Source organism: Streptomyces sp. 15-116A (genome assembly GCF_025290915.1).
Taxonomy (GTDB): Bacteria; Actinomycetota; Actinomycetes; order Streptomycetales; family Streptomycetaceae; genus Streptomyces.
Genome location: NZ_JAOCQE010000004.1, coordinates 1 through 85,730, shown reverse-complemented (window position 1 = coordinate 85,730; position 85,730 = coordinate 1). Strand labels below are relative to the sequence as shown.

Annotated in this window: 65 protein-coding genes and 1 pseudogene; 33 read left to right on the top strand and 33 right to left on the bottom strand. The window is 71.3% G+C overall.

Translation table 11 applies throughout. From position 1 onward, the window contains the following. Positions 1-119 precede the first annotated feature (119 nt). The gene (locus tag N4P33_RS01755) at positions 120-1,397 is read right to left on the bottom strand and encodes a glycoside hydrolase family 26 protein (RefSeq protein WP_260824371.1); all 1,278 of its coding nucleotides are present in this window, start codon (positions 1,395-1,397) and stop codon (positions 120-122) included. A gap of 203 nt (positions 1,398-1,600) precedes the next feature. Here N4P33_RS01755 and N4P33_RS01750 point away from each other — a divergent pair, with 203 nt between their 5' ends. Next, positions 1,601-2,854, top strand: coding sequence for an ATP-grasp domain-containing protein (locus N4P33_RS01750; protein ID WP_260824370.1), 1,254 nt, complete (start codon positions 1,601-1,603; stop codon positions 2,852-2,854). 2 nt (positions 2,855-2,856) lie between these two features. Continuing rightward, positions 2,857-4,122 (top strand): FAD-dependent oxidoreductase, encoded by a 1,266-nt coding sequence (locus N4P33_RS01745; RefSeq protein ID WP_260824373.1) that lies wholly within the window; start codon positions 2,857-2,859, stop codon positions 4,120-4,122. Positions 4,123-4,744: 622 nt separating this feature from the next. Here N4P33_RS01745 and N4P33_RS35515 read toward each other — a convergent pair. The 6 genes from N4P33_RS35515 to iolD all read right to left on the bottom strand — a co-directional run bounded on the left by N4P33_RS35515 (position 4,745) and on the right by iolD (position 14,548). Next, entirely contained in the window at positions 4,745-5,659 is a 915-nt protein-coding gene (locus N4P33_RS35515) for a chaplin (RefSeq protein ID WP_313904429.1), read from the bottom strand. Between the two features lie 175 nt (positions 5,660-5,834). Next, complete coding sequence (locus tag N4P33_RS01720; protein WP_260824369.1) at positions 5,835-6,701, bottom strand: ABC transporter permease; 867 nt, start codon at positions 6,699-6,701, stop codon at positions 5,835-5,837. Further along, positions 6,698-9,364, bottom strand: a complete 2,667-nt coding sequence (locus N4P33_RS01715; protein WP_260824368.1) for a CocE/NonD family hydrolase — start codon at positions 9,362-9,364, stop codon at positions 6,698-6,700. The genes N4P33_RS01720 and N4P33_RS01715 overlap by 4 nt, the downstream gene beginning before the upstream one ends. A gap of 119 nt (positions 9,365-9,483) precedes the next feature. Next, positions 9,484-10,890, bottom strand: a complete 1,407-nt coding sequence (locus N4P33_RS01710) for an APC family permease (RefSeq protein WP_260824367.1) — start codon at positions 10,888-10,890, stop codon at positions 9,484-9,486. Positions 10,891-11,138: 248 nt separating this feature from the next. After that, positions 11,139-12,641 (bottom strand): CoA-acylating methylmalonate-semialdehyde dehydrogenase, encoded by a 1,503-nt coding sequence (gene mmsA / locus N4P33_RS01705; protein ID WP_260824366.1) that lies wholly within the window; start codon positions 12,639-12,641, stop codon positions 11,139-11,141. A gap of 14 nt (positions 12,642-12,655) precedes the next feature. Further along, complete coding sequence (gene iolD / locus N4P33_RS01700; protein ID WP_260824365.1) at positions 12,656-14,548, bottom strand: 3D-(3,5/4)-trihydroxycyclohexane-1,2-dione acylhydrolase (decyclizing); 1,893 nt, start codon at positions 14,546-14,548, stop codon at positions 12,656-12,658. 501 nt (positions 14,549-15,049) lie between these two features. Here iolD and N4P33_RS01695 point away from each other — a divergent pair. Beyond that, positions 15,050-15,250 carry an AlpA family transcriptional regulator gene (locus N4P33_RS01695; protein ID WP_260824364.1) on the top strand — a complete coding sequence of 67 codons (201 nt, stop codon included), beginning with the start codon at positions 15,050-15,052 and terminating at the stop codon, positions 15,248-15,250. Positions 15,251-15,334: 84 nt separating this feature from the next. Here the strand turns inward: N4P33_RS01695 and N4P33_RS01690 are convergent, their stop codons facing one another. Further along, complete coding sequence (locus tag N4P33_RS01690; protein ID WP_260824363.1) at positions 15,335-17,590, bottom strand: MMPL family transporter; 2,256 nt, start codon at positions 17,588-17,590, stop codon at positions 15,335-15,337. Positions 17,591-17,756: 166 nt separating this feature from the next. On the opposite strand from N4P33_RS01690, the gene N4P33_RS01685 reads away from it, so the two are divergent. From N4P33_RS01685 to N4P33_RS01675, 3 genes are all read left to right on the top strand, one after another. Further along, on the top strand, positions 17,757-18,389 hold the full coding sequence (locus tag N4P33_RS01685) for a TetR/AcrR family transcriptional regulator (protein WP_260824362.1): 633 nt from the start codon (positions 17,757-17,759) through the stop codon (positions 18,387-18,389). A gap of 81 nt (positions 18,390-18,470) precedes the next feature. Further along, the gene (locus N4P33_RS01680; protein ID WP_260824361.1) at positions 18,471-18,710 is read left to right on the top strand and encodes a heavy-metal-associated domain-containing protein; all 240 of its coding nucleotides are present in this window, start codon (positions 18,471-18,473) and stop codon (positions 18,708-18,710) included. A gap of 144 nt (positions 18,711-18,854) precedes the next feature. Continuing rightward, positions 18,855-21,086: a cation-translocating P-type ATPase gene (locus tag N4P33_RS01675; RefSeq protein ID WP_260824360.1), complete on the top strand. Its 2,232-nt coding sequence runs from the start codon at positions 18,855-18,857 to the stop codon at positions 21,084-21,086. Between the two features lie 590 nt (positions 21,087-21,676). Here N4P33_RS01675 and N4P33_RS01670 read toward each other — a convergent pair. Then, a complete protein-coding gene (locus N4P33_RS01670) occupies positions 21,677-22,966 on the bottom strand; it encodes a citrate synthase (RefSeq protein ID WP_260824359.1) in 1,290 nt (429 codons plus the stop codon). 219 nt (positions 22,967-23,185) lie between these two features. After that, positions 23,186-25,507 carry an ATP-dependent RecD-like DNA helicase gene (locus N4P33_RS01665; RefSeq protein WP_260824358.1) on the bottom strand — a complete coding sequence of 774 codons (2,322 nt, stop codon included), beginning with the start codon at positions 25,505-25,507 and terminating at the stop codon, positions 23,186-23,188. A gap of 68 nt (positions 25,508-25,575) precedes the next feature. Here N4P33_RS01665 and N4P33_RS01660 point away from each other — a divergent pair, with 68 nt between their 5' ends. Further along, the gene (locus N4P33_RS01660) at positions 25,576-26,232 is read left to right on the top strand and encodes a Uma2 family endonuclease (RefSeq protein ID WP_260824357.1); all 657 of its coding nucleotides are present in this window, start codon (positions 25,576-25,578) and stop codon (positions 26,230-26,232) included. Positions 26,233-26,394: 162 nt separating this feature from the next. On the opposite strand, the gene N4P33_RS01655 is transcribed toward N4P33_RS01660, so the two are convergent. Both N4P33_RS01655 and N4P33_RS01650 read right to left on the bottom strand, forming a co-directional pair. Then, complete coding sequence (locus tag N4P33_RS01655; protein WP_260824356.1) at positions 26,395-26,571, bottom strand: DUF397 domain-containing protein; 177 nt, start codon at positions 26,569-26,571, stop codon at positions 26,395-26,397. An 8-nt stretch (positions 26,572-26,579) separates the two neighbouring features. Next, entirely contained in the window at positions 26,580-27,416 is an 837-nt protein-coding gene (locus N4P33_RS01650; RefSeq protein WP_260824355.1) for a helix-turn-helix transcriptional regulator, read from the bottom strand. Between the two features lie 222 nt (positions 27,417-27,638). Between N4P33_RS01650 and N4P33_RS01645 the strand changes: the two genes are divergently transcribed. The 3 genes from N4P33_RS01645 (at position 27,639) to N4P33_RS01635 (ending at position 30,222) form a co-directional block, all read left to right on the top strand. Further along, a complete protein-coding gene (locus N4P33_RS01645; RefSeq protein WP_260824354.1) occupies positions 27,639-28,052 on the top strand; it encodes an ATP-binding protein in 414 nt (137 codons plus the stop codon). Between the two features lie 87 nt (positions 28,053-28,139). Continuing rightward, positions 28,140-29,042, top strand: a complete 903-nt coding sequence (locus N4P33_RS01640; RefSeq protein ID WP_260824353.1) for a ribokinase — start codon at positions 28,140-28,142, stop codon at positions 29,040-29,042. A gap of 340 nt (positions 29,043-29,382) precedes the next feature. After that, positions 29,383-30,222: a methyltransferase domain-containing protein gene (locus N4P33_RS01635; RefSeq protein ID WP_260824352.1), complete on the top strand. Its 840-nt coding sequence runs from the start codon at positions 29,383-29,385 to the stop codon at positions 30,220-30,222. A gap of 46 nt (positions 30,223-30,268) precedes the next feature. On the opposite strand, the gene N4P33_RS01630 is transcribed toward N4P33_RS01635, so the two are convergent. From N4P33_RS01630 to N4P33_RS01620, 3 genes are read right to left on the bottom strand one after another with little or no spacing between them, the layout of a single operon-like run. Beyond that, positions 30,269-31,102, bottom strand: coding sequence for a sugar phosphate isomerase/epimerase (locus N4P33_RS01630; RefSeq protein ID WP_260824351.1), 834 nt, complete (start codon positions 31,100-31,102; stop codon positions 30,269-30,271). Next, complete coding sequence (locus N4P33_RS01625) at positions 31,099-32,250, bottom strand: dihydrodipicolinate synthase family protein (RefSeq protein ID WP_260824350.1); 1,152 nt, start codon at positions 32,248-32,250, stop codon at positions 31,099-31,101. Before N4P33_RS01625 ends, N4P33_RS01630 begins: the two co-directional genes overlap by 4 nt. Continuing rightward, positions 32,247-33,398, bottom strand: coding sequence for a Gfo/Idh/MocA family protein (locus N4P33_RS01620; RefSeq protein ID WP_260824349.1), 1,152 nt, complete (start codon positions 33,396-33,398; stop codon positions 32,247-32,249). Before N4P33_RS01620 ends, N4P33_RS01625 begins: the two co-directional genes overlap by 4 nt. A 221-nt stretch (positions 33,399-33,619) precedes the next feature. Between N4P33_RS01620 and N4P33_RS01615 the strand changes: the two genes are divergently transcribed. The 3 genes and pseudogenes from N4P33_RS01615 to N4P33_RS01605 all read left to right on the top strand — a co-directional run bounded on the left by N4P33_RS01615 (position 33,620) and on the right by N4P33_RS01605 (position 35,873). Beyond that, complete coding sequence (locus N4P33_RS01615) at positions 33,620-34,666, top strand: LacI family DNA-binding transcriptional regulator (protein ID WP_260824348.1); 1,047 nt, start codon at positions 33,620-33,622, stop codon at positions 34,664-34,666. 229 nt (positions 34,667-34,895) lie between these two features. Next, positions 34,896-35,017, top strand: a pseudogene (locus N4P33_RS01610) (MarR family transcriptional regulator); the annotation flags it as partial. 55 nt (positions 35,018-35,072) lie between these two features. Continuing rightward, positions 35,073-35,873, top strand: a complete 801-nt coding sequence (locus tag N4P33_RS01605) for a sugar phosphate isomerase/epimerase (RefSeq protein WP_260824347.1) — start codon at positions 35,073-35,075, stop codon at positions 35,871-35,873. Here the strand turns inward: N4P33_RS01605 and N4P33_RS01600 are convergent. After that, positions 35,857-36,780: an EamA family transporter gene (locus tag N4P33_RS01600; RefSeq protein WP_260824346.1), complete on the bottom strand. Its 924-nt coding sequence runs from the start codon at positions 36,778-36,780 to the stop codon at positions 35,857-35,859. The two genes, N4P33_RS01605 and N4P33_RS01600, sit on opposite strands and share 17 nt — an antisense overlap. Positions 36,781-36,870: 90 nt before the next feature. On the opposite strand from N4P33_RS01600, the gene N4P33_RS01595 reads away from it, so the two are divergent. The 3 genes from N4P33_RS01595 (at position 36,871) to N4P33_RS01585 (ending at position 40,752) form a co-directional block, all read left to right on the top strand. Next, positions 36,871-37,788 carry a LysR family transcriptional regulator gene (locus tag N4P33_RS01595; protein WP_260824345.1) on the top strand — a complete coding sequence of 306 codons (918 nt, stop codon included), beginning with the start codon at positions 36,871-36,873 and terminating at the stop codon, positions 37,786-37,788. 331 nt (positions 37,789-38,119) lie between these two features. After that, positions 38,120-39,970 carry a glycoside hydrolase family 3 protein gene (locus N4P33_RS01590; RefSeq protein WP_260824344.1) on the top strand — a complete coding sequence of 617 codons (1,851 nt, stop codon included), beginning with the start codon at positions 38,120-38,122 and terminating at the stop codon, positions 39,968-39,970. A 143-nt stretch (positions 39,971-40,113) separates the two neighbouring features. Continuing rightward, positions 40,114-40,752 (top strand): hypothetical protein, encoded by a 639-nt coding sequence (locus N4P33_RS01585; protein WP_260824343.1) that lies wholly within the window; start codon positions 40,114-40,116, stop codon positions 40,750-40,752. A 16-nt stretch (positions 40,753-40,768) separates the two neighbouring features. On the opposite strand, the gene N4P33_RS01580 is transcribed toward N4P33_RS01585, so the two are convergent. The 7 genes from N4P33_RS01580 to N4P33_RS01550 form a co-directional block, all read right to left on the bottom strand. After that, complete coding sequence (locus N4P33_RS01580) at positions 40,769-42,229, bottom strand: S28 family serine protease (RefSeq protein WP_260824342.1); 1,461 nt, start codon at positions 42,227-42,229, stop codon at positions 40,769-40,771. Positions 42,230-42,339: 110 nt separating this feature from the next. Beyond that, a complete protein-coding gene (locus N4P33_RS01575; protein WP_260824341.1) occupies positions 42,340-42,726 on the bottom strand; it encodes a hypothetical protein in 387 nt (128 codons plus the stop codon). Positions 42,727-42,813: 87 nt separating this feature from the next. Then, entirely contained in the window at positions 42,814-46,524 is a 3,711-nt protein-coding gene (locus tag N4P33_RS01570; RefSeq protein ID WP_260824340.1) for an ABC transporter ATP-binding protein, read from the bottom strand. Between the two features lie 77 nt (positions 46,525-46,601). After that, positions 46,602-48,041 (bottom strand): MFS transporter, encoded by a 1,440-nt coding sequence (locus N4P33_RS01565; RefSeq protein ID WP_260824339.1) that lies wholly within the window; start codon positions 48,039-48,041, stop codon positions 46,602-46,604. A 123-nt stretch (positions 48,042-48,164) separates the two neighbouring features. Then, the gene (locus N4P33_RS01560; RefSeq protein WP_260824338.1) at positions 48,165-49,850 is read right to left on the bottom strand and encodes a thiamine pyrophosphate-binding protein; all 1,686 of its coding nucleotides are present in this window, start codon (positions 49,848-49,850) and stop codon (positions 48,165-48,167) included. Then, positions 49,847-50,815: an agmatinase gene (gene speB / locus N4P33_RS01555; protein ID WP_260824337.1), complete on the bottom strand. Its 969-nt coding sequence runs from the start codon at positions 50,813-50,815 to the stop codon at positions 49,847-49,849. The genes N4P33_RS01560 and speB overlap by 4 nt, the downstream gene beginning before the upstream one ends. 55 nt (positions 50,816-50,870) lie before the next feature. Further along, positions 50,871-52,340, bottom strand: a complete 1,470-nt coding sequence (locus N4P33_RS01550) for a sodium:solute symporter (protein WP_260824336.1) — start codon at positions 52,338-52,340, stop codon at positions 50,871-50,873. 187 nt (positions 52,341-52,527) lie between these two features. Here N4P33_RS01550 and N4P33_RS01545 point away from each other — a divergent pair, with 187 nt between their 5' ends. Continuing rightward, positions 52,528-54,189 (top strand): PucR family transcriptional regulator, encoded by a 1,662-nt coding sequence (locus N4P33_RS01545; RefSeq protein WP_260824335.1) that lies wholly within the window; start codon positions 52,528-52,530, stop codon positions 54,187-54,189. 92 nt (positions 54,190-54,281) lie between these two features. Beyond that, positions 54,282-55,073, top strand: a complete 792-nt coding sequence (locus N4P33_RS01540; RefSeq protein ID WP_260824334.1) for a phosphatase — start codon at positions 54,282-54,284, stop codon at positions 55,071-55,073. Between the two features lie 17 nt (positions 55,074-55,090). Here N4P33_RS01540 and N4P33_RS01535 read toward each other — a convergent pair whose 3' ends face one another. The 3 genes from N4P33_RS01535 to N4P33_RS01525 form a co-directional block, all read right to left on the bottom strand. After that, positions 55,091-55,960 carry an acyl-CoA thioesterase II gene (locus N4P33_RS01535; RefSeq protein WP_260824333.1) on the bottom strand — a complete coding sequence of 290 codons (870 nt, stop codon included), beginning with the start codon at positions 55,958-55,960 and terminating at the stop codon, positions 55,091-55,093. Between the two features lie 19 nt (positions 55,961-55,979). Continuing rightward, positions 55,980-57,137 (bottom strand): acyl-CoA dehydrogenase family protein, encoded by a 1,158-nt coding sequence (locus N4P33_RS01530; RefSeq protein ID WP_260824332.1) that lies wholly within the window; start codon positions 57,135-57,137, stop codon positions 55,980-55,982. A gap of 135 nt (positions 57,138-57,272) precedes the next feature. After that, positions 57,273-57,869: a TetR/AcrR family transcriptional regulator gene (locus tag N4P33_RS01525; protein WP_260824331.1), complete on the bottom strand. Its 597-nt coding sequence runs from the start codon at positions 57,867-57,869 to the stop codon at positions 57,273-57,275. A gap of 87 nt (positions 57,870-57,956) precedes the next feature. On the opposite strand from N4P33_RS01525, the gene N4P33_RS01520 reads away from it, so the two are divergent. The 4 genes from N4P33_RS01520 to N4P33_RS01505 are packed head-to-tail and all read left to right on the top strand — an operon-like array spanning position 57,957 to position 63,708. Next, a complete protein-coding gene (locus N4P33_RS01520) occupies positions 57,957-59,573 on the top strand; it encodes a carboxyl transferase domain-containing protein (protein ID WP_260824330.1) in 1,617 nt (538 codons plus the stop codon). A 14-nt stretch (positions 59,574-59,587) separates the two neighbouring features. Then, positions 59,588-61,609: an acetyl/propionyl/methylcrotonyl-CoA carboxylase subunit alpha gene (locus tag N4P33_RS01515; protein ID WP_260824329.1), complete on the top strand. Its 2,022-nt coding sequence runs from the start codon at positions 59,588-59,590 to the stop codon at positions 61,607-61,609. Then, positions 61,606-62,541, top strand: a complete 936-nt coding sequence (locus tag N4P33_RS01510) for a hydroxymethylglutaryl-CoA lyase (RefSeq protein ID WP_260824328.1) — start codon at positions 61,606-61,608, stop codon at positions 62,539-62,541. The genes N4P33_RS01515 and N4P33_RS01510 overlap by 4 nt, the downstream gene beginning before the upstream one ends. A 6-nt stretch (positions 62,542-62,547) precedes the next feature. After that, positions 62,548-63,708 (top strand): acyl-CoA dehydrogenase family protein, encoded by a 1,161-nt coding sequence (locus N4P33_RS01505; protein ID WP_260824327.1) that lies wholly within the window; start codon positions 62,548-62,550, stop codon positions 63,706-63,708. Between the two features lie 6 nt (positions 63,709-63,714). On the opposite strand, the gene N4P33_RS01500 is transcribed toward N4P33_RS01505, so the two are convergent. Beyond that, entirely contained in the window at positions 63,715-64,059 is a 345-nt protein-coding gene (locus tag N4P33_RS01500; protein ID WP_260824326.1) for a hypothetical protein, read from the bottom strand. Between the two features lie 151 nt (positions 64,060-64,210). Here N4P33_RS01500 and N4P33_RS01495 point away from each other — a divergent pair, with 151 nt between their 5' ends. The 6 genes from N4P33_RS01495 to N4P33_RS01470 all read left to right on the top strand — a co-directional run bounded on the left by N4P33_RS01495 (position 64,211) and on the right by N4P33_RS01470 (position 71,427). After that, on the top strand, positions 64,211-65,254 hold the full coding sequence (locus tag N4P33_RS01495; protein ID WP_260824325.1) for an ABC transporter substrate-binding protein: 1,044 nt from the start codon (positions 64,211-64,213) through the stop codon (positions 65,252-65,254). Between the two features lie 123 nt (positions 65,255-65,377). Beyond that, positions 65,378-66,253: a siderophore-interacting protein gene (locus tag N4P33_RS01490; protein ID WP_260824324.1), complete on the top strand. Its 876-nt coding sequence runs from the start codon at positions 65,378-65,380 to the stop codon at positions 66,251-66,253. 171 nt (positions 66,254-66,424) lie between these two features. Next, positions 66,425-67,867 carry a lysine decarboxylase DesA gene (gene desA, locus N4P33_RS01485; RefSeq protein WP_260824323.1) on the top strand — a complete coding sequence of 481 codons (1,443 nt, stop codon included), beginning with the start codon at positions 66,425-66,427 and terminating at the stop codon, positions 67,865-67,867. Beyond that, positions 67,851-69,128, top strand: coding sequence for a lysine N(6)-hydroxylase/L-ornithine N(5)-oxygenase family protein (locus tag N4P33_RS01480; protein WP_260824322.1), 1,278 nt, complete (start codon positions 67,851-67,853; stop codon positions 69,126-69,128). The genes desA and N4P33_RS01480 overlap by 17 nt, the downstream gene beginning before the upstream one ends. Then, positions 69,125-69,658 carry a GNAT family N-acetyltransferase gene (locus tag N4P33_RS01475; protein WP_260824321.1) on the top strand — a complete coding sequence of 178 codons (534 nt, stop codon included), beginning with the start codon at positions 69,125-69,127 and terminating at the stop codon, positions 69,656-69,658. The genes N4P33_RS01480 and N4P33_RS01475 overlap by 4 nt, the downstream gene beginning before the upstream one ends. Continuing rightward, positions 69,655-71,427, top strand: a complete 1,773-nt coding sequence (locus N4P33_RS01470) for an IucA/IucC family siderophore biosynthesis protein (protein ID WP_260824320.1) — start codon at positions 69,655-69,657, stop codon at positions 71,425-71,427. Before N4P33_RS01475 ends, N4P33_RS01470 begins: the two co-directional genes overlap by 4 nt. Before the next feature lie 97 nt (positions 71,428-71,524). Here the strand turns inward: N4P33_RS01470 and N4P33_RS01465 are convergent, their stop codons facing one another. The 4 genes from N4P33_RS01465 to N4P33_RS01450 all read right to left on the bottom strand — a co-directional run bounded on the left by N4P33_RS01465 (position 71,525) and on the right by N4P33_RS01450 (position 79,087). Continuing rightward, entirely contained in the window at positions 71,525-74,467 is a 2,943-nt protein-coding gene (locus N4P33_RS01465; protein ID WP_260824319.1) for a hypothetical protein, read from the bottom strand. 2 nt (positions 74,468-74,469) lie between these two features. Then, the gene (locus N4P33_RS01460; RefSeq protein ID WP_260824318.1) at positions 74,470-76,305 is read right to left on the bottom strand and encodes an HSP90 family protein; all 1,836 of its coding nucleotides are present in this window, start codon (positions 76,303-76,305) and stop codon (positions 74,470-74,472) included. 59 nt (positions 76,306-76,364) lie between these two features. Beyond that, positions 76,365-77,345 carry a hypothetical protein gene (locus tag N4P33_RS01455; protein WP_260824317.1) on the bottom strand — a complete coding sequence of 327 codons (981 nt, stop codon included), beginning with the start codon at positions 77,343-77,345 and terminating at the stop codon, positions 76,365-76,367. A 107-nt stretch (positions 77,346-77,452) separates the two neighbouring features. After that, positions 77,453-79,087 (bottom strand): beta-N-acetylhexosaminidase, encoded by a 1,635-nt coding sequence (locus tag N4P33_RS01450; RefSeq protein WP_260824316.1) that lies wholly within the window; start codon positions 79,085-79,087, stop codon positions 77,453-77,455. A gap of 80 nt (positions 79,088-79,167) precedes the next feature. On the opposite strand from N4P33_RS01450, the gene N4P33_RS01445 reads away from it, so the two are divergent. The 3 genes from N4P33_RS01445 to glmS all read left to right on the top strand — a co-directional run bounded on the left by N4P33_RS01445 (position 79,168) and on the right by glmS (position 82,230). Then, positions 79,168-80,067, top strand: a complete 900-nt coding sequence (locus N4P33_RS01445; RefSeq protein WP_260824315.1) for a DUF4429 domain-containing protein — start codon at positions 79,168-79,170, stop codon at positions 80,065-80,067. A gap of 74 nt (positions 80,068-80,141) precedes the next feature. Beyond that, entirely contained in the window at positions 80,142-80,399 is a 258-nt protein-coding gene (locus N4P33_RS01440; RefSeq protein WP_030869322.1) for a hypothetical protein, read from the top strand. 13 nt (positions 80,400-80,412) lie between these two features. Then, the gene (gene glmS / locus N4P33_RS01435) at positions 80,413-82,230 is read left to right on the top strand and encodes a glutamine--fructose-6-phosphate transaminase (isomerizing) (protein WP_260824314.1); all 1,818 of its coding nucleotides are present in this window, start codon (positions 80,413-80,415) and stop codon (positions 82,228-82,230) included. 144 nt (positions 82,231-82,374) lie between these two features. Here glmS and N4P33_RS01430 read toward each other — a convergent pair whose 3' ends face one another. After that, positions 82,375-82,932, bottom strand: a complete 558-nt coding sequence (locus N4P33_RS01430; protein ID WP_260824313.1) for a GPR1/FUN34/YaaH family transporter — start codon at positions 82,930-82,932, stop codon at positions 82,375-82,377. Positions 82,933-83,082: 150 nt separating this feature from the next. Then, a complete protein-coding gene (locus tag N4P33_RS01425; protein ID WP_260824312.1) occupies positions 83,083-83,610 on the bottom strand; it encodes a universal stress protein in 528 nt (175 codons plus the stop codon). Positions 83,611-83,947: 337 nt separating this feature from the next. Here N4P33_RS01425 and N4P33_RS01420 point away from each other — a divergent pair, with 337 nt between their 5' ends. Both N4P33_RS01420 and N4P33_RS01415 read left to right on the top strand, forming a co-directional pair. Further along, positions 83,948-84,328, top strand: a complete 381-nt coding sequence (locus N4P33_RS01420; RefSeq protein WP_260824311.1) for a hypothetical protein — start codon at positions 83,948-83,950, stop codon at positions 84,326-84,328. Positions 84,329-84,704: 376 nt separating this feature from the next. Beyond that, positions 84,705-85,730: GlxA family transcriptional regulator (locus tag N4P33_RS01415; RefSeq protein WP_260824310.1), on the top strand; the 1,026-nt coding region annotated here is incomplete at its 3' end.

Below are 85,730 nucleotides of genomic sequence, written 5' to 3'. Positions count from 1 at the left end.
AGGCGAGGCGGCCGGGACGACGAGGCCGTCCCGGCCGCCTCGGTGCCCGGCCCGGCCACCGCCGCCGATGCGCACGGCAAGCGGTGATCCCGGTGCCGGCCGGGCCGACGGCGGGGGCTCTACCACCAGGTGAACCGGATGCAGAGCTTCCCGCCGAGCCAGTGCTCCACCCAGTCGCCGAGGTCCAGCTCCGAGCAGTTCTCGGGCTCGGGCGTGGTGGGCGCCTCCGGGGTCTCCGTGGGCGCGGGCGTGGGTGTGGGCGTGGGGACCGGGTTCGCCGGATCGGTGCGTCCGGAGAGGACGGACTGGTAGACGCGCGACGACTCGGGGTTGGCGTCGCACTGCCACACCCCGTGCGGGCAGTAGTCGGTGATCGTGTTGTACAGCGGCTTGTGCTGCGCGATCCAGGCGAGCATGCGCCGCATGTACTCGGGATTGTCGCCGTTGCGGAACAGTCCCCATTCCGGGTACGAAATGGGCTTCCCGTGCGCCTTGGCGAAATCGACGTGTTCCTGGAGCCCGTACGGTTCGCTCACCTGCCGGTCGAACGACATTCCGGCGGGCTGGTCGTAGGAATCCATTCCGATGATGTCGACCGTGTCGTCCCCCGGGTAGCACTCGGTCCACGCGACGGCGTCCCGGCCGCGGCTCGGGGTGAAGTCGAACCGGAAATTTTGGCCCGGCACCGCACGCATCGTGGTGACGATCCGGTTCCAGTACGTCTTCCACGCCTGAGGGTCCGGCCCGCACCGGTGGGTGTAGGTGGTGCCGTTCATCTCCCAGCCGAGCACGATCACCGTGTCCGGCACCTTGAGCCGGACCAGCCGCTCGGCGAGGACGCGGAAGTGGTGGTCGAAGTCCCCGGCCGCGCCCCGCCGCACCAGCTGACGCACCTCGTCGTCCGGCACGCCCTCCTCGTTGCGGGCCTGCATGGGGACGTTGAGGACGAGCGTCCGGTCCGACTTTTCGTTGCGCCAGCGGGCCCAGGCGTCGAGCCAGTGGGCCCTGCCCTCGATGTCGCTCCAGTGGTTGCCGGGCAGGTAGGTGTGCCCGACGGTGAGCTCGGTGCCGCCCAGCCAGCGGCTGAACTGCGCCATCCGGGCCACGCCCCGCCCGTCGGAGGCGAGGAAGACGCCGAACGGCGGGACCTCCTTGACCGGCGCCCGCTCGGCCGACTCGGGCAGCAGCGGCACGGGTGCGGCGGGTGGGGTCGTGGGGGCCGCGGACGGTTCGGGGGTCGCCGTGGCGCCCGGGCCCGGGGCGCGGGCGTCGTCGGTGGGCAGCACCGTCGCGTCGACGCCCGTGACGAGACCGGCCGCCAGGGCGGCGGACACGGCGATCGCCGCCACGCCCCTGGCCGGCCTGCGCTTCCTGACCCGCTGGTCGTGAGGGCCCATGTCTGCTCCTTGGGTCGGGTCGGTCGCGTTCGGTTCAGTCACGTTATTGACGCACAGTCACATGAAAGTCAGTCACAGGAGATCCATTGGCGCCACTGTCGTTGCGGCTTTCGAGTGCCGTTCTCGCCCGAGCGGGTGAGCGGACGCATGAAAACGGCCCCGGCGAAAAGCCGCCAAGCCGCCCAGAGAGAAAGCGAGAATTCGTGTCGCTGCTCGACACCGGTGTCCCGGCCGTGGTGCTGCGGACCGACCGGAATCCTTTTCACCACGGAACGCTGGGCGCCGTGCGTTCGCTCGGCCGGGCGGGCGTCGAGGTGCATGTCGTCGCCGATGTGACGGGCAGTCCGGTCGGCCGGTCGCGCTATGTGAGCCGGCTGCATCCCCCGCCGCCCCCGGGCGCGTCCGACGGCGATCTGCTCGCCGTGCTGCGCCGGGTGGCCGACGGCATCGGGCGGCCCGCCGTGCTGGTGGCGATGGACGACGCCTGCGCGATCGCCGTGCACCGTCTGCGCGAGACGCTCACGCCCTCCTACCTGCTGCCGGAGCTGCCGGAGGCGCTGGCCGAACGTGTCGCCGACAAGGCGGAGTTGGCCGCCGTGTGCGCGTCGGCCGGTCTGCCGCACCCGCGGACGCTGGTCCCCGACAGCCCGGTGCGTGCCGCCGACGACGCGCGGCGGCTGGGGCTGCCGGTGGTGGCGAAGTGGAGCAGGCCCTGGCTGCTGCCGGCCGGGAGCGGGCTGCGCAGCACCCAGCTGATGCACTCCGCCCAGCAGGCCCGGCAGCTGTACGAGCGCACCGAGGAGGCGGGCAGCCCGCTGCTGCTGCAGGAGTTCCTGCCGCCGGGGCCGGACCGCGACTGGTTCTTCCACGGCTACGCCGACCGCACCGGCGCCCTGCGCACGGGCGGGCCGGGCCGCAAACAGCTGTCCTGGCCGCGCGGCGCGGGTCTGACGGCGGTGGGCCGCTGGACGCCCAACCCCGAGGTGCGGGAACTGGCCGAGCGGCTCACGTCCGCGCTCGGCTACCGCGGCATCCTCGACCTGGACTTCCGGCGCTGCGGCGCCACCGGCCGCTACCACCTGCTCGACTTCAACCCGCGCCCCGGCGCGCAGTTCCGGCTGTTCGCGGACAGCGCCGGCGTGGACGTCGTACGGGCCCTGCACCTGGATCTGACGGGCCGTGCGCTGCCGGACGGGGAGCAGGTGGCCGGGCGGGAGTTCGTGGTGGAGAACTACGCGCCGCTCGCCGCGCTGCGTCCCGCTCCGGGCGGGCGCGAGCTGGCCTGGTACGCGGCGGACGACCGCGGTCCCGGGTGGGCGATGTGGGCCCTGTGGGGCCGCCATGTCTCCGGCCGTCTGCGGCAGCGGCTGATCCCGAGGCCGGCGGCGCCGGCCACCCCCTTGATTCCCCGGGCGGCCTCGCCCTTGCCGACCGACAACGAGAAAGCGAGCAGTTGATGATGTACGACCTTCTGGTGGTGGGTGCCGGTCCGTACGGGCTGTCGATCGCGGCGCACGCCGCGTCCGCCGGGCTGAGTCTCAAGGTGTTCGGCCGGCCGATGGCGTCGTGGCGCGACCACATGCCCGGCGGCATGTTCCTGAAGTCGGAGCCGTGGGCGTCCAATCTGTCGGACCCGGCGGGCCGCTGGCGGCTGGACGTGTACTGCGCGGAGAACGGGCTGACGGCGCGTCACGCGCACCCGATTCCCGTGGAGGCGTTCGCCGAGTACGGCCTGTGGTTCGCGAAGCACGCGGTGCCCGATGTGGACGAGCGCGTCATCACGCGCCTGGCGTCCGTGCCCGGCGGTTTCGTCGCGGTCACCGAGGACGGCCAGGAGCTGCAGGCGCGCACGGTGGCGCTGGCGGTCGGGGTGATGCCGTTCATCGAGGTGCCGCAGGCGCTGCGCGGGCTGCACCCGGCGCTGGTGACCCACAGCTCCCATCACAGCGACCTCGACCAGTTCCGCGGCAAGGACGTCACGGTGATCGGCGGCGGGCAGGCGGCCCTGGAGACGGCGGCGCTGCTCGCCGAACAGGGCACGCGGGTACGGGTGCTGGCCCGCGCGGACCGGCTGGTGTGGAACGACATGCCGCCGGCCTGGGAGCGCCCGTGGTGGCAGTCGGCCCGCTCCCCGCACAGCGGGCTCGGTCCCGGCTGGAAGAACTGGTTCTACTCCGAGCGTCCCGGTCTGTTCCGGCGGCTGCCCGAGTCGACCCGGGCGCGTATCGCCGCGACGGCGCTGGGTCCTGCGGGTGCCTGGTGGGTGCGGGACCGGGTGGAGCGCGCGGTGGAGGTGCTGCCGGGCCACGAGGTCACGGCGGCCTGCGCGGTGCCGGGCGGGGTGCGCCTGGACACGGTGAGCCGTGACGGGGCGGTGCGTTCGCTGGAGACCGAGCACGTCATCGCGGCCACCGGGTTCAAGGCCCGCTGCGACCGGCTGGGGCTGCTCGCGCCGGAGCTGCGCGGGGCGCTGGCCACGCTGCCCGACGGCTCCCCGGAGGTCGGCCACACCTTCGAGTCCTCGCACCCGGGGCTGTTCCTGGCGGGCCTGGTCACCGCGGCGGGCTTCGGCCCGGCGATGCGCTTCGTCCACGGCGCGACGTTCACGGCGTCGACCCTCGTCCAGGGCGTCCGCCGCCGCCTCCGCTCGACCCCGGCCCACGGCACGGTCCCCCTCCCCACGGGCGCCACCCGCACGGAAACGGCGACCCCCGTGACCCGCTGACGCGGGGCCCCTGCGGGGCGCTCAAGGGCCGCTGACGGAGGCTTCTCCGCCGGCGGCCCTTTTCGCGCGCCGCGCCGGACGCGCGATCCCGACCGCCGTTCGACGCCGAGTCACAGCGTGGCGTTGCCCCCGTACGCAAGGCGACAGTGCCGTGCGGCAGACGGCGCGTTTCCATCCGGCACAGCACCTACAAATGGCGCGAACCCCACGGGACAAGACACCCCCGGCATCGACCCGCCGCGGGATCGCCACGCGAAGCGGCACCATCGCGTGCAGCGGGATCACCGCGCGGGCGGAACGGGCCCGCCGCGCGGCTAATCGGGTCGGGGCGCAGCTACAGCTCAGGGACCGGCGACAGCTCAGGACCGGCGACAGCTCAGGACCGGCGACAGCTCAGGACCGGCGACGGCTCAGGGCCCGGCGTCGGCCCAGGACGGGGCGTCAGCTCAAGGCGAGCGACGGCTCGAAGCGCGGCATCGGCTCCGGGCATGACGACGCCCCCGTCCGGGCGGCCACCGGTGTGGTGGGCGTCGTCGGAGCGGGGGCGTCGTCGGCCGCTGAGGCCGCGGGGGCGGGCTCGGGAGCCGGTGCTCGCGGTGTTGGCCGGCGCCGCGCGGAAGCGCTACGCGCGGGACGCGGCGCGGCCGCGGCGGTAGAGAACCGCGCCGCCGAGCAGCAGGCCTGCACCGGCCGCGGAGGCGGTGAGGATGCCGTCGCTGCCGGTCTGGGCCAGATGCGGAGCCTCGGGCTCCTCCTCCTCGACCGCCGGGGGCTCGACGACCCGGGAGGTCGGCGGCTTCTCCTTGGTGGGCGGCGGCGTCTTGGTCTCCTCCTCGGGCTTGTCCGGCGTGGAGACGCTGTTCTCGCAGTAGTTGTCGTACGCCGAGTTGAACACACCCACGACGTCGACGTTGTTGCCGCACGCGTTGATCGGCGCGTGGATCGGCAGCTGGATCAGGTTGCCCGACAGCACACCGGGCGAGCCCTCGGCGACACCCACCGCCTGCGCGCCGCCGTCCTTGGACGAACCGCCCTCGGAGTGGTTGACGCAGGTGTTGTCGCTGGTCTCGTTGAACAGCCCGCCGCCGGCGACGTTGTTGCCGCAGACGTTCACCGGGGCGTGCACCGGCACCTGGACATTGTTGCCGGACCCGACACCGGGCGAGCCCTTGGCGCTGCCCTCGGCCTGCGCGCCGCCGCCGGAGCCGCCGTGCTCACCGGACTTCGACGAGGAACCGGACGAGGAGGCGGATCCGGACGAGGAGTGGGAGGAGTCGTCCTTCTCCGACGCGTGCGAGGTGTTGGCGCACACGTTGCCGGCCGCTTCATTGAGCGCGCCGACCGCACCGACGGTGTTGCCGCACACGTTCACCGGCGCCTCGACCGGCACCTGGACGTTGTTCCCGGACAGCACGCCGGGAGAGTCCTCGGCGGCTCCCACCGCCTGCGAGTCGGCGAGGGCCGGGGCACCGTACAGGGACAGAATGCCCGTGGCGGCGGCCGCCGCGAACACTCCCCTGCTCAGGGTCTGTCGCAATGTCGTTGTCTTCCTGCTTGAAGAATGGGAAAGCCGGCCTTGGCAAGGAGGCCGACATCCGGAAGTCGGCCTTCTCGTGGCGTCGCATGCCCTACTCCTTCAACAACCCGGCCCACAGGATTCGGTTGCGCAGGTTCACCCGGTTGGCCCGCACCGGGTACGGCGAAGTGGACGGCTAGGACACCACGTCCTTGCGGGCGAACCCGCGGAAGGCCAGCGCGAACAGCACCAGCGCGTAGGTGACGGAGATCGCCGCGCCCTGGACCATCCCGGACCACTCGGGGGTGGGCTGGACGGCGTCCACCCAGGCGAACTGCCAGTGCGCGGGCAGGAAGTCCCGCCAGTGGCCGAGCGCGGTGACCGCGTCCAGCACATTGCCGACGATGGTCAGGCCGACCGCGCCGCCCACCGCGCCCAGCGGGGCGTCCGTGCGGGTCGACAGCCAGAAGGCGAGCCCGGCGGTGACCAGCTGGGAGACGAAGAGGTACGCCACGACCGCCACGAGCCGCTGCGCCGCCGTGCCGGGATCCAGCGCGCCGCCCGTGGGGATCTGCAGCGAGCCCCAGCCGTACGCGGCCGTACCGACCGCGAGGGCCACCACCGGCAGCAGCACCATCGCGGCGAGGCTGAGCCCCAGTCCGACGACCAGCTTCGACCACAGCAGCCGCATCCGGGGCACGGGCGCGGCCAGCAGATAGCGCAGGGAGGACCAGCTCGCCTCCGACGCCACCGTGTCCCCGCAGAACAGCGCGACGGGGATGACCAGCAGGAAGCCCGCCGAGACGAAGAGGTTCACGGCGGCGAAGTTGGCGCCGGATGCGGTGGCCGTGTCCATCAGCGTGATGCGGTCGCCGCGGCCGTCCGGCTCGCCGCCGATGGCGAAGGCGATCGCCAGCACGAACGGCAGGGCGGCGAGGATGCCGAACATGATCAGTGTCCGGCGCCGCCTCAGCTGACGGACCAGCTCCACCCGCAGCGGCAGGGTGCGGCCGGCCCGGTAGCCGGAGGCGGTCTCCGGGTGTTCGGTGAGCGTGCCGCTCATGCCGAGCCTCCGATCAGGGTGAGGAAGGCGTCCTCCAGACGACGGTGGGGACCGACGGACCGCACGGGCACCTCCAGGCGTACGAGTTCGGCGACCAGGCGTTCCGCGCTGCCGCCGGTGTCGAGCCGGACGAGCAGCCCGTCGTCGGTGCGCACGGCCGAGGCCACGCCGGGCAGGGCGGCGACCTTCTCGACGACCGGCTCCTCCAGAGCGGTGGGCGTGCCGACGAGCAGCATGTCGCCGCTGCCGACGATCTCGCCGACCGGGCCCGCCTGGACGAGCCGGCCGCGGTCCATGACGACGAGGTGCGTGCAGGTCTGCTCGACCTCCGCGAGGAGATGGCTGGAGACGATCACCGTGCGCCCGGCGGCGGCGTACCGGATCATCACCTCGCGCATCTCGCGGATCTGGGGCGGGTCGAGGCCGTTGGTCGGCTCGTCGAGGATGAGCAGGTCGGGCAGGCCGAGCATGGCCTGGGCGATGGCGAGGCGCTGGCGCATGCCCTGGGAGTAGGTGCGCACCGCGCGGGAGAGGGCGTCGCCGAGCCCGGCGATGCGCAGGGCCTCGTCCAGGTGGGCGTCCTCGGGCGGGCGGCCGGTGGCCTGCCAGTACAGCTCCAGGTTCTCCCGGCCGGACAGGTGCGGCAGGAAGCCGGCGCCCTCGACGAAGGCGCCGACCCGGGAGAGCACCGGGGAGCCGGGGCGGATGGCGTGGCCGAAGACGCGGATCTCGCCGTCGTCGGGCCGGATCAGGCCCATCAGCATGCGCAGGGTGGTGGTCTTGCCGGCCCCGTTGGGTCCGAGGAGGCCGAGGACCTGACCCCGTTCGACGCGGAAGGAGAGGTCCTTGACGGCGTACCGGTCGGCGGAGCGGGCGTAGCGCTTGCTCAGGCCGGTGATCTGGAGCGGTACGTCGGCGAGTTCGGGGTCGGGGGCCGTGGCGGCGGTGCGGCGGCGGCCGGTGAGGATCAGGGCGAGCGCGGTCACGGCGGCGGCGAGGGGCAGCCACCACACCCAGGCGGGCAGCGGGGCCGCGGCGGTGGTCACGCCGGGCGCGGTCGGCACCGTGAGGTGGCTCTTGAGGGCGACGGTGTACGTCGCCGGGGCGGCCGGGGAGGCGTAGCCGAGGTCGGTGGAGGCGAGGACGAGGCGCAGCCGGTGGCCCTTGTCGACCTCGTGGTCGACGGCCGGGAGCGTGAGCGTGACGTCCTTGCCCTTCTTGGCGTCCTCGACGCGGACCGGTGTGACCAGCTGGGAGGGCAGCACCTGCTGTCGTCCGTCCGGGCCGACGTCGTACACCTTGGCGAAGAGGACGGCGTCGTCGCTGGTCGAGGTGACGTGGACGGTGACCGTCGGCGATCCGGTGATGCGCAGGTCGCCGCCGAGGGGTGCGGACTCGAAGCGGGCGTGCTGGCCGGGGAAGTCGAGGGAGACGCCGACGCCGAGGGAGGACAGCTGGGACAGGCCGCCGGAGCCGCCGAGTCCGGGGAGCGCGGAGACGGCGGGCGGGGCGGCGCCGGCCGGGTTGCCGAAGCTCTGTTCGCGGCCGAGTTCGCGTCCGGTGAGCGGGATCTGCTTCGGTCCGCTGTCCAGGCCCGGGTAGCGGTCGGCGCTCGCGCCGCGCAGCAGGGCCTGGCCGTCGGTGGAGTCGACGCCTCCGGTGCGGGTGACGCGGAAGGCGGGCCCGGTCTCCGCCGTCTCGTCGTCCTTGAGGTAGCGGTCGAACCAGGCCCGTACGCGGTCCTGGACTCGGGCGGTCTCCATGTCGCCGCCGTCGTGCCCGCCGGCGATCCAGTCGACGTCCACGGGGGCGCCGTTGCCACGGATGGCGTCGGCCGCCGCGTCGGCGTGGCCGAGCGGGAAGAGGGAGTCGGACTGGCCCTGCACGAGGAGGGTGGGGACGTCGATCCGGTCGGCGACGGCGGACGGTGAGCGTTCCTCCAGCAGCCGGCGGGCCTCGGCGTCGGGGACGCCGGACTCGGCGACCCGCTCGTACATCCGGCACAGCTCGGTCTCGAACTGCGCGCAACCGCCGCCGGAGTTGATGAAGATGCCGGCCCACAGCTTCTTGAACACGCCGTTCGGGAAGAGGGCGTCGGCGAGGTTGAAATACGTGATCGCCGGGGCGATGGCGTCGATCCGGTCGTCGTGCCCGGCGGTGAGCAGGGCGACGGCGCCGGCGTAGGAGGCACCGGCCATGCCGACGCGCGGGTCGCCGGCCTTGTCGAGGCGGACCTCGGGCTGCTTCGCCAGCCAGTCCACGAGCCGGGAGGCGTCGGCGACCTCGCCCTTCGGATCGTTCAGCCCGATCTTCCCGGTGGACTTCCCGAAGCCGCGCGCGGACCAGGTGAGCACCGCGTATCCGTCGCGGGCGAGCTTCTCGGCCTGCTCGCGCACATCGTTCTTGCTGCCACCGAAGCCGTGCCCGAGCAGCACGGCGGGGCGGCGGCCGTCCGGGCCCGCGGTGAAGTACGACGTGTCGATGCGCACCCCGTCGGCCATGGCCATGACCCGGTCGGCGCGCTGGACGGCGGACGGCTCGTCCGAGGCGACGGCGCTCCATGTCCCGGCGCCGGCGAGCACGACGACGGCGGCCGCGGCGGCGAGGGCCTGCCGGGGTCGCCGTGACCGGAACCACCGCGTGCCGGACAGTCGAAGATCCATGCGACAACCGTACGGGGTGATGCTGTGGCGGCGTGGCGACCGGGGACGGAACTTCGGCACCTCCCCCAGGCGTACGCGGCCCCTAACGCGTACCGCGTCCGTGGTAGTCCGGGGCGGCGCTAGACCGTGTCTGTGCGCGTGTCCTCCGGGATCGTCACCAGCCAGCGGGTGGTGGTGCGGGGGCGGAGGTAGAGGGCCCAGTAGAGGGTGGCCGCCGCGGTGATACCGCCGGTCCAGGCCAGGTGGGCCGGTTCCTGCTGGGTGAGGACGTAGCCGAGGACGACGATCAGCAGGGCCGGGACGGCGGGCCACAGGGGCATGCGCCAGGCGGGGGCGTGGCGGTGGGCGCCGCGGCGGGAGAGCAGGGCGGCGATGGCGACGAGCAGGTACATGCCGGTGACGGAGACGCCCGTGACGCCGTAGAGGGTGTCGAGGTTGACGAAGCACAGGGCGGCGCCGGGGACGCCGACCGCGAGGGTGGCGACCCAGGGGGAGCCGAAGCGGCCGAGCTTGGCGAAGACGTGGTTCACCGGCTCGGGCCACGCCTTGTCGCGGGCGGAGGCGAACAGCACGCGCGAGTTCTGGATGACCATCACGATGCCCGCGTTGATGATGGCGAGCGCCACGCACAGGCTGACGAAGGTGCCGACGGCGGAGTTGGACCAGGCGGTGACCATGGAGGAGATGTCGCCGCCGGTCAGCTCGGCGAGGTCGGAGGCGCCGAGGGTGATGGCGACGACCGGGACGAGGATGATCACGGCGGAGATGCCGAGGGTGGCCAGCACCGTACGGGCGACGTTGCGGCGCGGGTTCTCCAGTTCCTCGGAGAGGTAGACGGCCGTGGAGAAGCCCTGGGTGATGAACAGGGCGATGGCGAGACCGGAGACGACCAGCAGGGCCGTCACGGCGTCCGGGCCGCCGTCGGGGCCGGCCACCTCCATGGAGGCGAGGCTGCCGAGGCCGCGCTCGCTGTGCGCGAAGCCCAGGACGGCGACGACGGCCGCCGCGATCACCTCGAGGACCAGGAAGACGCCGGTGATCCAGGCGTTGGCGCGCAGGTCGAGCAGTCCGGCGAGGGTGGCGAGCAGCATCACCGCGGCGCCCGCCATCGACGGGTCGAGATGGACGACCGGTTCGAGGTAGTCGGCGGTGCCCATCGCGATCACCGGCGGCACGATCATGACGACCAGCAGCGACAGCACGAACACCAGCCAGCCCGCGAGGCGCCCGGCCAGCGTGGAGACCATCGCGTACTCGCCGCCCGCGCTCGGGACGAGCGTGCCGAGCTCCGAGTAGCAGAACGCCACCGCCACGCACAGCAGCGAGCCGATGGCGATGGTGAGGGCGGTGGCGGTGCCGAGGGAGCCGAGCAGGTCGGGGACGACCACGAAGAGGGTGGACGCGGGGGTCACGCACGAGAGGGTGAGGAGAGTGCCGCCGATGACCCCGATGGAACGCTTGAGCTTCTGGGGACTGTGCGTGGCCGGATGAAGGTCGGCCTCGACAGGGCGGAGCGTGTCGGTCATGCGGCGGTTCCGATCGACTCGTGCAGCGGCGCGAAGAACTGGCGTGCATCACACACCGACGAAAACTGATGCGTCAATGGCTGTCTTGCTACGGAATCCGCAGAGAACGGCGGCATGCGGTGTCGTTTATCGCAGCGGTGAGCCCGCAGTCACGGCTCACACACCACGTGCGGGAACCGCACCGGGCGCCTGCAAAAAAATGGGGCCGTCCGCATAACGGACGGCCCCATCGGGGTGTTCGGTGACGCTCAGTGGTTGCGCGGGAAGCCCAGGTCGACGCCCGCCGGAGCGTCCGCCGGGTCCGGCCAGCGGGTGGTGACGACCTTGCCGCGCGTGTAGAAGTGCGTGCCGTCGTTGCCGTAGATGTGGTGGTCGCCGAAGAGCGAGTCCTTCCAACCGCCGAAGGAGTGGTAGCCCACGGGGACCGGGATCGGGACGTTCACGCCGACCATGCCGGCCTCGACCTCCAGCTGGAAGCGGCGGGCGGCGCCGCCGTCCCGGGTGAAGATCGCGGTGCCGTTGCCGAACGGCGAGGCGTTGATGAGTTCCAGGCCCTCCTCGTACGTCTCGGCGCGCAGCACGCACAGCACCGGGCCGAAGATCTCGTCCTGGTACGCCTTCGCGGAGGTCGGCACCTTGTCGAGCAGGGAGATGCCGATCCAGTGGCCGTCCTCGTGGCCGTCGACCGTGTAGCCGGTGCCGTCCAGGACGACCTCGCAGCCCTCGGCCGCCGCGCCCTCGACGTAGGACGCCACCTTGTCGCGGTGGGCCTTGGTGATGAGCGGGCCCATCTCGGAGGTCGGGTCGTTGCCCGGACCGATCTTGATCTTCTCGGCGCGCTCGCGGATCTTCTCCACCAGTTCGTCGCCGATCGCGCCGACGGCGACGACCGCGGAGATCGCCATGCAGCGCTCACCGGCGGAGCCGTAGGCGGCCGAGACGGCCGCGTCGGCCGCCGCGTCCAGGTCGGCGTCCGGGAGGACCAGCATGTGGTTCTTGGCGCCGCCGAGCGCCTGCACGCGCTTGCCGTTGGCGGAGGCGGTGGTGTGGATGTAGCGGGCGATCGGGGTGGAGCCGACGAAGGAGACCGCCTTGACGTCGGGGTGCTCCAGGAGGCGGTCGACGGCCACCTTGTCGCCGTGCACGACGTTGAACACGCCGTCGGGCAGACCCGCCTCGGACAGCAGCTCGGCGATGCGGACGGACGCGGAGGGGTCCTTCTCGCTGGGCTTCAGCACGAAGGTGTTGCCGCAGGCGATGGCGATGGGGAACATCCACATCGGCACCATCGCCGGGAAGTTGAACGGCGTGATGCCGGCGACCACACCGAGCGGCTGGCGGATGGACGCCACGTCGACGCGGCTGGCGACCTGCGTGGACAGCTCGCCCTTGAGCTGCACGTTGATCCCGCAGGCCAGGTCGACGATCTCCAGGCCGCGCGCGACCTCGCCGAGGGCGTCGGAGTGCACCTTGCCGTGCTCGGCGGTGATCAGCTCGGCGATCTCGTCGCGGTGCGCGTCCAGCAGGGCGCGGAAGCGGAACAGGGTCGTGGTGCGCTGGGCGAGCGAGGACTGGCCCCAGCTCAGGAACGCCTCCTTGGCGGCGGCGACCGCGGCGTCCACCTCCTCCACGGAGGCGAAGGCGACCTTGGTGGTGACCTCGCCGGTCGCCGGGTTCGTCACCGGACCGTAGGTACCCGAGGCGCCTTCGGCGGTCTTGCCGCCGATCCAGTGGTTGACGATCTTCGTCATGACCGAGAACTCCTTCACAGATGGCGGCGTCGGGTGGAGACGTGCCGTTCGTACAGCTCACGTGCCTTGACCGCGGACGGGCGTGTCGCGGTCTCGGCCACAGGTACATCCCACCAGGCCTGCGCGGGAGGCGCGCCCGACACAGTGTCGGTCGTTTTGGTCTCCACGTAGACACATGTGGGAGTGTCGGCGGCCCGCGCCTCGGCGAGCGCGTCCCGCAGCCCGGCGACGGTCCGCGCGCGCAGCACCCGCATCCCGAGGCTGGCAGCGTTGGCGGCGAGATCCACCGGCAGCGGCGGCCCGGTGTAGGTGCCGTCGTCGGAAGGAAAGCGGTACGCCGTGCCGAACCGCTCGGCGCCGACCGACTCGGACAGGCCGCCGATGGACGCGTACCCGTGGTTCTGCAGGATCACGACCTTGATCGCGATGCCCTCCTGCACGGCGGTCACGATCTCGGTGGGCATCATCAGATACGTGCCGTCGCCGACCAGCGCCCACACCGGCCGCTCGGGCGCCGCGAGCTTCACCCCGACGGCCGCGGGGATCTCGTAGCCCATGCAGGAGTAGCCGTACTCCAGGTGGTACTGGTCGCGGGAGCGGGCGCGCCACAGCTTGTGCAGGTCGCCGGGGAGGGAACCGGCCGCGTTGATGACGATGTCCGTCTCGTCCACAAGCGTGTCGAGGACGCCGAGCACCTGCGGCTGGGTGGGCCGGACGTCCGGCTCGTCGGCCTCGTAGCAGGCGTCGACGCGCTGCTCCCAGCGCTCCTTGTCCTCCGTGTACTCGGCCGCGTAGGCGGCGTCGACCCGGTGACCATGCATCGCCAGCGCCTCGGTCAGCTCCGCGAGGCCGCTGCGGGCGTCCGCGATCAGCGGGGTCCCGGCGAGCTTGTGGCCGTCGAAGGGGGCGATATTGAGGTTGAGGAAGCGGACGCCCGGGTGCTGGAAGAGGGTGCCGGAGGCGGTGGTGAAGTCGGTGTAGCGGGTGCCGACGCCGATCACCAGGTCGGCGGTGCGGGCGAGTTCGCAGGCGGTGGCCGTGCCCGTGTGGCCGATGCCGCCGACGTCCTGGGGGTGGTCGAAGCGCAGGGATCCCTTGCCGGCCTGGGTGGAGGCGACCGGGATGCCGGTGGCCGAGGCGAACTCGGCGAGGGCTTCTTCCGCGCGGCTGTGGTGCACTCCCCCGCCGGCGATCAGCAGGGGGCGGCGGGCGGCCCGGATCGCGGTGACGGCCTCGGCGAGTTCCGCCGGGTCGGCGCCCGGGCGGCGCACGGCCCAGGTGCGCTCGGCGAAGAACTCCTCCGGCCAGTCGTACGCCTCCGCCTGCACGTCCTGCGGCAGCGCGAGCGTGACGGCGCCCGTCTCCACCGGGTCGGTGAGCACCCGCATCGCGTTCAGCGCGGCCGGGATCAGCGCCTCGGGGCGGGTGATCCGGTCGAAGTACCTCGACACCGGGCGCAGACAGTCGTTGACCGACACATCACCCGCGTAGGGCACTTCGAGCTGCTGGAGCACCGGGTCGGCGGGGCGGGCGGCGAAGACGTCGCCGGGGAGGAGCAGCACCGGGACGTGGTTGATCGTGGCGAGCGCGGCACCGGTGACGAGATTGGTGGCACCCGGGCCGATGGAGGTGGTGACGGCGTGGGTGGACAGCCGGTTCGACTGGCGGGCGTATCCGACCGCCGCGTGCACCATGGCCTGCTCGTTGCGTCCCTGGTGATACGGCATCACGTCGGCGTACTCGACGAGCGCCTGGCCGATCCCGGCGACGTTGCCGTGCCCGAAGATGCCCCAGGTCGCGCCGATCAGCCTGCGGCGCACGCCGTCCCGCTCCGTGTACTGGGCGGCGAGGAAGCGGACGAGTGCCTGGGCGACGGTGAGCCGCGTGGTCGAGGTGTGCGCCGTCATCGGGTAACCCCCTGTGCTGTCGGCCTGGGCCGGGTGGAAGCGGAACCGCGCCGGGGTATACGCGCGGGCGGCCCGCCGCGTTCGCCCGGTACGGGCCGGTCGGGAGACCTCCGGCGCGGGGCCGAAGCGGGCGGGGAGTCGTCGCTCGCACTTCGCTCCTGCCAAAGCAAAGCGGCCTCCCACGCCGGAGGTGATCGGTGCCTGGGCGCGCGTCCCGTGCGTACGGCCCTCCCTCGGTTTCTAGCCGGGGAGCGAAGCGCTGTCAATGTTTTGTCCGGACATACGGACCAGTTCTCGTCGCCCCTGTCACAAACACCCCGTCCGTGTCACACATGTCGCACGTACGCGGGACTTGTGTCACACCCGCCGCACAGCCCCTGCCCCGCTCCCGGCGGAGGTCGTTCACCGGGCACAACGCTTGGTGATCGCCAGCGCAGCACCCGGCTCCCCCTGACGGCCGCCCCCGGCCGCCGCCGTGGTGCGCGCGGGGAGGTACGACGCATGACCGACCGAAGGCTGTGGTCCTACAAGGACATCGCGGCGCACATCAAGGTGCAGCCGGACACCGTGCGCTCCTACCGCAAGCACGGCCTGCTGCCGCCGCCCGATCATGTGGAAGGGGGCAAGCCCTATTGGTACGCGGACACCGTCCGGGCGTGGGTGGCGTCGCGGCCGGGGAACCGGGGGCGGAGAGAGGGATGAGCGGAGCCGGACGACGATGACCTGACGTCTGACGGCGGCTGTGTCCCACCGGTGGGACACAGCCGCCGCGCCGTCCACGGAACGTCAGCTACGGCTCTCCACCTTGTCGCGGGCCGCGTCCACCGCCTCGGCCCCTTGCCCGGCGCCCTCGGCGGCGGGCGCCTCCGGTCTCGACTCCCCTTCGCTCAGCCCGAACCGCTCGTGGAACCGCCGCAGCGGCCCCGGCGCCCACCAGGTGGCCCGGCCCGTGAGCCGCATGACCGACGGGACCAGGAGGCTGCGGACGATCATCGCGTCCATGAGCACGGCCAGCGCGATGCCCAGGCCCAGCATCTTGGTGTTGGTCACGCGCGAGGTGCCGATGGCGACCATGACCACCGCAAGGATGACCGCCGCCGCGGTGATCAGTCCGCCGGTGCGCTGCAGACCGTGCCGGACGGCCTGGTCGTGGTCGCCGGTCTTCTCGTACTCCTCCTTGATGCGGGAGAGCAGGAACACGCCGTAGTCCATGGAGAGCCCGAAGGCCACGCAGAACATCAGCACCGGCAGGGTCGTCTCGATGGAGCCGGGGCTGGTGAAGCCGAGCAGGCCGGAGAGATGGCCGTCCTGGAAGACCCACACCACCGCTCCGAACATCGCGGTCAGACTGAGCGCGTTGAGCACCACCGCCTGCACGGGGATCAGCACGCTGCGGGTGAGCAGGAAGACCAGCAGCAGGGTGACCAGGACGATGAAGACGGCCGCGAGGGGGAGTTGCTCCGCGATGGCGTCCTTGGAGTCGACCAGGACGGCCGCCGCGCCCGTCACCTGGGTGTCGAACGGGGCCTCCACCGCCCGCAGTTCGCCCACCAGCCGCTGGGCCGGATCGTCCACGGACTCCCCCTCGGGCAGCACCGTGAAGTAGGCCGAGTCGTCCTTCACCAGCGGCCCCTCCACCCGTACGACATCGGGCAGACCGGCGATGCGCTCCTTGTAGGCGGCGTACTGCGCCTCGGTCGCGCGGCCCTCGGCGAGGACCTCCAAGCCACCGCCGGGGCTGCCGGGGAACCCGTCACGGATGTGCTGCTGCACTATGTGCGACTCGGCACTGGAGGGCAGCTGGCGGTCGTCGGCGGTGCCGAACTTCACGCCGAGGAAGGGCAGCCCGAGCAGCACCAGCACGGCGGTCGTGCCCAAGGCGAAGAAGGGGGCGCGGCGCATCACCAGCCGGGCGGTACGGCCCCAGGCGGCGCCCTCCTCCACGGCGGCGGCCCCCTCAGTGGCCCGCTCCGGGCGCCCGCGCCGGAACAGACGCCGGAGATCGAGCGAGTTGACCCGGTGGCCGAGGAGCACCAGAGCGGCGGGGAGCAGGATCAGCGCGGCCGCGGCGGCCAGCAGCACCACCGCTATCCCGGCGTAGGCGAAGGACCGCAGGAAGTACTGCGGGAAGAGCAGCATCGCGGCGAGGGAGACGGCGACCGTGAGCGCGGAGAACAGCACGGTCCGTCCGGCCGTGCGCAGCGTGGCGCCCACGGCGGTCAACGGGTCGGCGCCCGTGGACAGTTCCTCCCGGAAGCGCCGGACGATGAACAGGGCGTAGTCGATGGCGAGGCCGAGTCCGAGTGCCGTGGTGAGGTTCATCGCGAAGACCGACACATCGGTGAACTCGGTGAGTCCGCGCAGGACGGCGTTGGTGCCCAGGATGGCGACGATGCCGATGCCGAGGGGCAGCAGGGCCGCGACCGCGCTGCCGAAGACCATCACCAGCAGGACCAGGGTCACCGGCAGGGCGATCATCTCGGCCCTCAGTAGGTCCTCCTGGATGATCGTCTGCATCTCGTGCCGCACGGCGACCGGGCCGCCGATCTTGACGTCGACCGCGCCGCGTTCGCCCCGGTAGGAGGGCGCGATGCGGTCCAGGGTCTCGTTCATCGTCGTCTCGTCGCCCGTGATGCGGGCGGCGATCAGCGCCTCGTGACCGTCCTCGGCACGCAGGGCGGGCGAGCCGGTCCCCCAGTAGGAGCCGACGCCGGTCACTCCCTCCTCTCTCGCCAGCCGCTCGGTGAGCCGCTTCGCCTCGGCGGCGACGGCCGGGTCGTCGACCGAGGCGTCGCCCGCGTCCACGAGCAGCAGGAAGTTGGGCTGGGAAGCGGGGAACTCGCGTTCCAGGGCCTTGGTCGCGTAGGTGGACTCGGTGTCCGGGTCCTCCCAGCCGCCGCTGCCCATGCGGTCGGCGACTCCGCTGCCGGCCAGCACGGCGAGCACGGTGAGGACGAGGGCGGCGAGCAGCGACAGGCGGGGCCTGGCGGTGACGAGCCGCGTCCAGCCCCCGATCTTCGGCGGCTTGTTGACTTTGGTCATCCTGCGCTGTCCCCTTCACCATGAAGTTCACGCTGTGACGCCGTGACAGAGCCGACGCCATGACAGAGCCATAGACTGGCAAACACGAGAGATCGCTCGCGTTTCACCAGAATGCGAGTGACCGCTCGCGTTTGTCAATCACTGATCGAGAACTGGGGACAACCACGTGCCCGCCAAGACCGAGAAACCAGGGAACGAGCAGCCGCGCCGCCGCCAGGCCCGCGGCGAGCGGCGCATCGCCCAGCTGCTCGAAGCGGCGGCGTCCGTCTTCTGCACGACCGGTTACACGGCCGCCAGCACCAACGCCATCGCCCGCGAGGCCGGCGTGTCGCCGGGCACGCTGTACCAGTTCTTCCCGAACAAGGAAGCGATCGCCATCGAGCTGGGCGAGCGCCTCATGCACGAGATGCGCCAGACGTACGGCGAGGCCCTCGCCCCGATCGATCCCGCCACACCCCTTGAGGAGGCGATCGGGGCGGCCGTGGACCGGTTCATCGACTTCAACTGCCGCCACCCCGTCTTCTTCACGCTGATGCACGGCTCCGACGTCCCCGGCCGCATGGCCGAGGAGCACGACGCCCTGCACGCCACGCTGATCAGCAGGGTCGAGGCGCTGCTGAGCCCGTTCCTGACGGACACCCCCGAAGCGGACGTCCGGCGCACCGCCCAGGTGTGCGTGGGGATCTACAAGGCCGGGCTGGAACTGGTCCTCACCCATGAGGGGGCGGAGCGCGAGGCGTACATACAGGAGCTGAAGAACGTCCTCATCCGGTACCTCGATCCGCTGGTCGTGGACTAATACCCCCTAGGGGTATAGTCTGGGTGGTGTGGGCCCCCGTGGGCCCCGTCGACCCCATACGCCTCGACGAGGAGTAACGACATGACCGCCCAGACCGACACCCAGGGTTCTGTCACCGCTGTCTACAAGGTGAGCGGGATGAGCTGTGGGCACTGCGAGGGTGCCGTTTCCGGAGAGATCTCCGAGATTCCCGGCGTCAGCTCTGTGAAGGCTGTTGCGTCCAGTGGTGAGGTGACCGTGGTTTCCGCGGCGCCGCTGGATGAGGCGGCGGTGCGTGCGGCTGTGGACGAGGCCGGGTTCGAGCTGGTTGGGCTCGCCTAAGAGCTCGGGGGCCTGTGCCGTCCGGCGGGTGCGGGGGCGTTGTGGCTTGTCGCGCCCACGCGGCGGAAGCCGCAAATCGACACAGCCCCGCGCCCCTGAGGTCGCGCACCTGACCCGGCGTTTGTATCGCACTGGAGTTTGGATATGAGCAGCACCACCGCCGCCGTCCCGCAGCAGGCGGGCGTGTCCGAAGTCGAGCTGCTGATCGGCGGGATGACCTGTGCCTCCTGTGCCGCGCGGGTCGAGAAGAAGCTCAATCGGATGGACGGCGTCTCGGCCACGGTGAACTACGCGACCGAGAAGGCGCGGATCACGTATCCGGCGGGGATCGAGGTGGCCGATCTGATCGCCACCGTGGTGAAGACCGGCTACACCGCCGAGGAGCCCGCGCCTCCGCGGGAGGAGGCTCAGGCACCGGAAGAAGATCCCGAGCTCACCGCCCTGCGCCGGCGCCTGCAGGTCTCCGTGCTGCTCGCCCTGCCCGTCGTCCTGCTGGCCATGGTGCCCGCCCTCCAGTTCGACAACTGGCAGTGGCTCTCGCTGACCCTCGCCGCGCCCGTCGTCGTCTGGGGTGCGCTGCCCTTCCACCGGGCCGCCTGGACCAACCTCCGGCACGGCGCGGCCACCATGGACACGCTGGTCTCGGTCGGCACGCTCGCCGCGTTCGGCTGGTCGCTGTGGGCGCTCTTCCTCGGGGACGCGGGCATGCCCGGCATGCGGCACCCCTTCGAGCTGACGGTCTCGCGCACCGACGGCGCCTCCACGATCTATCTGGAGGTCGCCGCCGGTGTCACCGCGTTCATCCTGCTCGGCCGCTATCTGGAGGCGCGCTCCAAGCGCCGCGCGGGAGCGGCCCTGCGGGCGCTGATGGAGCTGGGCGCCAAGGACGTGGCCGTCCTGCGCGACGGACGCGAGGTGCGGATACCGGCGGAGCGGCTCGCCGTGGGCGACCGGTTCGTCGTCCGGCCCGGGGAGAAGATCGCCACCGACGGCACGGTGGTCGAGGGTTCCTCGGCCGTCGACGCCTCCATGCTGACCGGCGAGTCGGTCCCGGTGGACGTCACCGTCGGCGACAGCGTCACCGGCGCCACGGTCAACGCGGGCGGCCGCCTGGTCGTCGAGGCCACGCGCGTGGGCGCCGACACCCAGCTCGCCCGGATGGCCCGGCTGGTGGAGGAGGCGCAGAACGGCAAGGCCGAGGTGCAGCGCCTGGCCGACCGGATCGCCGGGGTCTTCGTGCCCGTGGTGCTGCTGATCGCGGCCGGCACCTTCGGGCTGTGGCTCGGCTCGACCGATGACACCGTGGCCGCGTTCACCGCCGCCGTCGCCGTCCTGATCATCGCCTGCCCGTGCGCTCTCGGCCTCGCCACGCCGACCGCGCTGATGGTCGGCACCGGGCGCGGCGCCCAGCTCGGCATCCTCATCAAGGGCCCGGAGGTGCTGGAGAGCACCCGCCGCATCGACACGATCGTCCTCGACAAGACCGGCACCGTCACCACCGGCCGGATGACCCTCCAGGACGTGTACGCCGCCGAGGGCACCGACGAGAGCGAGGTGCTGCGGCTCGCGGGCGCCCTGGAACACGCTTCCGAGCATCCCGTCGCGCGGGCGATCGCCGCGGGCGCCGAGGAGCGCCTGGGCGCGCTGCCGCCGACCGAGCAGTTCGAGAACGTCCCCGGCCGGGGCGTACGCGGCCGGGTGGACGGCCATGAGGTGACCGTGGGGCGCCTGCACGAGGAGCTGCCGCCCGAATTGGCCCGGCTCCGAGAGAAGGCCGAACGGGACGGTCGTACGGCCGTCGTGGTGGCCTGGGACGGAGCGGCACGCGGGGTGCTCGCCGTCGCGGACGCGGTCAAGGAGACCAGCGCCGAGGCTGTGCGCGAGCTGCGCGGCCTGGGCCTCACACCGGTGCTGCTGACCGGCGACAACCGGACGGTGGCCGAAGCGGTGGCCCGCGCTGTGGGCATCGACGAGGTGATCGCCGAGGTGCTGCCCGAGGACAAGGTCGCAGCCGTACGACGGCTCCAGGCCGAGGGCCGTACGGTCGCCATGGTCGGCGACGGCGTCAACGACGCGGCGGCGCTCGCCACCGCCGATCTGGGGCTGGCGATGGGCACGGGCACCGACGCGGCGATCGAGGCGGGCGATCTGACGCTGGTGCGCGGGGATCTGCGGGTGGCGGCGGACGCGATCCGGCTGTCCCGCAGGACACTCGCCACGATCAAGGGCAATCTGGTGTGGGCGTTCGGATACAACGTGGCCGCGCTGCCCCTCGCGGCGGCCGGACTGCTGAACCCGATGATCGCCGGGGCGGCGATGGCCTTCTCCTCGGTGTTCGTGGTGACGAACAGCCTGCGCCTGCGCACATTTCATTGAGAACTCAACCGGTGAGTAGGCCTGGAGTCCGGTAGGACACTCACATAAGCTCTTCACAAGGCTCGCGCATCATCCTTACGCTTGAGTCCCGCCAACGGTATGCGGCCTCTTGCGTATCAAAGGGACAGATGCAAGAGACGCAGATCACAGTGATGTGAACGTAACCATCGAAGGGGTTCGAAGGTCTAAGTTGGCGATGTCAGGCAGCGTCTTGGGGGGCGCTCCCTGGCATCTGGGATTGTCTTGGGGGACTTTCCCAGAGATTGCGTTGCCGGGGCACGTACACACCGGGGAGCTTTGAGCGGCCCTCCCGACCCGTGTGCTGTCCCGGCAGACCGCAGCGATTCAGGCGCTGTCCTCACAGACGCCCGGCCGGATCCCGTGGGGGGAATCCGCACCGGGACATGGGAAGGCGCCCTGGACGTCGGCCCGTGGGGGGACTGGCGATCAGGGCGCCTTCTTCTTTATGCGGTTGTACAAGCGCCCCAAAGGGGCGCGGGGAACTGCGCGACCAGCCACAGCCGGCCCGCAGCCGCCCACACCCCTCGAGTGGCAACCCATCAGGCGAACGGCGCCCCCACCGGCAGGTGTCAGCGCTGCTCGACCGGCACGAAGTCCCGCTCGACGACACCCGTGTAGATCTGGCGCGGACGCCCGATGCGCGACCCCGGCTCCTTGATCATCTCGTGCCACTGGGCGATCCAGCCCGGCAGCCGGCCGAGGGCGAACAGCACCGTGAACATCTCGGTCGGGAAGCCCATGGCCCGGTAGATCAGACCGGTGTAGAAGTCGACGTTCGGGTAGAGGCTGCGCGAGACGAAGTAGTCGTCGGAGAGCGCGTGCTCCTCCAGCTTCAGCGCGATGTCCAGCAGCTCGTCGGACTTGCCGAGGGCGGACAGGACGTCGTGCGCGGCGGCCTTGATGATCTTGGCGCGCGGGTCGAAGTTCTTGTAGACCCGGTGGCCGAAGCCCATCAGGCGGACGCCGTCCTCCTTGTTCTTCACCTTGCGGATGAAGGAGTCGACATCGCCGCCGGAGTCGCGGATGCCCTCCAGCATCTCCAGCACGGACTGGTTGGCGCCGCCGTGCAGCGGGCCCCACAGGGCGTTGATGCCGGCGGAGATCGAGGCGAACATGTTCGCCTGCGAGGAGCCGACGAGGCGGACCGTGGAGGTCGAGCAGTTCTGCTCGTGGTCCGCGTGCAGGATCAGCAGCTTGTCGAGCGCGGAGACCACGATCGGGTCGAGCTCGTACTCCTGGGCGGGGACCGAGAAGGTCATGCGCAGGAAGTTCTCGACGTAGCCCAGGTCGTTGCGCGGGTAGACGAACGGGTGGCCGATCGACTTCTTGTACGCGTAGGCGGCGATCGTCGGGAGCTTGGCGAGCAGCCGGATCGTGGAGAGGTTGCGCTGCGTCTCGTCGAACGGGTTGTGGCTGTCCTGGTAGAAGGTGGACAGCGCCGAGACGACCGACGACAGCATGGCCATCGGGTGGGCGTCGCGCGGGAAGCCCTTGTAGAAGTTCTTGACGTCCTCGTGCAGCAGGGTGTGCTGCGTGATGTCGTTCTTGAACGTCGAGAGCTCGTCGACGGTCGGCAGCTCGCCGTTGATCAGCAGGTAGGCGACCTCCAGGAAGGTGGAGCGCTCGGCCAGCTGCTCGATCGGGTAGCCGCGGTACCGGAGGATCCCCGCCTCGCCGTCCAGGTAGGTGATGGCGGATTTATAGGCGGCGGTGTTGCCGTAGCCGCTGTCCAGCGTCACCAGACCGGTCTGGGCTCGGAGCTTCCCGATGTCGAAGCCCTTGTCACCGACGGTGCTGTCGATCACCGGGTAGGTGTACTCACCGTCGCCGTACCGCAGTACTACAGAGTTGTCGCTCACGTCTTCCCTCACCGACGTAGTGCCTCATCTTCGAGGTGCCCTGACTGTCTCTACCATCCCCCACTTGGCTCAGGAGAGTGCACTCGGGGTCGACCATCGGGCCTATCGGCGGCACTGAGTGCCGCCAACTTGCCCATCCTGCCCCCTGTGTTCTCCTTCCGGAAGTGCTCTGTGACCTTTGCGACTCGTTTGATCGATCATTTTTTTGTGTCGCGGAGCTCACGGCCCCGGGGCGGGCCCCGGAGAGGCGGATCCGGAAGCGGAACCGAAAGCGGATCCGGCAGCGGAACCGGCGAGGCGGAAGTCCAGCGCCGTGCAGCGCCGGCCCGCCGAGACCGTGCGCACCGCCTGCCCGATCGCCTTGCGGGAGCCGACGAGGACGACCAGGCGCTTGGCCCGGGTGACCGCCGTGTACAGCAGATTGCGCTGCAGCATCATCCACGCGCCCGTGGTCACCGGGATGACGACCGCCGGGTACTCGCTGCCCTGGGAGCGGTGGATGGTCACCGCGTAGGCGTGTGCCAGCTCGTCGAGTTCGTCGAACTCGTACGGCACCTCCTCGTCCTCGTCCGTCAGCACCGTCAGGCGCTGGTCGACCGGGTCGAGTGAGGTGACCACACCCACGGTGCCGTTGAAGACCCCGTTCTTGCCCTTCTCGTAATTGTTGCGAATCTGGGTGACCTTGTCGCCGACGCGGAAGACCCGGCCGCCGAAACGCTTCTCGGGCAGGTCCGGGCGGCCGGGGGTGATGGCCTGCTGGAGCAGCCCGTTGAGCGTGCCCGCACCGGCCGGTCCCCGGTGCATGGGCGCGAGAACCTGCACGTCACGGCGCGGGTCGAGGCCGAACTTGGCGGGGATGCGCCGCGCCGCGACATCCACCGTCAGCCGCCCGGCCTCCTCGGTGTCGTCCTCCACGAACAGGAAGAAGTCCTTCATGCCGTCGGTGACCGGGTGCTGCCCGGCGTTGATCCGGTGCGCGTTGGTGACGACCCCGGACTGCTGGGCCTGGCGGAAGACACGGGTGAGGCGGACGGCGGGGACGGGGCTGCCGTCGGCGAGGAGATCCCGGAGCACCTCCCCGGCGCCGACGCTGGGGAGCTGGTCGACGTCACCCACGAAGAGGAGGTGGGCGCCGGGCGGGACCGCCTTGACCAGCTTGTTGGCGAGGAGGAGGTCCAGCATGGATGCCTCGTCGACGACCACGAGGTCGGCGTCCAGCGGGCGGTCCCGGTCGTAGGCGGCGTCGCCCCCGGGTTTCAGCTCCAGCAGGCGGTGGACGGTGGAGGCCTCGGCGCCGGTCAGCTCGGCGAGCCGCTTGGCGGCCCGGCCGGTAGGGGCGGCGAGCACGACCTTCGCCTTCTTCGCGCGGGCCAGCTCAACGATGGAGCGCACGGTGAAGGACTTGCCGCAGCCGGGACCGCCGGTGAGGACGGCGACCTTCTCGGTGAGGGCGAGCTTGACGGCGGCCTCCTGCTCGGGGGCAAGGTCGGCGCCGGTACGGCCCTTGAGCCAGGTCAGGGCCTTGTCCCAGGCGACGTCCCGGAAGGCCGGCATCCGGTCCTCGTCGGTGCGCAGGAGGCGCAGGAGCTGAGAGGAGAGGGACAGCTCGGCGCGGTGGAAGGGGACGAGGTAGATCGCGGTGACGGGATCACCGCCGTCCGGGCCGGGGACCTTCTCCCGTACGACACCGGGGTCCTCTCCGTCCGGGGGCTCGGCGGCCAGCTCGGCGAGGCACTCGATGACGAGCCCGGTGTCGACCTGGAGGAGCTTGACCGCGTCGGCGATCAGCTTCTCCTCGGGCAAGTAGCAGTGTCCCTGGTCGGTGGACTGGGAGAGCGCGTATTGCAGCCCGGCCTTGACCCGCTCCGGGCTGTCGTGCGGGATGCCGACGGACTGGGCGATCTTGTCGGCGGTGAGGAAGCCGATGCCCCAGACGTCGGCGGCGAGACGGTACGGCTGGTTCTTCACGACCGAGATCGAGGCGTCGCCGTACTTCTTGTAGATCCGCACGGCGATCGACGTGGACACCTCGACGGTCTGGAGGAACAGCATGACCTCCTTGATCGCCTTCTGCTCCTCCCAGGCGTCGGCGATCTTCTTGGTCCGCTTGGGTCCGAGCCCGGGGACCTCGATGAGCCGCTTGGGCTCCTCCTCGATGATCTTCAGGGTGTCCATGCCGAAGTGCTGGGTGATGCGGTCGGCGAAGACGGGTCCGATGCCTTTGACGAGGCCCGAGCCGAGATAACGCCGGATGCCCTGGACCGTGGCCGGGAGGACGGTCGTGTAGTTCTCGACGTGGAACTGCTTGCCGTACTGGGGGTGCGACCCCCAGCGCCCCTCCATCCGCAGCGACTCCCCCACCTGCGCACCGAGCAGCGCCCCCACGACGGTGAGGAGATCCCCGGATCCTCTGCCGGTGTCGACGCGGGCGACGGTGTAGCCGTTCTCCTCGTTGGCGTAGGTGATGCGCTCGAGGACGCCTTCGAGCGTGGCGAGTCGCCGTTCCCCGGCGCCGGGGGCCGCTGCGGACTGGTCGGTCATGATCCGACGGTAGCGGGGGGCTGTGACAGCGGGCGGTCGAGTGGGAGATCGCTCGGTACGCTTGCGCCGTGGACTACGCAAGGATGCGCGCCATCGCCGCGGATCTCGGTGCGTACGCCGAGCGGCTCGAAGGAGCGTGGAGCGTGGAGATCGGGCCGTCCGGTCCGGTCCTGGCGATGACGTGTCGTCCGAAGCGGCACGAGGGCACGATACGGCGCATCCGCAACCAACTGGACGCACAGCTTCTTCGCACGCACCCCGGCTACATCTGCGCGAACGGCCCGGAGATCGAGCACCCGGCGATCGGCCGCATGCGCCTGCCGGACGCCGTCGTCATTCCCGAGGCCGTGCTCGACGAGGAGGGGCTCGCCGTCGACGCGACGCAGGTGCTGGCCACCGTCGAGATCGTCTCGCCGTCCAACCCGGGCAACGACTACGACGAGAAGCTCGCCGACTATCCGGCCATGGGCATCCCGCTCTACATGATCGTCGACCCGCGCACCGGCACGATCGAGGTGCACTCGGACCCCTGCAAGGGTCGTTACACCCGGAAGGAGCCGTACATCTTCGGGGACTCGGTGCCCTTCGGCCCGTGGACCGTGGAGACCTCGGAGTTCCGGCGGTACGGCAAGGACATGGGCGGCGCGGGGGCTTCTGCAGAAACCGGAAAAATCTGCGCAGAACCTATTGACTCAGGGCACAGAGAGGGTACTAGTAGTCAATAGACGACAACACCGAAAGCGTCGCAAAGTCGGCAAGGACGTCTAGTCGACGGAGTGACGTGGACAGGATGCCGTTCAGGCCCCCGGCAAGCCGGCGCGACACCGAGGCGACAGTGACGACTGAAGCTTCAGGACACGCGCAGCACTACCGGGGACTGTTTATGTTCAGGGGGTTTTGAGGGCTTCGAGGAACGGGGTGAAGACCTTGGCCGGGAAGGTCAGGGTTGCCCGGGCGGGGGCCTTTGAGTCGCGGACGGCTATGTGGGTGGGGGAGGTGGCGATCTCCACGCAGGCGTTCCCGTCGTCGGGGCCGGAGTAGGACGACTTACGCCAGTTGTCCATGGGGTGCCTCACAGCTCTTTCGCCAGTCGACTGATGAAGTCACGTGACCGTTCGGGGTCGAGTGCTACGTCCCCCACCTTACGGAAGCGCGTTCGAAAGGCGGTGAGTTGTGCCTCGGAGTCGATGAAGGCCAGGCCCGTGGGCACGTCACGCACCACGGTGTCCAGCTTGGGGATGGGACCGCCGACGTACGTCATGGAGCTGGCGGCTCTGCCGAAGCCGTCCAGGTCGAACGGGATGACACGCAGGGTGAGGCTGTCGGATTCGGAGAGCTCCACGAGCTTGGTGAGCTGAGCCCGGGCGGCGGCCTTGTCGCCGACTCTGATCCGCAGGGCCGCCTCATGGATCAGCAACTCGTACGGGACGGTGAGCTGCTGGCGCCGCAGTCGGTGACGCAGGCGCAACTCCAGCTCGCCAGGGGTGAGTTCCGGCACCCTCGCGGAGAAGACGGCTCGGGCGTAGTCCTCGGTCTGGAGCAGACCCGGCACGTAGAGGATCGCCACCTCGCGCAGGAACGTGGCGTGGTGTTCCAGTTCGGCGAGGTCCAGAAAGGACGTGGGCAGCAGGCCCCGGTACTCCTCCCACCAACCCCGCGTGCGGTCGGTGGCCATGGCAGCGAGGGCGTCGATGAACTCGCTGTCCGTACAGGCGTAGTGAGATGCGAGCCGGCGCAGACGCTCCTCGCTGACGCCCGAGAGGCCGGACTCGATGTGGCTGATCTGGACGGGATTCACCCCCAGCAGCGCTGCCGCCTGGCGAGCGGTGAGGTCCGCCGCCTCACGGAGCCTGCGCAGCTCGACCGCCAGGCGCAGCTGACGTGCCGTTGGTTCGCGCCGTGTCGTCATCGACTGCTCCTTGTCCAACGCGCCAGCGGGCGCGACACGTTCGGGGGCACATTACGCGATCGGGCTTGCTGAACCGAAAGATTAACCCCTACCGTCAGTGACGCGACGCACACCGTGCGACACCGGGGCACCGGAAGCGCACCGCTCCGTCCTGCCATGACGGCTGCGGCAATGACACCGGCGCCCTCGCTGAACCCACCTTGCCTCGACCGGAGTTGACGCATGCCTGAAAACCAACCGTGGGAGTACTCCCTCGCCATCCCCAACGACCTCCGCGCGGTGACCGTGAGCCGCCGTACCCTCCGCCTGATCCTCACGATGCACGGACTGATCGGCCTCGTGGACGTGGCGGAGCTGCTGGCCGCGGAGTTGGTGTCCAATGCCGTACGCCATACCAAGGGGCCGGCCGCGCTACGGGTGCGGTGGGAGCCGCCGGGGACCTTGCGGATCGGGGCGTGGGACGCGGACCCGGAACCGCCGGAGCCGCCGGTGCCGTTGGAGCGGGTCGCGGAGGAGCTGGAGGCGGGGCGGGGGCTTGCGTTGGTGCGGGCCTGCGCGGATGTGTGGGGGTGGCAGCCGTTGGCGAGAGACGGAAGCCGGGGGAAGTACGTGTGGTGTCAGCTGGGTGCGGCGTAGGGCGTTGCGGGTGAACGTGGGAGCGGTGGCGGGAGGGAGCGGGCAGGATCGCCGTGGACAGTGGGCGCGCAGCCGAAGGGGTACCGCATGAACGACTACGACCTCCTCGTCGTGGGGTCTGCCAACGCCGACCTGGTGATCGGTGTGGAGCGGCGGCCGGGCGCCGGGGAGACCGTGCTGGGGTCCGATCTCGCCGTGCATCCCGGCGGCAAGGGGGCCAACCAGGCCGTTGCCGCCGCCCGCCTCGGCGCCCGTACCGCTCTCCTCGCCCGGGTCGGTGACGACGGGCACGGGCGGCTGCTGCTGGACTCGCTGCGGGCGGCCGGGGTGGACACGGTGGGTGTGCTGGTGGGCGGGGCGCCGACCGGGGTCGCGCTGATCACGGTCGACCCGTCCGGGGACAACAGCATCGTCGTCTCGCCGGGCGCCAACTGGCAGCTCACCCCGGGGGACGTACGGGCCGCCGGGAGTCTGTTCCACGCCTCCCGGGTGGTGTCCGTCCAGCTCGAGATCCCGCTGGAGACGGTCGTGGAGGTGGTGCGGAGTCTGGCGCCGGGGAGTCGTTTCGTACTCAATCCGTCTCCTCCGCGCCCGCTGCCCCGCGAGGTGCTGGACGCCTGCGATCCGCTGATCGTCAACGAGCACGAGGCCCGGGTGATTCTGGGCGACGCGTGTGTGAGCGATCGGGCCGAGGACTGGGCGACGCTGCTGGTCGCCAAGGGGCCCCGGTCGGTGGTCGTGACGCTGGGGGGCGAGGGCGCGCTGGTGGCCGACAAGGAGGGTGTCTCCCGGGTGCCGTCCGTGCCGGTGCGGGCCGTGGACACCACCGGTGCCGGGGATGCCTTCACCGCCGCGCTGGCCTGGCGGCTGGGCGCGGGCGAGGACCTCGCGGAGGCTGCGGCGTACGCGGCGCGGGTCGGCGCGGCGACCGTCACCAAGGAGGGCGCCCAGGACTCGTTCCCGACGGAGGCGGACCTCACGGCCCTGTGAAGAAGGTGGGCGGACAAACTTCGAGGGGGCCCGATCCGTCGACCGGGCCCCCTCGGTTTCCTCCCCCGTCAGAACCCCCAAGTCCCCCCCGGGTCCCCCTCCAGAAGTTCTGACATCAAGTACGACCGGCGAGGTGGTGGAAGGGTTGCACGCCTTCCCCAAGAATTTTTCCGGCCGGTGAGAGATCCACCTTCGACGTGCCTCGTCGGGTGCACATCTGACGAGAGTCTTACCGTCGCCCTGCCGCAGGTGCCCGCCTGCCGATGACGGTGCAGGCTGGGCGGAGAGAACGTACGCGGCGCCTCTGAGCCGACCGGAGAGCGGGAGGTGCGAAGAGCTGATGCCGGACGTGTACGCCATGATCAACGAGGTCGACGAGGCGACTCTCGACCAGGTCGCACAGGCGATGGAGATCAGTGCGGCCGACCCCCAGCATCTGGACATGCTGCGGGACTATCTGTCCGATCTCGGCCTGGACAAGGGTGCGGAGGCTCCCACGGGCGGCGAGGCTCGGGCGCGCGTGCTGGAGATCGGCTGCGGCACCGGCGCCATCAGCCGCGTACTGGCCGGCCTGCCCGGAGTGCGCGAGGTCGTGGGGGCGGACCCCTCTGCGGCCTTGCTCGACAGGGCCCGTTCCCTGAGCTCCACCCGCTCGAATCTGTCGTTCCTCCAGGCTGACGGCCGCGATCTCCCCCTGCCGGAAGCCGATTTCGATGTCGTCGTGCTGCACCGGGTGTTGTCGCACGTGCCCGGACCCCAGACGCTGCTGGCTCAGGCGCACCGGGTGCTGCGCCCCGGTGGCCGACTGGCGGTCTTCGACGGTGACTACTCCACCATCACCCTGGCCACGGGGCCGACCGACCCGCTGCAGACCTGCGTGGACGCGTTCATCCCCGCCTACATCACCGACCCGTGGCTGGTCAGGCGGCTGCCCGCGCTGCTGGACGGAGCGGGCTTCACGCATGGGCGCCTGCGTAGTCACGGATTCGCCCAGATCGAGGACCCTGGCTACATGCTGACCATCGCCGATCGCGGTGCCGAGGCACTGGTGGCCGCCGGGCGGATCGGTCAGGCCCTGGCCGACGCGCTCAAGGCCGAGGCCCGCCGCCGTGTCTCCGACCACACCTTCTTCGGCCACATCGCCTACGCCAGCCTCACCGCCCGCAGAGCGACCGGGTGAGCATCGTGCCGCGGCTTCGGCACCGCGTGTACTACAGCTCCTACAGCTACTGCAGCGCGTGCTCCACGAAGCGCCGGGTCGTCTCCGCCAGTACCTCACGGCCGTCCCTCGCCCAGAGGGTCTCGTTGAACAGCTCCACCTCGATCGGCCCGGAGTACCCGGCCGCCTCCACATGGCCCCGCCACTCGCGCATGTCGATCGCGCCGTCGCCGATCTGGCCGCGGCCGTTGAGGACGCCCTCGGGGAGCGGGGTCGTCCAGTCGGCGAGCTGGAAGGTGTGGATGCGGCCCTCCGCGCCCGCCCGGGCGATCTGCGCGGGGGCCGTGTCGTCCCACCAGATGTGGTACGTGTCCACGGTCACGCCGACTTGCCGTGCCGGGAAGCGTTCGGCCAGGTCGAGGGCCTGGGCCAGGGTGGAGACCACGCAGCGGTCCGAGGCGAACATCGGGTGCAGCGGCTCGATGGCCAGCTTCACCCCGTGCCGCTCGGCGTAGGGGCCCAGCTCGGCGAGGGCGTCCGCGATGCGTTCGCGGGCGCCGCGCAGGTCCTTCGAGCCGGCCGGGAGGCCGCCCGAGACCAGGACCAGGACGTCCGTGCCGAGCGTCGCCGCCTCGTCCACGGCACGGCGGTTGTCCGCCAGTGCCGCCGCCCGCTCCGCCGGGTCGATCGCCGTCAGGAAGCCGCCCCGGCACAGCGTCGTCACCGCCAGGCCCGCGTCGCGGACCAGCTTCGCCGCCGCCTCCACGCCGTACGCCTGGACCGGTTCGCGCCACAGGCCCACGCCGGGGACGCCCAGGTCGCGGCAGGCGTCGACGAGGTCCGGCAGGGACAGCTGCTTGACCGTCATCTGGTTGATGCTGAACCGCGCGAGATCGGTCACGGCGTCACTCCGTACAGGTGCAGCAGGGTCCGCATCCGTTCCTCGGCGAGCTTGGGGTCAGGGAACAGGCCGAGGCCGTCGGCGAGCTCGTAGGCGCGCGCGAAGTGCGGCAGGGAGCGGGCCGACTGCAGGCCGCCGACCATGGTGAAGTGCGACTGATGGCCCGCGAGCCAGGCCAGGAAGACCACGCCCGTCTTGTAGAAGCGGGTCGGGGTCTGGAAGAGGTGGCGGGAGAGTTCGACGGTGGGGTCGAGCAGGGACCGGAAGCCGTCCACGTTCCCGGTGTCCAGGACCCTTACCGCCTCCGCCGCCAGCGGGCCCAGCGGGTCGAAGATGCCCAGCAACGCGTGGCTGAAGCCCTGGTCGTCGCCCGCGATCAGCTCGGGGTAGTGGAAGTCGTCGCCGGTGTAGCAGCGCACGCCCTGCGGGAGGCGGCGGCGCAGGTCGATCTCGCGCTGGGCGTCCAGGAGGGAGACCTTGATGCCGTCGACCTTGTCGGGGTGGGCCGCGATCACCTCCAGGAAGGTGTCGGTGGCCGCGTCGAGGTCCGTCGAGCCCCAGTAGCCCTCCAGCGCCGGGTCGAACATGGGGCCCAGCCAGTGCAGGATCACCGGTTCGGCGGACTGGCGCAGGAGGTGGCCGTAGATCTCCAGGTAGTCCTCGGGGCCCTTCGCCGTCGCGGCCAGTGCCCTGGAGGCCATGAGGATCGCCTGGGCGCCGGACTCCTCGACGACGGCCAGCTGCTCCTCGTAGGCCGCGCGCACCTCGGCGAGCGACCCCGAGGTGATCTGGTCGGTGCCCACACCGCAGGCGATACGGCCGCCGACCGCCTTCGCCTCGGCGGCGCTGCGGCGGATCAGCTCGGCCGCGCCCGCCCAGTCCAGGCCCATGCCCCGCTGGGCGGTGTCCATGGCCTCGGCGACCCCGAGGCCGTGGGACCACAGGTGGCGGCGGAAGGCGAGGGTGGCGTCCCAGTCGACGGCGGCGGGCGCGTCGGGCGAGACGTCCGCGTACGGGTCGGCGACGACGTGCGCGGCCGAGAAGACCGTACGGGAGGTGAAAGCGCTTCCCGGGCGGACGGTCAGGGGCTCGGTGCGCGGCTCGTAGGTGCGCAGGCGGCCCTGGGCGTCGGGCAGTCGGATGGTCACAGCGAGATCTCCGGTACGTCGAGGCGGCGGCCCTCGGCGGAGGACTTCAGGCCCAGCTCGGCGAGCTGGACGCCACGGGCGCCGGCCAGCAGGTCCCAGTGGTAGGGGGCGTCGGTGTGGACGTGCTTGAGGAACAGTTCCCACTGGGCCTTGAAGCCGTTGTCGAACTCCTGGTTGTCCGGGACCTCCTGCCACTGGTCGCGGAAGACCTCGGTGGCGGGGATGTCGGGGTTCCAGACGGGCTTGGGTGTGGCGCTCCTGTGCTGGACGCGGCAGTTCCTGAGCCCCGCGACCGCGGAGCCCTCGGTGCCGTCGACCTGGAACTCGACGAGTTCGTCGCGGTTGACGCGGACCGCCCAGGAGGAGTTGATCTGGGCGATCGCGCCGCCTTCGAGTTCGAAGATGCCGTAGGCGGCGTCGTCGGCGGTGGCGTCGTAGGGCTTGCCGTTCTCGTCCCAGCGCTGCGGGATGTGGGTGGCGGTGAGGGCCTGGACGGAGGTCACGCGGCCGAACAGCTCGTGCAGGACGTACTCCCAGTGCGGGAACATGTCGACGACGATGCCGCCGCCGTCCTCCGCGCGGTAGTTCCAGGAGGGGCGCTGGGCCTCCTGCCAGTCGCCCTCGAAGACCCAGTAGCCGAACTCGCCGCGCACGGAGAGGATCCGGCCGAAGAAGCCGCCGTCGATGAGCCGCTTGAGCTTGAGCAGGCCCGGCAGGAACAGCTTGTCCTGGACGACGCCGTGCTTGATGCCGGCCTCGTTCGCGAGGCGGGCGAGTTCCAGGGCGCCGTCGAGGCCGGTGGCGGTGGGCTTCTCCGTGTAGATGTGCTTGCCGGCGGCGATCGCCTTCTTCAGGGCCTCCTCGCGTGCGGAGGTGACCTGGGCGTCGAAGTAGATGTCGACGGCCGGGTCGGCGAGGACCGCGTCCACGTCCGTCGAGATGTGCTCCAGGCCGTGCCGCTCGGCGAGCGCCCTCAGCGCGTGCTCGCGGCGGCCGACGAGGATCGGCTCGGGCCACAGCACCGTGCCGTCGCCGAGGTCGAGGCCGCCCTGTTCGCGCAGGGCGAGGATCGAGCGGACGAGGTGCTGGCGGTAGCCCATGCGCCCGGTCACGCCGTTCATGGCGATACGCACCGTCTTGCGTGTCACGTCATTCCCTTCGTACGCGGTTGGCGCGCCGCGTACGTTCCACTGGTGAACGTGACAGCAAGCGCTTTCTATCTAGGGAGAAGCTAGCCTCTGAGGCGGGGTGTGGACAAGACCAATGCGAGTCCGAGTTGTTCGAGGGGGCGAACAACGGAGCGTGTGGGCCTTAAGGTCTGGTCGGGACCCGGTCCGGACGGTGGAACGCGCGAGGCGGAGGACTTGACATGACGGTGACTCTGGCGGACGTGGCGGCCCGCGCGCAGGTCTCCCCCGCGACGGTGTCGCGCGTGCTGAACGGCAACTATCCGGTGGCGGCGTCCACGCGGGAGCGGGTGCTGAAGGCCGTGGACGAGCTGGACTACGTGCTGAACGGTCCCGCCAGTGCGCTGGCCGCGTCGACGTCCGACCTGGTCGGCATTCTGGTGAACGACATCGCCGACCCCTTCTTCGGGATCATGGCGAGCGCGATCCAGTCCGAGATCGGGGGGCCGGGTGGGCGCGCGGGCGGGGAGCGGCTGGCGGTCGTGTGCAACACGGGTGGGTCGCCGGAGCGGGAGCTGACGTATCTCACGCTGTTGCAGCGGCAGCGGGCGGCGGCGGTCGTGCTCACGGGTGGGGCGATCGAGGACGCGGCGCACAGGGCGGCGATGGACGCGAAGCTGCGGAAGCTGACGGAGGCGGGGACGCGGGTCGTGCTGTGCGGGCGGCCGCCGGCGCTGGAGACGGGGGCGGTCGCGTTGACCTTCGACAACCGTGGGGGCGGGCAGGAGCTCGCGGAGCATCTGATCGGGCTGGGGCATCGGCGGATGGGGTACATCGCCGGGCCCGAGGAACGGACGACGACGCGGCACCGGCTGGAGGGGCATCGGGCGGCGCTGGCGGCGCACGGGATCGAGGAGGATCCGCGGTGGACCGTGCACGGGCGGTACGACCGGAGGTCGGGGTACGAGGCGACGCTGGAGCTGCTCCGGCGTGATGCGTCGTTGACGGCTGTCGTCGCCGCGAACGACTCCGTCGCGCTGGGGGCGTGTGCGGCGCTGCGGGACTCGGGGCTGTCGATCCCGGGGGATGTGTCGGTGGCCGGGTTCGACGATCTGCCGTTCAGCATCGATGCGGTGCCGGCGCTGACGACGGTGCGGTTGCCGTTGGCGGAGGCGGGGGCTCGGGCGGGGCGGATCGCGATGGGGCGGGAGGAGCCGCCGCCGGGGGGGATCGCTTCGGTGCGGGGGGAGTTGATGGTGCGGGGGTCCTCCGGGGTGCCGCGGTCTTGATCGTGCGGGTGCGTCGGGGTCGGCCAGTGGTGGGTCGCGCACCCCGGCGCTGACGGGGCACCGTCCGCGCCCACCCTCCCCCGCTCTCGACTCCGCTCGAGCGGAGGGACCCCCATCGCCCTGCGGCACGACTGCCCGCGGGAGGGACGGGGTGGCCGGGGCCGTCGCCCGGCTGCTCGCGGGGTGGACGGTGTCGGCTGCGCGCGGGAGGGACGGGACGGCCGAGGCCGCCGCCCGCCGTATCCACCAGCGGCAGGCTTCAGGCTGGGCGGCGAGAAGCCGCACCGCTCCTTCGGCAAGGACCTGGTCGGCCAGGACTGGCGGCTGGACCTGCGGGCGACACCGGAGTGACGACCGGAGCAACGAGGGGGAGCTACCCGGCGGCGTCGCGGGTAGGGTCCCGATTATGAAGCTGGCGTTCTCCACCCTCGGTGTCCCCGGCCTGCCCGTGGCCGATGTGCTGCGCCTCGCGACCGCGCACGGCTATCACGGCATCGAACTGCGCGCCCATCCCGAGGAACCCGTCCACTCGGGCCTCTCCCCCACCGAACGGGCCGATGTCGCCGCCGAGTTCAAGGCGGCCGGTGTCGAGATCCTGGGTCTGGGCGGGTACGCGAAGGTCGCGGCGCCCTGCGACGACGAGATCGTGATCACCGAGGTGCGCGCCCTGCTGGAGCTGGCCCGGGATCTGGGCGCCCCGTATGTGAGGGTCTTCCCGGGCGCCGATGCCGAGCAGAGCGGCGAGGAGGCCGACGCCGCCGCCGCGCGCCGGCTGGGCACGGCCGCCGAGTACGCCGCCGATCTCGGCGTCCGCATCCTGCTGGAGACCCACGACTCGCACCGCACCGGCGCGGACATGATGCGCATCCTCGGGCTGGTCGGGCATCGCCAGGTGGGCGCCCTGTGGGACGTGATGCACACCTGGCTGGGCGGCGAGCAGCCCGCGGAGACCTTCGCGGCGCTCTCCCCGCACCTCGGCTACGTCCAGGTCAAGGACATCGCCTCCCCCGACGACACCACGCCCCTCGCCCTCGGCGCGGGCATCCTGCCGCTGACCGACTGCGTGGAGGTCCTCTCCCGGCACGGCTGGGACGGCTGGCTGTGCTGGGAGTACGAGAAGCGCTGGTATCCCGAGGCCACCCCGCTGCCCGAGCTGCTCGGGTCCGGGCGCGAGCATCTGGCGCGGCTGCTCAACGACTCGGCGTGAGTCCCGCTGCCTCCACCGGCTGAGGCTCCGGCACCGGGGCGGCCGTCCGGCGGCGCGGGAGCGTGATCGACGCCAGCGCCACCCCGCCGACCAGCAGCGCCGCCGCGCACCAGCGCAGCGGCGTCACCGACTCGCCCAGGAACAGGGCGGCCGAGGACATGCCGAAGACCGGGACGAGCAGGGAGAACGGCGCGACGGTGGACGCCGGGTGACGGCGCAGCAGCCAGCCCCAGGCGCCGAAGCCGAACACCGTCGCGACCCAGGCCACGAAGAGCACCGTGCCCGCGCCCTGCCAGTCGAGCCCGCGCAGCGCCTCGGCGTCCCGCGAGGGGCCTTCGAGGAGCAGCGACAGGGCCAGCAGGGGCAGGACCGGGACGGTGCTCACCCAGATCATGAAGTTCAGGGCATCCGGTGGTGCCGCCTTGCGGGTCAGGATGTTCGACACGCCCCAGCAGGCCGCCGCCGCGATCACCAGGGCGAACCCGAGCAGGGGGCCCGAGGTGCCCTCGTCGATGGCCGCGACGCCGACGCCGGCCAGGGCCACCGCCATGCCGGCGAGCCGGATCCGGGACGGGCGTTCGCCGAGGAGCGCGAAGGCGAACAGGGCGGTGAAGACCGCCTGGACCTGAAGCACCAGGGAGGAGAGCCCGCCCGGCATCCCCGCGTCCATGCCGACGAACAGCAGCCCGAACTTGGCCACGCCCAGGGCCAGGCCGACGCCCACGATCCACTTCCAGGCCACCTTGGGCCGCCCCACGAAGAACACCGCGGGCAGCGCCGCCACGAGGAAGCGCAGCGCGGAGAACAGCAGCGGCGGGAAGTGGTCGAGGCCGACCTCGATGACGGTGAAGTTCACGCCCCAGACGGCGGCGACGAGGACGGCCAGCAGGAGATGGGAAGGTCGCATGCGTCGAGGATCACCGGAGTACACACTTCAGCACCAGCGATGATTCCTGCATGGTTGGATGAAGCATCGCTAATCGATCGGGGAGTGGCCATGCTCGACCTCCAGCGGCTGCGCGCCCTGCACGCCGTCTCCGTCCACGGCACGGTCGGGGCGGCGGCCGTGGCGCTCGGGTACACCTCCTCCGCCGTCTCCCAGCAGATCGCCAAGCTGGAGCGGGAGACCAGGACCGTGCTGCTCGAACGGGAGGGCCGTGGCGTACGGCTGACCGACGAGGCGCATCAACTGGTCGCCGCCGCTCAGGAGTTGCTGGCGATCGTGGAGCGGGCGGAGACGGAGCTGGAGGAGCGGCGCGGGGTGCCGGCCGGGCGGCTGACCATCGCGGCGTTCCCGTCGGCGGCGCGCGGGCTGATGCCGCCGGTGCTGGCCGATCTGGCGCGGCGTCACCCCGCCCTGGACACCCGGCTGAGCGAGGTCGACCCCCATCTGTCGGTGGACCTGGTGGCCAAGGGGGCGGTCGATCTCGTGGTCGCGCACGACTGGGACATCGCGCCGCTGCCGGCGCCCGCGGGGGTGGAACAGGCGGTCGTCGGGGACGACCTGTGCGATCTGCTCGTACCCGAGGGGCACGCCTTCGCGGGACGTACGGCGGTGCGGCGGGAGGAGCTGGGCGGTGAGCGGTGGATCTGCCAGCCGCCGGGGCGGGTCTGCCACGAGTGGCTGGTGCGCACCCTGCGGGCGGCCGGGCACGAGCCGGAGATCGTCCACCAGGCCGACGAGAACCCGACGCTCGTCGCTCTGGTCGCCGCCGGGCTCGGCATCGCCCTGATCCCCCGCCTGGGCCGGGGCCCGCTCCCCGCAGGCGTGGTCGAGGTCCCCCTCGACCCCATGCCCGTACGCCGCCTGTACGCCCTGTGGCGCACGGGAGCGGCCCGCCGCCCGGCCATCGCGGAAACGGTCCGCACGCTGCGCGAACACTGGCCGAAGGTGTCGGCTCGAGTGCCCCGCTGAGCACACCCCCCTCTCTCGCACCGACTTCGGGAAATCCTCCTCACCCCGGGAACCCACCCCCACCCCCGCCCGTCCAACTCGCGAGTTGCCGGACGAGTCTCCGTGGTGCGGTGTCGGCTTCGCTGCTGGCTGCGATCGCTGACCCACCCTCTCCGCCGTACCGCGGCCGGCAGCACGCCGCCATCGGCGCGCCCCCCTCCAACTGCGCCGATGGCGGCCCCTCGTTGAGTACTGTGCATTCCCTTGACTGGCAGAAACTTCCCGGATATTGGTGACCTCTTGGAAGTTTCCTTCAGCGGATCCCCGCGGATCACCTCCGGAAGGAGTGCACGTGCCCGACAGCAGCACGGGAAGCACGGGAAGCACCGCACGTCCGTCCAGACGCACCGTCCTCGCCGCCACGGCGGGCGTCACCACCGTCCTGGCCGCCGGCGGCACCGTCCACGCGGCGACCGGCAGGCCCGACACCCGCCACGACGCCGCGCTCCGCGCGCTCATCTCCGGGATGACCCTGGAGGAGAAGGTCGGCCAGCTGTTCGTGATGCGGGTCTACGGCCACTCCGCCACCGCACCGGACCAGGCCGACATCGACGCCAACCTCAAGGAGATCGGCGTCCGCACGGCCGCCGAACTGCTCGCCAAGTACCGCGTGGGCGGGATCATCTACTTCGCCTGGGCGCACAACACCCGCGAGCCGCACCAGATCGCGGATCTGTCCAACGGCATCCAGAAGGCGTCCCTGGACCTGCCGCGCGGACTGCCGGTGCTGATCTCCACCGACCAGGAGCACGGGATAGTCGCCCGTGTGGGCGAGCCCGCCACCCTGTTCCCGGGCGCCATGGCGGTCGGCGCGGGAGGCTCCCGGTCCGACGCGCGCACGCTCGGGCGGATCGCCGGGCAGGAACTCCGCGCCATGGGCATCCGCCAGAACTACTCCCCCGTCGCCGACGTCAACGTCAATCCCGCCAACCCCGTCATCGGCGTACGGTCCTTCGGTTCTGTACCGGAGGCGGTCGGCGGCCTTGTCGCGGCGGAGGTCAAGGGCTACCAGTCGTCCGGTGTCGCCTCGACGGCCAAGCACTTCCCCGGCCACGGCGACACCGTCGACGACAGCCACGCCAAGCTGCCCTGGATCCACCACACCCGTGAGCAGTGGGAGCAGCTGGACGCGCCGCCGTTCCGGGCCGCGATCGCCGCCGGCATCGACTCGATCATGACGGCGCACATCGTCGTCCCGGCCCTCGACCCCGCCGAGGACCCGGCCACCCTGTCCCGCCCGATCATGACCGGCATCCTGCGCGAGGAGCTGGGCTACGACGGTGTGGTGGTGACCGACTCCCTCGGCATGGAGGGCGTGCGGACCAAGTACGGCGACGACCGGGTGCCGGTGCTGGCGCTGAAGGCGGGCGTGGACCAGCTGCTCAACCCGCCCTCCCTGGACGTGGCGTGGAACGCCGTGCTCAACGCGGTGCGGGACGGCGAGCTGACCGAGGCCCGGCTCGACGAATCGATCCTGCGCATTCTGCGGCTGAAGGCGAAACTCGGGCTGTTCAAGGACCCGTACGTCTCCCACGCGGACGTGGACCGCACGGTCGGGACCCGGTCCCATCTCGCCTCCGCCGACCGGATCGCCGAGCGGACGACGACCCTGCTGGTCAACGAGGAGCGGCTGCTGCCCCTGTCCCGGCGCCGGCACAAGAAGCTGCTGGTCGTCGGCGCCGATCCGGCCTCCCCGTCCGGTACGACGGGACCGCCGACCGGTGTGCTCGCGGGCGCGCTGACCGAGCTGGGCTTCACCGCCACCGCCCTGTCGACCGGCATCGCCCCCTCGGCGGCGTCCATCGCCAAGGCGGTCGCGGCGGCCCAGGACGCCGACGCGGTGGTCGTCGGGACGTACAACGTCTCGGCGGCCGGCAGCCAGAAGACGCTCGTCGAGCAGCTCCTCGCCACCGGGAAGCCGGTGGTGGCGGTGGCGATCCGCAACCCGTACGACGTGGCCCATCTGCCCGGCGTACCGGCGTATGTGGCGGCGTACGCCTGGACCGACGTCGAACTGCGGGCGGCGGCCCGGGTGATCGCCGGCAAGGTGGATCCGCGCGGTGAGCTGCCGGTGCCGGTGCAGCGGGCGGACGATCCGGCGCAGGTGCTGTTCCCCGTCGGGCACGGCCTGCGGTACCGGTGACACCGGTGCGCGTACGCATCCCGGCGTAGCCCGCGTACGCCGCACACCCGGCGCACCACCCCCAAGGTGCGCAAACCACCCCGTATGTCTGGCGTGGTCCGCCGCGGCGGGTCACGCTGGACGGGGGTGTCCGGGGGGATGCTATGCGGGTGAGAAGTTCTGTGGGGGCGTTGTGCGCGCTCGTGGTCCTGATGACGGGCTGCCAGAGTGCGCCGGGCGGCGGGGGCGAGGAGGACGGGCGGCTGGGTGAGCGGTCGTCCGCGACGGCCTCGCCGGTGCCGACCCGGCCGTCCGGGTACGGGGCGGTGTTCCTCGCGGTCGACGAGTGCAGCTCGTTCGGCCGGACCAGTTTCACCGAGGTGTCGTGCGCCAGTGAGCGTGCGGCGGCCCGGGTGGTCGCCCGGCACGACGGCACCATGAAGAACGGGCCGCGCTGCCCGGGGACCACCGACTTCGTGCTGCACATCAGCGAGCAGCGCCCCTCCTCCGACGAGGACGGCGACGGGGCGGTGCCGCGCGGCTACGCCTGTATGCGCAACCTCCAGCCGCCGCACCCCGGGGATCCGGGCGGCGGGGGCGGGCCGCGCACCGTCGTCGGCGACTGCGTCTACAGCCTGGACGACGGCAAGGTGCGCGAGACGGCCTGCGACGGCAAGGGCGAGCACCAGCCGGAGTACAAGGTGACGAAGGCCGTGGACAGCCGGTCGAAGTGCCCGGCGTCCACGGCCCTCTATGTCCGGCTCGGCGGCGACGCACCGGTGGGCTGCGCCCGCCCGGTGTAGTGCCGCGTCACCCGTGTCACGGACGCAGCGTCCGCTCCTGCTCCACGTTGCGCTTGTCCAGCTTGGCGTCGAACTTCGCCAGCGGCTTCGCCGCCGCCGGGTTGTCCTGCACCGCGCTCGGCGTGACGTCCGCCCAGTCGAGGATGCGGGCGGTGGCGAGCGCCTTCTCCTCGGGGACCAGACCGGCCACGTTGGCGCCGTGGTTCATGCCGGGGGCGGTCAGGACGTAGGAGTCACGCGCGCCGTGTCCGAGGCGGAACGGCTCGGCGCCCCAGGGGTCGTTCTCGCCGTAGACGAACAGCATCTGGCGGGCGTTGTGCTTCACCCAGGTGTCGACGTCCCGCATGGCCCACGGCTCGAACTTCATCGGGATCGAGCGGGGCACGAAGTTGCGCGGCGGCTGGTAGCCGTAGCGGATGTACTTCTTCTCGATGTGCGGGAACTGGATGGTGGGCGCGCCCAGTTGGGTGCCGGCCTGGTAGTAGTACGGCGTGTACTGGCCGAGGCCCTGGTCGGTGTAGAAGGAGAAGCCGGAGATCGTGTCGATCGACGTCCAGATCTCGTCGTCGGTGGCGTTCTTGGCGTCCGCCGGGATGCTCGTGCAGTCCTTCAGGGTGCTGTACTGCCAGAAGCCCCACACGTAGTCGAGGACGACGGCCTCGTAGGCGCGGTCGAGGCTGCCGATGGTGTCGAAGGTGTACTCGTTCTCGGCGGCGTAGGCCTCGTACTTCTTCTTGAGGGCCTCGCGGCGCACCAGCGCCTCGCGCTGCACGCCGTTCAGGCGGTCGCGGCACTCCTTGGTGCCGACCTTCGCGAAGAAGCGGTCGTAGGCCGAATCCTCCTTGTTCACCACGTCGTTGGGGGCGACGTAGGCGACGACACCGTCCATGTCGCGCGGGTAGAAGCGCTCGTAGTAGGTGGCCGTCATGCCGCCCTTGGAGCCGCCAGTGGAGATCCAGTTCTCGGAGTAGATCTTCTTCAGCGCCTTGAAGATGCGGTGCTGGTCGCTGGCGGCCTGCCAGATGTCCAGCTTGGACCAGTCGGCCGGGTCGGGCCGGGACGGGGTGAAGAAGCGGTACTCCATGGAGACCTGGTTGCCGTCCACGATCTGGGTCGGCTCGCTGCGGCGGGGCGTGGTGGAGACGTTGTAGCCGCTGGTGTAGAAGACGGTCGGCCGGCTGACGTCCTTGTGCAGCACGGTGATGCGCTGCTGGAACGTGCCCTTGGAGGGGCGGCGGTGGTCGACGGGCTGGGTGTAGTTGAGGACGAAGAAGCGGTAGCCGGTGTACGGCTTCTCCTCGACCAGGCTCATGCCGGGTACGGCGAGCAGCCGGTCCTTGATGTCGGTCGTGCTGTCGGTGGTGCTGCTGTCGGTGGTGCCGTTGGCCTCCGGCTCGGCGGCGGTGGCCGCGCCCGCCGTGCTCATCGTGCCTATCAGCACCGTGAGCGCCAGCAGCCATCTGAGCGCCTTGCGCATGCGCACTCCCCTGTGAGACATATGTGCGCCGGAAGCTAGCGGACCAACTCCATGGGGCACCAGGGGACATAGGGAAAACCCTATGGACATGCCTTATGGGTGGCGGGAGTTCAGCACAGGATCCAGCCGGAGCTGACCGAGCCGCCGCTCACCCTGCCCTTCACCCAGACGCAGCGTCGCCCGGCGTGCACGGTCACCGGGCCCGCGTGGCGCTGGTAGCGGCCCTCGTCGACGACCGGCCGGCCGCCGCGCGCCCGGACACTGACCGACATCAGCCGCTTGGCGCCCGGCTTCTTGGCGAGCGTGACGGCGCAGACGTAGCCGCCGCGCTTGTAGACGACGACGGTGCCGGTGGAGAACGGCAGGGTGCGCACCTTGCGTCCGGGGCAGGGCGAGGCGGCGTGCGCCTCCGCGGGAGCGGCGACCGCGAGCAGCCCGGAGGCGGTCAGCACGGCCAGACCGAGCGCGAGTCGCCGGCGTATCGCTCCACTGCCCACAGTCGTCCCTCCCGTATCGCGCCCGAGCGCGTCCAACGGCGTACGGGTGTACGGACGCATGACGTAGGCGGAACGGTTGCGCGGCTGTTACGAAAGCACCGCCGCGGTGTCCTCCCCGATGAAGGTCCGCCACAACTCCGCGTACTTCCCGCCCTGTTGCAGCAGCTCGTCGTGGGTGCCGTCCTCGGCGACGCGTCCGCCGTCCATGACGACGACCCGGTCCGCGCGGGCGGCCGTGGTCAGGCGGTGGGCGACCACCAGGGTCGTGCGGCGGCCGGCCAGGCGGTCGGTGGCCTGGTTCACCTGGGCCTCGGTCGCGAGGTCCAGGGCGGCCGTCGCCTCGTCCAGGAGCAGGATGTCCGGATCGACCAGCTCGGCGCGGGCGAGGGCGATCAGCTGGCGCTGGCCGGCGGAGAGGTTGCGGCCGCGTTCGGCGACCTCGTGGAGGTAGCCGCCCTCCAGCGTGGCGATCATCTCGTGCGCCCCGACCGCGCGGGCCGCCGCCTCGACCTCGGCGTCGGTGGCGTCCGGGCGGCCGTAGGCGATGGCGTCGCGGACGGTGCCGGGGAAGAGGTACGCCTCCTGCGGGACGACGCCCAGGCGGTGCCGGTACGCCGTGAGGTCGAGGTCCCTGAGATCCGTGCCGTCGACGGTGACCCGGCCGCCGGTGGGGTCGTAGAACCGGGCGACCAGCTTGACCAGGGTGGACTTCCCGGCGCCGGTCTCGCCGACGAACGCGACGGTCTGTCCGGCGGGGATGCGCAGGTCGATGCCGCTGAGCGCTTCTTCGTCGTCGCCGTACTTGAAGTGCACGTCCTCGAAGGCGATTTCCCCGCGCAGGACCGGTACGTCGAGGGGCTTGACCGCGGGCCGGGTGGAGGTCGGCTCCTGGAGCAGCTGCTGGATGCGGCCGAGGGAGACGGACGCCTGCTGGTAGCCGTCGAAGACCTGGGACAGCTGCTGCACCGGGGCGAAGAACAGGTCGATGTAGAGCAGGTACGCCACCAGCGCACCGGTCGTCAGCGTCCCGTCGTCGACCCGGGCGCCGCCCACGATCAGCACGGCCGCCGCCGCCACGGACGACAGGAACTGCACGAACGGGAAGTAGATGGAGATCAGCCACTGACCCCGGATACGGGCACTGCGGTAGGCCAGGCTCCGCTCGGCGAACCGCCGCCCGCCGTCCCGCTCGCGCCGGAAGGCCTGCACGATCCGCAGCCCGGCCACCGACTCCTGGAGATCGGCGTTGACGGCCGAGACCCGCTCGCGGGCCAGTTCGTACGCCTTCACGCTCGCCCGGCGGAAGAAGTACGTGGCGACGATCAGCAGGGGCAGCGTGGCGAACACGACGAGCGCGAGCTGTATGTCGATCACCAGCAGGGCGACCATGATCCCGAAGAAGGTGACCAGCGAGACGAACGCGGTGACCAGGCCGGTCTGCAGGAACGTCGACAGGGCGTCGACGTCGGTGGTCATCCGGGTCATGATCCGGCCGGTCAGCTCGCGCTCGTAGTAGTCGAGGCCGAGCCGCTGGAGCTGGGCGAAGATCTTCAGCCGCAGCGCGTACAGGACACGTTCGCCGGTGCGGCCGGTCATCCGGGTCTCGCCGATCTGCGCCGCCCACTGCACGGCCACCGTGAGCAGGGCGAGCAGGGAGGCCGCCCAGACCGCGCCGAGGGCGTTCTGGGTGACACCGGAGTCGATGCCGTGCCGGATCAGCACCGGCAGCAGCAGGCCCATCCCGGCGTCGACGGCGACGAGGCCGAGGCTGACGAGGAGCGCGAGTCCGAAGCCCTTGAGCAGGCGGCGCAGGCCGTACGACTCCTCGGGCTGGACGGCACGCTTCTCGTCGACGTCGGGCACGTCGGTGGCCGGGGGCAGGGCCTCGACCTGGGCGAGCAGTTCGGGGGTGGCCGGGGAGCCGGACAGGGCGGTGTCCTTCGGCTCGCGGTCGCCGGTCCACAGCCGGGGGGTGACCCCGCGCTCGGCGTCGAACTCGGCGTCCAGCTCGGCGCGGACGGAGGTGTCCTCCTGCCGCGGCTCGGCGGGCGGGGTGTGGCCCGGGGAGACGGCGCCGAGCTCGTCGGGGTCGGTGAGCAGACGGCGGTACAGGGGCGAGCGGCGCTGGAGTTCCTCGTGGGTGCCGAGGTCGGCGAGCCGGCCGCCGTCGAGGACGGCGATGCGGTCGGCGAGGTTGAGGGTGGAGCGGCGGTGGGCGATCAGCAGGGTCGTACGGCCCCGCATGACCTCCTTGAGCGCCTCGTGGATCTCGTGCTCCACGCGCGCGTCGACGGCGGAGGTGGCGTCGTCGAGGACCAGCAGGCGGGGGTCGGTGAGGATCGCGCGGGCGAGCGCGATGCGCTGGCGCTGGCCGCCCGAGAGGGTCAGGCCGTGTTCGCCGACCGTGGTGTCGTAGCCGTCGGGCAGCTCGGCGATGAAACGGTCCGCCTGGGCCGCGCGGGCGGCGGCCACGATCTGCTCCTCGGTGGCGTCCGGGCGGCCGTAGGCGATGTTGTTGCGGACGGTGTCCGAGAAGAGGAAGGAGTCCTCGGGGACCAGGCCGATCGCGGCGCGCAGGGACTCGGTGGTCAGCTCGCGCACGTCGTGGCCGCCGACGAGGACGGCGCCGCGCGTGACGTCGTAGAAGCGCGGCAGGAGGAGGGAGACGGTGGACTTGCCGGAGCCGGAGGAGCCGACGACGGCGAGGGTCTCGCCGGGGCGGATCTCGAAGGACAGGCCGTCGAGGACCGGCTGCCCGGGTTCGTAGCCGAAGGAGACGTCGTCGAACTCGACGGTCGCGGGCGCGTCGGCGGGCAGCTCCTTGGTGCCGTCGGCGATGGACGGCTCGGTGTCGATCAGCTCCAGGACGCGTTCGGTGCCGGCGCGGGCCTGCTGGCCGACGGTGAGGACGACGGCGAGCATCCGGACCGGGCCGACGAGCTGGGCGAGGTAGGTGGAGAAGGCGACGAACGTGCCGAGCGTGATGTGGCCGCGCACGGCGAGCCAGCCGCCGAGGGCGAGCATCGCGACCTGGCCGAGCGCGGGGACGGCCTGGAGGGCGGGGGTGTACCTGCTGTTCAGGCGGATCGTGCGCAGCCGCCCCGCGTACAGCCGCCGGCCGACCTCGCGCAGCTTGCCGGTCTCCTGGTCCTCCTGCCCGAAGCCCTTCACCACGCGCACGCCGCTGACCGCCCCGTCGACCACACCGGCGACGGCGGCGGCCTGCGCCTGCGCGTACCAGGTGGAGGGGTGCAGCCGGGTGCGGCTGCGCTTGGCGATCCACCACAGGGCGGGGGCGACGGCGAGGGCGACGAGGGTGAGCGGCAGGGACAGCGAGGCCATGATCCCGAGGGAGATCAGGAACAGCAGGATGTTGCCGATGGTCATCGGCAGCATGAACAGCAGACCCTGGATCAGCTGGAGATCACTGGTGGCCCGTCCGACGACTTGCCCCGTGGACAGTTCGTCCTGACGTCTGCCGTCGAGCCGGGTGATCGCCCGGTACATGTCGGTCCGCAGGTCGTGCTGGACGTCGAGGGCGAGCCGGCCGCCGTAGTAGCGGCGGATGTAGGTCATGACGTAGACGAGCAGCGCGGCGCCGATGAGGGCGGCGGCCCAGGGCATCATCGCGCGGGTGTGGTCGCCGATGACGTCGTCGATGATCACCTTGGTGATCAGCGGGACGAGGGCCATGACCGCCATCCCGGCGAGGGAGGAGCCGAGGGCCAGGACGACGTCCTTGGGATACCGCCACGCGTATCCGGCCAAGCGCCGTGCCCATCCCCGTTGCGCGTCCACGCGGTGCCTTCCGTTCGTTGTGCGTCGTTCTTCCGTCCTGATCTACCGGAAGGCACCAACGCGCTCGGGGGCGGATTTCATCCCTTCTTCTGTGGCGGGTTCCGCCGGGGGAAGAGCGTGTAGGACCAGGACCAGAGGGTGTCGATGATCCAGATGGTGAGCCAGATACGTGCGGCCAGGGTCACGTCCAGGATCCACAGGAGCGACGCGCCGGGCACGAAAATGCAGGTGTGGGTCAGCCAGTCGCGGCGCTCTTTGCGGGCGTGGTCCTGGGGGGAGAGGTCGTCGTCGGGGGCGTCGGTGTCCCGTAGGGTCGTCTTGGGCGCGGGCTCCTCGGGCAGCCGGAGGGCTTGGATCGCCCAGGGCGCGAAGGCGGCGGCGGTGAGGGCGATGGCCGCCGAGGTCAGGCAGGCCGCCGTCCAGCCGTGTGACTCGTAGACGAGCCCGAGCAACGGCGGGCCCACCAGCACGCCGACGAGGCGGGCACTCTCGTACCGCCCCATGGCCCTGCCGGTCCGCCCGCCGGCCGCGGCGGCGACGGTGGCCTGCTCCACGGGGATCTGCGCGGCGAGACAGGCCGCGACGAGCGTCCACAGCACGGCGACCGGTCCCGGGCCGGAGACCACGGCCAGTCCGCCCGCGAAGAGCGCCGACGCCGCGAAGGACACCCCCATGGTCCAGCTGCGGCCCACCCGGTCGGTGATCCGGTGGGCGTGCTCCGGGAGCAGGATGAACACGATGAAACCGGGCGCGAAGACGAGCGCGGTCTCGGTCGGCGTCAGCCCGTACTCGCCCTGGAGCTGCAGCAGCAGAAGCATCCACAGCCCGGCCTCGGCACCGGCGGTGACGGCGGCGAGGACCATGAGCGGCAGCAGCCGCCGCTGCGTGCCGTCGCCGGGTGCTTCGGACGGCGCCGGGGCCTGCACTCCCCGCTCGGTTTCCGGCCGTACGACCAGCAAGGCAGCGGCGACGGCGCAGGCACCGCACCCGACCCAGAACAGGGGCCGGTAGCCGGCGTTCTGCAGCACGGTGAACGCGATCAAATAGCCGACGAAGGCGCCCTGCCCGGAGGCGGAGAGCAGCTTGCCGTACGCGGCGGTGCCGTTGCCGGCGGCGCGGCGGCCGGTCCAGGTGTCGAGGGCGACCCAGAACAGCGCCCCACCGGCACCCCCGAGCGCCGCCGCGACGAAGGCGGGCGCGAGACTGCCGGCGAGCGCGTACCCGGCGAAGGACAGCGCGTACAGCACGGCCCCGGCTGCCGCGACCCGCCGCGGATCGAGCCGGTCGGACAACTCACCGGCGACCGGCCTCACGACCAGCGAAAGCACCGCCTCGACGGCGATCAGCGCACCGACGGTGGAGGCACCCGCCTTCAGCTCGGACCCGGCCCACAGCGGCAGCAGAAAGTCGAGCACCTCCATCGGCGCACTGCCCACCGCCGCCGCCCCGAGCACCCGCCGCCCACCCGCGCCTGGTTCCGGCTCGAAGGTCTCCTGACCCCGTACGTCCCTGCTCACGGAGCAGCAGATGCTCCCGCGACCGGAAGGGTTCCTTCCTCTACAAGGTCCCGGCAGGCGTGGCGGGCCAGGCGCACACCAACCCCGATCCCGCCTGGGTCCGCGAACAGCTCCCGCCCGCTCTCAGCCCAGGTGCGTAGGCGCGAACATTCGCAGGACCGCCGGGAGGACGACCACGGACGGGCCCGGGGTTGACAGGGCCTTGGTGAGGTCCTGTTCCAAGGTTTCCGGGGTCGTGCGGATGCCGGGGACGCCGAAGGACTCCGCCAGGGCCACGTAGTCCGGGCGGGTCAGTTCCGTGGCTGTCGGGCGGCCGAAGGCGTCGGTCATGTACTCGCGGAGGATGCCGTAGCCGCCGTCGTCGACGATGAGCCAGGTGACCGGGAGGTCGTGCTGCCTCGCCGTGGCCAGTTCGGCGATGGAGTACAGGGCGCCGCCGTCGCCGGAGACGGCGAGGACCGGGCGGGTAGGGTCGGCGGTCGCCGCGCCGAGGGCGGCCGGGAAGCCGTAGCCGAGGCCGCCCGCGCCCTGAGCGGAGTGCAGGAGGTTGGGGCCCTTGGCGTCGAAGGCGGACCAGGCCCAGTACGCCAGGATCGTCATGTCCCAGAAGGACGGGGAGTCGGCGGGGAGGGCTCGGCGGACCGAGGCCAGGATCTCCTGCTCCAGGGTGAGGTCCTGCGCGGCGATGCGGGCCGCGACCTTCGACAGCAGCTCCGTCACGCGCTCACGCGCCGTGTCGTCCTCTCGTCGCTCCACCGTCTCCAGCAGGGCCTGAAGGGCCAGGCGGGCGTCCGCGTGGATGCCGAGGGCGGGGTGGTTGGACTCCAGCTTCCCGGCGTCGGCCTCGATCTGGATGACTCGGCCCCGGGGCTTGAACGTGTGGTAGTTCGAGGAGAGTTCGCCCAGGCCCGAGCCTACGACCAGCAGGACGTCCGCGTCCTCCAGGAAGTCCGTGGTGTGGCGGTCCTCCAGCCAGGACTGGAGGGACAGGGGGTGGGTCCAGGGGAACGCGCCCTTGCCGCCGAACGTCGTGACGACCGGGGCCTGGAGGCGTTCCGCCAGCTGCTTCAGCTTGCCCGACGCGTCCGCGCGGACCACTCCCCCGCCCGCGATGATCGCCGGGCGGGCCGAACCAGACAGCAAGTGGGCGGCCACAGCCGTCAGTTCGGGGCGTGGGGGGAGCTCGTCCGGCGTCGCGTCCATCGCCGTCACCACCGGCAGCCGCGTCTCCGCCAGCAGCACGTCCTGCGGGATCTCCACCCACACCGGGCCGTGCGGAGCCGTCAGCACCGACTTCCAGGCCGCGGCGATCGCCGACGGGATCTGCGACTGTGTACGGACCGTGTGGACGGACTTGACCACTCCCCTGAACGACGCCGCCTGGTCGGGGAGTTCGTGGAGGTAGCCGTGCCGGCCGCCGCCCAGGCCCGCCGTGGGGATCTGGCTGCTGATCGCCAACACGGGGGCCGACGCCGCCGCCGCCTCTTGCAGCGCGGCCAGGGAGGTGAGGGCGCCAGGGCCCGTCGAGAGCAGCAGCGGGGCCGCCTCACCCGTGATCCTGCCGTACGCGTCCGCCGCGAAGCCCGCGTTGTTCTCCACCCGCAGGCCGATGTAGCGCAGGTCGGAGCGGCGCAGGGCGTCGAACATGCCGAGGGCGTGCTGGCCGGGCAGGCCGAAGACGGTGGTCGCGCCGAGCCCGGCCAGGGTCTCCACGACCAGGTCTCCGCCGTTGCGGCCGGGGGGAGGATTCAGCGCGGCCTCCGTCTGGGCCGGCGTCGGGCGGAGTACCAGGTCGTGGTCGTGCGTCACTTCGCGCGGGCCTCTGCAATCTGGCGGGACATGATCGTGGTCAGTTCGTATGCGGTGTGGGAGGCGGCGACCGAGGTGATCTCCGCGTGGTCGTAGGCCGGGGCGACCTCGACCACGTCCGCCGAGACCAGGTTGCAGGACGCCAGCCCGCGCAGGATCTCCAGCAGTTCGCGGGAGGTCATGCCGCCCGCCTCGGGGGTGCCGGTGCCGGGCGCGTGCGCCGGGTCGAGGCAGTCGATGTCGATGGAGATGTACAACGGGCGGTCGCCGATGCGCTGGCGCAGCTGGTCGGCGATCTCGTCGGCGCCCCGGCGGTAGACGTCCGCGGAGGTGACGATGCCGAAGCCCATCTTCTCGTCGTCGGTGAGGTCCTGCTTGCCGTAGAGCGGGCCGCGGGTGCCGACGTGGGACAGGGCGGAGGTGTCGAGGATGCCCTCCTCGACGGCCCGGCGGAACGGGGTGCCGTGCGTGTACTCGGCGCCGAAGTAGGTGTCCCACGTGTCCAGGTGGGCGTCGAAGTGGAGCAGGGCGACCGGGCCGTGCTGCTTCGCCACCGAGCGCAGCAGCGGGAGCGCGATCGTGTGGTCGCCACCGAGGGTCATCAGGCGGGCGCCGGTGCCGAGCAGGTCGTCGGCGGCGGCCTCGATCGTCTCCACGGCCTCGTTGATGTTGAACGGGTTCACGGCGATGTCGCCGCCGTCCGCGACCTGCGCGAGGGCGAAGGGCGAGGCGTCCTGCGCCGGGTTGTAGGGGCGCAGCAGCCGGGACGCCTCGCGGATCGCGTTGCCGCCGAAGCGGGCGCCCGGCCGGTACGAGACGCCCGAGTCGAACGGCACACCCACCACCGCGACATCGGCGGTGCCGACCTCGTCGAGGCGGGGCAGCCGGGCGAAGGTCGCGGGGCCGGCGTACCGCGGTATGCGGGAGGAGTCGACGGGGCCGCGGGGCGTCTCGTTGCTGCTCATGAAAACTGCCTTCTTTCCTACGCTTCGTCGCGTATGTACTGCTTGCCCATCGACTCTACTGGGCCGCGGGCACCGCTTCGGACACGGATTCGGTTTCGGGGCCGCCGCGCCCGGCGAGGCGTTCACGCCAGGCGGCGAGGACGGCCGCGTCGGTCGCCAGGGTCGCCAGGGAGACCACGACATAGGCGGCGAGGGAGGCGAGCAGACCGTAGTAGATCGGCTCGTTGGCGAGGATGCCGTAACCGGCCATCAGTCCGACGACGGCCAGTCCGCCGACGGCGACGGCCGCGAGGGCGCCCTGCGCGGTGCCGCGCTTCCACAGCAGCCCGCCGAGGATCGGCACGAGCAGCCCGCCGACGAGCAGGTTGTACGCGACGGTCAGCGCCTCGACGACGTTGTTGAGCGCGATGGACGTGGCGATCACCGCGACACCCATGATCAGGATGAAGGCGCGGTTGCCCTTGACCTCGTCGTGCTCCTCGCCGGACGGCTTGACGATGCCGCGCAGCCGGGACCAGATGTCGTTGTTGGCGACGGTGGCGCAGGCGATCAGCGCACCGGAGGACGTCGACATCACCGCGGCGAGCGCGGCGGCCAGGACCAGTCCGCGCACGCCGATCGGCAGCTCGTCCTTGACGATGGTCGCGAAGGCGTCGTCGGGGCTGGCGAGCTTCGGGTACATCACCTTGGCTGCCGTACCGATCACCGCGCCGGCGACGGCGTAGGCGAGGCAGTAGGTGCCGGCGACGGTGCCGCCCCACTTGGCGGTGGTGTCGCTGCGGGCGGTGAACACGCGCTGCCAGATGTCCTGCCCGATCAGCATGCCGAAGGTGTAGATCAGGACGTACGTGAAGATCGTCTCGCCGCCGATGCCCAGCGGGTCGAAGTACTCGGTGGGCAACTGGGCCTTCATCTCGCTGAACCCGCCCGCCTTGACGACGGCGATCGGCAGCAGCAGGAGCAGCACACCGATCGTCTTGACGACGAACTGCACCATGTCGGTCAGCGTGATCGACCACATGCCGCCGAGCGTGGAGTACGCGACGACGATCGAGCCGCCGAGGACGATCGCGAGGGTGCGGTTGATGTCGAACAGGACATCGAAGATCGTGGCGTAGGCGATGGTGGAGGTCACCGCGAGCATCAGGGTGTACGCCCACATGACGACACCGGAGATGACGCCCGCCCGGCCGCCGTAGCGCAGGTCCAGCATCTCGGAGACGGTGTAGACCTTCAGCCGGGCGATGCGGGCGGAGAAGAAGATGCTCAGCGCGAGCAGGCCGAGGCCGATGGTGAAGACCATCCAGGCGCCGGAGAGGCCGTACTGGTAGCCGAGGCCCACGCCGCCGATGGTGGAGGCACCGCCGAGGACGATGGCGGCCATGGTGCCGGAGTACATGGCGGGACCCAGGCGGCGGCCCGCCACCAGGAACTCACTCTTGGACTTGGCGCGGCGCATGCCCCACCAGCCCATGGCCAGCATGCCGGCCAGATAGACGACGATGACCAGATAGTCCACGGCCATACGGGGGCCTCCTTCGCGCACTCTCGGTGGCGTGTCGTGCAGATGGAAGGTGTCCGGTGGCTCGTCGCGGGGACATCCGCCCGTACCCGCGGGCTGCCGGTCTGACCCGACCTTAGGTGGCCGGAAAGCGACTGCGAAGTGTACGTTTCATCCATACGGGCCGAACGGAATGGAGGAAACGTCCACCATGCCGGATCCCACGGTCCCCCCGACACCCCCCGTCCCCCTCGACGCCCTCCTGGCCCGCGATGACCTGGGGCTGCGCCGTATCGCCGGCCCGGCCGACCCCGGCATCGTGATCCACTGGGCGCACACCTCGGAGATGGCCGACCCGTATCCGTACCTGCTGGGCGGTGAGCTGCTGCTCACGGCGGGCGTGCACATCCCGGACGGCGCGGGCACGGGCTACTTCGACGCGTACGTCTCCCGCATCGTCGCGGCGGGCGGCGCGGCCCTGGGCTTCGGCCTGGCCCCGCTGCACGACACGGTCCCGGCCGCGCTGATGGAGTCCTGCGAGCTGCACGGCCTCCCCCTCCTGGAGGTCCCGCCCCGCACCACGTTCTCGGGAGTGGCCCGAGCCGTCTGGCAACTGATGGCCCGCGCCCGAGTAGCGGAACTCCGCCGCGTCACAGAGGCCCAGCAGAGCCTGGCCACAGCGGCATCCCGCCCGGACCCGATCCCGTCGGTCCTACGCCAACTGGCCCGCCGCCTGGACGGCTACGCGGTGCTGTACGGCCCGGAGGGCACGGAACTGGCGTCAGCGGGCCGGGAACAGGGCCCGGAGGTGAGGGAGGGGTTGGCGGGGCTGGCGAAGGTGGTACGCCCAGCGGCTGACGTAACTGCCATGGCTGCGGGAGGCGGGGCGAGCGGATCCGCCGCAGCTGCGGGAGGCCGGGCGAGCGGATCCGCCCTAGCTGCGGGCAGTCGTGCCGCTGGGGCGATGGGGGTCCCCCCGCTCGAGCGCAGCCGAGAGTGGGGGAGGGTGGGCGCAGCGGCACCCGGCGAGCGCCGGCGAGCGAACCCACCCCCGCCCAGCCCCCACCCCGCCAGCGCCACCGACACCCTCGCGGACACTCACCTCGCCGCCTACGCCCTCGGCTCAGAGAACGGCTTCGTCCTCGCCGTGGCCACCCCCCACCGCGAGTCCGCCGACCACACCATCGCCTCGGTCGCTGCCGTACTGCTGTCCCTGCTCACAGGAGAGCATCAAAGCGCACCCGGCGCCGCCCGCTCCTCCGCCCTCGTACGTCTCCTCCTGGGCGGCGACCCCGAGGACGTAGCCCCCCTGCTCGGCAGCGACCGTTGGCGCGTCGTCCACGCCACCCCCACCACACAACCCCCCGACGCCCTCGCCGCCTCCGCCCTCGGCGCCGCCCTGGGCACCGCCCTCGTCGACCTCACCGACGACGTCGTACGCGTCCTCCTCCCGAGCGACCGCGAACCGAACCCCCTCCCCGGCTGGACCCTCGGCATCAGCGCCCCCGCCGCCCCCGCCGACTGGCCCGCCGCCGACACCCAGGCCGCCCGCGCGCTCGCCCGCGCCCGCGCCACCCGCACCCCGCTGGTCCGGCACAGCGACCGCCCCGCCCTCACCGACCTCATCGCACCCCCGGACGCCGACACCCACGCCCGCGCCCTCCTCGCGCCCCTCGACGGCAACCCGGCCCTCACGGACACCCTGCGCACCTGGCTCTCCCTGCACGGCAGTTGGGACCGCACCGCCGTCGCCCTGTCCGTGCACCGCAACACCGTGCGCCAGCGCATCGCCCGCTGCGCCACCCTCCTGGACGCCGATCTCGACGACCCGGACGTCCGCATGGAGCTGTGGTTCGCGCTCAAGCGGACCTAGGTATCCGTACGTAGTCGCCTGAGTACGTGACGCACGTCCCAGCGCTCGATACGCCAGGGACGCGCACCGCGCGCTGCCTCACAATGGTGGGCATGCCGATATCCGGGACACCCAGCCGCGCCGAGCTCATCCAGCACCTGATCGCCACCCGCATCGCGGGCGATGTCGCGACCCCGCGCGAGAACAACCTCTCCCACTACCGCAAGCTGGCCAACGGCGACCGCCACTACTGGCTGGGCCTGGAACTCGGCGAGCGCTGGACCGACGAGCAGGACGTGCTCGCGGTGATGGCGGAGCGGGTCGGGGTGAACGACGACCCCGAGTACCGGTACGGCCAGGACACCATCGATCCGGAGCTGACCGTCGCCGGTCTGGAGCGGATGGCGGGCCGGCTGCGCAAGGCGGCGGACGGGCAGCAGCGGGTGCTCTTCGCGACCGGTCACCCCGGCGGCCTGCTGGACGTGCACCGCGCCACGGCCGCGGCGCTGCGCGCGGCGGGCTGCGAGATCGTGGTGATCCCGGACGGGCTGGCCACGGACGAGGGGTATGTGATGCAGTTCGCGGACGTGGCGGTCCTGGAGCACGGCGCGACGCTCTGGCACACGCACTCCGGCGAGCCGATGAAGGCCATCCTGACCGCCCTCGAGCGCGAGGGCCGCCCGCTGCCGGACCTGGTGGTCGCCGACCACGGCTGGGCGGGCTACGCGGGACAGCACGGCGTCGACTCGGTCGGCTACGCCGACTGCAACGACCCCGCCCTGTTCCTCGCGGAGGCGGAGGGTACCGTCCAGGTAGTGGTGCCCCTCGACGACCACGTCGTCAGCCCCCGCCACTACGACCCGATGACGGCGTACCTGCTGGCGGAGGCGGGGCTGGAGCAGTAGGGGCCCGCAGGGGGGCGCTAGTCGCGCGGGACGCGGACCACGCCCTCCTGGATGACCGAGATGGCCAGGCGCCCGTCCTGGGTGTAGATGCGGGCCTGGCCGAGACCCCGGCCGCCGGACGCCGACGGGGAGTGCTGGTCGTACAGCAGCCACTCGTCGGCGCGGAACGGGCGGTGGAACCACATCGCGTGGTCCAGGGAGGCGCCCACCACGTCACCGACCGCCCAGCCGCCCCGCCCGTGCGCGAGCAGCACGGAGTCGAGCAGGGTCATGTCGGAGACGTACGTGGCGAGGACGACGTGCAGCAGCGGGTCGTCGGCGAGTTTGCCGTGGGTGCGGAACCAGACCTGTGAGTGCGGTTCGCGCGGCTCGCCGAAGCTGCCGAACGGGGGGTCCTCGACGTAGCGCAGGTCCACCGCGGCCCGTGCCTCGATGAAGCGTTCGACCGTCTCGGCGGGCAGGTGCGGGTAGCTCCGCAGCCGCTCCTCGCCCGTGGGCAGGGTCGCCGGGTCCGGTGCGGGCGGCATCGGCTCCTGGTGGTCCAGGCCCTCCTCGTACGTCTGGAAGGACGCCGAGAGGTGGAAGATCGGCTTGCCGTGCTGGACCGCGACCACCCGGCGGGTGGTGAAGGAACGGCCGTCGCGGATGCGGTCGACGGAGTAGACGATGGGCGCGCCGGGGTCGCCCGGGCGCAGGAAGTAGGCGTGCAGGGAGTGGGCGTGCCGGTCCTCGGGAACCGTGCGCCCGGCGGCGACGAGTGCCTGCGCCGCCACCTGCCCGCCGAACACGCGCGGGACGACGGCGGACCGGGACCGCCCGCGGAAGATGTCCTCCTCGATCCGCTCCAGGTCGAGCAGATCGAGGAGGGACTGGAGTGCCTCGCTCATACGCTGCGGATCACGTGGCTCAGAGGCCCATGTCCTTGGCGATGATCGTCTTCATGATCTCGCTGGTGCCGCCGTAGATGCGGTTGACGCGGTTGTCCGCGTACAGGCGGGCGATCGGGTACTCGTTCATGTAGCCGTAGCCGCCGTGCAGCTGGAGGCAGCGGTCGATGACGCGGTGGGCGACCTCGGTGCAGAACAGCTTGGCGCTGGCGGCCTCGGCGGGCGTGAGCTCACCGGCGTCGAGGGCCTCCAGGGCGCGGTCGGCGACGGCCTGGGCGGCGTCCACCTCGGCCTGGCAGGCGGCCAGCTCGAACTTGGTGTTCTGGAAGTGGGCGACCGGCTTGCCGAAGACGGTGCGCTCCTGCACGTACTGCTTGGCGAAGCGGACGGCGGCGGCGGCCTGCGCGTAGGCGCCGTAGGCGATGCCCCAGCGCTCGGAGGCCAGGTTGTGGCCGAGGTAGTAGAAGCCCTTGTTCTCCTCGCCGAGCAGGTCCTCGACGGGGACCTTGACGTCGACGAACGCCAGCTCGGCGGTGTCGGAGACCTTCAGGCCGAGCTTGTCCAGCTTGCGGCCGACGGAGTAGCCCTCGGACTTGGTGTCCACGCAGAACAGGGAGATGCCGTGGCGGCGGTCCTCGGCGGTGGGCGGCGCGGTGCGGGCGCAGACGATCACCTTGTCGGCGTGGACGCCGCCGGTGATGAAGGTCTTGGCGCCGTTGAGGACGTAGTGGGAGCCGTCCTCACTGAGCTTGGCGGTGGTCTTCATGCCCGCGAGGTCGGAGCCGGTGCCCGGCTCGGTCATCGCGATGGCCCACATTTCCTCGCCGGTGACGAACTTCGGCAGGAAGCGCTTCTTCTGCTCGTCGGTGGCGAGCATCTTCAGGTAGGGCAGGGCGAGCAGGACGTGCACACCGGAGCCGCCGAACATGACGCCCGCGCGGGAGGTCTCCTCGTACAGGACGGCCTCGAACTTGTGGGTCTCCATGCCCGCGCCGCCGAACTCCTCGGGCACGCTGATGCCGAAGATGCCCAGCTCACCGAGCTTGTAGTAGAAGTCGCGCGGCGCCTGGCCGGCCGCGAACCACTCGTCGTAGACGGGGACGACCTCGGCCTCGATGAAGGCGCGGATGGTCTCCCGGAACGCCTCGTGATCCTCGTTGAAAACCGTACGGCGCACTCCGCCACCTCCACGAACTCGGTCATGTCTAAGCGCTTGCTCAGACTCGAAGATACCGGTGAGTATCCATGGCCGTAAAGAGCCGTAGAGAGGGCAGCCCCGTAACGCTCGTCACGCCCGGCGTGCGCGGGAGCCTCAGGGGGTGCCCGCCGCCGCGAAGGCGCCGCGCGCCATCCGGTGCAGCAGCTGCGCCGTCGTCGCGCGGCCCGGCAGGGAGCCGGGGCGGCCGAGGTGCGGGGTGGAGTTGAGCAGCCCGAACACCGAGTGCACCGCCGAACGGGCGGTGGGCTCGGTCAGCTCCGGGTAGACCTCGCGGACCACCGCCACCCATAGCTCGACGTACTGCCGCTGCAGCTGGCGCACCAGCTTGCGGTCGCTGTCCCGGAGGCGGTCCAGCTCACGGTCGTGCAGGGTGATGAGGGGACGGTCGTCGAGCGCGAAGTCGATGTGCCCCTCGATCAGCGAGTCGAGGACCTCCTCGGCCGGCACCCCGTCGGCCTCCGCCAGACGTCGCTTCGCCCCCGTCAGCAGCTGCCCGCTGATCCCGACCAGCAGCTCCGCGAGCATCGCGTCCTTGCCCGCGAAGTGCCGGTAGAGACCGGGTCCGCTGATGCCGACCGCCGCGCCTATCTCGTCCACCCCGACGCCGTGGAAGCCGCGCTCGGCGAACAGGCGGGCGGCCTCCCTGAGGATCTGCTCGCGGCGGGTGGGGGCGTCGGTTCTGGTGGCCATGCAGATGATTCTAGACAGGGAGGTTAGCGCTCGTTAACCTGGAGGAAATGCGTTAACGCTCATTAACAAGGTGAGGGGACCGCAAGGATGCACGAGGCACCGGAGCTTCACAGCGCGGCCGACCCCGCGTCGGAGGCCTTTCGGGCCAACGAGGAGGCGCATCGCGCGCTCGTCGAGGAGCTGCGCGCCAAGCTGGCCGCGGCGGCGCTCGGCGGCGGCGAGAAGGCGCGGGCGCGGCACACCGCGCGGGGCAAGCTGCTCCCGCGCGACCGCGTGGACACCCTCCTCGACCCCGGCTCGCCCTTCCTGGAGCTCGCCCCGCTGGCGGCCGACGGGATGTACGAGGGGCAGGCCCCGGCGGCCGGTGTGATCGCCGGGATCGGCCGGGTCAGCGGCCGCGAGTGCGTGATCGTCGCCAACGACGCCACGGTCAAGGGCGGCACGTACTACCCGATGACGGTGAAGAAGCACCTCCGCGCACAGGAGGTCGCCCTCGACAACCGCCTCCCCTGTGTCTATCTCGTCGACTCGGGCGGCGCCTTCCTGCCGATGCAGGACGAGGTGTTCCCGGACCGGGACCACTTCGGGCGGATCTTCTACAACCAGGCGCGGATGTCGGGCGCGGGGATCCCGCAGATCGCGGCGGTGCTCGGCTCCTGCACGGCCGGAGGGGCGTACGTCCCGGCGATGAGCGACGAGGCGGTGATCGTGCGCAACCAGGGCACGATCTTCCTCGGCGGTCCCCCGCTGGTGAAGGCGGCCACGGGTGAGGTGGTGACGGCGGAGGAGCTGGGCGGCGGCGAGGTGCACGCGCGGGTGTCGGGTGTGACCGACCATCTCGCGGAGGACGACGCGCACGCGCTGCGGATCGTCCGCACGATCGTCTCCACGCTCCCCGCCCGCGGGGACCTGCCCTGGCAGGTCGAGCCGTCCGTCGAGCCGAAGGTGGACCCGGCCGGGCTGTACGGCGCGGTGCCGGTGGACTCCCGCACTCCTTACGACGTCCGCGAGATCATCGCGCGGGTCGTCGACGGCTCCCGTTTCGCCGAGTTCAAGTCGGAGTTCGGGCAGACGCTGGTCACCGGCTTCGCCCGGATCCACGGCCACCCGGTGGGGATCGTCGCCAACAACGGCATCCTGTTCTCCGAGTCCGCCCAGAAGGGCGCCCACTTCATCGAGCTGTGCGACCAGCGCGGCATCCCGCTGGTGTTCCTGCAGAACATCTCCGGCTTCATGGTCGGCCGCGACTACGAGGCGGGCGGCATCGCCAAGCACGGCGCCAAGATGGTCACCGCGGTCGCGTGCACGCGCGTGCCGAAGCTGACGGTGGTGGTCGGCGGCTCGTACGGCGCGGGCAACTACTCGATGTGCGGCCGGGCCTACTCCCCCCGCTTCCTGTGGATGTGGCCCAACGCCAAGATCTCGGTCATGGGCGGCGAGCAGGCCGCGTCCGTGCTCGCCACGGTCAAGCGGGACCAGCTGGAGGCACGGGGAGAGTCCTGGCCCGCGGAGGACGAGGAGGCCTTCAAGGCCCCGATCCGTGCGCAGTACGAGCGCCAGGGGAACGCTTATTACGCGACGGCCCGCCTCTGGGACGACGGGGTCATCGACCCCCTCGACACCCGCCAGGTGCTGGGCCTGGCCCTGACCGCCTGCGCCAACGCGCCCCTGGGTGACCCCCAGTTCGGCGTCTTCCGGATGTGAGGGGACGGACGACGATGTTCGAGACAGTGCTTGTGGCCAACCGGGGCGAGATCGCCGTGCGCGTCATCCGCACGCTCCGCTCGATGGGCGTGCGCTCGGTGGCCGTCTACTCCGACGCGGACGCCGACGCCCGGCACGTCCGCGAGGCCGACACGGCGGTACGGATCGGACCGGCCCCCGCGTCCGAGAGCTATCTGTCGGTGGAGCGGCTTCTGGAGGCCGCCGCCCGCACCGGCGCCCAGGCGGTGCACCCGGGGTACGGATTCCTGGCCGAGAACGCCGGCTTCGCGCGCGCGTGCGCGGATGCGGGCCTGGTGTTCATCGGTCCACCGGCGGACGCGATCGCCCTGATGGGCGACAAAATCCGCGCCAAGGAGACGGTCAAGGCGGCCGGTGTCCCGGTGGTCCCCGGCTCCAGCGGCACGGGCCTGACGGACGAGCAGCTCGCCGAGGCCGCCCGCGAGATCGGGATGCCGGTGCTGCTGAAGCCCTCCGCGGGCGGCGGCGGCAAGGGCATGCGGCTGGTACGGGACGCCGCCGTGCTGGCCGACGAGATCGCCGCGGCCCGCCGCGAGGCCCGCGCCTCCTTCGGCGACGACACGCTGCTGGTGGAGCGCTGGATCGACCGCCCCCGGCACATCGAGATCCAGGTCCTGGCCGACGGCCACGGCGGCGTGGTCCACCTGGGCGAGCGCGAGTGCTCCCTCCAGCGCCGCCACCAGAAGATCATCGAGGAGGCGCCGAGTGTGCTCCTCGACGAGAAGACCCGGGCGGCGATGGGCGAGGCGGCCGTGCAGGCGGCCCGCTCCTGCGGCTACCGGGGCGCGGGCACGGTGGAGTTCATCGTCCCCGGCGGCGACCCCTCGTCGTACTACTTCATGGAGATGAACACCCGCCTCCAGGTGGAGCACCCGGTCACCGAGCTGATCACGGGCCTGGACCTGGTGGAGTGGCAGCTGCGGGTGGCGGCGGGCGAGCCGCTGGGCTTCGCCCAGGAGGACGTGACGCTCACCGGTCACGCGGTGGAGGCCCGCGTCTGCGCGGAAGACCCTGCGCGCGGCTTCCTCCCCTCGGGCGGCACAGTGCTGCGGCTGCACGAGCCGCAGGGCGACGGCGTCCGCACGGACTCCGGGCTCAGCGAGGGCACGGAGGTCGGCAGCCTGTACGACCCGATGCTGTCCAAGGTGATCGCGTACGGCCCCGACCGCGCGACCGCCCTGCGCAAACTCCGGGCGGCCCTCGCGGAGACGGTCACGCTGGGCGTGCAGACCAACGCCGGATTCCTGCGGCGGCTGCTCGCCCATCCGGCGGTGGTCAGCGGGGACATGGACACGGGGCTGGTGGAGCGGGACGTCGACGCGCTCGTACCGGACGAGGTGCCGCTGGAGGTGTACGCGGCGGCTGCGCTGCTGCGCCAGGCGGCACTCGCCCCGGCAGGCACGGGAGGCTGGGCGGACCCGTTCGCCGCCGCGGACGGATGGCGGCTCGGCGGAGAGCGGGCCTGGACGGCGCATCATCTGCGGGTGCCGGGCCGGGAGGCGGTGACCGTGCGGGTGCGCAGCACACCGGACGGCGGGACGGAGCTGCTGCCGGACGGTGCGGACCAGCCGCTGAGGGCGTCCGCGGTCGCGCCCCCGGAGGCCGGCGACGGTCACCGGTACACCGTCCGGCTCGACGGCGTCACCCACACCTTCGCCGTGCTGCCGGACGGCACCTGGCTGGGCCGGGACGGCGACGCCTGGCATGTCCGGGACCACGACCCGGTCGCCGCGTCACTCAACCGGGCCGCCCACGCGGGCGCCGACTCGCTGACCGCGCCGATGCCCGGCACGGTGACGGTGGTGAAGGTCGCCGTCGGCGACGAGGTGGCCGCGGGCCAGAGCCTGCTGGTGGTGGAGGCGATGAAGATGGAGCACGTCATCTCCGCCCCGCACGCCGGCACGGTCACCGAGCTGGACGTGGCGCCCGGCACCACGGTCGCCATGGACCAGGTCCTGGCGGTCATCGCCCCGGCGGAGGAGGAGGCGCAGTCATGACGGGCCTCCCCATGCGGGTACCTGCGGACGGCCTGCCCACGCGCGTGCGGATCTACGAGGTCGGCGCGCGGGACGGCCTGCAGAACGAGATGGCGACCGTGCCGACGGAGGTGAAGGCGGAGTTCATCCGCCGTCTGTCGGGGACGGGTCTGGCGACCATCGAGGCGACGAGCTTCGTGCACCCCAAGTGGGTGCCCCAGCTGGCGGATGCGGAGCAGCTGTATCCGGCGGTCGCGGACCTGCCGGTCGAGCTGCCGGTGCTGGTCCCGAACGAACGCGGCCTGGACCGCGCGCTTGCGCTCGGCGCCCGCCGGGTCGCGGTGTTCGCCAGCGCCACGGAGTCCTTCGCGAAGGCCAACCTCAACCGGACGGTGGACGAGGCGCTGGCGATGTTCGAGCCGGTGGTGGCGCGCGCGAAGGCACAGGACGTGGGCGTGCGGGGCTATCTGTCGATGTGCTTCGGCGACCCGTGGGAGGGCCCGGTCCCGGTCCCGCAGGTGGTGAAGGTCTGCCGGGCCTTGGTGGACATGGGCTGCGACGAGCTGAGCCTCGGCGACACGATCGGCGTGGCGACCCCGGGCCATGTGAAGGCGCTGCTGACGGCGCTGGAGGAGGCCGGCGTGCCGATGTCCGTCGTCGGCGTCCACTTCCACGACACGTACGGACAGGCGCTGTCGAACACCCTGACCGCCCTCCAGCACGGAGTGACGACCGTCGACTCCTCCGCCGGGGGCCTCGGCGGCTGCCCCTACGCCAAGTCCGCCACCGGAAACCTCGCTACCGAAGACCTCGTGTGGATGCTGCAGGGCCTCGGCATCGACACCGGGGTCGATCTCGGCCGTCTCGTCGCCACCAGCGTGTGGATGGCCGCGCATCTGGGCCGACCCAGCCCGTCCCGCACCGTACGAGCCCTCTCCCACCAGGAGCAGTGAACGACCATGGACCACAAGCTCTCCCCCGAACTGGAAGAACTCCGCCGTACGGTCGAGGAGTTCGCGCACGATGTGGTGGCGCCGAAGATAGGCGACTTCTACGAGCGGCACGAGTTCCCGTACGAGATCGTGCGGGAGATGGGCCGCATGGGCCTGTTCGGCCTGCCGTTCCCGGAGGAGTACGGCGGCATGGGCGGCGACTACTTCGCGCTGGGCGTGGCCCTGGAGGAACTGGCGCGGGTCGACTCGTCGGTGGCCATCACGCTGGAGGCGGGCGTCTCGCTGGGCGCCATGCCGATCCACCTCTTCGGCACGGAGGAGCAGAAGCGCGCGTGGCTCCCGCGCCTCTGCACCGGCGAGATCCTGGGCGCGTTCGGCCTGACGGAGCCGGACGGCGGCAGCGACGCGGGCGCGACGCGTACGACGGCCCGTCTGGACCCGGGCACCGACGAATGGGTCATCAACGGCACGAAGTGCTTCATCACCAACTCGGGCACGGACATCACGGGCCTGGTGACGGTCACCGCGGTCACGGGCCGCAAGCCCGACGGCAGGCCGCAGATCTCCGCGATCATCGTCCCGTCCGGCACACCGGGCTTCACGGTGGCGGCGCCGTACTCGAAGGTCGGCTGGAACGCCTCGGACACGCGGGAGCTGTCCTTCCAGGACGTCCGCGTCCCGGCGGCGAACCTCCTCGGCGAGGAGGGCCGGGGCTACGCCCAGTTCCTCCGCATCCTGGACGAGGGCCGCATCGCGATCGCGGCGCTGGCGACGGGCCTGGCGCAGGGCTGCGTGGACGAGTCGGTCAAGTACGCCAAGGAACGCCACGCCTTCGGCAAGCCGATCGGCGCGAACCAGGCGATCCAGTTCAAGATCGCCGACATGGAGATGAAGGCCCACACGGCCCGCCTCGCCTGGCGCGACGCCGCCAGCCGCCTGGTCGCGGGCGAACCCTTCAAGAAGGAAGCGGCCCTGGCCAAGCTCTACTCCTCCACCATCGCGGTGGACAACGCCCGCGAGGCCACCCAGATCCACGGCGGCTACGGCTTCATGAACGAGTACCCGGTCGCCCGCATGTGGCGCGACTCCAAGATCCTGGAGATCGGCGAGGGCACGAGCGAGGTCCAGCGGATGCTGATCGCCCGCGAGCTGGGCCTGACGAGCTGACCGCGCTCAGCCCTCGACCAGGGCGAACAGCGTCGACAGGAACGCCATCGGGGTCAGCGCCAGGCCCGTGCTGATGGACCAGTAGCGGAGGGCGGACACGCCCGTCCTCGGGCGGGCGTAGGCGTTCACGGGGAGCCACAGGGCCAGGAAGACCGACCAGAGCAGGGTCAGGACGATGAGCCAGGGCAACGTGCCGTCGTTGTCCGTGGGGTCACGGGGGGTCAGGGCCCAGAGGTGGGACAGGACGAACATCGCCGTCAGCCACAGGGGGACGATCGCGGCGACGCCGAGGATCAGGTTGGCGGCCACGGGTGTGCCCCAGCGGCGGTGCCATCTGACGTGGTGTTGCATGGCCGGCCCCCTTGGTGATCGGGATCACCGTACAGGGGCCCGGGCACCCTCTGGACATGAGCTGAGGTTAGGCTAGCCTAAGCCTGTTTCCAGCCCAGGGGCCCGCCAGCGTGCACCCGCCGGCTCCGTACGCACGAAAGCAGACCCACCCATGTCGAACGCCAGAACCGCCCGCTTCTCCCGTCGCGGACTGCTCGCCGCCGGCGGCGCCCTCGGACTCGGCGCCGTGCTCACGGCCTGCGGGGACGAGGACAAGAAGGACAGCGGCTCGGGCTCGGCGGACGAGGCCAAGTCCGGCCCGTGGACCTTCAAGGACGACCGCGGCAAGACCGTGAAGCTCGACAAGGTGCCCGCGAACATCGTCGCGTTCACCGGTGTCGCCGCCGCCCTGTACGACTACGGCGTCGAGGTGAAGGGCGTCTTCGGCCCCACCAAGACGAAGGACGGCAAGGCCGACGTCCAGGCCGGCGACATGGACATCAGCAAGGTGACCGTCCTCGGCAACGTCTGGGACCAGTTCAACGTCGAGAAGTACGCCGCCCTCGCGCCCGAGGTCCTCATCTCCACGACCTTCGACAGCGCCGGCACGCTCTGGTACGTCCCCGAGAAGTCCAAGGACAAGATCGCCAAGCTCGCTCCGAGCGTCGCCATCTCGGTCTTCGACCGTCAGCTGACCCAGCCGCTCCAGCGGATGTGGGAGCTCGCCGAGTCGCTCGGCGCCGACATGAAGGCCGACAAGGTCGTCGACGCGAAGAAGCGATTCGAGGAGGCGTCCGAGCGGCTGCGGAAGGCCGCCAAGGCCCACCCCGACATCAAGGTGATGGCCGGTTCCGCCAGCCAGGAGCTGTTCTACGTCTCCGGCACCAACCTGTCCGTCGACCTCGAGTACTTCAAGGCGCTCGGCGTGAACTTCGTCGAGCCGTCCGAGGAGGCGAAGAAGGCGACGGGTGGCTGGTTCGAGAGCCTCAGCTGGGAGAACGTCGACAAGTACAAGGCCGACATCATCATGATGGACGACCGGTCGTCGGCGATCCAGCCCGCGGACATCACCGAGGCGACGTGGAAGAAGCTGCCCGCGGTGAAGGCGGGGCAGGTCATCCCGCGGTCGGCTGAGCCGATTCTGTCGTACGACAAGTGTGTGCCGCTGGTGGAGAATCTGGCGGCTGCGATCGAGAAGGCGAAGAAGGTTAGCTGAGGCGGGTTCTGAGCGCCGTGGGGGCGTGTGTGAGTGGGGGGCTGCGGGTCCGTTGTGGCTGGGCGCGCAGTTCCCCGCGCCCCTGGGGCGTTTCCCCTGACGTCAATTCAGGAGTGTCCCCACGTGAGTACCGCAGTCGCCAGTCCCTTTCGTTTCTTCTCTCTGCACGTTCTGCGGACTCGGCGGGTCTCGCCGTCTCTTACCCGGGTCACCTTCGGTGGGGACGAGTTGCGGGACTTTCGGTCCCACGGGCTTGATCAGTCGCTGTCGCTGTTCCTGCCCCATCCCGGGCAGGAAGAGCCCGTCGTGCCCATCGAGCTCGGGGACTCGTGGTGGCAGGGGTGGCGGGAGCTGCCCGATGACGTGCGCGCCGTGATGCGGTCGTACACCCTTCGGGGGCTGCGGGCGGACGCGCACGGTCGCACCACCGAGATCGACATCGACTTCGTGCTGCACGGCATCGGGGGCGACAGCGGCTCCAGTGAGGCCGGGCCCGCTTCCCGCTGGGCCAGTCAAGCCGGCCCCGGCGACCGGGTGTTGCTGCTCGGGCCCGCGCTCGCCGACAACCGGGCCATCCGCTTCCGGCCGCCCGACGGTACCGATCTCGTCCTGCTCTGGGCCGACGAGACCGCCCTGCCCGCCACCGCCGCCATCCTCGAGGCGCTGCCCGCCGGGACCCGGGTCCGGGCCTGGATCGAGGTGCCGGATGTACAAGACGTCCAGGAACTCGTGACGGACGCCGACGCCGAGATCACCTGGTTCACTCACAGCACACACGACACCGCCCAGGACTCCCCCATGGCCCTGGACGGCATCCGTGCCGCTCAACTGCCGTCCGCCGAGCGGCCGTACGTATGGATCGCCGGTGAGTCCGGCAGCGTCAAGCAGCTGCGGCGGCACTTCGTCTCCGAGCGCGGGATCGACCGGCGGGCCGTGACCTTCGTGGGGTACTGGCGGCGCGGGCTGACCGAGGAGCAGTTGCGCGAACAAGGGGAGTAGCGGCGGCGGTTGACGCCTCGTCATCAAGGGAGTGACCACGGTCACGATGCGGGGCGAGAACGGGACAGTGCGACTTAGGTTAGGCTAACCTAAGTCGCGCTTCGGCATCACGCCCCGCGCGACCTCACCGCTCCCTCCCGCACCGGACTGTCCCCACCGGAGGACCCCCACATGCGCTCGCACCTGCTCAACGACACCACCGCGGAGCAGTACCGCCGCTCCGTGACCGAAGGAGTCGAGCGGGTGGCCGCCAAACTCGCCACCACCGACCGGCCGTTCACCGGCGTCACCGTCGACGCCCTCTCCCCCGCCATCGACGCGATCGACCTCGACCAGCCGCTCGGCGACATCACCGCCGCGCTGGACGAACTGGAGGACGTCTACCTCCGGGACGCGATCTACTTCCACCACCCCCGCTACCTCGCCCACCTCAACTGCCCGGTCGTCATCCCGGCCGTGCTCGGCGAGGCCGTGCTCTCCGCCGTCAACTCCTCCCTGGACACCTGGGACCAGTCGGCCGGCGGCACCCTCATCGAGCGCAAGCTCATCGACTGGACGGCCGCCCGAATTGGCCTCGGACCCGCCGCCGACGGGGTGTTCACCTCCGGGGGTACGCAGTCCAACCTCCAGGCGCTGCTCCTCGCCCGCGAGGAGGCCAAGAGCGACTCGCTCGCGAAACTGCGCATCTTCGCCTCCGAGGTCAGCCACTTCAGCGTGAAGAAGTCCGCGAAGCTGCTGGGCCTCGGGCAGGACGCCGTCGTCGCCATCCCCGTCGACCACGACAAGCGGCTGCAGACCGTCGCCCTCGCCCGCGAGCTGGAGCGCTGCACCGAGGCCGGTCTCGTCCCCATGGCCGTCGTCGCCACCGCCGGCACCACCGACTTCGGCTCCATCGACCCGCTCCCCGAGATCGCCGAGCTGTGCGAGCAGTACGGCACCTGGATGCACGTCGACGCCGCCTACGGCTGCGGGCTGCTCGCCTCGCTGAAGTACCGGGACCGCATCGACGGCATCGAGCGCGCCGACTCGGTCACCGTCGACTACCACAAGTCCTTCTTCCAGCCGGTGAGTTCGTCCGCCGTGCTGGTGCGGGACGCGGCCACGCTGCGGCACGCCACCTACCACGCGGAGTACCTCAACCCGCGCCGCATGGTGACCGAGCGCATCCCCAACCAGGTCGACAAGTCCTTGCAGACCACCCGCCGCTTCGACGCGCTCAAGCTGTGGATGACGCTGCGCGTGATGGGCGCCGACGGCATCGGGCAGCTCTTCGACGAGGTGTGCGACCTCGCGGCCGAGGGCTGGAAGCTGCTTGCCGCCGACCCGCGCTTCGACGTCGTCGTCGCGCCGAGCCTGTCCACGCTCGTCTTCCGCTACATCCCGGCCGCCGTCACCGACCCGGCCGAGATCGACCGCGCCAACCTCTACGCCCGCAAGGCCCTGTTCGCCTCCGGTGACGCGGTCGTCGCGGGCACCAAGGTCGCCGGGCGCCACTACCTGAAGTTCACCCTGCTCAACCCCGAGACCACGACGGCCGACATCGCCGCCGTCCTCGATCTGATCGCCGGCCACGCCGAGCAGTACCTGGGAGAGTCCCTTGACCGCGCTTCCTGACACCACGACGAAGACCTACGACTTCGTGGGGATCGGGCTCGGGCCCTTCAACCTCGGCCTCGCCTGCCTCACCGAGCCGATCGACGAACTGACCGGCGTCTTCCTGGAGTCCAAGCCGGACTTCGAGTGGCACGCGGGGATGTTCCTCGACGGCGCCCACCTCCAGACGCCGTTCATGTCGGACCTGGTCACCCTCGCCGACCCGACCTCGCCGTACTCCTTCCTCAACTACCTGAAGGAAAAGGGCCGGCTGTACTCGTTCTACATCCGCGAGAACTTCTACCCGCTGCGCGTCGAGTACGACGACTACTGCCGCTGGGCCGCGAACAAACTCAGAAACGTCCGCTTCGGCACGACGGTCACCGAGGTGACGTACGACGGCGACGTGTACGTCGTCCGCACCGCGGCCGGTGAGTCCTTCCGCGCCCGGCATCTCGTCCTCGGCACCGGCACCCCGCCGCACATCCCGGACGCCTGCGCCGGCCTGGACGGCGACTTCATCCACAACTCCCGCTACGTCCAGCACAAGGCGGAGCTGCAGAAGAAGAAGTCGATCACGCTGGTCGGCAGCGGTCAGTCCGCCGCCGAGATCTACTACGACCTGCTCAGCGAGATCGACGTCCACGGCTACCGGCTGAACTGGGTCACCCGCTCCCCGCGCTTCTTCCCGCTGGAGTACACCAAGCTCACGCTGGAGATGACGTCTCCGGAGTACATCGACTACTACCACGCCCTCCCGGAGCAGACCCGCTACCGGCTCACCGCCGAGCAGAAGGGCCTGTTCAAGGGCATCGACGGCGAGCTCATCAACGCGATCTTCGACCTGCTCTACCAGAAGAACCTCGGCGGTCCCGTGCCGACGAGGCTCCTCACCAACTCGGCGCTCACCGGAGCCCGGTACGAGAACGGCACGTACACGCTCTCCTTCCACCAGGAGGAGCAGGACAAGGACTTCGAGATCGACTCCGAGGGACTCGTCCTCGCCACCGGGTACAAGTACATCGAGCCCGAGTTCCTCAAGCCAGTGCGCGACCGCCTTCGCTACGACTCCCAGGGCAACTTCGACGTCGCCCGCAACTACGCCATCGACGTCACCGGGCGCGGCATCTTCCTCCAGAACGCCGGAGTCCACACCCACAGCATCACCAGCCCCGACCTGGGCATGGGCGCCTACCGCAACTCGTACATCATCCGCGAGCTGCTCGGCACCGAGTACTACCCGGTCGAGAAGACCATCGCGTTCCAGGAGTTCGCCGTATGACCTTCACGTTCCGCCCCCTCGACCCGCTGAAGGACGCAGAGCTGCTGCATTCCTGGGTCACCCACCCGAAGGCCGCCTTCTGGATGATGCAGGACGCGAAACTGGAGGACGTCGAGCGCGAGTACATGAAGATCGCCGCCGACGAGCACCACCACGCGTATCTCGGCCTCGACGAGAGCGGCCGGCCCGCCTTCCTGATGGAGAAGTACGACCCCGCCCACCGGGAACTGGTCGGGCTGTACGAGCCGCGGCCCGGGGACGTCGGCATGCACTTCCTCACCCCGCCGACGGACCGGCCGGTGCACGGGTTCACCCGGTCCGTGATCACCGCCGTGATGGCGTACCTGTTCGAGGACCCGGCCACACGGCGGGTCGTCGTCGAGCCGGACGTCGAGAACACGGCGGTGCACGCGCTGAACGAGGCCGTCGGGTTCGTGCCCGAGCGGGAGATACAGAAGCCGGAGAAGCGGGCCTTGCTGAGTTTCTGCACGCGGGAACAGTTCTTCGCGACGACGGGGGTGGCGGCATGAGCCTCGCCGACGCCGTAGCGCATCTGACGCCCGAGCACTGGGAGCAGGCCAACCGACTGCTGATCCGCAAGGCGCTCGCCGAGTTCGCCCACGAGCGGCTGATCACCCCGGAGGAGGCGGGCGACAAGAGCTATGTCGTCCGCAGCGACGACGGGCTGACCCAGTACCGCTTCACCGCCGTACGCCGGGCGCTCGACCACTGGCAGGTGGACGCCGATTCCCTCACCCGGCACCGCGAGGGCGCCGAACTGCCGCTGTCCGCGCTGGACTTCTTCATCGAGCTGCAGAAGTCGCTGGGTCTGAGCGACGAGGTGCTGCCGGTGTATCTGGAGGAGATCTCCTCCACCCTCTCCGGCACCTGCTACAAGCTCACCAAGCCGCAGATCCCGGCCGCCGAGCTCGCCCGCGCCGACTTCCAGGCGATCGAGACGGGGATGACCGAGGGCCACCCGTGCTTCGTCGCCAACAACGGGCGGCTCGGGTTCGGCATCCACGAGTACCTGTCGTACGCGCCCGAGACGGCAAGCCCCGTCCGCCTGGTGTGGCTGGCCGCGCACCGCTCGCGGGCCGCGTTCACGGCCGGTGTCGGCATCGAGTACGAGTCGTTCGTGCGGGACGAGCTCGGTGAGGACACCGTCGAGCGCTTCCACGGGGTGCTGCGCGGGCAGGGGCTCGACCCGGCGGACTATCTGTTCATCCCGGTCCACCCCTGGCAGTGGTGGAACAAGCTCACCGTCACCTTCGCCGCCGAGGTCGCCAGGAAGCATCTGGTGTGCCTGGGCGAGGGCGAGGACGAGTATCTGGCGCAGCAGTCCATCCGGACCTTCTTCAACCGGTCCAACCCGGAGAAGCACTACGTCAAGACGGCCCTGTCCGTCCTCAACATGGGCTTCATGCGCGGTCTTTCGGCCGCTTACATGGAGGCCACCCCGGCGATCAACGACTGGCTGGCGCAGCTCATCGAGGGCGACGAGGTGCTCAAGGGCACGGGTCTGTCGATCATCCGGGAGCGGGCCGCCGTCGGCTACCGGCATCTGGAGTACGAGCAGGCCACGGACCGCTACTCGCCGTACCGCAAGATGCTGGCCGCGCTCTGGCGGGAGAGCCCGGTGCCGTCGCTGGGGGAGGGCGAGCAGCTGGCGACCATGGCCTCGCTCGTCCATGTGGACCATGAGGGGGCGTCCTTCGCGGGCGCGCTGATCGAGCGGTCGGGTCTCACGCCCACCGAGTGGCTGCGGCGCTATCTGCGGGCGTACTACACGCCGCTGCTGCACAGCTTCTACGCCTACGACCTGGTGTTCATGCCGCACGGCGAGAACGTCATCCTGGTGCTGAAGGACGGCGTGGTGCAGCGGGCGATCTACAAGGACATCGCCGAGGAGATCGCGGTGATGGACCCGGACGCGGTGCTGCCGCCGGAGGTGTCCCGGATCGCGGTGGAGGTCCCGGAGGACAAGAAGCTGCTGTCCATCTTCACGGACGTCTTCGACTGCTTCTTCCGCTTCCTGGCGGCGAACCTCGCCACCGAGGGGATCCTCGACGAGGACTCCTTCTGGCGCACGGTCGCCGAGGTCACCCGCGCGTACCAGGAGTCGGTGCCGGAGCTGACCGAGAAGTTCCAGCAGTACGACATGTTCGCGCCCGAGTTCGCGCTGTCCTGCCTCAACCGGCTCCAGCTGCGCGACAACAGGCAGATGGTCGACCTCGCGGACCCGTCCGGCGCGCTGCAGCTGGTCGGCACGCTGGAGAACCCGATCGCCGGGTTCTGACACACCGCCCGCACGGAGCGGCGGGCACCGGACAGGCGGGCACCCCGGAGTACGGTCCTCCGGGGTGCCCGTCCGCGTGTGCCGGTACCGGCCGCCGTCAGTCCTCGTCGCGCAGCTGCGCGGCCAGGGACGCCAGCGGCTCGATGTCCTCCGTGTGGCCCAGCGGGGTCAGGCGGGCGATCGCCGCGTCGAGGCGGGCCAGGGCGGGGGCGGTGCGCTCCAGGTAGATGCCCTCCACGGCCGCCGCGAGGCGGACGCACTCGGCCCACTCGCCGGCGTGATCCGGGTCCTGCCCCGGGTCGCCGAGCAGGGCGACGGCCTTGTCCAGCGCCGCGAGCGCGTCCTCGTAGGCGCCGGCGTAGGCGTTGACCCTGCCGTACTCGTAGGCCAGGGCGGTGTCCAGGGAGCGGCCGTGGGCCTGGTACCCGGCGGCGCGGGCCTCGTCGGCGACCCGGCCCGCGTCCTCGAGGAAGCGGAGGGCGCCGGGCAGGCCGTCGGGGCCCTGCTGCTGGGCCTGGAGGCGGGCGAGTTCGCGCAGGCAGTTGCTGAGCTGCTCGAAGCGCGGCTCCAGGGCGTGGGCGGCGAGCGCCTGGTCCGCGGCCTCGCGGGCGCGGGTGAACTCGCCCGATTCGGCGAGGAGTACGGCCGTCTCCGCCGCGATCATGGCGTGGCTGCCCGGGTCGTCGTCCCAGCCGGCCGACTCGGCCGCGAGGGCGACGAACTCCGCGGTGGCCGCCTTGAGGTCCCCGCCCGCGTGCAGGGCGCGGGCGCGGGTCAGGCGGAGCTGGGCGAGGAGCCGGTCGTCCAGCTCGCCCGCGGCGGCGTCCGGTTCGGCCAGGAGCGAGTCGAGCAGGGCGATGCAGTCCTCGACGCGGCCCAGGTCGAGGGTGAGGCGGGCGGCGTTGCTGTAGGTGCAGAACGCGTCGAAACGGCTGCCGCGGCGCAGCTCCAGCTCGGCGGAGCGGGTGAGATGCCGCAGGGCCTCGTCGGGGCGGCCCAGGTGCAGGCAGGCCTCGGCGAGATCACCGTGGAGGTGGGCGGTGCCGCGCCCTTCGGAGGGCCACTCGGCGGCCAGGCGCAGCGCCTCGGACAGGTCGGCGTAGGCGGCCTCGGCGTCCTGGAGGCCGAGCTGGAGCTTGCCGCGCAGCCCGAGCGCGCGGGGCAGGTGCCAGGCGGGGCCGTGTTCCCTCAGCCGGCCGAGGAGGGTGTCGATCTCGGCGACGGCGGCGGGCAGCTCGCCGGTCATGGCGTAGGTGGTGGCCCGCAGCAGCCGCGCACCGGAGATCTGCGTGCCGATGCCGTGCCGGGTGGCGAACTCCTCCAGCAGGCCAGCCTCGGCGAGCACCGGCGCGCTGTGCTCCTCGCGGTGCGAGGTCTGGAAGCGCAGCGCGAGCGCGGTCACCCGCAGCCGCAGCAGCCGCGCTTCCTGGTAGGGGGTGAGCCCGCCGGTCTCCTCATGCAGCCGGACGATGGAGGCATGGGCGTCGGTCAGCGCGCTTGCCTTCGCCTGGGCCGCCACCTCTTCGTCGACCGCCTCTTGCTCCGGCGGCATCTCCGCGGTCGCGAGCAGCGCGCAGGCGTGGGTGATGGCTGCCTGGCCCGGTTCGCCGGCGTCCTCGTAGAGGCCCGCGGCCTCCTCCAGGAGGGCGGCGGCGACCGCGAAGTCGTCCTTGTCGCCCGCGCGGTTGCCCTCCTCCGCCAGCAGGTCCGCGCGCAGGCGCACCAGCGGACCCACGGCCGGGTCGTCGGGGTGGGTGTAGGCGGGGTCGGTGACCAGTGCGCGCAGGCGGGCCCAGAGGGCGCGGGCGTCCGGGTGGCCCTGTTCGTCCAGTTCCCGCGCCCGTGCGATGAGGTCCGGGAGGGACTCGGGGACGGCGGGCGCGGCGGCCGGAGCGGCGGGGGCCGCCGCCGGGGTCACGTCGTCCAAAGTCCGGCTGCGCAGGGTCAGTTCCAGCGCGTCCAGGAGCGGCGCCCGGTCGAGGCGGGCCCTGCGGCGGTCGGTGTGGGCGGTGGTGCCGTTGCGGGCGTCGAAGCGGGCGGCGAGGTCGTCCGCGCGGCCCCGTACCTCGGCACGCAGGGCGGTCACCGTCCAGGTGCGGCCGGCGTATCCGGCGGCGGGCAGGTCGCCGTGGCCGAGGAGTTCGACGCGCTGGAGGAGGACCTCCACACCGGTGAGGAAGTCGAGCTGGTCCAGCGGCGAGTCGACCTCGCCGAACAGGGTGCGGTTCTCGGCGAGCAGTTCCAGGCCGCGCGCCTCGTTGCCGGTCAGCGCGCAGAACTCCAGGTGCCGACCGACCTCTCCGGCCATCGAGGGATTGCGGCGGGAGCCGCGGTACCCGGCGAGGTGCAGGGTGCGCGCCTCGTCCGTGCGGCCGGTGCGCAGCAGGGGCAGCAGCGCGTACGAGATGGAGCGGGCCGGCTCCTCCTGGCAGGACTCCTTCCCGGCGAGGACGGGCTCCCAGGTGGCCAGCGCGCGTGCGTCGTCGCCCGCCCGGAGGTGGTACAGCGCGCGCTCGCAGATCTCGCAGGCCTCGCAGTCGCTGAGCCGGGTGCGGGCGCGGCCCGCCCACAGCTCGTAGGCGAGGGCGGTGTCCTCGCCGATGTGGGCGGCGAGTTGGTACGCCTGGCCGTAGTACGGCTGGAGGCCGAGCCCCTCCTTCTCGTACCGGTCGTGCATCTCCGTCTGCCACTGGCGCAGGCTGGCCAGGGGTATCTCGGGCAGCTGGCGCAGGGCGTTCGCGACCCACTTGAACCGCCAGAACAGCATGTGGCGCAGCCGCTCGTCGAAGACGTCGGGCTGCTCATCGAACAGGGTGAGCAGCCGGGCGAAGACGACCGGCGACTTGCGGGGTTCGGAGCCGTAGGTGTACGCCTCCTGGAGCTCGAACAGGGCGTGGACGAGCGGCACAGGCTCGCCGAACTGCTCGGCGGCGTCGACGAGTTCCTCGGCGGTGACGGTGCGGGTGCGGCCGTAGGGGCGCCGGTCGTTCTCCTGGAGCGCCTGGTACAGCTCGTCGGTGGTCTGGGGTGCGGTCGGCATCGTCAGCTGTCCTTGCGCAGGGCGTGGGCGAGAAGGTCGAGGAAGGAGCGGTTGATCAGGCTCGACTCGGCGGGCCTGAGCGGGCGCCGGGACAGCATCGCGGCCTGCCCGTAGAGGGCCTCGGCGCTGGTGCGGGCCAGCTCGGGTTCGTCGATGGTGAGGGCGGTGCGGACCAGCGGGTTGAGCTGGTTGAGGATGAGCTGGGCGCGCGGCGCCTCCTGGCGCAGGGCGCCGAGGATGTCGCCCCAGACGCCGCCCTGCTGCTCGCGGGCGAGCTGGGAGCGGGTGCGCTCGTGGCGGGCCTCGCGGCTGTCCATGAGCAGGGCGGGTGCGGAGGCGGGCTGGAAGGTGCGCAGCGCGACGTCGCAGTCGAACACGGCGAGGGCGTCGCGGGCCTGTGCGAGGTAGGCCGCGGCGGCCAGTTCCGTCTCCCGGTCGACCGGGTCGAGGTGGGCGGTGAGGGTCGCCGGGTCGAGGTCGGCGACGCTCACCTCGGGCCGGACCTCGGGCAGCCGGTGGACCAGGTCGCGGTCGTAGGTGTAGCCGCCGTTGACGACACCGAGCCCGGCGGCCGAGGCGATCTGGGCGATCTGCCGGAACTCCTCCACGCTGGAGGTGACCAGCACGGTGCGGTGGGTGCGCGCGAACTCGTCCAGGGTGCAGTGCCCGTCGGTCGTCTCGAACGGCAGCCAGGGCAGCAGCATCCGCAGGATCTCGTCGTCGTGCACGGCGAGCGACTTCACGGCGAGGTGGTGGGCCTGGAGGAAGCGGCCGAGCAGCTCGGGGTCGCTGGCGGCGGCGCGGGCGATCCAGGCGCGCAGCTTCTCGGCGAGGGCGTCACGCACGGCGGCGAGGGTGTCGTCCTCGTACAGGGACTCGCGCGACGCGGTCGGGCGCAGGCTCTCGGCGTCGACGACGCAGCGGACGAAGAACGCCCAGTCGGGCAGGATCTCCTCGGCCTGCTCGGACAGCAGCATGCCCTTCACGTGCACGCGGTGGCCGTGCCGGCGTCCGGCCGGTACCGCCTCGGGCAGCACGCAGGCGATGCCCTTGAGGCCGACGGCGGGCAGGTCGAGCTCGATGGTGTCCAGCGGCGTGAAGCCGAAGACCTCCTCGCCGTACGCGGCGAGCGCGCGGGCGCGGGCACCGGGCGTGGGATAGGTGCGCGACCAGGGCGCGGGCTCGGGGTTGATGGACGCTCCCGGGCCTCCGGTCCCGTCGTCGAAGGTCACCGGGTGCCGCAGCAGCGAGCCGAAGTGCCGGGCCAGCGTGTGCACCTGGGCGGGGCGGGTCCACTCGGCGGCGTCGGCGCGCGGGGTGAGGGTGACGGTGGTGCCGGGCCGGGGGCGGGCGGAGGCGGGCAGGGTGCGGACGGTGTACGAGCCGTCGCCGCGGCCCCGCCACTCCACGGCGGGCGCGTCGGGGGTGCGGGCGGAGCGGCTGACGACGTGGATCTCGTCCGCGACGAGGAAGCAGGACAGCAGGCCGATGCCGAACTGGCCGATGAAGTCGGCGCGCTGCTCGGCGATCTTCTCGGCGCGCTTGCTGCTGCGCCCGATGGTGGCGAGGAAGGTGTGCACATCGGCCTCGGTGAGTCCGACACCGTCGTCCTCGACGCGGACGGCCTTGCCGTCGGCGTACAGGCGGATGCCGAACGCGCCCGCGGAGGCGGCAGGTTCGAGAGTGTGCCGGGCGGTGAGCGCGTCCACCGCGTTCTGCATCAGTTCGCGCAGATAGACGCGGGGGCTGGAGTAGAGGTGGTGGGACAGGAGGTCGACGAGACCGCGCAGGTCGACCTGGAAGGTGCGGTCGGTGGCGGTGTGCTCGGGCAGAGTCATCGGCGGTCCGGGGTGCGTGAAGTGGTGGGGCGATGGCGGGAGACGGAGGACCGGAAGGCTCAGAAGGCCTTGCGGAAGCGGGCGTACGCCTTCTGCGGGTCGGCCATGAACGTCCACGGCCACTCGGTGAACACGCCGTCCAGTTCGCGGAAGACGTTCGAGGCCTTGCTGCTGCCGGCCAGCGAGAGGGCCATGGCGAACATGTTGTAGTCGCCCTGCCAGCCCAGGCGGCGCTCGTACGCGTGGTGCAGGATGCTGCGCTCCGCCGCTTCCCTCAACTCGGCGCAGATCCGCGGCTGTTGCAGGCAGTCCCGGTTGTCCGACTCCACCCACTCCTCGATGTACGCCATGGCGATGACGCAGCCGAGCCGGTGGCCGTCGGGCGCGGCGGCGAAGGCCTTGCGGGCGAACTCCAGAGCCTGGCCCGGCTCGCCTCCCCAGCGGGGCTGCAGCTGCGACACCCACTCCAGGTGGATGTCCAGGTTGAGCGGATCGCGGCGCAGACCGGCGTCGCGGCGGGTCTCCTTGACGCTGTCGTCGAGGGACATGCCACGGGCGGACGTGAGGAGATGCCGCCACGGTGTGATCCAGTCGGGGCGGAGCTCGGCGGCCTCGAGCAGGTGCTCCTCGGCGATGCGCAGCCGCTCGTAGAAGGTCTGCCACTGCTCGCGCGACACGTCCACGGCGCGGGCGGAGGTACGTGCCTCCCAGCCCCAGTGGACGTGCCGCGCGCCCGATATCAGCAGGGCGGTGGCCCGGTGTTCCTTGTCCTCCTCGGCGGCCTGGACGATCCACTCCTGCACGCCGTCGATCACGGCCAGCTCACCGAGCACGGCCTGCTCCCGGCCGAGGTCGAACGGCGCGAGGGCCTCCTTCACGGCCGTCCAGTCCCCCGCGTCGGCTGCCTCCACCAGGGCGAGCACCCTCGGGTCGCCGAGCGCGCGCAGGGTGAGGACCCCGTGCTTGCCCTTGCGCGGGGCGAGCACCTGCGGATTCCCCGCCTGTCTGTCCCCGCCCCTGCCCAACAACTTCCCCAGCATGGCCGCCCCTCCCCGGGTACCGCGTGATCGTTGCGGTGCAGCATAAGGGCGGCCACCGACATCACTTCCACAGGGTTTCCACGAGGACTCCACGGCCTCGCGGGAGGTCAGCCGGCGTCGGCGCCCCCTTCGGCCGGCCACAGCACCTGCGGCGAGCGGTAGTAGCCGATCCCCAGCGCCTCCCAGCGCGGCGCCTGGGACGCGAGCCGCTGCCGGTAGTCCGCCCAGTCGTGCGTGGCGGCCGGGGACCAGCCCAGCTCGGCGATCCCGGGCAGCCTCGGGAAGGCCATGAACTCCAGGTGCCCGGAGTTCTCCAGCGTCTCCGTCCACAGCGGCGCCTCGACACCCCGGATCGCGGAGGCGGGAGCGCCCGGCAGATAGGCGCCCGGGTCCCAGTCGTAGGACCGCTGCACCTCCACATAGCCCGCCCAGGACAGGCCGAGCGGGGTGTCCTTGTCGTACTTCATGTCGAGGTAGGCGCGGTCGGCGGGCGAGAGGATCAGGCCGGTGCCGTTGCGGGCGGCGGCCGCCACCTGCTCCTTCTCCGCGGCACTGGTGCCGTCCAGGCCCCAGTACTGGGCGAGGGCGCCCTTGGCGGGGGTGGCGCCGGTGAGCTGGTGCCAGCCGATGACGGTCTTGCCGTACTCGGCGACGATCGGCTGCACGCGGTCCATGAACTTCACGTAGTCCTCGTGCGGGGTGGAGTGCGCCTCGTCACCGCCGATGTGGAGGTAGCGGCCCGGGGTGAGCGCGGCCAGCTCGCGCACCACGTCCTCGACGAAGTCGTAGGTGATCTCCTTGCCGACGCACAGCGAGCTGAAGCCGACCTCGGTGCCGGTGTAGAGCGGGGGTGCCACGCCGTCGCAGTTCAGGCCGGCGTAGGAGGCGAGGGCGGCGTTGGTGTGGCCCGGCATGTCGATCTCGGGGACGACCTCCAGGTGCCGGGAGGCGGCGTAGCGGACGATCTCCTTGTAGTCGGCCTTGGTGTAGTACCCGCCGGGTCCGCCGCCGACCTCGGTGGAGCCGCCGTAGGTCGCCAGGCGCGGCCAGGAGTCGATGGCGATGCGCCAGCCCTGGTCGTCGCTGAGGTGCAGATGCAGCTTGTTGACCTTGTAGAGGGCGAGCTGGTCGATGTACCGCTTGACCTCGCCGACGGAGAAGAAGTGCCGGGAGACGTCCAGCATGGCGCCGCGCCAGCCGTAGCGCGGGGTGTCCTCGATGGTGCCGCCCGCGACCAGCCAGGGGCCGGGCTGGACGGTGTCCTTCTCCACGGCGGCGGGCAGGAGCTGACGGAGCGTCTGCACACCGTGGAAGAGCCCGGCGGGCCGTGCGGCGGTGATGGTGACGCCGGAGCGGCCACTGTGCAGGCGGTACCCCTCCTCGCCGAAGGGGCCTTTGCCGAGGCGGAGTCGGATGCCGCCGCGCCCGTGGTCGGTGACGGGCAGCCGGTAGCCGGTGGAGGGCCGCAGGACGTCCGCGAGGTACTCGCCGACCGTGCGCGTCTCGCGCGAGCCGTCGACGCGGATCTGGGTGCCGCGGGTGATGCGGTAGGGGGAGCCGCCCGGCTGCACGGAGGCGGGTGCCGGGATCACGCGGTCGAGCGGGACGGGGCCGGAAGCGGGGCTGCTGGGCTCGCGGGCGGGCGCGGCCCCGGTCAGGGATGCGCCGACGGCCGTGACGAGCAGCAGGGAACCGAGAAGGCGAAACGTTCTGCGGTGCGGTCTTACAGAGCGTTCTCTCACAAGTGTGTCCCTTCCGTGCGCGGTTGCGCTCCAAGAGGTCTGGACCACTCTCTCGCGAGAGGGATGGAACAATCCAGACCATGGCGGAAATCATCCAGAAGGACGGCACCTGGGCCTTCGACGGCGATGCGCTCCGGCTGACCCCCGGACGGGACAAGAGCGTGGGTCTGCTGCGCCGGACCCTGGGCGAACTGGTCGTCCCGCTGGGCGCGTTGGCGGGGATCTCGTTCGAGCACGGCAAGAAGGCCGGGCGGCTCAGGCTGCGGCTGCGGGACGGCGCCGACCCGCTGCTGCACGCGACGGGCGGCCGGCTGACCGAGCCGCACGACCCGTACCAGCTCGTGGTGGAGTCCGACCGGTACGGCGTCGCGGAGTACTTCACGGACGAGGTGCGCAACGCCCTGCTGCTCGACGAGGTGCCGTCCGACCCGGTGGACTCCTATCTGCTGCCGGGCCCGTCCGTGCCGCTGTCCGTCTCCGCCGGGGACGGCACGGTGAGCTTCGACGGGGAGCGCGTGCGCCTGGAGTGGAACTGGAAGACGGAGGACGCCAAGGCCGCCGCCGGCACCCGCACCCTCGCCCTGGGTGACATCACCGCCGTCGAGTGGCAGCCGGCCGCCGGACTGGACAACGGCCATCTGCGCTTCCACGTCCGGAACGCGCCCACCAAGGCGCCCGCCAAGTACGACCCGAACGCGGTCGAGCTGTGGGGTTTCAAGAAGGACCCCCTGATGGCGCTGGTCGCCGCCGCCGTCCAGGCCCGCCTCCCCCATCCGGCCGCCGCAGCGGACGGACCCCACTCCCAGGACGCGGCCGCCCTCCCGGCACCGGCCCCCACCAGCCCCGCCCCCGCTCCCGCCGAGGACGACCACGATGCCCTGCTCCGCCGCCTGCGCGAGCTCGGCGAGCTGCACCGCTCCGGGATCCTCACCGACGAGGAGTTCTCCCTGGCCAAGCAGGCGATCCTCAAGCGCATGTAGCAGGACCGCTACACCTCTGCCCGGAATCGGGCAGAATTCTTGCGTCAGAGTCTCCGGTACCTCAGGATCATCGAGTGCACGACGAACTTGTTGATCATCTGACGCGGTCCACGCCCCTCAGCCGGGGCGAGGCGCTGCGGGTGATCCAGGACGTGCTCGCCTACTTCGACGAGACGACCGAGGAGTACGTCCGTCGCCGCCATCGCGAGCTCCAGGCCCAGGGCCTGGTGAACGCGACGATCTTCGAACGGATCGAGGCGGACCTCAGATACCGCGCGGTGGCCCCGCCGGAGCTCTCGCTCCGGCAGCTGCGGCGCATCGTCTACGGCTAGGAACACACCCAATATGTGCGGAATCGTCGGATACATCGGCAGGCGAGAGGTCGCTCCGCTGCTGCTGGAAGGCCTGCAGCGCCTGGAGTACCGGGGCTACGACTCGGCGGGCATCGTCGTCACGTCCCCCAAGACGGCCGGCCTGAAGATGGTCAAGGCCAAGGGCCGCGTGCGTGACCTGGAGGCGAAGGTCCCGGCCCGCTTCAAGGGCACCACCGGCATAGCCCACACCCGCTGGGCCACCCACGGCGCCCCCTCCGACGTCAACGCCCACCCGCACCTGGACGCCGAGGGCAAGGTCGCCGTCGTCCACAACGGCATCATCGACAACGCCGCCGACCTGCGCCGCAAGCTGGAGGCCGACGGCGTCGAGTTCCTCTCCGAGACGGACACCGAGGTCCTGGTCCACCTCATCGCCCGCTCGCAGGCGGAGAAGCTGGAGGACAAGGTCCGCGAGACCCTGCGCCTCATCGAGGGCACGTACGGCATCGCCGTCCTGCACGCCGACTTCCCGGACCGCATCGTCGTCGCCCGCAACGGCTCGCCGGTCGTCCTCGGCATCGGCGAGAAGGAGATGTTCGTCGCCTCGGACATCGCCGCGCTGGTCGCCCACACCCGCCAGATCGTCACCCTCGACGACGGCGAGATGGCCACCCTCAAGGCCGACGACTTCCGCACCTACACCACCGAGGGCACCCGCACCACCGCCGAGCCCACCACCGTGGAGTGGGAGGCCGCCTCCTACGACATGGGCGGCCACGACACCTACATGCACAAGGAGATCCACGAGCAGGCCGACGCCGTGGACCGCGTGCTGCGCGGCCGCATCGACGACCGCTTCTCAACCGTGCACCTCGGCGGCCTCAACCTCGACGCCCGCGAGGCCCGCCGCATCCGCCGCGTGAAGATCCTCGGCTGCGGCACCTCGTACCACGCGGGCATGATCGGCGCCCAGATGATCGAGGAGCTGGCCCGCATCCCCGCCGACGCCGAGCCGGCCTCGGAGTTCCGCTACCGCAACGCGGTCGTGGACCCCGACACCCTGTACGTCGCCGTCTCCCAGTCCGGTGAGACGTACGACGTCCTCGCGGCCGTCCAGGAGCTGAAGCGCAAGGGCGCCCGGGTCCTCGGCGTGGTCAACGTCGTCGGCTCGGCGATCGCCCGCGAGGCCGACGGCGGGATCTACGTCCACGCGGGCCCCGAGGTCTGCGTGGTGTCGACCAAGTGCTTCACCAACACCACGGTCGCCTTCGCCCTCCTCGCCCTGCACCTCGGCCGCACCCGCGACCTCTCCGTCCGCGACGGCAAGCGGATCATCGAGGGCCTGCGCAAGCTGCCGGAGCAGATCGCCGAGATCCTCAAGCAGGAGGAGGACATCAAGCAGCTGGCCCTGAAGTACGCCGAGGCCCGCTCGATGCTCTTCATCGGCCGCGTCCGCGGCTACCCGGTGGCCCGCGAGGCCTCCCTCAAGCTCAAGGAGGTCTCGTACATCCACGCCGAGGCCTACCCCGCCTCCGAGCTCAAGCACGGCCCCCTCGCCCTCATCGAGCCGGCCCTCCCCACGGTCGCGATCGTCCCCGACGACGACCTGCTGGAGAAGAACCGCGCCGCGATGGAGGAGATCAAGGCCCGCAGCGGCCAGATCCTCGCGGTCGCCCACCAGCCCGAGACCAAGGCCGACCACACCATCGTCGTCCCGAAGAACGAGGACGAACTCGACCCCATCCTGATGGGCATCCCCCTCCAACTCCTCGCGTACCACACGGCGTTGGCCCTGGGCAGAGACATCGACAAGCCCAGGAACCTGGCCAAGTCAGTAACGGTCGAGTAGGGGGTTAGGGGCGCGGGGAACTGCGCGACCAGCCACAGACAACCCGCACAGGCCGAACAACCGAACGGACCCCCACGTGTGCCACCCACACACAGGGGGTCCGTTCTCACACGCCGGGAGCCGCCCAACTCCCGGCCCGCGCAGCTAGCCGGTGGCCGTCACACCCCGGCCCGCGCGACGAGGCACCACAGTCGGCCAGTTCGCGACAGCGGCCGTCGCCGCATACCAGGCAACGACCCCCGCCGCCACGGCGAACCATCCACCCACCTTCGCCAGACTCCCGTTCTCGGCGAACGCGGCAACCGCCATCAACACCAGCGCCACCAGGAACAACCCGTACGTCCCCTTGGCGAGTTGGTCACCCGGCGCCGCGGCCAGCGTCAGCGCAACGAGCGCGAACAGCAGCAGGAACATCCCGGACGCGTTCGCGGAGCCCGGCTCCGCCACCGCCCAGGTGAACCACAGCGCGCCGAGGACCGAGTACGCCGTCCCGGAGGTCATGTCACCCTCGCGGAGCGCGAACAGCCCCACGACGAACAGGGCGACGCCGCCCACGTACTGAGCGATGGATCCGGCGTCCGCCGCCGTCACGCCGTCGATGACCTCGGTGGCGCCGAGACCGAAGGCCAACAGGGTGATACCCAGGGCGAGTCGGCCGGCCACACTGGTGATTCCGCTTCCCGCAGAGACGTCGTTGTCCACGGCGGGCTCCCTTCGTGCATGTGCAGTTGTGCGGTGTGGCATATATGCCCTTCACAAAGGCACAAACACCTCTACGCGCCAGTAGTTTTGAGCATCCGCAGAAGGGTTCCGGCGCTTCCCAGATCTCATCTCACCTGGGACAACGGCGAGTTACGGAATGACAACGACGGGGCGCTGCGCCCGCTTGGCGAGCCGGCCCGCGACCGAGCCGAAGATCCGGCCCACGATGCCGTGCGTGGAGCCGACCACGATCGCGTCGGCCTCGTACTCCCGGCCGACCTCTTCCAGTTCGTGGCAGATGTCGCCGCCGCGCTCGACCAGGATCCAGGGCACCTCGGCGAGATAGTCCGCACACGCCAGCTCCAGCCCCAGCACCTCGGTGCGGTGGTCCGGCACATCGACGAAGACCGGCGGCTCGCAGCCCGCCCACACGGTGGTCGGCAGCCGGTTGGCGACATGAACGATGATCAGGCCCGAGCCGGAACGCCGGGCCATGCCGATCGCGTAGGCGAGGGCGCGCTCGCTGGAGGTGGAGCCGTCGAAGCCGACGACCACTCCGTGCCGGAACGCGGGGTCGCAGGAATGGCGTGGCTGTTCCGCCGCCAGGGGATCGGCCGCCGTGGGGTCGGCGACCGGTCGCTTGCGGTCCGCGGGTTCGAAGAATTCGTGACCGGCCATGGCTGTCTCGGCGTTGTGATCCTTTTATGGGGGACGACAGTGTGCGGCGGAGCTGTGTCCGGGAATGGTCTTCCCAACCCCATACCCCCAAGGGTACGGCGGCACGCCTCCTAAGCCCAGATCCCGCCGACGCTGGCGGCGGGTTCCCCGGAGCATGCACGAGGGGATGCCCGTAACGCAATGGTTGCTGCGTTGTACAGGCGGTTTGCACAGGATTCAACATTCCCCGGCATCCGGACGTGCCCGGCCTCTTTCCCCGTCGTCCGCACGGGAAACGCAGTGACCGACGGGGAGGCCGCGCGTTGAACTCCGTGAGCCACGCCACAGGGAGCACACCATGCCCGGACCCGGTCCCGCCCCGGAGGCGGACCGCGCGATCACCGACGTGGTCCGCTGGGCGGCGTTCAGCTGTCTGCTCGTCCCCGTCGTCCTGCTGTGGTGCGGCTCCTCCCTGGCCGGCGCCACCGGCATCGCCCTGGGCCTCGCGGCCGTCACGGGCGCCTGCCACCTCCTGATCCGCCGCTCGGCGCGGGCCGCCGCCCGGGAGTCCTCGGAGGAGCCGTCAGGGGACCGGCCGACGGGCCGGGCGGGCGACCGGCCCGGTATCCCCGCACCCCACCGCGGCCGGCACCACCGCCCCCGAACCCCCGCCCACCGCACCGGCGGTGGCGCTCACCGGGGCGGACGGCACGGCGGCGGAGATACACCGGTCGGCTGACCGGTTTCCGCGCACGAGCCCGTCTCTTTTCAGCCAACTTCCGGTTCCTGTGCATTCCCTGTCGTGAGCACCCCCCAACCCCTGTTCCACCTGCACGGAAAGGGCCGCCGGGGGTCTGCGCACCCTACGGGGATTGGCCACTGCGACAAGGCGCACTTCCCTGCGCCCTCCCCTAGTGCAACGCTTCGTGATCGAATGCTTCACGCCAAGTTGCCAAGTCGACAATGCGCCGGGTGCCGAACTGGCCACCCGGGCGCGATCGGACGCAGTAGATTCGATCTTGACTGTTACGGCGGGGGACTCGTGCAAAACCGAGGGGAAACGTGCAGGAGCGACACGACCGAGGAGCCGCGACCACCGAGGGGGGCTTAGCAGCATGAGCCACGACTCCACTGCCACGGAGACCGCGGCCCGGAAACTCGCCGGGCGACGCCGCAAGGAGATCGTCGCGGTGCTGCTGTTCAGCGGCGGCCCCATTTTCGAGAGTTCCATACCGTTGTCGGTGTTCGGGGTTGACCGCCAGGACGCCGGCGTACCGCGCTACCGCCTGCTGGTGTGCGGCGGCGAGGAAGGCCCGCTGCGGACCACAGGGGGCCTGGAACTCACCGCGCCACACGGCCTGGAGGCGATCTCCCGCGCGGGCACGGTCGTCGTACCGGCCTGGCGCTCGATCACCTCACCACCGCCTCAGGAGGCGCTCGACGCACTGCGCCGGGCCCACGAGGAGGGCGCACGCATCGTCGGGCTGTGCACCGGCGCGTTCGTCCTCGCGGCGGCGGGACTGCTGGACGGCCGTCCGGCGACCACGCACTGGATGTACGCGCCGACGCTGGCGAAACGCTATCCGTCGGTGCACGTCGATCCACGCGAACTCTTCGTGGACGACGGCGACGTGCTGACATCGGCGGGCACGGACCACGGCAACGAGGCGGCCGGCGCGCTCGCCCGCCGCCTGGTGGTGCCGCCTCGCCGGAGCGGAGGCCAGGAACGCTACCTGGACCGCTCTTTACCCGAGGAGATCGGCGCCGACCCGCTCGCCGAGGTCGTCGCCTGGGCGCTGGAGCACCTCCACGAGCAGTTCGACGTGGAGACGCTGGCGGCACGCGCGTACATGAGCCGGCGTACGTTCGACCGCCGCTTCCGCTCGCTGACCGGCAGCGCGCCGCTGCAGTGGCTGATCACCCAGCGGGTGCTGCAGGCGCAGCGGCTGCTGGAGACCTCCGACTACTCGGTGGACGAGGTCGCCGGCCGCTGCGGCTTCCGCTCGCCGGTCGCGCTGCGCGGGCACTTCCGGCGGCAGCTGGGTTCTTCTCCGGCCGCCTACCGGGCCGCGTACCGCGCGCGGCGCCCGCAGGCCGAGCGGAACCAGGACGCCGACAGCGCCCCGGCCGCGCAGGGCGGC

Excerpts from the sequence above, each read along its gene's own strand:
- N4P33_RS01755 (WP_260824371.1), bottom strand. The coding sequence starts at position 1,397 with ATGGGCCCTCACGACCAGCGGGTCAGGAAGCGCAGGCCGGCCAGGGGC.
- N4P33_RS01745 (WP_260824373.1), top strand. The coding sequence starts at position 2,857 with ATGTACGACCTTCTGGTGGTGGGTGCCGGTCCGTACGGGCTGTCGATC.
- N4P33_RS01720 (WP_260824369.1), bottom strand. The coding sequence starts at position 6,701 with ATGAGCGGCACGCTCACCGAACACCCGGAGACCGCCTCCGGCTACCGG.
- N4P33_RS01715 (WP_260824368.1), bottom strand. The coding sequence starts at position 9,364 with ATGGATCTTCGACTGTCCGGCACGCGGTGGTTCCGGTCACGGCGACCC.
- N4P33_RS01710 (WP_260824367.1), bottom strand. The coding sequence starts at position 10,890 with ATGACCGACACGCTCCGCCCTGTCGAGGCCGACCTTCATCCGGCCACG.
- mmsA (WP_260824366.1), bottom strand. The coding sequence starts at position 12,641 with ATGACGAAGATCGTCAACCACTGGATCGGCGGCAAGACCGCCGAAGGC.
- iolD (WP_260824365.1), bottom strand. The coding sequence starts at position 14,548 with ATGACGGCGCACACCTCGACCACGCGGCTCACCGTCGCCCAGGCACTC.
- N4P33_RS01695 (WP_260824364.1), top strand. The coding sequence starts at position 15,050 with ATGACCGACCGAAGGCTGTGGTCCTACAAGGACATCGCGGCGCACATC.
- N4P33_RS01690 (WP_260824363.1), bottom strand. The coding sequence starts at position 17,590 with ATGACCAAAGTCAACAAGCCGCCGAAGATCGGGGGCTGGACGCGGCTC.
- N4P33_RS01680 (WP_260824361.1), top strand. The coding sequence starts at position 18,471 with ATGACCGCCCAGACCGACACCCAGGGTTCTGTCACCGCTGTCTACAAG.
- N4P33_RS01675 (WP_260824360.1), top strand. The coding sequence starts at position 18,855 with ATGAGCAGCACCACCGCCGCCGTCCCGCAGCAGGCGGGCGTGTCCGAA.
- N4P33_RS01665 (WP_260824358.1), bottom strand. The coding sequence starts at position 25,507 with ATGACCGACCAGTCCGCAGCGGCCCCCGGCGCCGGGGAACGGCGACTC.
- N4P33_RS01655 (WP_260824356.1), bottom strand. The coding sequence starts at position 26,571 with ATGGACAACTGGCGTAAGTCGTCCTACTCCGGCCCCGACGACGGGAAC.
- N4P33_RS01650 (WP_260824355.1), bottom strand. The coding sequence starts at position 27,416 with ATGACGACACGGCGCGAACCAACGGCACGTCAGCTGCGCCTGGCGGTC.
- N4P33_RS01645 (WP_260824354.1), top strand. The coding sequence starts at position 27,639 with ATGCCTGAAAACCAACCGTGGGAGTACTCCCTCGCCATCCCCAACGAC.
- N4P33_RS01640 (WP_260824353.1), top strand. The coding sequence starts at position 28,140 with ATGAACGACTACGACCTCCTCGTCGTGGGGTCTGCCAACGCCGACCTG.
- N4P33_RS01635 (WP_260824352.1), top strand. The coding sequence starts at position 29,383 with ATGCCGGACGTGTACGCCATGATCAACGAGGTCGACGAGGCGACTCTC.
- N4P33_RS01615 (WP_260824348.1), top strand. The coding sequence starts at position 33,620 with ATGACGGTGACTCTGGCGGACGTGGCGGCCCGCGCGCAGGTCTCCCCC.
- N4P33_RS01605 (WP_260824347.1), top strand. The coding sequence starts at position 35,073 with ATGAAGCTGGCGTTCTCCACCCTCGGTGTCCCCGGCCTGCCCGTGGCC.
- N4P33_RS01600 (WP_260824346.1), bottom strand. The coding sequence starts at position 36,780 with ATGCGACCTTCCCATCTCCTGCTGGCCGTCCTCGTCGCCGCCGTCTGG.
- N4P33_RS01595 (WP_260824345.1), top strand. The coding sequence starts at position 36,871 with ATGCTCGACCTCCAGCGGCTGCGCGCCCTGCACGCCGTCTCCGTCCAC.
- N4P33_RS01585 (WP_260824343.1), top strand. The coding sequence starts at position 40,114 with ATGCGGGTGAGAAGTTCTGTGGGGGCGTTGTGCGCGCTCGTGGTCCTG.
- N4P33_RS01580 (WP_260824342.1), bottom strand. The coding sequence starts at position 42,229 with ATGCGCAAGGCGCTCAGATGGCTGCTGGCGCTCACGGTGCTGATAGGC.
- speB (WP_260824337.1), bottom strand. The coding sequence starts at position 50,815 with ATGAGCAGCAACGAGACGCCCCGCGGCCCCGTCGACTCCTCCCGCATA.
- N4P33_RS01550 (WP_260824336.1), bottom strand. The coding sequence starts at position 52,340 with ATGGCCGTGGACTATCTGGTCATCGTCGTCTATCTGGCCGGCATGCTG.
- N4P33_RS01545 (WP_260824335.1), top strand. The coding sequence starts at position 52,528 with ATGCCGGATCCCACGGTCCCCCCGACACCCCCCGTCCCCCTCGACGCC.
- N4P33_RS01540 (WP_260824334.1), top strand. The coding sequence starts at position 54,282 with ATGCCGATATCCGGGACACCCAGCCGCGCCGAGCTCATCCAGCACCTG.
- N4P33_RS01535 (WP_260824333.1), bottom strand. The coding sequence starts at position 55,960 with ATGAGCGAGGCACTCCAGTCCCTCCTCGATCTGCTCGACCTGGAGCGG.
- N4P33_RS01525 (WP_260824331.1), bottom strand. The coding sequence starts at position 57,869 with ATGGCCACCAGAACCGACGCCCCCACCCGCCGCGAGCAGATCCTCAGG.
- N4P33_RS01520 (WP_260824330.1), top strand. The coding sequence starts at position 57,957 with ATGCACGAGGCACCGGAGCTTCACAGCGCGGCCGACCCCGCGTCGGAG.
- N4P33_RS01515 (WP_260824329.1), top strand. The coding sequence starts at position 59,588 with ATGTTCGAGACAGTGCTTGTGGCCAACCGGGGCGAGATCGCCGTGCGC.
- N4P33_RS01510 (WP_260824328.1), top strand. The coding sequence starts at position 61,606 with ATGACGGGCCTCCCCATGCGGGTACCTGCGGACGGCCTGCCCACGCGC.
- N4P33_RS01505 (WP_260824327.1), top strand. The coding sequence starts at position 62,548 with ATGGACCACAAGCTCTCCCCCGAACTGGAAGAACTCCGCCGTACGGTC.
- N4P33_RS01500 (WP_260824326.1), bottom strand. The coding sequence starts at position 64,059 with ATGCAACACCACGTCAGATGGCACCGCCGCTGGGGCACACCCGTGGCC.
- N4P33_RS01495 (WP_260824325.1), top strand. The coding sequence starts at position 64,211 with ATGTCGAACGCCAGAACCGCCCGCTTCTCCCGTCGCGGACTGCTCGCC.
- desA (WP_260824323.1), top strand. The coding sequence starts at position 66,425 with ATGCGCTCGCACCTGCTCAACGACACCACCGCGGAGCAGTACCGCCGC.
- N4P33_RS01475 (WP_260824321.1), top strand. The coding sequence starts at position 69,125 with ATGACCTTCACGTTCCGCCCCCTCGACCCGCTGAAGGACGCAGAGCTG.
- N4P33_RS01470 (WP_260824320.1), top strand. The coding sequence starts at position 69,655 with ATGAGCCTCGCCGACGCCGTAGCGCATCTGACGCCCGAGCACTGGGAG.
- N4P33_RS01465 (WP_260824319.1), bottom strand. The coding sequence starts at position 74,467 with ATGCCGACCGCACCCCAGACCACCGACGAGCTGTACCAGGCGCTCCAG.
- N4P33_RS01460 (WP_260824318.1), bottom strand. The coding sequence starts at position 76,305 with ATGACTCTGCCCGAGCACACCGCCACCGACCGCACCTTCCAGGTCGAC.
- N4P33_RS01455 (WP_260824317.1), bottom strand. The coding sequence starts at position 77,345 with ATGCTGGGGAAGTTGTTGGGCAGGGGCGGGGACAGACAGGCGGGGAAT.
- N4P33_RS01445 (WP_260824315.1), top strand. The coding sequence starts at position 79,168 with ATGGCGGAAATCATCCAGAAGGACGGCACCTGGGCCTTCGACGGCGAT.
- glmS (WP_260824314.1), top strand. The coding sequence starts at position 80,413 with ATGTGCGGAATCGTCGGATACATCGGCAGGCGAGAGGTCGCTCCGCTG.
- N4P33_RS01425 (WP_260824312.1), bottom strand. The coding sequence starts at position 83,610 with ATGGCCGGTCACGAATTCTTCGAACCCGCGGACCGCAAGCGACCGGTC.
- N4P33_RS01420 (WP_260824311.1), top strand. The coding sequence starts at position 83,948 with ATGCCCGGACCCGGTCCCGCCCCGGAGGCGGACCGCGCGATCACCGAC.